Source organism: Flavobacterium glucosi (assembly GCF_048286535.1).
Lineage (GTDB): Bacteria > Bacteroidota > Bacteroidia > Flavobacteriales > Flavobacteriaceae > Flavobacterium.
The window spans coordinates 230,686-346,028 of the sequence record NZ_JBLVPK010000004.1; the positions used below are offsets into that span (position 1 = coordinate 230,686).

A 115,343-nucleotide genomic window follows, 5' to 3' on the forward strand; every position below is an offset into this window, starting at 1 on the left:
GATAATAACTTATTTTTGAATGACGCCTATAACTCTAATTTCACTTACGAAAGAACATTATACTCCGCATATGCCACCCTTGGCAAGCAATGGAAAAAATGGAATTTTCAAGCTGGAGCGCGTTTAGAACAATACAATGTTGACGCTTTATTTAGAAAAGTAACTGAAGTAGATTCAAAATTTAAAGATGACATTCTAAGTATTTATCCCTCAGCTTTTATCACTTTTAATCCAAGTGAAAACAACTCTTTTAACTTGAATTATTCTCGAAGAGTAGACAGACCCAGTATTTCACAAGTAAACCCGATTAGAGAATGGAGCACACCAACGATTGATTCTGAAGGAAATCCTTTTCTAGTTCCCCAATTCACAAATTCATTTGAATTAAATTACACTCGAAAAACTAAAATTGGTTCTATCACTTCCGGAATTTTTTACAGAAGAATTCAAGACGAAATAACACGAGTGATTTTCACAAATCCAAACAATTCAAACAGACAAATTATATCTTACGATAATTTTGACAACAATGATGCTTATGGTATCGAAGTTTCAGGAAACTTAGATTTAAAAAAATGGTGGAGTGCGAATATAAGTTTTGATGCTTACAAGAAAAAAACCAAAGGAACTATTGAAGACACACCGGGAAATTACGAATTTGTAGAAATTGATGTTACAACGTTTAATGCCCGTATCAACAATACGTTTAAAGCGACAAAAGACTTGCGTTTTCAATTATTTGGAATGTACCGAGGTAGAGATTTAAGTCTTCAGTTTGACAGAAGCCCCATGTGGAAAATGGATATTGGGACCAGTTACAACGTATTGAAAGGAAGTGGAACTATCAGTGCCCGATTCAGTGATATTTTCAAAACCATGCGATTTGCTTTTGTTGGGGAACGTCCTTACAGAACAAACGGGGAATTTAACTGGGAAAGCAGAACCGTATATTTAGGCTTCAATTATAGATTTGGAAGCGGAAAAAACAAAGCAACCGAGAGAAAGCAAAGAGATAAAAATGAGACACAAGGTGGCGGAGGTCTTTTATAAGAATTAGTTTTAATATTTTTTTGTAGCAAGAAAAACCCGGAGTATGCCAACTCCGGGTTTTTCGATTTAGAAACATTTCTTGTAATCTAGAGAATTATTTTACCATTTAATAATAGCGCTACCCCAAGTAAATCCACTTCCAAATGCTGCTAATACAACTGTATCTCCGGATTTTATTTTCCCTTTTTCCCATGCTTCGGTCAAAGCAATTGGAATAGAGGCTGCAGTAGTATTCCCGTATTTTTGAATATTATTATACACTTGATCGTCCGTCAAGTTGAATTTCTTTTGGATAAACTGTGAAATTCTCAAATTTGCCTGATGTGGAATCAACATATCAATATCTGAAACTTGTAAATTATTCGCTTGCAATCCCTCATTAATAACTTCACTGAAACGAACTACTGCATTTTTAAATACAAATTGTCCATTCATGTACGGAAAATAACTTTCATCCTCCGGATTATTGTCAGCCAAAATATCTGTTACCCAACGGCCTCCCATTCCTGGAGCTTTTACAATCAATTCCTCGGCATGTAGCCCTTCAGAATGTAAGTGTGTGGATAAAATACCTTTTGTCAAATCTTCTTCTCTACTCAAAACAGCGGCTCCTGCTCCGTCTCCAAAAATCACGGAAACACCTCTTCCACGTGAGGTCATATCCAATCCGGTAGAATGAACTTCTGAACCTATAACCAATACATTTTTATACATTCCAGACTTGATATATTGGTCAGCAACAGATAAAGCGTAAATAAATCCGGAACATTGATTTCTGACATCTAAAGCACCAACAGTTCTTAATCCTAAATCACGTTGTACTAAAACCCCTGGCCCAGGAAAATAATAATCAGGGCTTAATGTGGCAAAAACTATGAAATCAATATCCTCCTTAGCAATACCAGAACGCTCAATCGCAATTTCGGCCGCTTTTACTCCCATAGAAGTCGTTGTATCTTCTCCTCTTATAATATGTCTTCGCTCCTGAATCCCGGTTCTCTCTTGAATCCATTCGTCATTGGTATCTATAATTTTGGACAAATCGTCATTAGTCACTACGTTTTCGGGAACATAAAAACCCAGTCCTGCTATTTTTGAATGATACATATACTATTGTTATTTTATTAAAATACGAGTGCAAATTTAAAACATACTTAAAAATATAAGCCAACAAAGTACTACTTTTTTAGCAATTTACAAGTTTTATGATTTTTGCAACAATTTCCTGCTATACTTACAGATACAATCCACTGAACCACTCAAAAATAATACGATAGTGACTTAATTCGGAGATGGCCCACACGTTAAAAAGAGTTTTTGGCTTCCAAACCGAACAACGCAACTACTGGGAAACTCCTGAAGTATACAACATGATGTCTCCATTGCTGAATGCGGATAAAATGAAAGCGCCAATGCTTTAGTACACGATGAAGCGGATAATAACCCGGGAACCTTCACATTGCAAACCGAACGCTATTTTCAGGCTTTGAAAGGGTTAAGTACTCCGGCAAGAATGGTAATTCTTCCAAAAGAAGTGCACGGTTATGTAACCAAAGAGACTATTTTGCATTTGCATTGGGAACAAGATCAATTCTTAGAAAGATATTTAAAGAATTAACTTTGAAAGTAGTAATCAGTGACCAGTTAAGAAGTGGTCAGAAAACTGAATATAGCACAAAACCCCAAAATCATAGTGATTTTAGGGTCTTTCTTTTTAGGATAACATCAAATATACTTCCTGATTGAGTTCTAATTCCGAATCATGCTCAAAAAAAATCGCTCTTCTTTCAAAAGCTGCTTTAACCAAATAATGACTTCCTTTGAAATAACATTGTTTCACAACTGCTTTCATGATTGCGTTATCTACTATTTTCAATTGATGCGGATACAATAAAAGCGCTGCATCTTCATCATCCTCAAGAGCTATTAATTGCGATAATTTCAACTCATTTACTTCCCCAAAAAGAGACGCAATGTATTTATTAGCCGGGTTTTCATACAAGGATTTAGAATCCCCTTTTGCAACTACTTTTCCGTTTTGAACAACAATCGTTTCATCAGAGAAAGACAACGCATCAGTACTATCATGCGTGGCAATAATACAGGTAACACCTTTATCTTTTAAGTATCTAAATAAATTGCGGCGTAAAGAATTCTTTCTAAAAGAATCAATTTGGCTGAAAGGTTCATCCAGTAAAATAATTTCAGGTTCCAAAGCCAAAACTCTGGCCAAGGCTACTCGTTGCTGCTGTCCGCCACTTAGAAATTTCGCTTTTACTTTTGCGAAAGCCGACATTTCGACCATATCTAATAATTCTTGAACACGGGATTTCTTCTCCTCAGGATACATATTCGACAAGAACTTACCCACATTTTCTTCAACGGTTATGTAGGGCATCAAATCGAAATCCTGTGCTAAATATTTAATGTAATCTTCTCCCGGTACCAGATTGTATTTGGGTCCTAAAATGGGTTTGTCATTATAAGTAATCGCTCCGCTATTTAGATCATATAATCCGTATATTAGTTTTAGCAACGTACTTTTGCCACAACCGCTTTCGCCAATAATAGCGGTATTTTGACCTTTGGAAATTGTGAAACTTACATTTTCAATAACCGGGGTTTCAGTGTACGTAAAGGAAATATCTTTTATCTCTAGCATCATCTTTATTTAAAGCTGCAAATTTACAATGTTTAATTCAAATTTAGGCACAAAAAAAGGCTGCTTCTTGACGAAACAGCCTTTGTTTTTATGATATTTTTCGCTTAGTTTTTCACTTCAGCTTCTGCATCTTTAATCATTTTTTCATTTGCAGTAATAGCAAATTCAACACGACGGTTTTGGCTTCTACCCTCAACAGTTTCATTTGAAGCAATTGGATCAGCAATCCCTAAACCGGTAACTTGAAATCTACTGGAAGAAACCCCTTTGCTAGCTAAATAATTTCTAACAGATCCTGCTCTTTCTCCTGAAAGTTTTAAGTTATAATCCGCTGGACCAGTACTGTCTGTATATCCGTAAATTGTGATATTTGTATCTGGATACTCCGCAAAAACAGGAACCAATTTATCTAGATTTGCTTTTGCAGCAGCAGTCAACGAAGATTTATTAGTATCAAAACGCACTGCATTTTCATTCAAAACTAATTTAATACCTTCACCTACACGAACTACTTCAGCTCCTGGAAGCGCAGCATCGATTTCTCTTGCTTGTTTATCCATTTTGTTACCAATAACTCCACCGGCAACTCCACCAATCACACCGCCAAGAACAGCACCCATAGCTCCTTTACCACCTTTACCAAGATTGTTCCCAAGAACACCTCCTAATACAGCTCCGGCAACAGCACCTATTCCCGCTCCTCTTTGTGTTTTATTTGTATTTTTTACTGCTTCACAACTAGTGAACATTGAACCTATTACCATTATTGTTGCCATTGCAACTATTGAAATCTTTTTCATATCTGAAATTTTTATTAATTAACTTTTTGAAATTGGTATACTACATTCGTCATTTTCCCTCCAACATCGATTTTATCAATCAATTGAAAAGAAGATTCTGTTTGATTGGCTACGTATAAAATATAACCATCTCTCACTTTTCTAGCTTTTTCACCTGCGTTAAGAATTTTTAGAATAAACTGACCATCATTATTTACAAACCAAGTAATAGGTGAGCTAAATGACATACAATTTGCTTTTGTCAAAGCCATATTTCCTTTATTGTTATTAGATACAAATTTCCATGTACTTCCTACAAAACATTCCGAATCCGCAAGTTGAAAACTATTTACTTTGATATATTGAGATCCTGGATACGTTACAGAACTGATTTCCCAATTTCCTTTCATGGCAACTTGAGTTTTTCTATCTGTATTTGTACTTGTCACTGATGTTGACTTACATGCGAACATCAAAACAGCTAAAGCGCATACTAAAATTATTTTTTTCATTTTCTTAAATTTAATGAATTAATACTTACACAAAGATACAATGCAATGAAAAGAAAATTGTTTCAAAATTAAAGTATTTTATATCATAATTAACGCCTACGACAATTTGTCACTTCCATTATAATTGGTATTCTATTTGAAAGAAACATATCCATCAAAATAAACTTAAAAAATTCAAAATATGACAACAGGTAAAATTAATGTTTCGGTAGAGAACATCTTTCCCTTAATCAAGAAATTCTTATACAGCGATCACGAAATTTTCTTGCGTGAATTAATTTCTAACGGAACGGATGCAACACTTAAATTAAAACATTTAACTAGCATTGGCGAGGCCAAAGTAGAATACGGAAACCCAATTATCGAAGTGAAAATTGATAAGGAAGGCAAAAAACTACACATCATCGATCAAGGTTTAGGAATGACTGCCGATGAAGTGGAAAAATACATCAACCAAGTAGCCTTTTCTGGTGCTGAAGAATTTTTGGACAAATACAAAGATTCAGCTAAAGATTCTGGAATTATCGGTCATTTTGGTCTTGGTTTCTATTCTGCTTTTATGGTTGCCGAAAAAGTGGAAATCATCACTAAATCGTTCAAAGATGAACCAGCGGCACACTGGACTTGCGATGGTAGCCCTGAATTTACCTTAGAACCAGCTGACAAGACTTCTCGTGGAACAGAAATCATTTTGCATATTGCCGAAGATTCTTTGGAATTTCTGGAAGAGTCTAAAATCAATCAGTTATTAAATAAGTACAATAAGTTCATGCCGATTCCAATTAAATTTGGAACCAAAACAGAAAAAATAGAGCAAAAAAAGGGCGAAGAAGTTGCTGAAGAAGATAAAGACAAAACTTTCACGGAAGTTGAAGTAGACAACATCATCAACAACCCAAATCCGGCTTGGACCAAACAACCAACGGAATTATCGGCGGAGGATTACAAGAATTTCTACCATGAATTGTATCCAATGCAATTTGAAGAACCGTTATTTCACATTCATTTAAATGTAGATTATCCGTTCAACTTAACCGGTATTTTGTATTTCCCAAAATTAGGTTCGGATTTACAGATTCAGAAAGACAAAATCCAATTGTACCAAAATCAAGTGTACGTAACGGATAATGTAGAAGGAATTGTTCCTGAATTTTTAATGATGCTAAAAGGTGTTGTTGACTCACCGGATATTCCATTGAACGTGTCTCGTTCCGGATTACAGGCTGACGCTGCCGTGAAGAAAATCTCGAATTACATCACGCGTAAAGTAGCCGATAAATTAAAATCGTTGTTCACTGAAAACCGTGAAGATTTTGAACAAAAATGGAACGACATCAAAATCGTTTTGGAGTACGGAATGCTTTCTGAAGATAAATTCTACGAAAAAGCAGGTGCGTTTGTTTTGTATCCAACAGTTGACAGTAAATTTTACACCCTCGAAGAATTAAAAGAAAATCTTGCTGCGAACCAAACGGACAAAGACGGGAAATTAGTGGTTTTATATGCTGGAAATAAAGAAGCACAGCATTCTTATATCGAAATTGCAAAAGACAAAGGATATGAAGTATTATTGCTGGATTCACCGATTATCTCGCATTTAATTCAAAAAATTGAAGGCGATAACAGCAACATGACTTTTGTACGTGTAGATTCAGATCATATTGATAATTTAATCAAGAAAGAAGAAACGACTATTTCTAAGTTATCGGAAGAAGAACAAACCAACTTGAAAACTGTTCTGGAAGCTATTGTTCCTAAACAAACGTATTCCGTACAACTCGAAGCTTTAGACAGTAATGCTTCACCATTTATCATCACGCAACCGGAATTTATGCGTAGAATGAAAGAAATGAGTCAATCAGGTGGCGGTGGAATGTTCGGAATGGGAAATATGCCGGAAATGTACAATTTAGTGGTCAACACAAATTCTGAATTGGCAACAAGCATTCTTAACAACAAAGACAAATCAACTCAGGAAAGTTTGGTAAAACAAGCGCTTGACTTAGCTAAATTATCACAAAACCTATTAAAAGGAGAAGCCTTAACCGCTTTCGTGAAAAGAAGTTTTGAGATGATTAAATAGATTATTAGATCGTTAGATTATTAGACTAAACCTGCAAGCGTAAACTTGCAGGTTTTTTTATTTAGGAGCAGCACAGCCGTTTTTCATAAGAACGCCTCCTCCTGCTGTTCATTGCAATCCCCGCTGATTGCTTCGTTCATAGCAATGTCAGCGTGGGATTTTCATTACCATCAGGGCTATTTAGGATGTTTTTTTTCAAAATAATGTTTATAAAACCACTCAAACCAGTTAACTCATTAAATAATCCTTTTAACTATTTGTAAAGAATTATTTATATATTTGAATTATAACAAAGTATGACGTTTGTCATACATATCTACCTATAAATGGGCGGGTTTGTATGATCTTGTAATACATATAAACGAGTTAACTGCAAGCATTAAAGAACGAACCTTTAACCAAGAACTTATGGGATTTTCTAATGCAAAAGAAATAGATTCTTTAATTAACGATCATTTTACTGAATTCAGAGCGGGAAAATCAGTTTTAGATTTGCTTGTTAAAAGTCAAAATGTGATTTTTGAAAATAAAAAAATATTGCCTTTTGAAAATAAAATTTCACAACTAAAATTTCTTTGTTTTCTTTCTGCTTCTTTCATTGATCTTCTTTGCATTCTTAAAGGCTTTTTCAATTCAACAACAGAATGGGAAAAAATTCATTTTTCAAAAACGGGCTATTTACTTATTTATGAAATTATAAAAAATTATGATACAAATAAAAAGTCATTACTTGACGGTATCAATAATGAAATGCCTGAACTAATTCCAATATTTAATAAAAATGCTGAACTACTAAAAGCATTTAAAAAAGAATTTGATTATGAAGGCAAAATAAAAAACATAAGACACAAATCTTCTGGTCATATTGATAAAGAATTTTTAGCATATTTTGAAGCTATTTCTTTGATTAGTTCTGAAGAGTGTAAATTAGCAATCGAAAACTGTTTAGGTTTTTTGAAACTTTTAATGATGATTTTACATGACTTAACTTTAACAACAACTGAAAATGAAGTTACTAATCCAAATCATCCTAATTTAGAATATTGGGAAATAATAAGGGAGGAAATGAAACAAGACAGAGAATTAAAGAAGTATACAAAATCGTAAGTACAAAGGCAGCAGTTAACCTCAAGCTAGCGTGAGCGTCTCGCTCGTGCCCGCAAACAAAAGCAGATAAATAAATGATCTGCGTATTAATTAGAATGAGCTTACTTTTTGTCACAATAGAATTTATCCTAACAGAGAACAATGCAAAATACCTGCTATAAAATAAAGCCGTTTTTTCTAAACAAGAAAAAACGGCTTTAGGCAAACTTCACTACATTAAAAAAGACCTAATCGTACGCTGGGAGCACGCACACCAATTTGTGTATTTACCGAAGTATTGCTTGGTGCTCTTTGATAATTTCTTTGATCATATTGATAATAATAAAATCCCGCGTGTCCATAAAAGGAATCACTGTGGTGGCAATGGGCATCACAATGAGAATGATGCGTTGTATACACATCTTGCTTGCTGGCAACATAGGCCCTATATGCTTTTCTATTCTTTTTTTTCAAATCCTTTTCGTACTCTTTTTGCTCTTTCCAAAAGGCTTTCTCTTCGGCTTTCGTTTTAGCCTTAAATGTCAACTCATAATTGGCATCTTCACTACCTCTTTGTTGATAATACGTGATTTTATCTGGATTGGTATTTATACTTGTTTCACTTTCTACACTAGCTTTTTGTGCATTTACTGTTGCTATTGTTCCCAAAAAAAGTATTGCGAATAACGTTTTAATTGTTTTCATGATCATAAATTTTAATTACAGTTACTGTCGTTTAACTAACTTCAACAGTAAGACAACTGTAAAACGTTTTACCCTACCTAAGAGTAGTATTATTTTAAAACGTACTGAGAAACCACAAGCTCACTCTTCCCATTTTTTATTTAAAAAAGAGTAGAATTACGTACTTTAGATTTTTCATTATAAAAATACAACCACAATTATGATTTTACAAATAGAAACTCCGGCATTACTTTTTGGCGCAACTTCATTAATTTTATTGGCGTATACGAATCGGTTTTTGACTATTGCCACTATCGTAAGAGGATTAAAAAAAACCTATACCGAAAAGCGGAATAATGTGATTTTATTGGAAATTAAAAACCTGGATTTACGCTTGACACTGATTCGCAATATGCAAATGGCAGGCGTAATGAGTCTGTTTTTATCCGTTTTCTCCATGCTTTTATTATTTTTAGAACAGCAAACCGCCGGAATTTATCTTTTTGGATAGAGTTTATTAGGATTATTGATTTCATTGGGATTGTCGTTTTGGGAAATCAGTATTTCCGTAAATGCATTGCGATTGCATTTGAGCGATTTAGTCGATCAAGAAGTGAAATAACTGAACAATTTTTTAGAGGAACCTGTAATTGCCTCATTGCGAAGCGTAATAAAAATCGCAAATATTAACTCCTAATTTATATCTCATAACTAGGAACTAAACCCTATCTTTGCCCGCTTTTTAAAATTAAAAAAATGACAAACAATAGTGTATTAAAAGGAGTTTTCTTAGTAGGCCTTGGTGCAACAAGTTATGGAATGCTGGCTACTTTTGTAAAAATAGCCTACGGCGAAGGCTTTACCACACCGGAAGTTACTATTGCGCAATTTGTATATGGAATCACGGGAATGTTACTGATTAATCTGTTTCAAAAAGCTAAAAAAGGAAATGACGTTATAAAAGCATCTAAGAAAAACATTATCCAATTAATGCTTGCGGGAACTTCCCTGGGAATGACGAGTATTTTTTATTATTTGGCAGTAAAATATATTCCCGTTTCTATTGCTATCGTTTTATTGATGCAAACCGTTTGGATGGGTGTTTTATTTGAAATGATTTTAGAAAAGAAAAGACCTTCGACTCAAAAAATAGTTTCGGTAGTTATTGTATTAATCGGTACGGCACTTGCCACAAATCTTATTCAAAGCAAAGTAGCATTAGACTGGCGCGGTATCGTTTTAGGGCTTATGGCTGCGGCTTCCTTTACCACAACAATGTTTACCGCTAATCGTGTTGCTACACATGTTTCTTCAGCGCAACGCAGCTTATTTATGCTCCTTGGCGGTGCAGTTATTGTAACCGGATTTGCAATTGCCACACAAAATACTCCTTTTAATTTTGAAATTTTCATGAAATGGGGAATAATACTGGCTCTTTTTGGAACTATAATTCCGCCTTTATTATTCAATGCCGGTTTTCCACTTACAGGAATTGGATTAGGAAGTATTGTTTCTGCACTGGAACTTCCCGTATCCGTACTGATGGCGTATTTTCTTTTAAGTGAAAATGTGAATCTAATCCAATGGATTGGAATTGTTTTAATCATTTTGGCAATTGTTATTATGAACGTCAACTTTAAGAAAAGAGCTTAATTTCTATTTAAAGACATTTGCACTCTATTGAGTAAAATTTTTATAAATTCGTACTAAATAACTTTACTATGAATTTACCTTGGCATTTATATGTGATGGCTTTTGTTTACTTTATTGCAGGATTAAACCATTTCAGAAACCCGAGATTGTACCTGAAAATCATTCCTCCTTATTTCCCAAATCCAAAATTATTAAACCACATCAGCGGTTTAGCAGAAATATTTCTGGCAATTGCACTCTGTATTCCTTTACTTTCAAATTATGCTGCTTGGGGAGTTATTGCATTATTGATGGCTATTTTTCCAACGCATCTTTACATGTATTTCGATGAAAAAGCAAGAATGGGTTTGCCAAAATGGGTTTTGCTTTTGCGAATGCCATTACAATTAGTCCTCATTTTCTGGGCCTACCAATATACTTAACCCATTGAAATCACTATTCCAATCTACATCCGACCCCATATTTCTTAACTTGCCAGACGCTGAAATTATCTATTATCCCCAGTTTTTTGATAAAGAGCAAGCCGATATTATTTTTGCCGAATTAGTACAAGAAATTCCTTGGCAACAAGATGAAATTCGGGTGTACGGGAAAATTCATCCGCAACCTCGCCTAACGGCTTTGTTTGGAAACGAAGGAAAACCCTATTCGTATTCTAATATAACCATGCAACCGCATCCTTGGAATTTACTTTTGCAAAAGCTAAAAACAGAAATCGAAAAAGTTACTGGCACAAATTTCACAACCGTTTTACTCAATTACTATCGCGACGGAAAAGACAGCAACGGCTGGCACGCCGATAACGAAAAAGAATTGGGAATAAATCCTGTAATTGTTTCGTTGAGTTTTGGTGCAGAACGTACATTTCAATTGAAACATAATTTAGACAAAGACCAGAAAAAAAGTATCATTCTGGAACACGGAAGTTTATTAGTAATGAAAGGAACGACACAACATTATTGGAAACATCAAATTCCAAAAACTGCAAAACCGGTTGGCCCAAGAATAAATGCTACCTTTCGGGTAATCAAATAATTATTTTTAATAAAAATTATTAAATTTGAAATAAACACCCAATTATGAATGATATTATTGCTTATTTTTCTACCATTCCATCGTCACACCGAAGCTTAATTCTTGTGGGCGGAATCACTTTTTTTTGGTTAATAGAAAATGCTTTTCCGCTTTTTAACTTCACCTATAAAAAATGGCATCATGCGGGTATTAATATCTTCATGACGTTTACCACTATTGTTGTCAACTTTTGTTTGGCGTTTATATTGCTGAAATCAGCCGATTGGACTGTTGCCAATAATTTTGGAATTTTACAATGGCTGCCCGAAATGCCTTTATGGCTTTACGCATTAGTCGGATTGCTTTTACTGGATTTAATTGGCGCCTATCTGGTACATTTAGTAGAACATAAAACTAAATTTTTATGGCGTTTCCATGTGATCCATCATACCGATACTTGGATTGATACTACAACAGCAAACAGGCATCATCCGGGAGAAAGTGTAATCCGTTTTACATTTACGGCTATGGGTGTTCTAATTATTGGAAGTCCCATGTGGATGGTTTTCCTGTACCAAACGTTGTCCGTTGTGGCAACACAATTCAATCATGCTAATATTTCGCTTCCAAAAAAAGTAGACACTATCTTAAGTTATTTTTTCGTTTCACCGGATATGCACAAAGTACATCATCACTATGTTTTGCCTTATACGGATAGCAATTATGGCAATATATTTTCCATTTGGGACAGGCTTTTTGGAACTTTCATGTCACTCCCAAAAGAAGAAATCATCTACGGTATCGACACACATCCGAATCCCGAAGAGCACAATGAATTAAAAAATTTATTAAAAATACCCTTTCAAAAACAACCTTTGAAGGAAAATAGTTAAAAAGTATAAAAAAAATGATCTTTTGAGAAAATCTAATTATTTTTTTTCTTAATATTGGTATCAAATTAGAAATGTAATTTATTAATCATTAACAACTTATTTGAATTAATTTTCACGTGATGAAAAAGAGTAACCGAAAAGAATTGAACTGGGAGCAAACAGAAAAACTTGTTACAATGGCTTTAGAAGAAAAAAATCCTTTTGAAATCATCAAAAAAGAATTTGGTCTGGCAGAAAAAGAGATTCTTGAAATCATGAAAAAGAAGATGCCGGCAGAGAAATTTGAAATGTGGAAAAAGAAAGCAACTGCAAATAAACCAAAACCAAAACCAGTTAAAATTGATGATTTTGACGAAGATTTGGATGGAAAATATTATATAAAAAACAAATTAGACTAAAAATGAAACTCCTGATATCGGGAGTTTTTGCTTTTTTACCAACTAACTTTTTACAAATTTAATAATGGTTTCAGTAACATCAAAAGACAATACTTTTGTTTTTGAAATAAAAGGTTGGCACAAAATCTGGGCACTAGAAAGCAAGATTACGATTCCGAAAGAAAAAATTCTAGAGGCCTGTCAAAACAAAGAAGAGTTTACGTTTTGGAAAGGGTTTAGAATGCCTGGCACTGAAATTCCCGGTTATATAACTGCAGGGACATTTTATAAAAAAGGCAGGAATTTTTGGGATGTAATGAATAAAAAGAAAGCTATAATTGTAACATTAGAGAATCATTATTACAAAAAACTCATCATTGAAGTCGAAAATCCAGAAGTAGTAATGAACGAATTAAACCGTAAATAAAATCTCTTTTATCCACGAATCTCTTTTGAACAGCTAAAATTAAAAAACAGTTTCTAATCCTTATACACTTTAACAATTTTACAATTTAAAACACTAACAATTAAAATAAAACAACGTAAAATGAAAAGAATATTTTTTGCACTCGCATTTGCATCGGTTCTTATGGGCTGTAAAACGGCAAGTACTTCAACTAATGACTCGAAGTCGGTTACTGATATAGTAAAAGTTGCCATTAATTTAAATGATGTAAAAGATGACAAAGTACTTGTCACGATTACTTCTCCAAAAATCAGTACGGATGAAGCAACATACAGCATTCCTAAAATTGTTCCTGGAACCTATTCTGTGGATGATTATGGAAAATATATCGAGGATTTTAAAGCATTTGACAGTAAAGGGAACATATTGCCTGTTACCAAAACAGATGACAATACCTGGAATATTAAAAATGCAAAAACATTGGTAAAAATAACTTATTTAGTAAACGACACATTTGACACCGAAAAGGGTGGTGGTTTTGGTCAAAATGATATTTTTTCTCCAGCTGGTACAAACATTGATGCAGGGAAAAATTTTATGCTGAACATGCACGGTTTTGCAGGTTATTTTCAAGACAAAAAAGACCTTCCATACACGCTAAGTATTTCGCATCCGGAAACACTTTGGGGAGTAACCTCGATGACGGATCAAGATGCAAGCACAACTAACGATGTATTTACTACTTCTCGTTATGCTGAATTAGTTGAAAACCCGATCATGTATGCAAAACCGGACTATACTACTTTTACAGTAGACGGTATGGAAATACTGATTGGCGTTTATTCTCCTACAGGAAAAGTGACTGCAGAAAGCATCACTCCGGAAATGAAAACGATGATGACGGCTCAAAAAACATTTTTAGGCAAAATCAATGCTACAAAAAAATACAGCGTATTATTGTACTTGTCAAGTATGACACCTACTGATGCTAAAGGATTTGGCGCATTAGAACACCCTACTGCGACCACTGTTGTTTTACCCGAAATGATGCCAAAAGAAGAATTGATTAAATCGATGAAAGATGTGGTATCACATGAATTTTTCCATATTGTAACTCCGCTGGCTATTCATTCTAAAGAAATTCATTATTTTGATTACAACACGCCTAAAATGTCAGAACATTTATGGATGTATGAAGGCGTTACAGAATACTTTGCAAATCTTTTTCAGATCAACCAAGGACTAATTACTGAAGAGGAGTTTTACACACGCATGGCAGAAAAAATTGAGCATGCCAATACTATGAATGACACAATGCCTTTTACAACAATGAGTGCTAATGTGTTGACAGAACCATACAAGGCCCAATACTTGAACGTGTATGAAAAAGGAGCACTTATTGGAATGTGTTTGGATATTATAATTAGAGAAAAAAGCAATGGCGAAAGAGGAATTCTTGATTTAATGCAAAAATTATCTAACGAATATGGTGCTTCGAAACCATTTAATGATACTGAGCTTTTTGCCAAAATAACTTCATTTACTTATCCTGAAGTTGGCGCTTTTTTGACTACTTATGTATCTGGTGCAACTCCAATTCCTTATGAAACTTATTTGGCTAAAGTTGGTGTTACAAAATCCATGGAAAAAGTACCCGGAAATGTGTTCTTAAAAGGACAATCACCATACATCACCGTGAATCAGCAAACTAAAGAGATCATTGTGATTCCAAACATGGAATTGAATGTTTTTTATACAAATTTAGGACTTAAAGGAGGAGATATTTTAGTATCTATTAATGAAAAACCATATACATTGGATAATATTTATGATATGATAACGGAGAGTCAAAACTGGAAAGAAAACGATGCCATTACCGTAAAAATAAAACGTGACGGCAAGGAACAAATAATTAAAGGAAAGGTACAATTTCCTTATGTAGAGAAAGAAGGCCTTAAGGCTACAGATGCAACCAAAAATGCTTTGAAAGAAGCTTGGTTGAAATCATAATTTCAAAAAATAATTCAGAAAATCCCAATTTAGAAATAGATTGGGATTTTTTTTGTGAAATTTGAATGCGTTAGCAAAATCATTCCAACAATTTTCTTTATTTTGCGCCAAAATATAAGCAGCAAAGAAATCGCCACGATTCAATCCCGAAGTTTTGGAGAAAATCATAGAAGAATGGCGATACCATGTTTCAAAAAACAAATTTTAACCTCACATGAAAAAATCTATTATTGCATTCGTTACACTTATCGTATTGGCTTCTTGTAACAAGAATGAATCAAAAACTAATTTACACATTACTGGAAATATTAAAGGATTAAAAAAAGGAACGTTATATATCCAGAGAATTGTTGACACAACGTTAGTAGCCATTGACACTATCAACATCGATGGAAGCTCTTCCTTTGAAAGCAATCTGGACTTAAAGTCTCCTGAGATGCTATATTTATTTTTAGACAGAGGCGTGAGCAATTCCTTAGACAATAATTTACCATTCTTTGCTGAACCGGGAGCCATAACCATTCAAACCAGTTTAGATCGCTATTTATCTGATGCTAAAATTAAAGGGTCAAAAAATCAGGAAATATTTGAAGAATATAAAAAAATAAATACCCGTTTCACAGATGAAAATCTTTCTCTGATTGAGCAAAAATTTAATGCAATCAAAAGCCAAAACACAAAAAAAATAGATAGTTTAAGTGCAAAACAAGATTCTAACATCAAAAGAAAATACTTATTTGCTACTAATTTTGCATTAAACAACAGAAAATTTGAGGTAGCGCCTTATATCGCCTTATCAGAAATCTATGATATCAATATCAAATATTTAGATACGATTCAAAAATCAATGTCACCTAAAGTAGCGCAATCACTTTATGGTAAAAAATTAACGGAATATATTACCAGCATCAAGAACCAAAAGTAAACAGTTCTAAAAGCTACATTATATTCCATAATTAGAATAAAAAAAATCATCTTGTTATAAAAACAAGATGATTTTTTTTTATTTTGTAAATAAGTATACTACTCCGGAAGCCTGAATAAGCAAAATCTCAACATTACAAGATACAAAAGCTATTTAAGCGTTATTAAATGCCACTCCGCCAACAATCATTCCTACAAACATTAAAAGATACAGAGAGAAAATAACCAGAGTCATAATCCCAATAAATTTGTAATGTGATTTCAGATATCTTAAAGAAGTAGTCAAAGTTTCAGAATCGTTGTTATTAAACGCTGCTTTGGCATTAGATGCAAATTTATTTAAGTAATACACCGGAAAGAAATAAAGTACCGCAACAAGCAAATAAACGACACCCATTACCATTCCAAAAGAGGAACCCATCATTCCCATTGCAGGATTCATTTTCCCCATCGCAGAGAATAATGTACCGGCAAATAAAGCTGCAAAAACGATGAAACCAATTCCTATGTAACCAAGAATTGATAAAAAATAAGCCCATTTTGCCGTTTCTTTCAAAAAGTCCTTCGCAGACTCATTTAGTTTCATTTCAAAATTTTCAATAACTGAATGCTCTTCCATAATTTAATGTTTAGGTTAGATATCAAATTAACAAAAAAATTATGACATTCAATTAAAACGGAATTCAATTCTGATTTTTGCCAAAAACAAAAAACCACTTAACAAAAGTTAAGTGGTTTTATTAAAGAGCCGGCGGAGGGACTCGAACCCACGACCTGCTGATTACAAATCAGCTGCTCTAGCCAACTGAGCTACGCTGGCGACTCATTACGGGTGCAAATATAAGTCTGAATTTCTATTTTCCAAAACAAATTCAAACTTTTTTCGCTTTTTTTTTGACTACAATTCGTTGATTTTAGCAATCAATTGATTTGCAGTTTGTTCCAATTCAACATTGATTTGTTTGAAGTGAGCTTTTTTATTTTCTACTTTTTTTGCATTTACTTTAGTGATTAAAGCGTCAAAAGCAGCAATAGCTTCATCAATTAAATCATTAGTTTCAGTTGTTGGTTTTCCTGTTGTAGAGATTTCGAACAAGTAAACTGCTTCAATAATATCTCCTAAAACGTAGTTGATGTCTTTTTTTAAATTCTTAACGTTTGCCATTTTTATTTTTTTAAAATTTGAATTTTAATTTGCGTCTGCAAAAGTACACATAATCTTTCTATTACCGACTATGAAATGTAAATTTCTAAAATTGAAGCTTTTCCATTGAGAATGAATGCATTCATTACCGCAGGAATCAAAACAGTATCTCCTTTTTTATATTGCAATTTTGAATTGTTGTATTCCAGTTCAAATGTTCCTTCTGTACACATATAAACCGTAAAGGTTTTTCCAGATTTAGAAACCGGAATTTCTCCGTCTAACGGAATAAAATTAGTTGTAAAATAAGAACAGTCCACAATTTCGTTTGAATGGTTTATGTTCTTCGTATATTCTTTCTTAGTTTCTACTTTATTATAATTAATGGCCTCCAGAGCCAAATCAACATGTAATTCTCTAGTATTACCATTGGCGTCAACCCTGTCAAAATCATAGAGACGATACGTAATATCCGAAGTTTGTTGAATCTCGGCAACTACCAATCCAGCACCAATCGCGTGAACCGTTCCAGTTTCTAAAAAGAAAACATCGCCTGATTTTACTTTTACAGCATCCAGAATAGAAAGTAAAGTTTTGCTTTTTAGCTGTTCTAAATAATCGTTAGCATTCGATTTTTCTTTGAAACCCACAATAATTCTGGCATCCTCATCAGCTTGCATAATGTACCACATTTCGGTTTTACCAAAAGAGTTGTGTCGTTTTTTAGCCAACTCATCATTAGGATGCACTTGAATAGACAAATCTTCACGAGCATCTAAGTATTTGAAAAGCAATGGAAATTGTTTTCCAAATCTGGCATGAACTTCTGTTCCTAGTATTTCATCCGGAGAATCATTGATAATTTCAGTCAATGATTTCCCTTTCCATTCTCCGTTCGCAACAACACTTACATCACCTTCAACTGTAGACAACTCCCAACTTTCCCCTGTAATCGTTGACGTAATTGGTTTATTGAGTACTGTTTTAAGTTTTTCACCTCCCCATATTCTTTCTTTTAAAATGGGTTCAAATTGTAATGGATAAAATTTCATTTAAGTGTGTGTTTTTGAATTATAAATGTATAAAATCAATGTTTTTTTTGCCAAAATATATTAAAATTTAATCTTTTGAGACGATTTTCAACAATCAAACAGCAACTAAATGCAAATTAAGATAAAACAATGTATAATACAATTTTAAATCTATGATACAAATTTCTGGATGGCTTGAAGCGCTTTCGAAATGTGTTTAGCCGCTAGTATACTATCAAATATCATTTGAATGACTCCGTTTTTATCGGTAACATACGTAACTCGTCCGGGAAGTAATCCAAACAATCCGGAGGGAACCCCAAAAAGATTTTTGATTTTTTTATCATCGTCTGATAAAAGAATAAAAGGCAATTTAAATTGAGTGCTAAACTGTTGATGAGAACTGACGCTATCACTGCTAATTCCAATCACCTCCGCACCCAATGCCGTGAAGTCTTCGTATTGATCTCTAAAGCTACATGCCTCGGCGGTGCAGCCCGGAGTATTATCTTTTGGATAAAAATAAATAACCAGAGGTTTTTTCCCCACAATGTTTTGACTGTCAAAATCATTGCCGTTTGCATCTTTCGCTTTAAAATTGGGGATGGTATCGCCTACTTTTAGTCCCATTATTGACCTTTATACGTTACAAAATTTCGTGGCGTTTCATAAAGAATAACCTCCAATTCAAACTCAGGGTTGATTCTTTTTCTGATTTTATTCCAAATTACGACAACAATATTTTCGGCAGTTGGATTCAAATCCTGAAACTCAGGTACGTCAATATTCAGATTTTTGTGATCAAACTGATCCTCAACATCCTCTTTAATGATATCACTCAAGAATTTTACATCCATGACATAACCGGTTTCTGGGTCAATTTCGCCAGTTACACCTACTATCAATTCATAGTTATGCCCGTGAAAATTAGGATTATTACACTTCCCGAAAATAGCATCATTTTGTTCGAAAGTCCAATCTTTTCTGTATAATCTGTGTGCCGCATTAAAATGGGCTTTCCGTGAAATGGTAACTTTCATAATTTCAGATTTCAGATTTCAGATTTCTCATGTTGCGAAATCTAAAGTCTTTTATGTTAATATATTTTTAACCGCTATTGGCAATTCTATATTTTATGTTCCTCAAGAAAATAATAAAACTCATCGAAGATAATCTTGAACCAAACCGTATACAACTCCGGATGAACTTCCATATCCTCTTTAACAGCGTCAATTTTCATCCACTTCCAGTCTTCTACTTCCTCCGCGTTTATTTCCGGTGCATCATTATAATAACCAATCATGACATGATCGAGTTCGTGTTCTGTCAATCCATTGTCAAAAGGAGCTTTGTATATAAAATGAAAAAGTTCTTTAAGTTCTGTTTTAAAACCCATTTCTTCAAATAACCTTCGGCTTCCCGCTTGAATATTTGTTTCTCCCTCGCGCTGATGGCTGCAACAGGTATTGGTCCAAAGCAAAGGGGAATGGTATTTTTGATGTGCGCGTTGCTGCAACATAATTTCATTTTTGCTGTTTAAAACAAAAACTGAAAAAGCACGATGCAAAACCGCTTTTTCATGTGCTTCAAGCTTAGGCATTAACCCTATCTGCTCATCATTTTCATTAACTAATATTACGTTTTCTTCTAACATATAAATCTATTACTTGTCAAAAATACAAAAAAGATAATTAGGGACGGGGGCTTTAACGTTCTGTTTCGTTTTGTTGAAGTGTAATTATTTTTAGGCCGTCCAAATAAAATTAACACTCTATTTTCACCGATTCTTTTGTATTTTTATAACAAATTATAAGTAGTATCATGAACATGATTACCATCCGAAAAGCACACCATAACGATTTAAAAAAACTCCTCGAATTCGAACAGGGAATTATTACCGCCGAACGTCCATTTGACCCTACTTTAAAAGCAGAAAAAATAAATTATTATGATATCGAAAAAATGATTTCAGCTCCTGATATTGAAGTACTAGTAGCCGAAATTGGCTCAGAGCTTGTCGGCTCTGGATATGCCCGAATAGAAACTGCAAAGCCTTATTTAAATCATCTGAACTATGCTTATTTAGGATTTATGTATACCGATGCGAATCACAGAGGAAAAGGAATAAATGCCAAAATTATTGAAGGGCTCAAAAACTGGTGTAATCTTCAGGACGTATTCGAAATCAGGCTGGATGTATACAATGACAATGCTTCGGCAATTAAGGCGTATGAGAAATCAGGGTTCAAAAAACACCTTATCCACATGCGAATGGTTTTATAATAATAAGGTTTTGTTAATTTTAAATCCAGAACTGTCTTTTATCCGTAAATAACGATAGTTAAAACTTACTTAAATAACTACTAATTGCAAAATAGGCGACATTTTTTGATTCAAAAGCGCTTTACATTTGTATTATAAAAAGAAAATTATGAGAACAACAACCCGTATTTTAAGCATCTTATTTTTGCTTCCTTTATTCATGTTCACTGCCTGTGGACAAACCACAAACAAAAAAAACACTACAAAAAAATCGATTACAATGGAAAATTCTATTAACAAACCCGAAAACCCGTATTATTCTAATACTGATACAACAAAACTTAAGGTTAGTGATGCCGAATGGAAAAAAGTTTTACCAGAAGATGTCTATGAAGTAACCCGTAATGCGGATACCGAAAGACCTTTTACAGGAAAATATTGGGACACAGATGAAAAAGGAACCTATTATTGTGCTGCTTGCGGCAACAAACTATTTCGCTCTGGCGCCAAATTTTCAAGCAACTGTGGCTGGCCAAGCTTTTTTGAACAAGACAACAAAAACAGTGTTATTTACAAAACCGACAATTCTCTTGGGATGGAGCGAATTGAAGTTCTTTGTGGAAGATGTAACGGTCATTTAGGACATCTTTTTGATGATGGACCTGCGCCAACCGGAAAAAGATACTGCATGAATTCTATCGCACTTGACTTTATTCCTGATTCAAAATAAAAATAAATACTATCTACGATGAAAAATATATTTTTAATAGTTCTATTGGCTTCAATTGGTATGTTTGGACAAAACAGCACAACTGATAAAACTAAAAAACAATCCAATTTTGAAACCATCACATTGGCCGGTGGGTGTTACTGGTGCGTGGAGGCTGTATATGAAAATCTTATTGGAGTAAAATCGGCAGTATCAGGATACGCTGGCGGAAAAATCGCTAATCCTACTTATGAGGATGTTTCTACCGGAAGATCCGGTTATGCCGAAGTGGTTCAGCTCACCTATGATAAAAACGCAACGAATCTGGATGAGATTTTCAAAGTTTTCTTTACCGTACATGACCCAACCACATTAAACCGTCAAGGCGCCGATGTAGGAACACAATATCGTTCTGCTATTTTTTATAAAAATGAAGCACAAAAAAAAGCAGCACAAACGATCATCGCTGCAATGAAAAAAGCTGGAATTTATGACGGTACGATAGTTACAACATTAGAACCGTTGACTAAATTTTACAAAGCCGAAGACTACCATCAGAATTATTATACCAACAATAAAAGTCAACCGTATTGCCAAATGGTAATTCAACCTAAAATGGAAAAATTTGAAAAGCTTTTTAAAAGCCGATTAAAGAAGCAAAAATAAATTATTTAGCTACCGCCTTGTTATTATAAACAAGGCGTTTTTTTTTATATTTTACTTAAAAAAAGATACTTTACCGTACTATTTAAAATTGCGGTAAGGCAACATAATTTTGCTATATTTGTTTTGATTAACCTTATGTATTACCAAAACAGGAAGAATTTTAATTGAAACACTTGCTGTTATAGAACCCGAATTTACACCACAACTAATGAAAAAAATTATTCTTTTTACAGGATTATTCACTTTCTCCATTTTTGCATCTGCACAAAATACAGCACTAAAAGCTAAAATTGCTCAAAAGGCCGCTTCTTTAGAATCCAAAGTTATTACTTGGCGAAGAGACTTTCACCAAAACCCGGAATTAGGAAATCGAGAATTTAAAACCGCCGAAAAAATAGCAGCACACCTGCGTTCTCTTGGAATTGAAGTACAAACCGGAGTAGGAAAAACTGGAGTTGTTGGTATTCTAAAAGGAGGAAAACCAGGTCCGGTTGTTGCCCTAAGAGCAGATATTGATGCACTACCTGTAAAAGAACGAGCAAACATTCCTTTTGCTTCTAAAGCAGAAGGCGAATACAATGGTAACTTAGTTCCTATCATGCACGCTTGTGGGCACGATACGCACATTGCAATTTTAATGGGAACTGCCGAAATTCTAGCAGCTGTGAAAAATGACTTAAAAGGAACTGTTAAATTCATTTTTCAGCCTGCCGAAGAAGGACCGCCTGAAGGCGAAGAAGGAGGAGCAGAATTGATGATAAAAGAAGGCGTTCTTAATAACCCCAAAGTAGATGTTATTTTTGGATTGCATATTAATGCGCAGACAGAAGTAGGTAAAATAAAGTACCGTCCAAAAGGCACAATGGCAGCATCAGATTGGTTTAAAATAAAAATAATGGGCAAACAAACGCATGGTGCTTATCCATGGCTTGGTATTGACCCAATTGTTACGGCCTCTCAGATTATAATGGGATTGCAAACTATTGTTAGCCGAAATGTAAATATAACAGAATCTGCTGCAGTTGTAAGTGTTGGACAAATAAATGCAGGGGTACGCAGCAATGTCATTCCGGAGGAACTTATAATGAATGGAACCATTCGTTCTCTGGACATCAAAGTACAGCAGATGGTTCATTCCAGAATAAAACAGATTGCAACAGCAATAGCCGAAAGTGCCGGAGCCACTGCCGATGTGACTATAACCAACAAAACTGCTATTACCTACAACGACCCCTCATTGACCGAAAAAATGATCCCAACATTAGAAGCTCTTGCAGGAAAAGAGAATGTTTTACTGACTCCTGCTGTTACAGGTGCCGAAGATTTTTCATTTTATCAGGAAAAAATACCGGGTCTTTATTTCTTTTTGGGAGGCGCTCCTAAAGGCAAGCCAATATCAGAAACTGCTCCACATCATACTCCTGATTTTTATATTGATGAAAGTAGTTTTGTGTTAGGAATGAAAGCAATGTCTGACCTGACTATAGATTATATGGAAATGAATCCTAAAAAAAAATAAGTAATTATATAAAGCAAATGCACTAATGAGGTATTGCCAATTGACAATCAACACCTGAATAGGAAAAACACAAAAAATGTCTCACTACAATGAGGCATTTTTTAATTATATATATAAAAAATCTAATGGAACAACTTGAATTACCGTGTATAAATTCATATATTTATACTGATTTCCAATAACTTAAAATGATCCTGCCTTTAACGGGCATCATTTCGGTGGGATGTATTTTTTCTGGTGACTTTTTTGGATCATCATCCTCAATTGGGTATTTGCAACTCCCTATAACTTTCTTGGCCAGCGAACAAAAAAGGAAACTTCATTGGATGTTCTAAAATAATATTTATAAAAGATGAAAGCACTTAAAACATATTTTAAAAAACGAAAAAGTGCCACAAACCTTATTTTAGAAAAATCTCCAAAATCCTATACTCCGGAGACCTTCCATAGCCTTCGAGTAGAAATCAAGAAAATAAACGCTTTATTTGATTTGTTAAACTATTGCTCTAAAAAATTTGACCATAAAAAAAACTACTCCTCTTTTAAACTTATTTTTAAACAGACGGGAAGAATAAGAGACCTTCAAATAGAACAATCCTTACTTGCTGAACAGCCTAATTTTCATTTGCTGCAAGCGTACAGCGATCATTTAAAAAAACTCGAAACCAAAGAACTGAAACGTTTCTTCGCAATTTCGACTAAGAGCTTCGTTGTCAAATTTAAAAAAAAGCACAGTAAAATAATTCCTTTACTTACTAAAGTTGGTAAAAAAAAGGTTAACCGGTATATGGATAAAAAAAGACGGGAAATTAAAAAATTAATGTGCAAAACCAAGTTTAAAAAGACGCAAATACATACTTTTCGCAAACGATTAAAAACGTACCAATACAACGAAAAAATCCTACGTTGCAAATCACAAAACCAATCGTTGGGAGGCAAAAATATTTTATCGGATTTACTTGGAGAATGGCATGATTACGAAGTTATCATCAGTCATTTGAAAAAAGGCATTAAGTCAAATGAGACAATTCCAAGCGAAACGAAAGAACTTCAAGTAACTAAAGCACTATTAACTTCAAAAATAGAATTGTTATTCGATAAAATAAATGCAACTTTACCTTACCAGACTCTTTTATAAATATTTGAGATCCCTAAAAACTAAAAACCTTACTTAATAACTGTAGGAATCGTGCGTTCCTCCAAAACTATTTTGAACATTATGAAACAAACCATTACGCTATTATTCTTGTTTATTCTAGTCGGTTGCGGCAGTAATTCCTCATATAAATCCGAAACAAAAAACAAGGATTGGGCGATGCTCAACTTTGTAAAAGTAGACAGCCTTAACCCTATTTTAGAACCTCAATTAAATCAAGTTTTTCAATCTCCAATAAGCAACAAGCTAGTACACTGGGAAGAACGAAATGTTCTTAATCCATCGGCTATTGTCAAAGACGGAAAAGTATATCTTATCTATAGAGCACAAGATAAAGACATGACGTCAAGATTAGGACTGGCTATCAGCGAAGATGGACTGCACTTTAAAAAACAAGCGGCTCCGATATTCTATCCGGACAACGACACGATGAAACAGTATGAATGGAAAGGTGGCGTTGAGGATCCAAGAATCATAGAAAGTGAGAATGGAACTTACATCATGACCTATACTTCATACGATGGTAAAACAGCCCGACTTTGTTTAGCCAGCTCAAAAGATTTAAAAACATGGACAAAACACGGTTTGGTTTTAAATGAGGAAAAACACAAAGATTTGTGGTCAAAATCTGGAGCTATAGTTTGTAAATTAGAGGGCGATAAAATCATAGCTACAAAAATCAAAGGCAAATATTGGATGTATTTTGGGGATACTGATTTGTACCTGGCAACCTCTGAAGATCTCATCCATTGGAAAGTGGCCGAAAATGAAGAAACCAAAAAAATGGTTACCGTTTTACATCCTCGAATGGGTTATTTTGACAGTCGTTTAGTAGAACCTGGTCCTTTTGCTTTAGTACAAAAACAAGGTATTGTACTGATTTATAACGGAAGTAATGCGGCTAATTACAATGATTCTAATTTACCTAAATTCACGTATGCAGCAAGCCAAGCACTTTTTGACAAAGAAAAGCCCTATAAATTAATAGACCGAATGGAGGATCATTTCATTCATCCGGACAAGCCTTATGAAAAAACAGGCGAAGTAAACGAAGTTTGCTTTGTAGAAGGATTGGTTTATTTTAAAAAACAATGGTTTCTATATTATGGAACCGCTGATTCCAAAATTGCTGTAGCTGTTAAAAAATAAAGACAACCATTTCACAGGTAACAAAAATCAATTCGAAGTAAATCCCGATGAAACAGAACCGATTCAAACGTTACTATTATTTAAATCTAATTCTTGCATTCGTTTTTTTCAACACTGCGACTGCACAAGAAAAAAAAGTAGCACCAACATCAACAGAATTATACAGGGAAATAGAGCAAATGGACGAGATGATGTTTGAAGCGTTCAACAAGAAAGAATTCGAAAAATTCAAATCTTTGTTTACTGAGGATTTAGAATGGTTTCAAGACAATGGCGGATTGCTTTCGTATGAAACCGTTTTTACTAATTTTTCGAATATGTTTAACAATGAAAATAAACTAACCCGAAAACTAGTCAAAGGAACGCTGGAAGTCCATCCTATTAAAGACTACGGAGCAATTGAAATTGGCGTACACGAATTCCGACATATGGAAAACGGAAAAGAAGAAATTGGAACGTTTAAATTTCTTATGATTTGGAAGAAAAAAGACAATCAATGGAAGATATCCAGAGTAATCAGCTACGACCATTAAGTCTATATCACAAATTTTGTTGTTGTTTTGGTAATTAAAACCGACGCAATTCCTACTGCATCAGGAATAAAGTAAAAAATAATACATAGCTTTAATTATACAAAATCCGTTTTTAAAAATTTAAAGACGTATTTTTTCATGTAAAAAAATATTTATAACCATAAATAACTAAATATCAATTACTTAAATAAAAATAAAGATGTGCTATTTAACATTTAACCCATTTTTTTTGTAAATTAGTAGTACCCCGAAAACCATTTATTGCGTTTCGAAAGTTCAAATGAATTGCTAGGCAAGAGTTTGCACCATCCTGAAAAATTGACATTACTATTTTAATTGAACTGTATAGAAAATTAATTAAAGTATCACCAAATTCCTTTATTTCTAATTAAAAATGGTGTGTTAGTAAAAGAAAGAAACTGAAATATATATTTTCTAATGGACAACATAACATTGTCCACTTTAAGTCTAATCAATAAAAATGAAATAAAATGAAAGCTATTAAAATGATTTCGATCTCGCTGCTCATTGGATTATCCCTACTATTGAGCTCAAGCGTGTATGCACAAGATCCTATGAAAGCAGGTCCGAAGGTGTATAAAAAAATTCTCCTTGAGAATGATAAAGTGAGGGTCATGTCTGCAGAATTTGCCCCAGGCGCAACAATGCCATGGCATAGCCATCCGCATCACACCGTGTATGCTTTGACCGGTGGTAAAATTCAAATCACAGAAAAAGGCAAGCCAGCAACCGAATCTAATATCAAAGCTGGTGACGTACTGTATTTCCCTCCAGTAACGCACATGGCAAAAAACACAGGAACTACCACATTCAAGATTGTTGTGACAGAAATAAAACCTGCCAAGAAAAAATAATCCAATCCTATTTTAAAAACACTAAAGATGCAGCCCTTATCAGGCTGCTTCTTTAAATAATAATAGCTTGTATCGCTTAAAAAATTATTTCCCTATACTCTCTTTTATCATTAACGCACATTTCTCACCATCGATTGCTGCAGAAATAATTCCGCCGGCATATCCTGCGCCTTCTCCACAAGGATACAAACCTTTTATCTGAACGTGCTCGTAAGTCAAAGGATCTCTGGGAATACGCACTGGCGAAGACGTTCTGGATTCTGGTGCATGAAGTATCGCTTCGTTTGTCAAATAACCGCGCATGGATTTTCCAAATTCAGTGAATCCTTCTCGCAATATTTGCGTTAAAAATCCGGGAAAAACCTGTCCCATTTCTACAGAAGTTGTTCCGGGAACATAAGACGTTTTAGGAATGTCAGACGAAACTCTGTTTTGCGTAAAATCAATCATGCGTTGTGCAGGAACTTTTTGGCTTTCACCGGCCAAGTGCCAAGCGCGTTGCTCAATACTTTTTTGGAATTCCATTCCAGCCAAAGCACCAAATTTAGCAAAAGGTTTAAAATCTTCCAGCTGCAATTCAATTACAATTCCGGAATTGGCGGTAGCCTGATCCCTTTTGGATGGCGACCAACCATTGGTAACCACTTCGCCGGGACTTGTCGCACAAGGCGCAATCACACCACCAGGACACATACAGAAGGAATACATTCCCCTGCCTCCTACTTGTTTCACAATAGAATATGGAGCCGGAGGTAAAAAGTCACCACGATAATCACAACTGTATTGAATACTGTCAATCAAAGATTGAGGATGCTCTGCCCGTACGCCCAAGGCAAAAGGCTTGGCTTCTATAAAAATCTTTTTTCTATCCAATAATTCGAAAACATCACGGGCAGAATGTCCTGTGGCCAAAATAAGTTTATTGGCAAGAATCGTATCTCCTTTTTGAGTAACGATGCCTTGGACTTCATTATTTTTTATTAAAATATCGGTCAATCGGGTTTCGAACAAAACTTCTCCGCCACATTCGATGATTTTCTCCCGAATATCCTGAATGATTTGAGGCAATTTATTGGTCCCAATATGTGGGTGCGCTTCAATCAGAATATCTTCTGAAGCACCAAAAGCGACAAACAATTCCAAAACACGGGTAACATCACCTCTTTTTTTAGAACGCGTGTACAACTTCCCGTCTGAATAGGTTCCTGCTCCGCCTTCGCCAAAACAATAATTGGAATCTTCATTCACAAGATGATCCACATTGATCGCTTTCAAATCTCTTCTTCTGCCTCTTACGTCTTTTCCACGCTCGATAACTACGGGCTTCAAACCCAATTCTATCAATTGCAAGGCTGCAAAAAGTCCGGCAGGTCCAGCACCTACTACAATTACTTCTTGAGCTGCAGCTACATTACCATAATCCGGAAGTTGTATTTTTTGCTCTTGAAAAGGTTCTCCTTTAAAATAGATTGCAACCTTAAGATTTATTTTTATGGTTTTTTGACGGGCATCAACGGATCTTTTTAAAATAGAAACATGCTGAATTTCATTGACAGAAACGGTAATTTGTTTCGATAAATGATTTTTCAGTAGCAAATCATTTGCTGCAATTTCCGGAGAGACTTGTAATAAAAGTTCTTGAGGCATTATATGTTGTTTATTCGTTGATTTGGTTAATCGATTATTCGAAAAACAAAGTACAAAAATAGTATTTTGAAGTGACTTCTTCTTGTAGAAAACAGAATCCGTTTTCAAATTTTAAAATTGACCAATTTTCGAATTAGACTTTGTAACTTTGGCGCTTTAAAACTATGAACCTTTGTAACTGAAAATAGATGTCCAGAAAAATAAAACTGATTTGGGATTTCCGTGGTCCGGCTGCTGCAAAAACTGCCGAACACCATGAAATTCATTTAAAAGAATACATTGCTATTGAAAAACTACCGTTGAATATCACGGGATTCGAGATTCAAGGCGAAATGCAAGCCATTGCTTTCATGGTAGTAACGGACGAGAACATGATTCAGGTTCGAGATGCTTTGAAACCGCATCGTGGAGAGCTTTATGTCGAAAGTTAAAAGTCTTAAAGTCGAAAGCTCGAACACAAACATTAGAACTTTAAGACTTTTGACTTTCCAACTTTAAGACTAATTAGCAACCTCGCTGATGAATTTAATTCGCATCAAGCGCAATTCATCAATATCATAATCGCCATCAAATTCTTTGAGTGCGTTTTCTATATTATCGGATTCAGATTCCATAAAATAATCCTGAATTTCTTCCTGCTGATCATCGTCAAGCATATCATCAATCCAATATTTTATATTCAGTTTAGTTCCAGAATACACAATTTGCTCCATTTCTTTAATCAAAGCATCCATATTGATGCCTTTGGCAGAAGCAATATCAGTGAGGGATAATTTCCTGTCAATATTTTGGATAATATACAGTTTATTTACAGAGTTCACTCCTGTTGATTTCACCACTAAATCCTCTGGACGGACGATCTCATTCTCTTGTACATATCGGCTGATTAATTCTAAAAATTCCTTTCCGTATTTTTTAGCTTTTCCTTCCCCAACACCATGAATATTAATTAATTCTTCTTGAGAAACAGGGTATTTCAAAGCCATATCTTCGAGTGATGGATCTTGAAAAACCACAAACGGAGGAACGCCTAATTTCTTAGCGACTTTTTTACGCAAATCACGCAACATACCCATCAATAATTCATCGGCAGTTCCGGTAGATTTTGAAGCCGTTACAATCGCCTCATCCACAGATTCGTTGTATTCATGATCTTCAGACATCATAAAGGATTCTCGGTTTTTAATAAAATCCAGTCCCTTCTGGGTGATTTTTACGATACCATAGGTTTCAATATCTTTCGATAAAAACCCTGCAACAAGAACTTGTCGCAATAAGGCCATCCAGTATTTTTCATCATGATCTGAACCACATCCAAAAAAGGACTGCGTATCTGTTCTATGTGCTTTTATGACTGCATTGACACGGCCTATTAAGGTAAAAACAACTTCTTTCGATTTATATAAATGCTTTGTATCTCGAACTACTTCCAGTAGTTTCACGACTTCATCTATGGCTTCAACTTTTGTTTTTGGATTTCGAACGTTGTCATCCATATCTGCACCATCGCCATTAACATCATCAAATTCTTCTCCGAAATAATGAAGTAGGAATCTCCTTCTGGACATAGAGGTTTCGGCGTAAGCCACAACTTCCTGTAACAAAGCAAATCCTATTTCCTGTTCTGCCACGGGTTTCCCCGACATGAATTTTTCTAATTTCTCTACATCTTTATAAGAGTAGTAGGCTAAACAATGGCCCTCTCCGCCATCACGACCACCGCGTCCGGTTTCCTGATAGTAACTTTCGAGTGATTTTGGAATATCGTGATGAATCACAAAACGCACATCCGGCTTGTCGATTCCCATCCCAAAAGCAATGGTTGCCACTACCACATCTACATCTTCCATAAGGAACATATCTTGATGTTTAGCTCGGGTTTTAGCATCTAATCCTGCATGATACGGCACAGCACTTATTCCGTTTACCTGTAAAACTTCGGCAATAGCCTCTACTTTTTTACGGCTTAAGCAATAAATAATTCCGGATTTACCTTTATGTTGTTTGATGAAACGAATAATATCCGATTCTATATTTTTAGTTTTGGTACGTACTTCGTAATACAGATTAGGTCTGTTAAATGACGCTTTAAAAGTTGTGGCATCAGACATATCTAAGTTTTTCAGAATATCTTCCTGAACTTTTGGTGTAGCGGTTGCGGTAAGCCCAATAATAGGTACATCACCCAATTGCTTGATGATGTGTTTCAAATTCCTATATTCCGGTCTAAAATCATGTCCCCACTCCGAAATACAATGCGCTTCATCTATCGCTACAAAAGATATGGTAACATTTTTAAGAAAATTTACATACTCTTCCTTTGTCAAAGACTCAGGTGCAACATACAGCAACTTGGTCAATCCTGAAGTAATATCTTTTTTTACCTGGGCAATTTCGGTTTTAGTAAGAGAGGAATTTAAAACATGGGCAACGCCATTTTCAGAAGACAAACTTCTGATGGCATCCACTTGATTTTTCATTAAAGCTATAAGGGGCGAAACTACGATAGCAGTTCCCTCTTGAATCAAAGCGGGTAATTGATAACAAAGTGATTTTCCCGCTCCTGTAGGCATTATCACAAATGTATTCTGTTGATTTAGGATACTTTTTATGACTTGTTCCTGCAACCCCTTAAATTGGCTGAAGCCAAAATATTTCTTTAATTCTTTATGTATGTCAATTTCGTTTGAATTCATTCTTTATTATGTGGTATTTTGTATAAATTTGCAACACATAAAGGTACAAATTTCTTTTACACATACAAATTTTAATTATTCTGTTTTGATATCCAAAGAAAATATATTGGCCAGTGCCAAAAAAACTATTTTATCGGAAAGCAAATCTATTGCCAAACTAACTGATTTCCTTGATGAAAACTTCATTGAGGCAACACAAAACATCTATACGTCCAAAGGAAGGCTAGTGGTTACGGGGATAGGAAAAAGTGCTATTATTGCCCAAAAAATGGTAGCCACCTTTAATTCTACCGGAACACCATCACTATTTCTTCACGCTTCAGAGGCTATTCACGGTGATTTGGGAATGATCCAAAATGAAGATTGTATCATTTGTATTTCAAAAAGTGGCAACAGTCCTGAGATAAAGGTTCTAGTGCCACTCTTAAAACGTTTTGGAAATACATTGATCGCAATAACTGGAAATACGGCTTCTTTTCTCGCTAAAGGTTCTGATTTTGTTTTGAACACCACTGTAGATGCCGAAGCCTGTCCTAATAACCTTGCCCCCACTAACAGTACAACGGCACAATTAGTCATGGGAGATGCGCTTGCCATTTGTCTTATGGAAATGCGCGACTTCAAACCGGAAGACTTTGCTGTTTACCATCCGGGAGGGGCATTAGGCAAGAAATTATTGTTGCGTGTAAAAGACATGTTAGAACACACCTTGAAACCTATGGTAGCTCCAGATGCATCTATAAAAAAGGTGATTTTTGAAATCTCAGAAAAGCGTCTTGGCGTAACTGCGGTTGTTGATCAAGATAAAGTAATCGGTATCATTACCGACGGTGATATTAGAAGAATGCTAAACGATAGCGATTCTTTCGCTGATTTAACTGCCAAAGATATAATGACAAAAAACCCAAAATTAATCCCATCTACCGCCATGGTTGTAGATGCATTGAACATCTTGGAAGACTTCTCCATCACACAATTAGTGGTTGTCGACAATGGAGAATACAAAGGAGTATTACATTTACATGATATTTTAAAAGAAGGAATACTATAATGGCGAAAAAAAACTTAAACGAAATGTCGTTTTTAGATCATCTTGAAGAATTAAGATGGCTATTGGTTCGAAGCACAATTGCAATATTAATTTTGGCTACGGTCACTTTTTTTATCAGTGATTATATTTTTGACGTCATCATTTTTGGCCCCACAAGACCTAATTTTGTAACCTACCGCTTTTTTTGCGACCTGTCCAATCAATTAGGCTTTGCCGAGAGTATTTGCGTAACCGAAATGCCTTTTATAATCCAAAACACCAACATGGAGGGACAAATCAATGTTTTGATTTGGACGTGTGTAACAGCGGGATTTATTCTTGGTTTTCCATTCATCCTTTGGGAAGTTTGGAAATTCATTAGCCCTGCATTATATGACACAGAGAAAAAACATGCCAAACTTTTTATCTTTTCATCCTCATTACTTTTCTTTTTGGGCGTACTTTTCGGTTATTACGTAATTGTACCCATGTCTGTCAACTTTTTTGCGACATTCACGATCAGTACGGTAGTGATAAACCAGTTCAGTATCGACTCCTATATTGGCTTGGTAAAAACAAGTGTTATCGCTTGTGGATTGTTTTTTGAACTACCGATTATCATTTATTTCCTGACCAAGTTAGGATTGGTAACACCGGTTTTCTTAAGAAAATATTGGAAATATGCCGTAATCATCATTCTTATTGTAGCAGCAATTGTTACACCTCCAGATGTGGTGAGTCAAATCATTGTAACGATTCCGATGTTGTTAATCTATGAAGCAAGTATCTTAATTTCAAAAATAGTAGTAAAAAATAAAAAAAAATTAAATGGCTGATGTAATCCAAGAATTCAATGAATACCGTTCTAAAATGAACGAAAAATTATTGGCAGACAATAATAAAATTGTAAAACGAATTTTTAATCTAGACACCAATGCCTATGCAGCAGGAGCATTAGACGTGAAAACCAAAGAGCTTCTGGGACTGGTAGCATCGGCAGTTTTACGTTGTGATGATTGTGTGAAATACCATTTGGAAACCAGCTTTAAAGAAGGTGTAACCAAAGAGGAAATGATGGAAGCTATGGGAATTGCAACCCTTGTAGGCGGAACGATTGTTGTTCCTCATTTAAGAAGAGCTTATGAATTCTGGGAGGCATTGGAAGAAACCGTTGTGAAATAATTGTTAAGAAGCAAAATCGTTTAATTGTTTATTCGTTTATTTGAACGATTAAACAGTTAAACAATCCAACGATTAAACTAAAAAAATGAAATTAAGAGCCGAAAATCTAATCAAAACCTATAAAGGGCGCAGTGTTGTAAAAGGCATTTCGGTAGAAGTGAATCAAGGCGAAATCGTAGGGCTTCTGGGACCTAACGGCGCTGGAAAAACAACTTCTTTTTATATGATTGTGGGATTGGTGAAACCAAATTCAGGCAACATATTCCTTGATGATTTGAATATTACCGATTATCCTATGTACAAAAGAGCACAGCAGGGAATTGGTTATTTAGCACAGGAAGCTTCTGTTTTTAGAAAACTAAGTATTGAAGACAACATATTGAGCGTACTGCAATTGACAAAACTGTCCAAAGCGGAACAAGAGGCTAAAATGGAAAGTTTAATAGAAGAATTCAGCTTAGAACACATTCGTACCAATCGTGGGGATTTACTTTCCGGCGGGGAACGTCGTCGTACCGAAATTGCACGTTGTCTTGCCACCGATCCAAAATTCATTTTATTGGATGAACCATTTGCAGGTGTGGATCCAGTTGCCGTTGAAGACATTCAGAGAATTGTGGCGCAGTTAAAAAATAAAAACATCGGTATTCTTATTACCGATCACAATGTACAGGAAACCTTGGCTATTACTGATAAAACCTATCTTATGTTTGAAGGTGGAATCCTAAAAGCAGGAATGCCGGAAGAATTAGTAGAAGATGAAATGGTACGTCGCGTATATCTTGGACAAAATTTCGAATTGAGAAAGAAAAAATTGGAGTTTTAGAAAAGTGTTCCGTTTTAGTGTTCAGTTAAAAGACAGCAGATGGCAACTATTGGGAAATATCATTTTCAGAATTGTTCAACGTAAAAAAACCTATCTTTGATATATGAATCTAATAAACCAAAATAAAGAAATAATTAAAAATTTATGTGAAACACATAATGTTGAGAAATTATATCTTTTTGGTTCTGCAACTACATCTAAATTTAATGAAGAAAGTGACATTGATTTTTTAGTGAAATTTAAATCTTTTGACCTCAAACTATACTTCATAAATTACATCGACCTTAAAAACAAACTCAAAAATTTATTGCATAGAGAAATTGATTTAGTGGAAGAACAAACTTTAAAAAACCCTTACTTAATAAGTTCCATTGAAGAAAATAAAGAATTGATTTATGGATAAAAAAATCCTAAAATGGCTTTACGATGTCAAAATTTCAATTGATGAAATAAACAGTTATTTTATTGATGAAAAGATGGATTTTTTTGAATACAGAAAGAATTTAATGAGAAAAAGAGCCGTAGAACGGAATCTTGAAATCATAGGAGAAGCCATAAATAGAATATTAAAAACTGACAGTTATTTTACTTCCAAAATTACTGATGCAACCGCGATCGTTGGATTGAGAAACCAAGTTATTCATGCTTACGATAACATATCTGATGAAACTATTTGGGCCATACTCACCAATCATTTACCAAAATTAAAGATCGAAATAGACACATTATTGAAAGGCAATTAAAAAGAACTACTCCACAGTAATATAACGCAACTGCTGCAAATCTCCATTGTAAATATTGACGTCTACAGTACCTTTTATTCCGGGAATTGATGCCTTTTCAGTGAATTGCCAAAACAACCAATCTTCGGCTATTTCTTCCCTGTAAAAGTTATAATTAGCAATCCAAAAAAGATAATCGCTGAATTCTTCTTTCAAAAAATCATCATAGTAGCGTTCGCCGGTATAAATGATAGGTTTAACGCCATAATGAGATTCTACAGCATTCAACCACCTTTTCAAACCTAATTTAAGATTTTCAATCGACTGATTTTTAGGAAGTTTTTCAATGTCTAAAACGGGTGGTAAATCTCCTTTTTGAAGCGTTACTGTTTTTATAAAAAGTTCGGCTTGTTCCAATGAATTTTCATTCGGGCGATAGTAGTGATAGGCCCCGCGAATCATTTTATTTTCTTTGGCGCCAAGCCAATTCCTATTAAACTGACGGTCTTTCCTGTCTTTTCCAACTGTAGCGCGAATAAACACAAAATGCAGTGGATATTTATTTTCTAAAGTATCTACATAAGTCCATCCAATTTTTCCTTGGTATTCAGAAACGTCAAGGCCAATACTTTTTCCTTCGTGTTTTTCTAAAACCTGATAATTTCGAACCTCAGAAATGCGCTTGGCTTCGGTTTCTTCTCTTAGAATTTTATCCGATTTAAAACTAAAATAATACGCTAAGCCATCTCTATAATGATACCCAACAGCAGTCATCAGCACCACTAAAAAAGTAACAATAAAATAACGCAAAACCTTTCCGGAGAAAACAGTTGCTTTCTTTTTAGGTTTACGAACTAACGTAGTTTTTCTTCTGACCGTTTTTCTTCTCATCCAAAAAAACTACTTTTTCAACATTTTATTATTTATTACAGACAGCAATACATAGAAAAGGATGACCAAAGGAATTCCTAAGTATTGGAGGAAAATTAATAACAAAAGGGAACAAATCAAAAACACCATTTGAAGCGCATTATCATTGAAATTGAACTTCTTGATTTTTAAGGAGAACAAAGGAATTTCAGCGTTCAAGATGTAAGCGCTCAATACCGTTATTGCCAATAAAACCCATTGATTGGTCAATATTTCGATAACAAACAAAGAATCGGTGTATTTTAAAACCAAAGGCAGACTTAAAATAAACAGCGCGTTGGCAGGCGTTGGTAAACCAATAAAAGAATCCGTTTGACGGGTATCAATATTAAAATTTGCCAATCGGTAACAAGAACCTAAGGCAATCAAAAATCCTAAATAAGGAAAAAGTTGCAAATGACCAACCGCTGCGGTTGATGCATGGTCGATCATCATTTGAGACATCACTAAACCCGGTACTACACCGCTGGTAACCATGTCTGCCAAAGAATCCAACTGCAATCCAAGCGGACTCGATACCTTGAATAATCGGGCAAAAAAACCATCAAAAAAATCCAAAAATATACCCAAGCAAACAAAATAAAATGCCATTTCAAAATCTTGGTTAAAAGCAAAAACCAGAGCGATACAACCGCAAAAAAGATTTAGTAACGTAATAGTATTGGGAATATGCTTTTTAATAGTCATAGTGTAAAATTTAGTGAGCCACAGTTGGCAAATTTAACATAATAAGTCAAGGAGAAGTACGTTTTTTAATAGAGTTTTTTCAACAGTGATTTCTTGTTTAGATATATTTACCGAAAGGAAGAAATAAGCTCAGTAAAAAATTATATTTTTGATAAAAAATTAAACAGACTTGTCGTTTGTAAAAATAACCCCATTGAAAAAAAGCTTTCTATTAGCAGCGGTTTTGGTGAGTACACTAAATTACAGTCAAGCCGTCAGAAAATATTCGAATGAGTTTATGAATATCGGCGTGGATGCGGCTGCATTAGGTATGTCTAATACTGTTGTGGCTTCCACTAGTGATGTGAATTCCGGGTATTGGAATCCTGCAGGACTGATGCATCTGGAAGACCATCAAGTGTCAATAATGCATGCTAATTATTTTGCTAATATTGCCCAGTACGATTACTTGGCCTACGCAAGCCCTATCGACGATAGGAGTGCCTGGGGAATTTCATTAATTCGTTTTGGTGTCGATGATATTCTAAATACTACGGAACTTATCGACAGCCAAGGCAATATTGATTACAACAGAATCAGTCTTTTCTCGACGGCCGATTATGGTTTCACTTTTTCTTATGCTCGAAAACTACCTGTCCCCGGATTTCAATATGGCGTAAACGCAAAAGTTATCCGACGAATTATTGGAAAATTTGCCAATTCTTGGGGATTTGGTTTTGATGTCGGATTACAATTCGAAAAAAACAACTGGCAATTTGGATTAATGCTTCGGGATATAACCACCACCTATAATGTATGGAATATTGATGAAGTCGAATATCAGAAAATTGCCAATTCCATTCCCGGAGAAAATCAGGAATTACCGGAAAGTACTGAGATTACGGCTCCAAAAGTACAAGTAGGCATCGCTAAAAAGTTCCTCCTACGATACGATTATAGTATTTTGGCTGCCGCCAATATGAACATGCGATTTGCCAAAACGAATGATCTTATCTCGACCGATTTTGTCAGCATCGATCCGGCTTTGGGTCTTGAATTTGGTTACACCGATTTGGTATTTGTTCGGGCGGGTGTGGGTAATTTTCAAAATGTACAACAACTGGACAACTCTGAAAAAGTGGGCTTTCAGCCTAATATCGGTTTGGGATTCAAATACAAAGGCATCCAGATTGATTATGCACTCACTGATTTGGGCAACCAAAGTACCGCTTTATATTCCAATATTTTTTCGGTTAAAGTAGATTTGGGAATGTTTAGAAATTAATTTAACAACAATAGGACAACAAATGAATATAGCTTCTTTAAAAAAAATAGTTCTTTTTGCATTACTATTTTCATACCTGCATAGCTTTAGCCAAAGTATTGAATTATCAAAAGATACACAAGTCAGCGTACTTACTTGCGGAACGGGTAACGAATCCTATTCTCTTTTTGGTCACACTGCCATTCGGGTACGTGATACAGTCAACGCAATTGATGTGGTCTACAATTATGGTGCTTTTGATTTTAATACCCCAAATTTTGTCATGAAATTCATAAAAGGGGACTTACAATATTTTGCCGTAGCGCACTCCTATCCTGACTTTATTAATCAATACCAATATGAAAAAAGATCCGTTTATGAGCAGGAATTAAACATCCCCTCGCCCCTGAAACAAAAACTATTTGACAACATGAACACTTCATTGGCCTCAGGCGAAAGTCATTATACCTATAAGTTTATTGATAAAAACTGCACATCGATGGTGGTTGACATCATCAATAAAACAATAGATTCTACCGCAATTGTAAAAAACACGGATACTGACATCACGTACAGAACAATCCTTTATCCTTATTTTGACAATCACTTTTACGAGAAATTAGGTACGAGCATCATCTTTGGTAAAAAAGTAGATGGTTTAGGGACCCAACTATTTTTACCTTTTGAACTGCAAAAAAGCCTGAAGAAAGTTACTTTTCAGAACCACCCGTTGGCACAGGAAAACAAGACACTGCTAGAATTCGAGAATGAAATTCCTGGATCTTGGTGGAATAACATCTATACTTATATTTTTCTTCTTGGGTTTATTGCGCTGATAAATAAGAAAAGTATCGATTTATTTTACCTCATCCTGATAGCGGTAATGGGCCTATTCTTTACGTTTATCGGATTTTATTCGTCGCATCTCGAATTAGGATACAACTATAATATTTTGCTGTTTAATCCAACTTTAGCAGGACTGCTTTACTTGTATTGGGCAAAAAACAAAAAAGGAATTTACAATCTGGCGTTATTTAATTTGCTGTCATTAGGAATCTATTTCTTTGTAGTAATCAACAAAGTTCATCTTTTACTGGTGTTGCCATTAATACTTACTACCGGAATTGTTTTGGTAAGACTTGCAATTCAAAATAAAAAACGCATTTCAATTATCATTTAAAAATATTTTTAATAATAATAATAATATTATTATTGTCCTCTATAAAACAAAACGGTGGTAATTGTTTTAAAAGCAATATTTAAATCCAGAAAAATACTTCTGTGTTTGATGTAATACAAGTCGTATTGCAGTTTTATCAAACTGTCATCAATAGTGGCTCCATAAGCGTAGTTCACTTGTGCCCATCCCGTAAGACCCGGTTTGATAACATGTCGTGTTTCATAAAATGGCATGACTTCAGCAATTTCCTTTACGAAAAAAGGGCGTTCCGGACGAGGGCCAATAACGGCCATATCCCCTTTTAAGATATTTATAAATTGTGGAAATTCATCAATTCTGGTTTTTCTCAAGAATTTACCAAAAACAGTCACCCGGGAATCATTTGTCGTGGTAAAAACAGCCCCATTAGACTCCGCATTACTGACCATGGTTCTAAATTTTAAAATCTCAAATACCACACCATCCTTACCGACACGTTCTTGGGTATAAAACAATTTTCCTCTGTTTCCTATCGCATTTCCTACTAGTATTAACGGGGAAACCACCAGACCAATGGACAATCCAAGCACCGAAGTACTGATTTCAAAAATCCGGACACCAATCAAATACAGCTTATTGTGATTGCTTCTGCTAAAAGGGAAAAATCGATAAAAATCCCTGGACATATAATGCACCGGAATACGTTGCGTTTTACTTTCATACACCTGCGTGTATTCTCGGATTATCGCTCCTGACTCTAGTAATTGAAGTAATTGCTGATACAACTCGGCTGTAATTCCTTCTGTTTTATGGGAAGCAATCACGATTTCGGATATCCCGTTTTGTTTTACAAAAGAAAACAACGCCGCTCTCTTTATATTTTTAATGTACGGATATTCGACTATCTCATCTTCAGTGGCGGCCGCATTGACAAATGCAATTATTTTATAATGGGGATCAATATGTTCTAATCCGGATATTAACTCGACTACTTGCTCATTATCACAGATTAAAACGGCATTTTGCAAAAATCGATTAGAAGCTAGAAACGCAACATAAAACATTCGCCATAAAAACAAAGCCAGAAACACCACCAAATAAAACAATACAATCTGAATTCTTTTTGAAGGAAGTTCTGGAGAATAAAACGGCGTTAACAAATAGACTAAAACGGTCGTTGAAACGGTGAGAATAGAACTTTTTAGCACCTGAAATTGATTGCTGGCAACCTGAAGATTGTACATTTCGAAAATAGTTCCGAAAATATTGATATAAGCACCCAAAATTAGCATCCAATACAAGTTATTGGCAGACATTATAAAATAGTCAAAATCAAATATATTGCCTATAAAAAATAAAGAACCACAAACAAAAAACACATCAAAAACACGAAGAATCATCTTTCGTTCTGATATTTCAAAATGTATTTTATCAACTGAAAACATGAGTTGCATTTATGTTTAGGAGTGCAATTTAGTACTTTTGCTTCGAAGTAAATTTAAGAAATGTTAATTTTTTTAACAAAATTTCAATAGAGAACAAGTTAATACAAGACTATTTCAAATAAGGCTCATAAATAAAGCGACAGTAGTGTTTTTTCATGAACTAAAATAGATTAGGGATATACTTCAATAATAATAATAATAATAACCAATTAGTCCTCATTCTTTTTTGGGGGTAAACCCAATTGAATATTCAATAAAGACAAAGAGTACACAAAGGCCGGTGCCGCAATACGCATAGCGGCATGATTAATGGTTAAAAACCAAAAAGCAACAAAGCACAATAAAAACATATTGAACTTGTTTTCTAAATACAAAATCAAAGGCGTAAAAAACAGAATCAGCAAAGCCAATATCCCGAGAGACCCATGCTCGGCAAGCATTCTGGTAATCTCATCATGGGATAAAACTTTGATCCCAGTTTCGTCTTCTCTAATTTCAGCCCCTTTACCAACACCTACTCCAAAAATCGGATTCTTCAAGAAGGTATTAATCTCATCTTGAGCCACGTCCTCTCTCCCCGTAAATTGACTCTCTTTGAGTCTTCCAGCAGCATCTTGATTCGCATACCTTTTATTGATAAGACCTCCCGTCTGGAACGAAGTATACGTCCAAGTGGCAAAAATAGCCAATACCAATAATACTATAATATAATTCAATTTTACCCTCCCGCTAAAATTCGATTTAAAATATAAAAAAACCAACAATAAGACAATCATCAAAAATCCAGTAATCATTCCGCCTCGGGAAAAAGTAAGCATACCGCGATACGTAATATTCAAAGCAATAATAAGATTAATCGCCATTTGAAATTTTGTTTTAGAATCCAATATGATTCGGGAAAAAAAAATAAACATGCCCAATCCTAAAACGGTTGCCACTTGATTAGGGCCATAACCACCGGAAGTCTCAAAATTAGATTGTGTACTTGTGACAACATCCCGTACATTTGGCGTATACAAAGTTAAATACACCATACAACTTAGAATAGGCAACCCCAGACTAAACAAGATTTGATTCATATCTGCTAATGAAATCTTACGCCTAAACGTATACAAAGAAGCCAGCCCCAAACAAACCGGACCCGAAATATTGAAAGCAATCGCTTTCCGAATATTAGTGTCAAAATTCAAAGCAAAAGTCGAAAGGACAACACTGGGCACCAATAAGAGTAAGAAAATCCAATACGGCGCAGCTCCTTTAGAAAAACCGCTATAGTACATTCCTGACAGAATGAAAACCATTACACCATACTTCGAAATTTCATACAAAGGATTTCCTCCGGTCATTCGTAAAAAAACTTCGCTACCCACCACATAAGCGGCTACAATAAGTGCTTCATTATTGCGGTTTTGACTTTTAATGATGTAATACAACCCAAAAATAAAAATAGAATACCCATAAATTTTAGTAGTAAATGGCAAAAGAAATCCCAATGCACCTATGAATACATGGAGAAGAATTAAATAGAGATAAAATTGATCCTCTTTTTTCATTTGTGACTATTTTGCAACCAATTTAAATACTGTTTAATAATGACTTCTTCTGAATGAGCATCCTGTATCTTGTTATAAAGAGCAATCCCTAACTCCACCTGTAGCGCATCATTTTCTATCAATTGAACTAGTGCTTCATAAAACATTTGTTCTTGTTTAGAAGGAACTAGAAGGCCATTTTTACCGTTTTGAACCAAAGAAGCCATTTCACCTACATGCGTCACTACAACAGGTTTTTTATTCCAGCCATACTCTAACAGTGCCACGGGCAACCCTTCAGACTGAGAGGTTAAAACGGCAATTGTCGATTGATGCAATATATTTTTCACATCTTCTTTACTGCCGTAAAGAAACACATTTTTTTCTAAATGATATGTTGCAATCAAATCCTTAATTTGTTGGGAATATCCATCCTGAAAATCTTTTCCAACCAAATGAAAAGTCCAATCAGGATGCGATTTTTGTAGCTTTTTGGCAACTTCCAACAATAAAAAATGATCTTTTTGGACTCTCAAATTAGCTAAAGACAGGATGCGCTTCCCTTCGATTCCATGCAAGAAAGTCTGCTCTAAAACCATAGTATCTTCAGAGGGGAAATTAGGAAGATAAAGCACTTTTTTAAATTTTAATTGTTGTTCTGCCCATAGTTTTAGTTTTTGATTGACGGCTATAATACCACTAAAAAAAGGAAGGGTTATTTGCAAAACACGGAAGGGTCTTTTGGATAAGAATTCACTGTCCCCATAATGATCATGCCAGATTAAGCGAAGGGAAGGGCATATTAATTTCAAAAGAAAAACCAGAAAAAAAGAAGTGCTGTGCGCATGAACGACGGTAACTTTATGCTGTACTACATAACTTCGCAATCGAAATACAGCCTTAAAATCCAACGAGCGTTTCTTATTTAAAAACAAATAAGAAACTTCTTCCTTCAATTGTCCTTTCAACCTACCTTCTTTTCGAGTAGCTACCAAGCCTGAAAAAGAAATTTTAGTTGTCAAAGCGTTAGCATAGCTTACAGCCATTCGCTCTGCTCCACCTGCCTCAAGAGAATCTATAATTTGAATGATTCGCATTTTTTACTTTTATTATCTTCTTAATTTGTCCTTCTTACTTTCATCTCGCTTCTTCCATCTTACCTCTTGCTTCTTCCATCTTGCTTCTTCTATCTTGCATCTAAAAACAACAACTCCTTTATTCCTTCCTCAAAAACATCCAAAGTATAGTTTCTGGACCAATCCGAAGCTTTGGTACGCATATTCTCAAAACCGGCTTCACTCCTGATAACAGTGAGTATTTGAGCAACATCCTCCTCCAAATTCAATGTAAGCAAAACCCCGCGTTGTCCATAATCTAACATAAATGGAACACAAGAAACAGCAGTAGCGACTGGAATACATCCCCAAAACATCCCTTCAGCGACCACTTTGGGCCAACCTTCACTTGCCGAAGGCAGAACTACAAAATGACTGTTTTTATACGCTGTTTTTATAGTTTCGAGAGGCTGATTTCCTTTCAAATGAACATACGATTCCAATTGATTGTGTTTAATATAAGTCTCCAAGACTAATTTCTCACTCCCATCTCCGTACAAATGCAAACTAACGGCAACACCTTGTTCGTGTAAACGCGCTACTAACTGAATGGCATACAAGGGATTTTTACCCAAAACTAAGGCTCCAGCAAATACAAAATGAATAGTAGTAAGACGATCCAAGCGCAACAAGGGAACTTTATCTGATTCACTATAGGTAGCAGTAAAAAAAGGTTTTATATTTTCAGAACGGTCTTCCCATTCTCCATAGACCATCACCTGCATCTTTCGGGTTAAAAAAGTAGTATTCAAAATCCATCGCTGCAATTGATACGTCCAGGGTTGTTTGGATTTGGAATCCCAATTCCCGGCATATTTGGCAGTTTTAGGAGTATTAGGAAACAAAATCTGGATAAAACATCCCAATAACCCTACATTACCTGGACATCGTAAATGAATGTGATCCGCGCTTCGCATCGCTAAAAAAATACGCCAAGAGATACTGGGTATTTTTAAAACAGAAAGAAAGATATTTTTTAAATCCAATACATCAAAAGAATCAATCGGTATAAATTGAATGCGATCGTGTTCATAACAATCAGCTATCGAAGAAATGGATTCCGCAACCTGAGGAGCTACAATAATTAATTCAGATACATACTTGGACCAGACATTCATTTCACGAACATACGGGGCATAAGCATAGTAATTATCTTCTTTTACTATATGAGGAACATGGGTGATGATAGCAAATTTCATTTATAGGTAAAATTAAAAGAATCTTTTTGCTTCTTCGATTCATGATGTGTGGATATGGAAATAAAAAATAGACATGCAGTTAAGCTACATTTCATGCATACCTATTATCCTTTACGATCAAGTCTCAAAAAAATTAAGAAAAGTTGATTCAATTAGTTTGTAAAAATATTTATTGGGGCCTATGGAGAAATAAACTCCACCAACCCACTGTTCTGCCAATAGCCTCGGTCAAAGCTTCCTTTCGTTTACTAGTTGTAAATATATTGCTAAATCGAATCAATGTCAAAAGTATCGTTATGGAATGCCATTTTATTTTTGCATCTAAAGACGGTTTAGGATTTTTAGTGCGCCAAACATACCATCCGTTTCGAACAACCATTTTTCCATACTGATATTGGTTGGGTCTGCCAGAAGGGTGATGAAAGTGATGTAACTGCACTTTTGTATTGACCACATTCTTACCAAACTGCAGAGCTCTAATGCAAAAATCAGCATCTTCATACAAACCATATCCTTCAAAATAAATTGAAAATCGCAAAGAGTCAAATACTTTTTTTCGAAAGGCAAAAGACATGCCTATCAGCAAATCGACTTCGTAGCTTTTACCATTTAAAGGAAAACCACAATTTTTGCCATGAGAATAGTCCGGCATTTTTCCAGCACCGAGATTAGAGTGTAAACCCAAATAATTACGAACTACATTGCGTTGCCCTTCTTTGTACACATACCCTTCAAATTGAACATACTTATGCCTATGATAGGTTATATTAGGTCTTATTAAACTCCAATTATTCTCATTTATGGCTACACCACCAACCCCGGTAATTGACTCGTCAGAAGCAAATGTCGCAATCAATTCCTGAAAATAGTCCGGTAATAATTCAGTATCATCATCCAGAAAAGCAATCACATCACTTGTAGAAGCTACTCTGTCCAATCCGTAATTTCTTTGTTTTGTTAAACCACGAAAGTTCTCTGGAACTAAAAAATAGCAAATATTCGCAAATTGATTTTCCTGCAACAACTGTTCAGTTTCACGGTTAGTTGATCCATCAATGATTAGGATTTCATCCGGATATACCGTCTGACCTTCTACCGACCGCAAAAGTTGCAGTAGAGATTGAGGGCGCATGTAAGTGCAAATAATTAGAGAATACTTCATGCTTCTTTTTTTAATTCATTTGCCCAAAAAATGCTTTGCTGCCATTGTTTTTGAAACTGGTTATAATAACGAAGTGGATTTTTAATTTTCTGATATTGATAGTACTTGAAAAATAAAATAGTTTTATAACCCAATCGCTGCTCTACTGTAGTATGCAAAATTTTATACAACATAATTGTGGGGGAAGGTTTGGGCTGAATAGCATCATTTTGCCATTGTAAAACAGGCTTTGTTCTAAAACCACCAAATGGAGCTTTTAAATGTAATATTTCCGGCTCCGGTAGATACAAAACATCAGTACCGATATTTCGCAATTGCATCCCAAAATCACCATCCTCTCCGTACCCAAATTCTAATGCCATATTAAATTTGACTTTTTCCAAAAGGTCTCTTCTCACGATACTATTACCAGCACCAAAAGTAGGCCATTGAATTACTTTAGTATACCTCTTTATTTCATTCTTTTGAGGATAAGAAACCGTCACAACTGGGCTTCCAAATTGTTGTATTAGTTTAAAAATGTCAACCAATAAATTAGGGGTAAAACGATTATCATCATCCGCTAAAAATACCCATTCACTTTGGGTTTGATTCAAAGCTAAATTTCTGGCATGGCAAGCACCGGATTGATGTATAAAAACATGCTGAATATCGAAAGGCCATTTTTCTTTGGTAACATAATCCAATTCCGTCTTGCTCCCTTCAGATGGATTTTGTTCTACGATAATGATTTTACGAGGCAATTTCACTTGCGCAGCAAAATCTTTTAATACGTCATATAAATAGTCGCTTCTTCCAATGGTCGGAATAATGACATCAATAGTTCCCTTAGCAATAACAACTCTTGAGGACTGAACAATAATCCCATCTAAGTTTATTGTATTGGTATTTCTATTCTTATAAAAAAGAGAAATAATCATTGGAAACACAGGAAATTTTCTTTCGTACAACAGAAAGTTTAACAGCAACAAAAACACCCATCGTGTTTTATAGTGCTGTTTTACAAAACGAAAAAGAACCAACGGATTCTTTTTAGCGGGGTTAACAGTTGCAAGATGTTGTTTCAAAAGTTTAGGTTCTGAATAACACAACAACCCTTTTGGCATAGCTAGTTTTGCTAAAGAGCACAAAAAATAGTCAAAATTTTTATCGAAGGGAATTTCATCTTTTAAAGCTAAAAAAACAGCCGACTGAATACCCCCAACCCAACTGCTCATTTGCCATGTTGGGAAAGTTACAGTACTATTGACCCTCGCAAAAAGAGATTCATCTATGTAACCAACATTCGTATCTAAATAAGAACTGCAAAAAGGATTATAGGAAAATAAAAGTTTTTTATGGTGGAATAATTTTTCAATTTCAAAAATATTCAATTGCTCTTTTAGACTCAAATGACACCAAACTAAAATCTCATCTGGAAAATCATTTGCCAATAAAGCAACAAACTTGGCTATAGTTAAATGGTCATTCTTCTTAATTTCAAAAGAATCAGCATTCCTTAGCGCGACAACTTTAGTTTCATTATGATAAATAATTATCATAGCACTAATTTTTTAAGGAAGGCCCTGCAAACGTTATAATTTCATTTTTTCTGAATCGGACCGTTTGATAAGGATAATTCATTTTTTCGAAAAAGGCCTCCACTTTAATATAAGTAGCTGCTCCATCAACGATATGATAAGATGCTATGGCAAAATTAGGCTTTAGATTTCGTATCGTTTCCTCACAACCGGCCAAAGCTTCTATTTCGGCCCCTTCAATATCCATTTTTATGAAATCTAATTTGTTAATGTTATTATTTGCAACCCAATCATCAATTCGTACGGCTTCTTTTTTAACACATTTATCACTGTCTGGAATCCAAATGGCAGAAGATCCAACGGTACCTGCTTCATAAAAATCAATCCACTTATTTTCATCCCAAAGCAACAATTTTTCAATTTTAATATTACCTTGAAGATCATTGTTTAAATCTATATTACGGTTAATCCGCTCAACATTATAAATGTCTGGTTCAAAAGCATAAACAATCCCTCCTTTACCGATCAACTTAGAAAATAAAATTGACAAATGCCCACAATTGGCTCCCGCATCGAGAACAACATCATTTTCTTTAACTTTATAAAAATGCTGGTAATAATTAAAATCTGGTGCTATAAAATATAAAGCTTCATTGGTTACCATCGCTAAATCATGAAAAGTAGTCTTATACGTAAGCGAAGTGCCGGCTCTTTGCACTAATTCATAAAAAGTATCTTTCGGTTTATTGATGCTGTAATAACCCCATTTGATTTTCTCTTTTATACCCCCATTAGGAAAAATGGCACTAATAATTTTTTTTATCTTTTTCTTCATTTTGATGCGATAACATTTTTATAAAACAACAAACTCTGTTGGGCAACCACTTCAATAGAAAATTTTGCTACTACTGATTTCCTTGCTGCTAAACCAAATTCCGTTCTCAAGTATTCTTGATCTAGCAACAGTAAGATTTTCTCCGCATACGCCTTATGATGGGTCGGATGTTCCAAAAAACCATTAATTCCATCATCAAGAACCTCTGTCGCCCATCCAATAGTAGAGGCTACAATAGGTTTCTGAAGCGCCATCGCTTCAAGCCAAGAAACAGGCAACGCTTCTGCAAATGTAGGAAATACGCACACACTTGCTTGTTCTATTTCCTTTTTTATTTGACTGTAGGGAACACTCCCTAAATAAGTTACATTAGGAATGGCTTCTAATGAAAATAGTGCTTGCATTAGCTGCCAAGTTGATGGAGCTCCTGAAATAACATCGGACGCATCCCGCCCAACCAATACTAATTTTGCATTAGGATTTTTTTTAATCACTTCGTTAAAAATCAAAGGCAATTCTAACAATCCTTTTTTTCGAATTAAGGTCCCAAAATAAAGAACAATAGGCAAAAGAGTCGTTTTTTGATGTTCAACTTCAAAAGTAGCACAATTAATACTATTGGGAATAATGGTAAATTTCTTATTGAAGCAAAATACCTCATTAGTCACATCGGCTGTAAACTGACTTACAGAGAGCAAACCATCTGCTTGCTGTAAAGCGCGTTTTTCATGAAATTTATTCTTCCATTTTACGGGTCGTTGGTCCAAATGACAAAAATAAGTATCAGAGCCGTTCAATCGAATCACGATGGGGCATTTTTTAGGACTTATAAAAGAAGTAATCCCGGTCCAATCAGGTGCTTCTACCACATCAATTTCTTTGCTCTCATACAAACCATCAATTATTTTCTGAAGTTTTTTTCGGGTAAGGTACCACGACAATCCTTTCAATTTCACATTTTGTATTTGTTGCACTACGATACCAGTATCATCAAAAATAGCCTCTTGTTTTTGGCCATAAACCAAAACACGAACAGAACAACCTTCCGCCAGAAGCCCAATAGCTAAATTCCTGATGCTGGTACCAATCCCCCCAGAGCTCCCGGTCTTCAAATGTGGATATTCAGGAGTCAGGAAAGCTATTTTCATACATTATTTTTAAGGATGGTTATTTTTCCAAAATGGGACCCTACTAAATTTTCGTCTAAAGTAAGGACCACAAATTTATTTAGTAAAAAAATCACTGATAACGATACTGGTAAATTTCTTGGCACCAGCATCATTCAGATGGCCGCAAGAAGAAAAGTATCCATCACCCTGCACTACACCTTCATAATTATGAATTTCAGGATACATTTTAATGACTTTTTCAAAATAATCCATACCTATTACAGTACTGCACATTGGGGTTGTAACCACAATCAGATTAATCTGGTTCGTTGTACAAATTTGCTTAATTTCTTCGTAATACTTGTTATGTAAAGGCTTTAAATTAGCGATATTATTTTTCATATTGCCTTTTTTATTTCCTAATGGATAATAACCTAAATGATTTAAACTATTTGTGGTTGCTGCTATAGCGGTTTTATACGCCTCTCGAAACCCAATACGGGCATCAAATACAACATAGCGGTAAAAAGGAATATAATACAAGGCTCTAAAATCGTTCTCTTTCGAAAAATGATCGCGAATGGTTTTGGATTGATGGATATAAGGTAAAAATCGCGCTGAAATGCCTTCAGCTCTTTGTTCATTAGATAAATTCAAGTCAGCCTCCAGCAGAACAGTCTTTATTTTATAATTCCGCTCCACCATCAACTTGAGTAACAAAGAAGCTTCAAACAAATGTCCTCCGCTCATCCCGTAATTGAAAGCTTTCAAACCTTTTTGTTCAAACAAAGGGGCTACAAAATGATTATTAGCACGGGAGGAACCCAAAATAATGACATCATAATCCTTATTTTTAGAAGTATAGACCTGCTCTACTTTACTTCTTTTCGAAGAATGGGAATAAATACTGGTATATGTAAAATCTAAAATCACTAACAAAATCAATGTCAGTATTAAAATTTTAGAAATAAACAAGAAAAAAGATTTCATGGTTTTTTATCGGTTAACATTTTTTGAATGGTATATATTGAAAAATATGCTGCTCCCTCGGCATTTAAATGAGTACAATTTTGAAACATTTTATCATCAGCCACTGCAGTCGAAAAGTCATATAATCCAGGGATTTTCTCTTTTAATTTCTCCATAAAGTCTAAATTTTTAGTATGCTTACAAAATGGAGCACAAAAAAAGACGAGTGATATTTTATGAATACGGGCAAATGCAACTATTTGATTATAATATTTATTTTCAGCATTTATCTCTTGAGGCAAAGCATTTCCATGTTGAAATGAATTTCCTTGTAAGGCAGTAAATCCTTTATTTTTTAAAATATTGGTTTCTTTATTAGCAACATTCAACAGTAACTCTCGTAATCCAATCTTTACATCAAAATAACTGTACCTGAAAAATGGAACATAATACAATTGCTTTTCATTACTAAAATGCCTGTAAAAATAGTCTTTCGTTATTTTATTTTCTCGTACAAATGGCATGAGCTCATGTTGCATAACATTAGAATAACCGTTTTCGAGATTAAAAATATAATCCACTTGTATAAAAATTTTTTCGGTTTGAATATTATATTCTTTGATAAGCTGAAGCATAGTGTACACATCCCCTAATTTTGTAGCTTGAAAACCTAAATTGACAGCTGTTTTTCCTGTCTGTCCCTCAATTATAGCAGGCATAATGGTATTATCTACTCGAGAAGAACCTAAAAAAATATAGTCTATTTTTTTATTTTTGAAACTTCTAAAATACTGAAATTTCGTTCTCGGTTTAGCATTTTCATAGACTTTTGTAAAAGAATAATCTAAAAAAGACAAAATCGAAATAACAAGCAAAAAAATAAAAACAATATATTTTAAAAATGCTCTCATTAAAATTGAAAATAGATAAATTCTTTATAATCTGAATACGTGCCCAAAGCGATAATAGCAAATAGACATAGCGCTAATTTCACCATACTATACTTGCCCGAAATAGGTTCTATTTGTCTACGACTGTTCCATTCAACTAAAATAAAAACAAGTACCAATAAAAGGTTCTCGTAATTGTACCGCTCATGCTCCAAATATTGTACTGCAAAACTCTTATTAGTAAAAACACGACTTATATATTCCACTGCGTCACCGATAGATTTAGCCCTAAAAAATACCCAAGCCAAACAGGTTAAGGCAAAAGTACTCAGCATGCTTCCCAATACCTTAAAAGAGGTCAAGTCCCAATTTAAAGTTACCGTTTCCATATTGGATCGGTTCTTATTTAAAAGCAATAAAGGTAAAAAATACAGCGCATTAATAAATCCCCAAGCTATAAAAGTCCAATTGGCTCCATGCCAAAACCCACTCACTAGAAAAATAATAAAAGTATTCCGAACTTTCATGGTCATTCCACCACTGCTGCCCCCTAAAGGAATGTATAAATAGTCTCGAAACCAAGAGGAAAGGGAGATATGCCAACGACGCCAGAACTCGGCTATATCGCGGGAAAAATACGGATAATTAAAATTACGCAACAAATCAATACCAAACAATTTAGACATACCCAAAGCCATATCCGAATAACCTGAAAAATCACCATAAATTTGAAACGCAAAATAAACCGCACCCAATACTAATGACAGCGAATTCATCGATTCATAATTATCAAAAATCGCATTCGCATAGGTAGCGCAGGTATCCGCAATGACAACTTTTTTAACCAAGCCCCAGATAAATTGGTAAATACCTTCTTTGGCTTTCTCAAAATCAAAGCTGCGTTTTACTTTAACTTGTGGCAATAAATGTGTCGCTCTTTCAATAGGACCTGCTACCAATAAAGGAAAATAACTGACAAACAAAGAATAATCCACAAAGTTATATTCTGCCTTAATTCTTTTTAAATAAATATCAATTACATACGACAAACCATGAAAAGTATAAAAAGAAATCCCTACAGGAAGTACTACATCCAGCAAAAGCGGACTGGTTTGTAAACCAACACCATTCAACATTTCTGAGAAAGAACTGGCAAAAAAATTATAATATTTAAAGACACCTAAAAAGCCCAGATTGATACTGATGCTCAACCAAAACCAAATTTTACGACCAGTTTCAGTCTTCGCTTTTTCGATTCGAATACCGGTATAATAGTCCAAAAAAGTAGAGAAAACCAATAAGAACAAGAAACGCCAATCCCAACAGGAATAGAAATAATAACTCGCTATAATTAAGACTGCGTTTTGGGTACTTTTATTTTTGTTAAAAACAAACCAATACAGTAAGAATACGATAGGCAGAAAAAGAGCAAAGGAGAACGAATTAAAAAACATAGACTAGTGTAACTAATTGATGATGCAAAATTAAAATTTATTATTAAATAACAATGCTAAATGATTTTCAACCATGTGATCCAATGAAAAATGATTTTCGATAACAGCCCTGGTATTCAATTCAATTTTCTTTTTTCCTAAATACACTTGTTCTAGGAGTGTGGTCAAGGCATTAACATCCTTCGCCTTGAAAATATATCCATTTTCACTATCCAATACAGCTTCTTCATTTCCGCCAACATCAGTCGTTATAACAGGTACATTAGCAGCTAAACTTTCGAGTATAGACAAACTAAAACATTCCATGTGGGTAGGTTGCAACATATAATCATACTGACAATAAAGAGCATTTAAATTGGGCTGACTACCCATAAATCTAAAATTAGAATCTAATTTATGTTGGTGCACACTTTTAATTAAAAAATCTTTAAGGGGCCCATCGCCAAACAAATCGATCCGGATTCCTGATAAAATCGGGGAAGGCAATTTGGAAACAGCAACTATCAAATCTTGAATACCTTTAGATTCCCGTAAATGAGAAACAACTAAAAAATTGGGATGAATAACGTTCCTTTGAGTTCTTACTTTAATATCTTTAATAACAACTCCATTATAAATAGTCCTTGTTTTAGATCGCACCTGAGTTCCAAAATCACTTATAATTTCTTTCACTGTATAATTGGATACTCCAATAAACTGGTCAATATATTTAGAAAACAAAAAACCTTTGATTTTCTTTTCCATTTTCTTCTTAAAAGGATAGCCATCTATCGGACGCGGATTGTGATCAATGGCAACTACTTTAGCTTTACTGACTTGTTTTATTTTTTTAAAAAAAGGAGTACACAATTCTATAAAATGCGTAATAATAAAAGAATAAGGGGTTTGGTTTTGAATACAAAAATCAAGAAAATAATTCTCTACGTTTTGATAGTTACTATTAAAAATAGTGAGCTTAGAATAGTCTCCATGTTGGGATTGATTAGGAAAAAACCAATCAACCTGAATCCCATTTTTTTTACATTTTGCATCAAACATCCAGAAAAAATAATCCATTCCGCCTACTCTTTCGGGTAGCAGTTCATAATTACAGATAAGGGCTATTTTTATTGGATTCATGTCCATTCGAATAAGGCAGCTACAATTCTTTTACTGGTACCCTCAAGAGGTTTACTTACCTGAAGTTGCATTAATTTTTCTCTGTTTAATTGATCCGCTTCCGGATACAAATAGTACAAATTAATAGCATCAATAAGTGCTTGTTCATTCTTTGCAATTCTCGTCGCACCACTCTTTACTACATTCACAATATGTGCATAATACAAAAAACGTTGATCATCATACAAACCGTTCTGACGATTCCCAAAAACAGGATTAATAACGGGTTTATCAAACTGCATGAAATCCAAACTCATCGTAGACAACATATTGATATTAATATCTGCAAATTCCAATAAACTCCTCAAATCCTTAATGTCAGCTATTGTTGGAATACGCTGAGACCAAGCTTCCTGATGATTCTCTCTGCTTTGGATCCACTTAGGATAATTCCATTTTATAAAGGGATATTTCTCGACTATACTTTTAAAACGAATAGGGTCTTCTGCAGGAGAAGTACGAACTATCAGGTTAACATCTGGAATCTTTTTTTCTAGTACAGCCTTGCATATCGTTTCAATATACAATTCATCATTTTTACTGGTAGCAATATCACCACAACTAAAGCAAATTGTTTTCTTACGAATATCTAAATTAAATGCAGCATAAAATTGCTCTTTGTCAGAAGCATATCGATCTAAAACATAAGGTTCAAATTGCGGAGTACCAACCACTATGACATTTTCAGCCTGTACTGCCAAATAAAATTGCAACAGCTCTTTTTTCATTAATTCACTCCAAACTAAATAATAGTCAAAATCACCAGCCATTCTTCCTTTGGAAGCCAAATTATCCCAACTAAAAATAAAAGAACCGGTCTTGATTTGCAATTGGGCAGCTGCATAAATAAGAGGAGCAATAAAAGGAGGACGTTGATGAGTGAAAAACAAATTAGAAACACCGTGTTCTTGTAGAAGGGCAGTATATTTTTTTGTTATCTGATGAGAACTAAATGTCTTTTGTTGATAGTGATTATACCTTTGTATCCATTTTTCGGAATGAATGATTCTTGACCAAACATGAATAAGACGTGTCGCAAATCCTCTTGGATTTCTTGCTTTGGTTTTTGAGGCTTTTAAATTATCGTTTATCCCAAAATTTCCTTTAGTATGTATTTGTAAATGGGAAACCTCTTTTGCTTTTCGAAAAAACCAAGTAAAAAAATGTTCGTTAAAAACCTCTAGTTCTACAATAGTACAATTCAAATCTAAAGAGTCATAAACGTTTTTTGGCAAACAGGAAAAAAGAACAACAGAATCAAATTGTAGCTTTGCTTCAGTCATAAAATCGCTTAATATAAAATTGCGATAGCCTACACCGTCAGTAATAACTATTCCTATTTTTTTCATTATATATCCTGCTAAATCAGCTATTATTCTTCAATTATCTATTTTTATTTGCCTTTAATTCAATCTATTTTTGAATCATCCAATATAAACTAATACACTGCCAAAGATGAAAACTCGAATTTTGGTTCCCCTCAAAATAAAGATCCAACTCCGTTCGCAATTCCTTTAAATCAAACCAAGCAGAAAACGAAGAGGTTTTGATTGTAGCAAAACAATGCGTAACCCACTCTTTCAAATCTTCCGCTAACCATTCTCTTTGTGGAGTTTGCAAAGGGCGTTTGGGTGCAAAAACCAAGTTATCATCCAAATATTCGGAAGCTATTTCTCGCAACATAAATTTAGTGATACCACTTTTTATTTTAAAGTCTAATGGTAACGAAAAGGCAAACTCCACCAATCTATAATCCAAAAAAGGCTCTCGCAATTCTGTAGAATATAGCATTGAAATTCGATCATTAAACCGCAAGGCTCGTGGGATTTTTGTGTAGAACAAATCTCGGTATTGTTTATTTAAAATCACATCCTCAAAAGGTTTTGGATACACTGGTTTTTGTGCTTTATTCAAAAAAGAATTGGCAAGTATATTCGTTTTGAATGGTGAATCCGTAATCCCTTGAATGATTATATCATTTTCTTGGGTATAATAATCATAACCCGCCCATTGCTCGTCCATACCTTGACCATCGAGCAGAACTAATACCTTGTCTTTTCGGGCTTGTTCGAAAATTTTAGCGTATGCCAAAGTAGGAATTCCTCCATAAGGCTCATCTTGTTGCCACGCCATTTTTTCGGATAAATCAGGAACCTCATCGGCTTGAAGAAGCACTGTAGTCAACGGGTTATTAGTTTTGGCTATCATTTGTTCCACCCAAGGTAATTCGTCATAATCTGGATTATCAGAATAGAAAGTATAGGAATTGATTCTTGATTGCTGAGTAACAGTTGCCGATTTTCGGCTTTTTATAGTAGCATTGATATTGCCACTACCTTCCTTTTGTAAATTGACTAAGGCTAACAATACAGAACTATCTAATCCACCACTAATAGTAAATCCGACTGGGACATCTGCCCGAAAACGCAAATTAATGCTGTCTTTTAAAAGAGTAACATAGTGTGCTTTGGCTTGCTCAAAAGTTAAGTTTTGGGGTTGTTTAGCAACCTCATCTTCAAAGGAATACCATTTTTTTACATGTAACTCTTGATTTTCGTATTCTAAAAAATGCCCGCCAGACAATTGTGAAATACCTTCCCAAAAAGTTTCCTCGGGATTGCCATAGGAACCATAGGCAAAATAAGAAGCCCATACGTTCTCATTGGGGATTTTTGAAATTCCAGCCGCATGAATGGCTTTTATTTCAGAGGAAAAATAAAGAGAATTGTCTTTTAAAGCATAAAAAAAGGGTTTTACACCAAATCGGTCTCTGGCCGCAAATAGTTTTTTTTCTTGAGCATCCCAAATCGCAAAAGCAAACATACCATTGCATTTTTGCAAACAGGCTGTACCATAAACAAGATAAGCAGCTAATAAAACCTCGGTATCCGATTCCGTTTTAAAAGTATACTGTTCCTGCAACTGGGCTTTCAGCTCTATATAATTATAAATTTCTCCATTAAAAACCAAACTATACCGTCCTGAAGAATCTAAAAAAGGTTGGTTGGACTGAGGAGACAAATCAATAATGGCCAATCGGTTGTGCCCTAAAGCTGCAAAACCTTCATCAAAAAAATGTCCCGTACTATCTGGACCACGATGATGCTGACTAGTCAACATAGCATCCAATTGAACACTTTTGTAATCGCCTATTATCCCTGCAATACCGCACATTATTTTTGTTGTTTTTTAATCATTTCCTCTGCTTTATCCCAATCCGCCAAGGTATCAATATTGACATACAATTCGGGGTCCGATTCAATAAAAGCAGTTGATTTTCCATACAAAGAACGGTCTCTTAAAAGCACTTCAGTTGTAGTAATATAAATACTGCCATCCCTATGATAGGCAGTTGGAAGCTCCTGCCGCCTACTGATAATCTGTTCTTCGCCTGTAGCAATTTTTAAATTCCCTCTAGAATTCACCTCAAACGTCCAATGAGGGTTGTATTCATGGGGTACCTGTTGTACCGAAACCAAAGAATCACAACCACTTGCTATAAATTTTTCAATGGCGGCATCAAGGAAACTAACAGTCCTAAATGGACTTGTCACCTGAAGCAGGCACACCGCATCAAAGAAAATATTTTGAGCTTGATACCATTCCAAAGCATGAATAATAACATCAATAGTAGGAGTTGTATCTAACGCTAATACACTAGGTCTAATGAATGGAACTGCAACTCCCAATTCCTTGGCTATTGTTATAATTTGTGGATTATCACTGGACAATATGACTTCTGAAAGATAATGCGATTGCAAGGCTACTTCTGAAGTATAGGTCAATAATGGCTTACCTCCTAGGTTTTTAATATTTTTTTCTGGTACTCCTTTCGAGCCACCACGAGCTGGTATTAAGCCTAAAATTCGCATTAGTAGGTAATCGTTTTATGAAACTGCAACGGTAATTGCAATAATAAATCAGCAATATACACCCCTGCATTCCCGTTTCCATAAATAGGAGACGAAAGGGACTTCCCTCTTGTTATAGCAAATAAAATTGCCACTTCAATTTTCTCCTGAGAATAATCAACATCAATACTGTTACCGCCTCTGTCTCTTCTATTTTGTCGGGAACCGATATTGACAACAGGGATGCCCAAGAAAGCACATTCACGAATCCCAACGCTGGAATTCCCAATCAAACAAGAGCTGTGCTGGAGCAACTGCAAGAAATCTTTTCCTTCCATATTTTTAAAAAAGTGAACATTTGGTAACTGATGTTGTTCTCTAAAGGCACGAATTCCAGTTGAAGTACCATCTGCTCCAGCATCAACATTAGGCCAAAACCATAACGTAGGTTTTTTTAAGGAATGAATCGCTTCAAGTGTGGCTTCAATATGCTTACGGGAGTCTTGATATTCTGTGGTAACTGGATGCTGCATGACAACTAAATACCCTTCAGACAAATCTGGTTTTGCCCCCACGCCACCATACTTCTCATAAGGATCAAAAGGAAGCGAGGTACTTTGCAATACGGTTGTTGCTAAATCAATGGAGGGGCATCCAGTATTAAAAACTACATTAGGCTCTTCTCCTAATTTAATGACGCGTTCTTTTGCATTTTCAGAGGCTACAAAATGATAATCAGCTAATTTGGTAATAGCGTGACGCACTTTTTCATCAATATTTCCGGTCACTTCACCTCCTTGGATATGTGCTAATGGAATGTTCATATAAGACGCTGCAATAGCAGTAGCCATCGTTTCAAATCGATCGGCAACAGTGACTACTATGTCTGGTTTTAAATTATCAAAAACAGTGGATAATTCCAAAATACCTATTCCAGTAGTTTTGGCTGCGGCAGTCAAATTCTCTCCTTCCAACACATTAAATACTTTGGCAGCGATGGTAAAACCATCTTTTTCAATATAATTAATAGCCGAACCATATCGATCTAATAAGGCTGAGGCGGCGACTACCAATTGCAAATCCAAATCTGGATGTTGTTGAATGGCAGACAAAACCGTTTTAACACGGCTGTAAGAAGGACGTGCTGTAACAACTACAGCTATTTTTCGTTTTTGATTCATACTAAATCATCTTCATTTAAAAAATTCCATTGCTTCATATCGGACGTAAGTGTTCTACCAATAACTTCATGGTATTTACTGGCTAAAACACCAAATCCTTTTGGTTTTTTAGCTTCCAAATCCTCGAAAGTAAGAATATGATTTTTAGGCAAATCCTTGTTTACAGCTAATGATTTTTCAAAAATTTGCTTTAATGGGGCTAAATAAGTAATGTCATTTTTATCAATTGGATTTGACAAGGCAGTGGCTATATTTCGAACAGCAAATACCAAATCCTTAGTTTCTGAAATGGTCAATGAAGCTTTTACATCAGGCCCAAAAAGCTGCCGATCAAAAACAACATGAAATTCCAATATACTGGCTCCTAAAACGGTTGCTGCAATACACGTTTCCATTCTGGCCGAATGATCCGAAAAACCAACCGCCACACCATATCTATTTTTCAATTCTTGAAACACATTCAATCCATATTGTTCTGGCATAGTAGGATAGGCTGTAGTACATTGTAGAATGGAAAAATCGACGTTCCTTTCTTTTAAAAAAGCTACAGCATTGTCCAATTCTTCATAAGAACTCATTCCCGAAGATAAAATTACAGGCTTCCCGGTTTGGGCAATTTTTTCTAAAATCAAAAAGTTGTTGACTTCACCCGAACCTATTTTGTATTGTTGTAGACCTATTTCTTCCAGCCAATCAACTGCTAAATTACTGAAAGGGGAGCAAATAAAATCAAGACCCAAACGCTCACAATGTTGCTTGATTCCTCTCCATTGCTCCAACGAAAAACTCATTCGTTTCCAATAATCAAATCTCGTTTTGTCCTCTAAGGAGAATTTAACCCGAAAAGGTTCGTGGATGCTACTTTCGGCTTCAGCGATATGCATTTGAAACTTAACCGCATCAACACCAGTTTGTGCAATAGCATCGATATAAGAATATAATATTCCTAAACTGCCTTCATGAGCCTGTCCGATTTCTGCAATGATATAAGGGGATGATTTTTTTGATGACATAATTTAATTATTGGCTTGATATGATACAAAAATAGGTATTATTCTGGTTGCCAATATACTTTAGTCTTACGAAGCAACCTAGTATAAATATTCTAATTCATAAAATTTTTATTAATGAATAATGCATCTGTCTTGGAAGCCAACCCATCATTAGTATAGAGAACATCATAAAACTGAACTAATTCAAATCCATTTTCCAAAAGAAAATTATAGATATCACCAAAGGAGGATTGTCCAACATAATTTTCATTAAAAAATATTTCAACATAGACAAACTGGATTTTATTTCGCCCCATCATTTCAGAAGCCCCTTTCAAAACATTAAGCTCATAACCCTCAGTATCCGTTTTCAATAAATTGATATGTGATACAGCAATGTTTTTACAAAACTCATCAATGGTAACAACATCAACTATATAGGTTTCCAAAATTTCAGCAGTACCATAAGCTCTTTTCAAGAGGGAATTTAAGGCACTCCAGGAGTACTCATTAAATTCTAATTGACTAGAGCTTGAACCAACGGCCAAATTATGAAGACTTACAGTATTATTCTTAAAATTGTCCTTTAAAGATTTAAAACATTTTTTACTGGGCTCAAAAGCATGGATTTTTGCATCGGGATAATTACTGCTCATCTTTTTTATGGTTTGTCCCCAATTAGCACCTATATCAAAGAAAACTAACTTATTCCCTATTAACTCTTTTTTGATTGCCACAAATACATCTTCATCAAGAAGCAAAATCTTACTTGTTTTAGAAATTTTATACCCAATAACTTTTAATATTTTTTTTAATATTTTTTTCATTTTATATTTTTTTGATTGACTACTAAAAAAAACACTTTGCAATTTTGGCCCCTATTTTTTAGCTCTTTACCGGCTGCCAATAGATTTTTGCTTCTGGCAATTGGTTATAATCCTTATATTCTTTTTCCGCCAAGCGGTTGCTATTTTTTAGAATTCTCGGAATATTCCAAATCAAATCCAGCAAAGCTAAAACAATCGCTTGCAAGGCCTTGAAATCGCCCTTGAACACTTTCAGTTTGAACTGTATCCACAGCGAATACACCATTTTACTTGGAATGCTGCCAAGAGGATAAAACAAAAAATACAAATACCAACCTGAACGCAAAGATCTGCGTAGCCTGATTCCATAATCTGAATTGTTTCTTCGAGATTTCACATCCACCCTGTGATTGACTAAAACTTCCGGCAAATAATTTACTGTCCAGTTCTTTTTAAACAATTGAAAAGAAGCAAAATTCTCTTCGCCATAAAACACAAACCATTCGGGATAATGGGGAATAGCACGCCAAGCTTTCATTCGCCAGACGTGGGCGCAACCCACAAAACTTTGTACTTGTTGTGCTTTTTCAATGGAACTTGCTGAATTTGGCTCTTTTAATCCCCAAAAAATACGCAAGGCAACTAAGCCACAATTGGCATTTTCTTCAAAATACTCTTGAATTGAGTCCAATGGCTTTTCAGTAACAAAATGGGCGTCATCGTCAAGCGAAATGGCATAATCGGCTTGGGTTTCGTTCAGCATCTTGTTCCTGCAATAAATATACCCCTTGGAAACAGGATTGCTTTCTAGTCGAATGTTGGGAAAGTTTTCTTTTAGGTATGCCTGAGTACCATCAGTGGAACCGTCGTCAAAAATCACGCATTCCACACGATCCTCTTGTAAGAAGTTCTTGATTTTCTCCAAGGTAAAAGCCAAATCGGTTAACCGATTCTTGGTGGTAATGAGGATGGAAAAAGTGGGTTGTGAGGTTGCCATTTTAAGTAGGTATATATCCTTTATGATTTCGTTTCGAACAATACTTTATCCAACATTGTTTTAAAATTTTCATCCGAAAAATAATCCCCGAATGGGTACACCGCTTCATTAGAATTCATCCTATTGACAATCAGGTTTTCCAGTTTTTGCTTGATTTCTTCTAGGTCGGTACTGCTGGCAATATACTGATTGTCTTTTATTATCCTTCGCATTTCACTTCTTTCTGGAGAAATCGAAAGAACAGGTTTCTCGGTTGCCGCCAAAAATGGGGCTTTTCCCACCAAAATATTGCAATACAGAGGACCGTTTTCCAGAATAATGTTGATGTCGGCTTCATATATTTGCTCGTAGCAGGAATTGGAAAAAGTGGACATATCCAAGATTACGATATTGGGAGTATTTGCATATTTAACTACCAATTTCTTTAAATCTACTCCTTTTAATCGCAAAACAAACTCCGTATTTTCCTTGTACACGGGATTATTTTCGATCAAATCTTGATAGGCATCCAAAAGAATATGGACATCCCTGCCAAACTGGATGGCACCGTGATAAGAAATCATTATTTTTTTATTCTTTTTTAAAACAGCACTGACATCAGACAAGTCAAATACACTTTCATCGTAATGATGAGGCAAGTTGTAAAATTTTTTTCTGCTCCCATATAAAGTTTGCAAGTCTTCCGACATTAAGCTGGCCGAACTCATGCAACTTTTGGCTTGAGTAACCACTTCGAACATTTCCTTTAGTTGAAAAAGTTCCAAATTAGTCAATGAAATATTGGAACCGGGATACCAAAACAAGGGATAAGGATCGTGGAAATTAACGATGGCTTTTTTTAAAATGGGCAAATCTTTGCAACCCAAAATCGTTTCATGGTGTATTCCAGCACTTCGAATAAAAATATGGTCGTAATTGTGGTAGTCCACTTGGGCAATACATGATCTATACACTTTGTTAACATGATTTCTGGCTAATGAAATATGGAACAACCGCCAATAGATTTTATTGAACCATTTAGTGAAAAATGGAGTTTTGGGTTTTAAAATATGCGTTTCAATGGAATCAATCGGCAATAAATCAAGTCGATCTTCGCTGCCATCCTGCTTAATATACACTACATCTATAACTGAATCTGGGTAGGACGATCTTAATTTTGCCAAAAAAGAACGGGATATAATTCCTTGACTGGTTCCCCAAACTCTTAAATCTTGTTCTATTATTAAAAATTTCATTATTTACATATTACTTGATTGAGAACAAGATAATCTTGATTCTCCCGCAAAGGTCTAATTTGACATTAGAGATTAAATCTTCTTTTTAGGGCTCCTTTTTTCTGTGAATCATCAATCTCAAAAGAAAATAATATTGAAAATCCATTATTTCATTTTTTAAATATAGATAAATAACAAACTATTGCGCTATTAATTTTGATTTAACATACCAATCGTCCCATTTTGACAAGCCAATATATTTCCTAGTATAACCTTGTTCCATCAAAAGATTATATATTTTTTCTCTTATTGGAGTGTAATTATGCTCACAAGTAATGATACTAAATTCATATTTTGAAAAATCAAAATTGCTTAATATTTCGTATTCACTACCTTCAGTGTCAATGGAAAGATAATCTATTTTTTTAGGTGCATTATATTTGTCCAACAAATCATTCAATGAAATAGTATTTACACTGTAATTTTGCCCAACTTCTCTCAATATAGAGTGACAGTCTGTTTTATTATAAGTACTTACAGTTGACAATTCCGCAGCAGAATCAACTTGATTAAAGTTTAATACCGATTTTGAATCACTCCAAACACAATTGGTTTCAATATTACAATTTCGATTGGACTTCAACTCTTCGTGCCAACATTTTGCGGGTTCAGCAAGTATTCCATTCCATCCAAATTCATTTTCCAAAAGAAAAGAATTACTTAAGTCAATCCCGTTGGTTGCGCCAAACTCCACAAAAAAACCATCTCTCTTAAAATCTAGTTCCGCTAAAACAAATAAATCTTGTTTCATCTGAGATTTCGATTTTTCTATTAAAGAAGCCAACTTAACTAATTTACCTTCTGGAATCTCATTTAAGTATTTAATATTTTTCTCGTATTCCTCATATAACAAAAAATGGGAATATCCCGTTACACCTATGTTGAACTTTTTAAATATTGCTTTCAATAATTTAAATAACTTTTGTTTCATTATTTTTGTTTGTATTTTTTATATCCCTGAAACCTTTATTTCCCTTTGCTATTTTAAATACTTAAATTCAATCATTAGAGATTGAAACTTCTTTTTTATAACTTTTTTTTTTTTGTAAATCACCAACCTCAAAGGCAAGAACGAGTAAAAAAAATGCCATTTTATTTTTTCAAATATAGGAAAATCCAGTGTGTTTAAAATATTTTCAAACAAATTATACTCCTCGAAATCTATTGAAAAAGCAATAAAATACCGTTTTAAAGAATAAGTCAACAACTGTTTTTCCTTCAGATTTTGCACCACCAACAAAACAGCTTCAGCATAAGAGGCTCTCCTTGTAGAATTTTTCCTGTCATATTCACCAGTTATTGAATCAGGGTGTTTCCTTCCAAAGAACAAACATTTCCCTATAGAAATCCCTTTAATCCCAGTCGATAAAATCCTCGAGTACAATTCCCATTCATCACCATATGATATTCTGTCATTGAATCTCGAGTTAAGAAAACATTCTTTCTTCCACATCACGGCACAAGAATTAAACTGGAGCTCGTTTTTCAACATGTTCTCAATGTCTTTTTTATCAATGTAAAAAAAAGTGTATGTTTTGGAATAATCAAGTACGTAGTCAAAATCACCAACAAAAACTTTGCGAATGTACCTGCAAAAAGAAATGTCTTTTTTAGATAATTCAGCTACACATACTTCCAAATTTTGAGGATGTACGATGTCATCGTCGTCAAAAAATATGACATATTCTCCTTTGGCCAAATCCAAACCATAATTACGACATCCCGAAGTGCCTTTTTTATAACTTTCTGGACGCAGATAATAATGAAATCGGGACTCTTGTTCCAAAAGCGGCCTTATAATTTCAACAGTTTTATCAGTTGATCCGTCATCAACAATCAAACATTCCCAATCTGCGAAAGTTTGGTTTAGGATGGACAAAAGTGTTTCCAAGAAATATTTTTCCCTATTAAAGGTTGCAATAATAATGGTTACTTTTGGTTTCATTTATTTGATAATTCTTTATGTTTTTTTTATTGCGAAAAACCCATTTGTTTTCTAGCTAAATATACTTTTTCAGAAAATCTTTTATCGCCAAAACATTTAAGTTTCTTGTATAATGCTTGATGATGAATATCCAATCCCTTATGCCCAAAGATTTCACTTTTTTCAATTCAAAATAGTATTTTCGGACGATTTTTATTCGTTCGTATTTATTGAAATCGTTTAATTTTCTTTGAATTATATAATGAAAAAAGGCAGTAGTAGAATGGTTTTTCAACTCCAAATTATTCCTTTTTCCAGTAATGTTCAAATGGGACATTCTAGGATAAACTACGCTCTCATTAATGGAATAAATGGGTTGGTCTTGTGAGAAATCCAACCAAGCCCTATCATCACTGTTCCAAGCCAAAGGATAATCATAAAATCCATATTTTTCAAAGGCCTTTCTGGAAAAAACATATTCCGAGAGCGAACTCATGGCAATGCGTTTAAATTTCCTGTAAAAAGATTCCGTTGCACTTTCCAAAACGGGATGGGTATAAATTTTGGATTTTGTTTGTTCTGGTTCATAAACCAATTGGGAGGCAAACCGTACAACATTGGCTTTAGTAACAAACTCTGGCAAATGGGCATAAAATTGCTGCACCACATTATCTCCCAGATAATCATCGTCACCCAAAATCATGAGCCATTCTTCATCAACAGTCAAAGCAATACATCGCTCCCATTGTCGAGTTAACGAAATCCCACCCAAATTGTTTTCAAACCGATCGTAGCTAAACTCAAATTTACCTTGATACTTGTTTAATAGATTTGTGGGGTTTTCGGGACTGGCATCATCGCCGATATAGACCTTGAATTGTTTATTGGTTTGCCTGGATATGGAATCCAAGGTTTCTTCAAAGAAAGTGAGTTTATAAAACGGGATTACTATAGCAAGCATTTAAAATTTCTTTTTTAAATTCCTTTTTATTTTTTTACAATCCAATTTAAACTTATGAAGATAGCTCCATAATTGTCTTGCAATTGGTTTCTTTGGATTTTCTATAAAAGTAGTTAAAATTTCAAGTACTCGTTGATGTTCGTCTTCATGGGTCAATTTAACTACATTAAAAGTGGGTTGCAACAGCATATCGATGGCTAATTCTTCATTTTGCTCAATTTCCAGCAATCGATTAATTAATTCCGCTTCGGATTGAAAGGTGTTGTAATTTAAAAATCTTTTGGCATTAAAATCCTTGTCCACAAGTGGATTCCCCCAATAAATCGGAATGCAATCCTCTCGAATGGGTTCCATTATTTTTTCGGTGGTATAGCCGTTGTACTGGCTGTTTTCAAAAGAAATAACAAACTTGTAATCCCTAATAAATTCTGCCTTGTTAGGCACTCTTCCACCCACGTTGTTCAAAACCGAACCACCTGAATCAACAAGTTTTACTTTCGAAAGATTCTTGAAAAACACCAACCTTTTGGGACTATTGGAATTGGAAACCACCATGCAACAAAACTTGGTTTTGGCTCTCCAAATTGTGCGGGCTTCTTCCCTAGTACCTATGGTTTGCAACTTACCCAACATATTGTGATGGTCTATATACAAAGAATACAATGGCAATCTAAAATGGTTTTCTCTTTTATTATAATCAAAAGAAAAAGCAAAATCACATGCCAAAAAATCAGGCCTTACGTTTTCTCCCGTAAAAAATATTCGGGTACATTTATAGTTTAAATAATGATTACTGTAACAAGAATAAAATAACAAATCCGGGTTTTCATCAATGAGTACATTGTATTTTTGAACCAACAAATTATAAAAATAATTATTTGTTTTATCAAAACCTGACCAAAAATCCACAAAATTTATTTTTATTTCTTTCATATAAAAACTTATCTAATTCATACTACAAATGCGAGTTAAGGGAATGTGATTGGTTACAAATATTACAATTCCTTATCTTTGAATTTTAAAAACATCGGAAAGAAACGCTTGAATAATTTTAAAACACCAATCTTTTTTAAAATTTTTTTTATCATCAAACCAGTTTGAAAGGTGTTTGAGTTTTTAATATCTATCCATCTATTTTTATAATCTTCATTTGATTTATAATATCTTGCTATTAATACTAAAGAAAACTTACGGTATTCCTCTCCAGATAAATAGTATTTAAAATAGTCACAAGCTTTTATAAAATCAGGGAGCATATCACTGGTACTTTGCATACTGTCTGGATTTCTTCTATAAAAAGCCAAAGGCTCATCTATGAAAATTATTTTGCAATCCATGTAGAAAAAACTTACCCACATAACCCAATCTTCTTTGGCCCTTAAGTCTTCAGGAAATCTAAAACTCTTGAATAACATAGTATCAAAGAAACCACAATGAATTGGGATGGTAAACGATTCTTCCCAATGATAGAGTAAACTATTAAAATTAAACAATTGATTATTCAAATTACAGTAAGGAACGAAGGTCTTCTGGGGATTGTCAACAAACATCCTAAAATTAGAAATCGCTACTTTTACATTTTTGTTTTTAACTGAATTCAATTGCTGCAACGACAATTCTAATTTTGTTTTAATTAAATAATCATCCGAATCCAAAAACTGGATATAATCTCCTTTGGCATTTTCCAATCCTAGATTTCTAGCACTACTCAAACCCCCATTTTCTTTAAAAAAATAATTGAACCTCAAATCTTTGCCACACCATTGCTCTGCTACTTCTGCTGTATTATCCGTACTGCCGTCATTGACAATGATACACTCCCAATTCACATAGGTTTGATTCAACACCGATTGCAAAGCCTCGCCAAGGTATTGGGCTTGATTATAGCAGGGAACTATTATGGAAACTAAAGAATTATTCATAAAATAATTCATGATATTGCTTGTTAAAATTTTTAATATCAAAATTTTGTTCCGCGTGTTCTCTCGCTTTTAGTGACAAATTACGATATAGTTTTTTATCTTCAATAATTGTCTTAATTTTTGCAATGGTAAAACTTAAAAACACTTCTTTATCTACTGCACTCAAATACCCATTTTCATCATTGTTTACATGTTCTCTGATACTACCAACATCAGTAGCTATAACAGGAATACCTAATTCCATTGCTTCCATAATCACTAGGGGAAATCCTTCTCTACTTGAAGGTACAATCAATAGCGAAATTCCTGAAAATTGCTTTCTAATTATCTCTAAGTCATTACAGTTTTCAAAATAATCAACTTCAGGGAAATCAATTTTAAAATTTTTAAAATTATCTCCAATTGCTAAAGCTTTAATCTTGGTTTGTTGCACAACTTCAAAAAATAACTCGGGGCGTTTTTCGGGAGAATTTCTCCCTACAAAACCAATGGTAAAGTTAGAAAAGCGAGAATCTATTTGACAATCATCAAAATCCTTGATTGCAATACCATTCGAAATAATTTTAAATCTATCCAATAATGATTCTTCAATTGCGTTTTTTTGATATAATACTTTATAATCATTAAAAGTTTTATTATTTATTACTATTCTTTTATCAAGCATATTTACGTATGGTAAAGAGGAAATTTCCATACCATGCTCTGGAGAAGAAAAGGCATGGGTCAAATCAACAGCTTTAATTTTACCTTTTAATTTAGAAACAAAAACATAAAAAAGACCACTGTTACATCCAAAAAGGATAACCGGCAAAAAACAAGAAATTATTTGAAGAAAACGAATTGCAAATTTTCTTCTCTTGTTACTGTTAATTAAAAAACAATGGGCATTTTCAGAAAACTCTTCAGATATTTTATCAGAATTCGAGTAATCAAAAAAAACAATTGGTTTCTTTTTTAATGCCTTAATTATATTAACATGTACACGCTCTGCGCCGCCAATATGGTGGTATGGAATAAAGAAAACAATCAATCTATATTTTTTTTGTTTCACAACATATTGTTTTATTTTTTCTATACAGAAATAGGTTATTTTTTTCTAGCAATAATTCCAATTGCACAAGAAAAATATCGGCTTTCAACTTTATTTTTAAAAAAAACACTTCTAAATAATACTAGAGTTTTAATTATATATATTTTAAAAAGCTTATTAATTCTTTTTTTTTGTTCTATTTCAAACCAAAGCTTATATCCTCCAAAATACCCACTATAAATAATCTCAAAATCATTTTGAATTAATATTCTATTCCATTCTTTTAAACACATTGAATTTAAATTATGCCTTTTATAATTTTCATAATCAAATAAAATTCTAGGAATTCTTTGGAACACTCCTTTGAAATTAGGAACTTCAATAATCAAATATCCTTTATCATTAATAAAATCAAAATGATTAATCATAGTCTTTTCCCAATTATCAAAATGCTCAATAAACCCTAATGACATAACACAATCATATTTAACATTAGGTTCAAACTTAAAAAAATCAGAATTATAGAATTGTCCAACTTTATATTTTTTTAATGCAAAAATTTGGGGAAGTTTAATAACATCTTTTATATAATCAACTCCGTTTAATTCTACTCCTTGATCTCCAAAAATAGTCAAATATCTTCCTGGATAACATCCAATTTCAAAAACAGTTTTAATATTAGTAAAATCAATATTATTTGAAATCCATTTTTTTATTATATCATTTGGATTTAATTCAATATTTATTTTTCCGTGTGCTTTAGTCCAATAATCTAAACTCGCTAAATTCTTCATCTTTTATAAATATTTTTGGTATTATAAAGCCTCTTATGGGATTAATTAAAGAAATTTCAGGTGTTGCTATTTGGCACAAATTCGAAAGAATAGCCTCATAATTATGCAATTGATGTTTTTTAAAACCAATATCCATTGACAAAATTGTATCGGAAATTCCGGGATTCAAAATTTTCAATTGTAGTGTATTATCAAAATTTAATTTGTTAGTTAATTTACTTCCTTCAATTGAAAAATATTTTTTCCCAAATAAATCATTAAATGAAAAATCTATAAACAAGCTTTTTTCAATAGTAATATTGTTTAATGTTATTATCAAATATTCATCAATTCCCCAAATATTATTATCCTTTTCAAAATCAATCTTCAATTCAATTCTATCGTCTTTTTGAACAACGTTAATTGCAGTTTGATATTCTTTCAATATTTCTTCTGTTTTTCCATAACTTTTAATAAAACCCTTATCCATTAAAATACTTCTATTACACAATTCCAGAATAGTTGCCATATTATGACTTACAAACAAAACCGTCCTACCTCCTTCACGGGAAATATCCTGCATCTTACCAATCGCTTTTTTCTGGAACTCCGCATCGCCCACCGCTAAAACCTCATCTATAATTAAGATTTCCGGTTCCAAAAAAGCAGCTACTGCAAAAGCCAGTCGCACGGTCATCCCGCTGCTGTAGCGTTTTACAGGAGTATCTATATAACGCTCGCAACCTGAAAATGCTATAATTTCATCTATTTTAGATGTAATTTCTTTTTTGGTCATGCCCAGAATGGCACCATTCAAATATACGTTTTCTCGACCGGTCATTTCCCCATTAAAACCAGTACCTACTTCTAATAAAGAAGCTACGCGACCTCCAAACTTAATATTACCTGCAGTGGGCGCAGTAACGCGGGATAATATTTTTAATAAGGTAGATTTTCCTGCGCCGTTTTTACCAATAATCCCTAAAACTTCACCTCTTTCCACTTCAAAGTTAATGTCTTGGAGAGCCCAAACATAATCACTGGTTCCTTTTGTGCTTCGGTCATTAACATCGCCAATTTTCAAATATGGATTCTCCTTACCCCTTATTTGATGCCACCATCGGTTCAAGTCATGACTGAGCGTACCCGTACCTACCTGTCCTAGGCGGTATTGCTTGGAGATGTTTTCGGCTTTAAGGATAATTTCTTTCAAAGGAGGTTATTGGGTTAAACTATTTTACTACAAAGGCTAAGGCACAAAGTTATTTTATTTTTTCTTACATGAATCTTATATGTCTAATATAGTTTAATTTTTCTAAGCACTTAAGGTAACATAAATTTTTAGTTATTTACTTTTAAAATTTTTAATAGTTAAAAGATTCAAAAAAAACCATTTTACGCTTCGCAAAGGTTTCAAAATTGCAAACCCTAATTTGTAATCTATCGTGTTTCTGAATTTATTGATTTCCGCTTTTTCCAAATCAGAAGTCTTTAAAAACTGGTCTATCAAGGTTTCATAATGCGTGCAATAAGTTTCTTTGTTCTTGATGTAAATGTATTTTTGGATTTCGTTGTGTTTCCGATTCATTCCTGCACTTCTGGAAACGATGCTTTGCCTGTAAAAAAACAAAACTTCTTCGATGACATGTACTTTCCATCCCAATGCACACACTCTTAAATAAAACTCCCAATCTTCATAGCCGTTTTCCGGCTTTTCATCGTATCCGCCCACTTGCGCCCAACATTGTTTTCGGAATAGTGATGTTCCAATTGCAGCATTATGAAACAAAAAATCAAGGGTTGTCTTTCCTATTGGTCTATACACCTGTAGTTTCTTGTCATTTGTGAAATACCTTCCCCAACTGCTCACTATCCCTATTTCCGGATTATTGATTAATATTGCTACCGCTTTTTCAAGAAAAGTGGCTTCGTACTTGTCATCAGCATCCAGAGTAAGAATAAATTCTCCTTTTGCCTCTATAATTCCTAAATTTCTGGCGCTGCTAACTCCGCCATTTTCCTTATAGACATAGGCAAAGCGAGAGTCCTTGGTTTCCCATTTTCGAGCTACTTCCTCCGAATTATCAGTACTGCCATCATTAACTATAGTACATTCCCAATTAGTATGAGTTTGGTCAAACAACGATTGCAAGGCTTCATCCAGGTATTGAGCTTGGTTGTAGCAGGGAACTATTATGGAGACTTTAGATATTGACATCTGTTTACAACTTTTTTTTACTTTTTAAAGGCATAAATCATCCCGGTAATGGAAGTCAAATGTCTGGATATAATCCTGAAATTATTTTCTATCAATATATCATCCAGCATTTTAGCTCCTTTATCATGCCATTCAATTAACAATATGTCAATGTCTGCCAGTAAATTTGTATCACTCAATTTTTGAATTATTTCATATTCTGCCCCTTCACAATCTACTTTCAATACCTTTTTCTGCGCTGGATGTTTTGCTAACAAATCAGGAAGTACATCACCAATGTTCTTGATGGCTATTTCAATTTCTATTGCATCTTTCTTGTCTATGACAAGACTTGACTCCAATCGTATGCCACAATTGCCTTTTGCTTGTGAATTGTACAGCACTTTCTCCACTCGGGAGGAACCGCCCAAACCATAATTGAAAGCCTCTATTTTATTAGAATAAGTTCGATTTAATTCCAAATTATAGGATGCTTGATTGTAAGTGCTCAAGACAGGTTCAAAGGAATATATCTTATCCACATTTTTGTTTAAGGCAAAAAACAAGGAACTAATACCAATATTCATTCCTATATCAAAGACCACAAAATTTTCATTAGACAATAAATTATAATCTTTTTCAATAAAAACTTCTTTAATTATAAAAAATTCTTCAGAGCTTTCTATGTATAATTTCAAGTCATTAAAACGAGCCAAAACACCTTCTTTATGGCCTTGCAATGAAAGCTTTGGAAAATATTTCTTAATTTCAAACAAATAGGAAGCTGACATTAAAACTAAATCATTCCTGTCATTTTGAACACCAAAACCTGCTACAAAGTTTTTTAAATCTTGTTCTTTTTGGGATATGTTTGAAATTTTGTAACCCAGTTTTTTCAATACTTTATGAATATATTCTTTCATTAATCTATTTATTAAATCTTTAGTTAATAATTTAAAATCTATTTCAAAACGAAATATAAATTTAAAAAAACGTTCACACTGACTACTAAACAGTATCTATAAAACTCTTCTCCGTCTTATTAAATACGAGCACCCCTATAAAAAACACCACAACGGTTACCACTATTGTATAGCCTAATCCCCAAAAGGAAATCTGCCCAACATTTAGCAACATATAACGAGTCGTTTCTATCACATATGCCAAAGGATTGTACTCTACTAGCCATCCATAAGTAGGCAATTTGGCTGTAATCAAAGCCATAGGATACATCACCGCTGACATATACATCAACAGTTGCACGCCAAAGCCAATCAGATTACTGAAATCCCGGTACTTCGTAACCAACGAAGAGATTAACATGCCCAATCCCAGCCCTAAAATACCCATTACAACAATCAGTAATGGAAAAAACAAAGCAGCACCATTGATTTCAATTGACGCACCTTGACTATAATAATAAAGATAAAAACAAATGAAGATAAAAAACTGAATCCCAAATTTCAACAAATTAGAAACCACAATAGACAGCGGTACAATAATCCGTGGGAAATAGACTTTACCAAAAATTCCTGCATTACTTCTAAAGGTATCAGAAGTGCCGTTGAGACAAGCCGTGAAATAATTCCAAACGGTAATTCCTGCCAAATTAAACAAAAAAGGAGGAACACTACCCGTACTAATTCCAGCCACACTATTAAAAATAATAGTAAAAGTAATTGAGGTAAACAACGGCTGAATCAAGTACCAAAGTGGCCCTAAAACCGTTTGTTTATATACGGTAACCACATCTCTTTTTACAAAAAGCATAAGCAAATCACGGTATTGCCAAACTTCCTTAAGATTAAGGGAGAAGAATTTATTTTTGGGCGTTATTTCAAACAGCCATCTGGTATTGGTATGTTCGGTGTGGTTCATGGATTGATGTTAAAATACTAACGTTATTTTTATCATTTCGAGCGTGTCCTCTCGTGCGTGTCATCTCGAGCGCAGTCGAGAGACCAGAGACCAGAGACCAGAGACCAGAGACCAGAGATATTTTATTTTATCAACCAAACAGCATCATTACAAAGCAAATATAAATAATTTGCATTTAGTTTTTCATAAAAAATGGGTCGCATTTATTTTGAGGTATTCTATTTTTTTAAGTTAATAAATTGAATGATAATCTCTAAAAAAAAGAACTTCCTGACACGCTTCGCTACTCTAACTAACAGTATGGAGGCAAATCCTATTTGTTAATAAGAGTAGTTTTTAGCGAATATACTATTCCTTTACAAATAACCACAAAAATTATTAACCTATCGACAGATAACCAACTCAAAACTATAGTATCCGTAATTTCTAGTAGTTTAGCTAATAAAAAAGCTCTAATTAAACAACATGAATGGCTTTAAAAATTGTATCGAAAACGAATGGCTTTAAAAGTCCTTTTAAAAGAAAAATTTAGATTTTAGACTCCCACCGCAACAGATTGGAGTTAAACGAAAATTACCTCACGAAACTTGAAGCTCGAATTCTGAAATAAAACTTTTAATCTTTACTTTTTCATTATCATCATTTGAGTTTAGTTAAATAAACTACTTGTTATTGGTATCGACAATTGTCGCAAATACTGTACGATTGTCTCTGAATCATATCTTAGAATTTTGGGGTTCTAAAAGCGCTTTTTAGCGCTTTTTACAAATTATTTTCTCGTGAGAACCAGTAAAGTGTTTTTTACAGAAAGAATTTTAATTGTAGTTTAAATCCAATATATTTACGTAATAATTAAACTAAAATAAAGTTTATTTAAAGGCATTATCCCGACACTTCGGGACAACTAATGGTAGTGGTTAACTGATATCGAAACTTAAAATACATAATGGAAAAATACTTACGACAATTAATTTCAATAGAATTTGAAGACAAAAAGGATGTCTTTAGTGGTTTTCTTATTGATTGGACCGAAGATTGGATTTTACTGAAAAACAATCCTGTAGATTTTATAATTGATGGCTATACGATATTAAAAAACAAAAATATAAAGTCAATTATTCAAGACAAGGATCATGAATTTACAGAAAGAGTAATCAAACTTAAAGGGTTAAAAACAAGCGCAGAGAAAATAATCCCCCTTAAAGATTTGTACTCCATTATGAATTTTCTAGCGAATAAATATGAGATTTTTCAGATTGCAAAAAAATCAGATAAAGCGGTGTATCTCGGCAAACTCATAGAAATAAATGAGGACGAACTGGTCATGGATTTCTTAGGAACCGAAGGGGAGTTTGAGGGCGAAATGAATTTTAAGCAAAACAAAATAAGAGTTATAGAATTTGACACCGATTATATCAATTCTTTGAAACTAATTGTTGACGAAGAAAAGAAAAAATAATGCACTGCTGCCCACAAGTATTCCCGATGGCACGGAATTGTATTCCGTGGCTATCAGTGATGCTCTTTCCTCTTATGCATTTATCATTTAACAACGCAGTCTACCGCTGTAAATTTAAATTTTACCCGTTCAAAATCGATAGGTGAGCCTTTAACAAAATAGGAGGCTCCCATAGTGGTTTGTATTTTTCCATTGCCTAAAACAAGCGCATTCCCTCGCTTTAGAAACGCCATTGGATTTTTATATGTTATTTTTTCATTAGCGCCCTGAATAAAGGTGTAGCTGACAAATAAGGTATCTCCGCTGAATTCTCCGGCAATTTTCCCCACTTTTTTTGGCATATTAAAAAATCTCATCGCCATATCGCCGGTTATTTTTCCGTTTTTTAAAGTGTTTATTTTTAAATCAATAGTATCCTTTTCATACATTGATTTATAGCATTGGACACGTATCGGTATTTCAGCCTGAACTGGAGTACCCTCAACTGCTTTTTCTTCTTGATTTTTTTTACAACTTTGAAATCCTATACAAGCAAACAGCAAACAAAAAAGAACTGGAGTTTTCATAATAGTAATTATTTAGTTAATAAAGGTGATCCTACCAATTGCTAATTTACGCATAATAGTCCTACTTTAGTTAAATTTAAATACTAAATAAGTACGAGTTGGGTGTAATTATTTTTTGATGCTAATTTTCGTCAGTTCACGTGATTTTCTCCCCAAACCTCGGAAAGAAAATTATAAGTAAAACCTAATGACAACCAACGGACTAAACAATGCTGCTCTAACACAATAGTTATTTATAGTTTCTTCATACGCAGGAAGAACGATAACGCTGATCCGTTAAAAATTCTCAACAACGATCAAAAATCTTTAAACAATCCTCGTGCAATCACTATTTTCATAATTTCATTCGTTCCGGCATAAATACGGGCCACACGATTATCGGCGTACATCCGTGCTATGGGATAGTCCCACATATACCCATAACCGCCAAATAATTGCAAACATTCATCAACGACGTTTCCGCACATGTCAGTTGCCGAATATTTAATCATCGAAGCACTTTCAGTTGTTAATTTATGGTCTACTAATAATTCGATACATCGGTCTAAAAAAGCCTGATGTATTTGCATTTGGGTACTGCATTCTGCCAGTTTGAATTGGGTATTTTGAAATCCGGAAATAGGGGTCTCAAAAGCAGTTCGTTGCTTGGTGTAAGCGATGGTATTTTCGATAGCGCCTTCAGCAGTGGCTACCGCCATAATCCCAACGGTCAATCTCTCCCGAGCCAATTCCTGCATCATAATTTTAAAACCTGCTTTTTCGTCTCCAAGCCTGTTCTCCTTTGGAACTTTTACATTATCAAAAAACAACTCGGCCGTATCCTGAGATTTCATTCCTATTTTTTTGAAGGGAACCCCTTTATTAAAACCTTCCATTGTTGATTCTAAAATAAGCAGGGTTACGCCTTCGTCCTCAGTAGCATGATTGGTTTTTACCGCCACTATAGCCATATCACACATAAAACCGTTAGTTATAAAGGTCTTTTGACCATTTACCAGATAATGATCCCCTTTATCTTCGGCCGTTGTTCGAAGGGCTTTCAAATCACTCCCGCAGTTAGGCTCTGTCATTCCTATAGCAGTAATGATTTCCCCTTTGGCCATTAGTGGTAAATATTTTTGTTTTTGTGCTTCAGTTCCATAATACAGTAAATAAGGCGCTACAATATCCGAATGCAACGAAAACCCAGGACCGGTTATTCCCTTTTTGGCAAACGCTTCAATTAGCAAGGCATTAAAAGTAAAATCCAATCCTCCGCCTCCATAAATTTCTGGCATATCCAAACACAACAATCCTAATTCCCCTGCTCGTTTCCATATTTCACGGGACACCATGCCGTTTTTCTCCCATTCATCTAAATGATCCATAATATCATTTGAAATGAATTCTTGAATCATCTCATGCATCATTTTATGCTCTGGGGAGGCATAAATCTTTCGTTCTATTAATATTTTCTGTAGCATTTTTTATCTTTTTAAAGGAGAGGATGCTGGTAGTGATTCCGTTCTTAAAAAATATAAGGGGATAATAACATAATGTAATCTTGCGGATAATTTTTGTCTTCTAAAGTTACATATTTTATTTTAAAAATGCTTCAATAAATAAATTACAAGGTGCAAAATCATAATAGGATTTATTTAATAATATGTATCGTTATTTCAGAACGGGACAAACGATTTAACCCTCAAAACGGAATACTAATTACTAAAAACCAATCACTTTTTATTAACTTTGCAGTATGTTTACATTATTCAGATCAAAACCCATACTTAAAGATCTAATTCCAGAGCACCACATTGACATCCACTCTCATTTATTGTCGGGTATAGATGATGGTGCAAGAACTTTTGAAGATACGCTACGACTAACAAAAGCGCTGCAGAAGATTGGAGTTTCAGAGTTTATTACAACACCTCACATTATTCAACATGTTTGGGAAAATACACACGAACAAATTCAGAATAAAAAAGCGACAACTGTTTTAGAATTGGAAAAGAACAACATTACAGTTCCCTTTACTGCCGCAGCTGAATACCTTATGGACGATCAGTTTGTACGAGTTTTTGAATCGCATGATTTATTGACTCTAAAAGACAACTACGTTTTGGTCGAAATGTCATATATGAATCCACCAATCCAGTTGTATTCGATACTATTTGATTTACAGGTAGCAGGATACATTCCGGTATTGGCGCATCCGGAACGGTACTTATTTTACCATAACAATTTCAACGAATACCTTAAACTAAAAAGAGCGGGCTGTTTATTCCAGCTGAATTTATTATCGGTAGTTGGGTATTACGGCACAGGAATTACTAAAATTGCAGAGCAGTTATTACAAAAAGGAATGTACGACTATGTAGGGTCTGATGTACATCATGACAATCATATAGCTGCATTTGAACAAAAAGTAAACGTCAAAGATGTAATGCCTCTCAAAGAAGCAATAGCCAACAATCAGTTTTTTAAATTAGGTTGATCCGATTGTTTTTATAACAAAAAAGGGCCCAAAGTAGTGTTACTTTGGGCCCTTTTTCAATCTATTAAATGCTGTTACTACTTGTCCAACAATTCAAAAGTCGAATTCATACTTTTGAACTCCGGTACAATATGTTTCATTTTCAGTACAATTTGGTCATTGTCAAAGTGATTAGCAATTTGTATAAGTTCTTCAATATCGGTATTTAAAACGGCAAATTCATCTGAAATCTCTTCCGAAATCATAATTTTTTCATGATACGTAGGAAGTGTTTTTGAAGTGTCATTCAGTAATTCTTCATATAATTTCTCTCCAGGTCGTAATCCGACGATTTGTATTTTGATATCCTTTTCTGGGATAAAACCGGCTAACTTGATCATTTTTCTGGCCAAATCGATAATTTTAACTGGTTTTCCCATGTCAAAAATATAAATCTCTCCTCCATTACCCATAGCACCTGCTTCTAAAACCAATTGACACGCTTCTGGTATGGTCATAAAGTACCTAATAATCTCAGGATGTGTTATCGTAATAGGCCCGCCATTTGCAATTTGTTTGGTAAACAATGGAACTACCGAACCATTAGACCCTAAAACATTTCCAAAACGAGTGGTAATGAATTTTGTAGCATTATCTTTCCCTTCTGTATTGTTTTTCAGTTGTAAGGATTGCACATATTTTTCTGCAATTCTTTTACTGGCTCCCATCACATTGCTTGGATTTACTGCTTTATCAGTAGATACCATCACAAATTTTTTGACTTTGTAAAAACAGGACAGATCGGCAAGTATTTTAGTTCCTTCTATATTGGTAAGAATGGCTTGAGAAGGATTTTCTTCCATCAAGGGAACATGCTTGTAAGCAGCCGCGTGAAAAACAACTTGAGGCTCATATTTTTTGAAGACACTATTCATAGCGTCTTTATTCCTCACATCTGCAATTACGGCATGCATTTTTGAACCCGTATCTAAATCATTCATTTCTAAACACATGTGATGCAATGGTGTTTCGGCCTGGTCTAAAATGACAACAACCTTAGGACTAAATCCTAATACCTGACGCACAATTTCGCTACCTATGGAACCCGCAGCTCCTGTAATTAAAACAGTTTTATCTTTTAATTGTTTGGATATCGATTTGTTATCTAATACGATCGGTTTTCGTTCCAGTAAATCTTCAATTTGAATATTTTGTACTTTTTGGGAAATCTCTTTTTGATTTTCCCAGTCGGAAATTAAGGGCACCGTAAACACATTATAATTGAACTCCAAACATTGGTCAACGATAATTAATTGCTCTTCTTTGGACAAACTTTTGTCTGCAATAATAACTGCCTGAGCATTTACGGTACGCATTAATGGAGGTAACTTTTTCTTTTTAATCAAAATGGGCAAATCTAACATTCGCTTAGTTGCATTTTGATTATTTTTATCCACAAAGCCAACAATTTTAAATCGGGAAGGGGTTTCAAATTTTAAAGCATTGGCTACCGATATAGCATTGGCATCAGTACCGTAAATAATGGTTCTTATTAATTTATTTGTTCCTTGTTCAGAAAAATAGATCTCAAAAGTTTGTTTGATTATTACGCGGTATAAAAACAATCCGCAAAAAGAAAGCACGATGTTTATGAAAAAAGCAGTATTTAAAAATGCTTTCTCTCCATGCAACAATTCGTAAGCAAAATTAAAAAAAAGAAACAGTACTAAAACTGCCATTTGTGAAAATAGAAGCTTAACTGCATCAATATAGGAAGAGTGCCTAATAATGCCCGAATAGGTTCTAAATAACCAAAAAAAGAAAATATTTACACCAAACAAAGCGGTTATAAACCTAAAGCTATAGGGTGTAATAACATAGTCTAAACCAGTTCCCTTGAAGATAAGGATGGTAAAAAAAAACGCTAGTACCAAAACCGAAAAATCCATCATAACAATAATCCATCTGGGCAGATAGCGCAAATTATGAATGTTGAATTTCAAATTTTCTCTTGAAAAAAAATTTAGGTTAGCTGATGTTGAGCCCGTGTTTTTAGTAGTACTCAAAATAAATAAATTTTTAACATTACTTGTTTTACTAAAGCAAAAATAACAATTAATAAATGGATAAAAGCGAACAAATCAATTCAATTTGAAAATTTATTAGTCAAAAAAGACAAACTACAACGTAATAGTCTTATTTACAAATTAGTTACTTTCTATTTTACAAATAGTTTCAAAACAACAAATTTTATTCTATCACAATCCGCTTCAGTCAGATTACAACCTGAAGGCAAACAAAGTCCGCTGTCGAAAAGTGTTTCTGCAATACTGTTTCCATAATAAGGATAGTTGCAAAAAACAGGCTGCAGGTGCATTGGTTTCCATAAAGGTCGGGATTCAATATCTTCCTCTGCTAGTGCCAGTCTCAGAGTTTCCCGCGTAATTCCATTTGTTTCTATTGGATTTACCAGTATCGTATTCAACCAATAAGTAGCTTCATAATTGGTGTTAGGCACTTCAAAAACCGTAACTCCTTTTATATTCTTGAATAATTCCACATAAAAATGATGCATCGCTCTCTTTAAACCAATATGATGGTCCAACACTTCCATTTGACCGCGACCAATACCGGCACTAATAGTACTCATTCTGTAATTATATCCTATTTCACTGTGCTGGTAATGAGGCTCAGCATCTTTGGCTTGTGTCGCCAAAAAAATAGCCCTGTTTTTTAGCGCTGCTGAATTAGTTACAATAGCTCCACCTCCAGAAGTAGTTATAATCTTACTCCCATTAAAAGAGAGAACGGCTATATCACCAAAAGTACCGCATTTTTGACCTTTATAACTGCTTCCCAAAGCTTCAGCACTGTCTTCAAGAATGGGAATAGAATAGGTATCAGCAACTGCTCTTATGGCTTCTATTTGATACGGAACGCCATATAAATGAACAGCAATAATTACTTTTGGCATAACACCTTTAGAAATGCTGTCCACAATCGCTTCTTCAAGTGCAATGGGACATAAATTCCAAGTTTCAGGCTCACTATCAATAAAAATGGGGGTGGCACCTTGATATAAAATAGGATTCGCTGATGCTGAAAAAGTCATGCTCTGACAAATTACAGTATCGCCGGTATGAACTCCAAGTAGTATTAACCCTAAGTGAATAGCGGCAGTTCCTGAATTTAAAACAGCAACATGACCAGAACCCAAATATTTTTCTAAATCTTGTTCAAAATTATCAATATTAAATCCTACGGAGGCAATCCAATTCGAATCAAATGCTTCTTGGATGTATTTTTGTTCGCTTCCCCCCATGTGAGGAGCCAAAAGCCAAATTTTGTTTGTTTGCATCTTCTAGAAATAAAATCTATGGGAATTAAGTTCCTCAAAAGTTTAAACGTCATAAAGTCAAAAGGAGCAATATTGTAAAGAGTAGTTTAAAATCAATCTATTGCGTGATTTTGTCTAATTTTAAGCACGACATTATACCAATGGTTGTTACTTAATTTTGCTAAAGTAATAAAAAACACCGCCACGATTCGGATTGCTATGCTATATTCTTTTAGTATGAGTTGTGCTATTTTTTAAAAAAAGTAAACCACACAGTTTTTAAAATAATTAAGATATCTCCACCAAAACTTTGGTTGTAGTAATATTCTAGATTCAGTCGCACTTTATCCGGAAAAATAATAGTTTCATTATAAACTAAAGGTGACTCCTGCTTCTCCAACAAGAGCTCTTCTTTAGCATATTTTAGGGACGCTAAACTGGTCAATCCTGGCTTTAATTCTAATATTTTACGGCTCTCTCCTTTAAGCAAATCATAATAACCAGGCACATCGGGTCTTGGACCTACGAAACTCATATCCCCTTTTAAAACGTTAAAAAGCTGAGGCAGTTCATCCAGTTTATAGTGGCGAAGTAACTGACCGATTTTAGAAATAAGAACCTCTTCTGAAGATGATGGGATTTGTAGGGTACGAAGTTTATATATTTTAAATTTCTTACCATATTGACCAATACGCTCTTGGATAAAGATTCCATTAGTTTGCGTATCGATAATGGCAAGCAACCAAGAAATTAATACCACCCAAAAAAATAAGAGAAGGGTGAAGAGGGAGAAAACAATATCAAAAAAACGTTTTATCATAGCTTTCGAAGTATTTTATTCGGGATAAAAACACAAGCAAAAAACGGATTAAGAATTCCCGGGAACCATTTTGCGAATAACAAAATTTCGAACAAGTAAATAAATAAAGGTCAGCAACAGTAAAAATCCGCCCATAAAAAACAGGGTCAAATACCCATTGGCATCCATATAAAGAACCAATCCATTTATAACTAATTGAAATCCTGCGTAAATAAAAGCTACTAAAATATGGGAATATCCCATTTCATTAGCCAAATATTGATACAAATGGGAGCGGTGCGGCTGAAATATATTTTCTTTTTTAAGCAATCTATTGATAATGGTAATAATCGCATCAATTCCATAAACCGAAAAGAAAAGAATATATCCAAGTTGTCCAGAATCTATAATAGTTTTTATCATAAAATACCCTAAAAAAAGTGCCATACTGATACTGCCAACGTCACCTGCAAAGGTTTTTGCATTTTTTCGAACATTAAATAGGCCAAAAGCCAAACAAGACAATCCCATGGTAATCAGTAAGGGTAAACTGGATTTGTTGACTGGTAAAAAAGAAAAAGTCACTATTGCTGTTACCGCGTACAAGACGGTTATCCCATTAATACCATCCATAAAATTAAAGGCGTTGACCCAACCTATCAGTAATACAAACACAACAGGAAGCAGCCACAAAGGTTCATAAAACAAATGCAACTCATAAAAGACCAACCCCACAGCTATGACATGTGAAATAAAACGAGGCAACTGAGACAACGGTTTGATATCATCAATAAAACTTACTATAGCCACTAATACTACTGCAAGTGCAACAGCCCAAGAAACATATCCCAGCAAAAAAGCAATACCTATGGCTATTGGAAAAATAATGCCGCCACCTCTTAATGTAATCGAAGTATGTGACGATCTACTATTGGGTTTATCAATGATATTGTATTTATCCGCTATTTTAAAATAAATAAGTTCAATACCAACTAATAAAATAATTAATGCAATATATGTCATGTTTTAAACTACGTCTATGCTGTTATCTGAATACTAATAAATATTGAACACTGACCACTGACCACTTGACCACTGACCACTAAAAAAAACTGAACACTGAACACTACTCACTTACAACTTATGCTTCAGCAATCCCAAAAGATATTCTCCATAACCTGATTTTTTCAAAGGCTCGGCCAGATCTTTCAATTGTTGTTCACTAATGAAACCTTGTCTCCAGGCAATTTCCTCGATACAACCTACTTTTAATCCTTGACGCTCTTCAATCACCTGAACAAATTGTCCCGCCTGCATTAAGCTATTAAAAGTTCCGGTGTCCAACCAAGCGGTTCCTCTGCTTAGAATACCTACTTTCAAAGCTCCTTTTTCTAGATATACTTTGTTCACATCAGTGATTTCATATTCTCCACGAGCACTGGGCTTGATATTTTTGGCAATTTCCACCACTGAATTATCATAAAAATACAGACCGGGTACTGCATAATTTGATTTGGGTTCCAAAGGTTTTTCTTCAATAGAAAGCGCTTTAAAATCAGCATCAAATTCAACTACACCATAGCGTTCCGGATCAGAAACATGGTAGGCAAACACGACCCCACCTTCAGGATTGGTATTGGATTGTAACAATTCATCCATATTGGAACCAAAGAAAATATTATCCCCTAAAACCAAAGCCACATTGTCTTTCCCTATAAATTCTTCTCCAATAACAAAAGCTTGAGCTAAACCGTTAGGAACAGCTTGCTCCGCATAACTAAATTGACAACCAATTGAAGACCCATCGCCCAATAATTTTTTGAAATTAGGTAAATCATGTGGCGTGGAAATAATTAATATTTCATTGATTCCAGCCATCATCAAAGTAGACAACGGATAATAAATCATGGGTTTGTCATAAACCGGCATCATTTGTTTGCTCATGGCCAGCGTTAACGGATGCAAACGGGTTCCAGAACCTCCTGCTAATATAATTCCTTTCATAATTTTTTTATTTTTTTGCCAAAAAGGCACTAAATTTCTGAGGTATGATTTTTCGATCTAAAACAATTTATTTCTTTAGCTAACACCTTACAAATGAAGAGTTTTTTATGGTGTAATCTACGTCATTTAGAAAAAACGGACCACCGAACACTGATCACTGACGATGAACACTGATCACTATTTTTCGTCCTCTGTCTTTCGCCGTTATGCCTTTTGACTTTATGACTTTCGAGTTAATTTGCGTATTGCTTCTCGTAATAACTCGCATACTCCCCAGAAGTAATATTATTTAACCAACTCTGGTTCTCCAAATACCAATTCACGGTCTGTTCCAATCCTTGCTCAAAAGTAACCGAGGGTTTCCATCCCAATTCTGTATTGATCTTACTGGCATCGATAGCATAGCGCAAATCATGTCCAGGACGGTCTTTCACATACGAAATCAATTGTTCCGAGGTGCCTGCGGGACGACCTAACTTCTCATCCATTATTTTGCAAAGCAATTTAACCAAATCAATATTTTGCCATTCATTAAAACCACCAATATTATACGTATCATGGTTGACGCCTTCATGAAAAACCAAATCAATGGCGACCGCATGATCTTCTACAAAAAGCCAATCGCGCGTATATTTTCCGTCGCCATAAACGGGTAAGGGTTTGTTTTGAATAATATTATTGATGAATAAGGGAATTAATTTTTCAGGAAAATGAAATGGCCCGTAGTTATTGGAACAATTGGTCAACACATAAGGCAAACCATACGTTTCTCCATAAGCACGAACAAAATGATCTGAACTGGCTTTTGAAGCCGAGTACGGGGAATTAGGATCGTAAGCGGTGGTTTCGGTGAACAATCCTTCAGCACCTAAACTACCATAAACCTCATCAGTACTGATATGGTAAAAACGCTTCCCTTCATAATTGCCTTGCCAAGTAGCCTTTGCCGCATTCAATAAATTCATGGTTCCGATAACATTTGTTTTCACAAAAGACAACGGATCCGTAATGGAACGATCCACATGAGATTCGGCAGCTAAATGCAAAACTCCATCAAATTGATGCTCCGCAAACAATTGATCAATGAATGGTGCATCAACGATATCTCCCTTAATAAAAGTATAGTTAGAAGCTTTTTCAATATCAACAATATTTTCCAAATTTCCGGCATACGTTAGCGCATCCAAATTAAAAATTTGATACTGTGGATACTTCTTTACAAAAAGGCGTACTACATGAGATCCTATAAAACCAGCACCTCCAGTGATTAATATTTTTTTCATTTGTATTTTATATTTTTTCTTCAACTATTTTTACAAAATAGCATTTTTTTTAATTAAAAATAATTTCGAAACGGTTAAACAACTTTAGACTTTAAACAAACAGCTAAACTATCTCTATAATCCGGAACAACAATACCATAAACTTGCTTGATCTTGGTTTTATCCAATAAAGAAAAAGCAGGACGCTTTGCAGGTGTAGGATAAGCTGATGAAGGAATACCATTCACTTTACAAGTATAACCTCCAATTTCCTGGATAGCCAAAACAAATTCAAACCAACTGATTTCCCCTTCATTCGAATAATTATAGACCCCTTGAATCCAGTTTTTTGCAGTAACGATGTCCATCATTACCTGAGCTAAATCGGCAGCATAAGTTGGAGATCCTATTTGATCCTTGACAACACTAATAGTATCGCGTTCATGTAACAATCGTTGCATGGTTTTCACAAAGTTGTTTCCATATCTACTGTAAACCCATGAAGTTCTAATGATAATAGCGTCAGAATTTAATTTCAAACAAGCCAACTCTCCTGCTCTCTTGGTTGCCCCATACACATTAACAGGTTGCGCCATCGCCTCCTCGGTTAAGGCAATCGATGATGTCCCATCAAAAACATAATCGGTAGAAATATGAATAAATTTCGCTGAATTATCTTTTGCATATTGGGCAATAATAGCGACCGCTAAATGATTGACAATATCCGCTGATTCTTGTTCTCTTTCTGCTTTATCTACTGCAGTATAGGCGCCACAATTTAATATAAAACTTGGATGAATTGTTTCTAATTGACTTCGCAAAACATCCAAATTATCCAATGAAACTTGATTTCTATCTGCAAAAATCCATTCAAACTGAGGGTAGTTATTGGACAACACCTTTAATTCCAAACCCAATTGCCCGGTTGCTCCTGTGACTAAAATTTTTTTCATTTCTATTTTTTACCTAATAAATAGTGAACTGAGTAAGATGGGGCAATGATGAATATTTCTTATAAATGATTTAAATCTAAAATCTTTTCACTGCTTTTCTCTTTTCTTAAAACTGCCAATCTATTTCGTTAAAACTAGGCAATACCAAATCCTTTTCAGAAACAATCACTTCTTCAGGACTCACCTGCCAATCAATGGCTAAAGTAGGATCATCATATCGAATCCCTCTTTCGCTTTCCTTATGATACAATTGATCTACTTTGTATAGTACCGAAGCGGTTTCACTCAAAACCGAAAAACCATGAGCAAATCCGTGGGGAACCATCAATTGTTTTTTATTGTCAGCACTTAAAATCACACTTACATGTTGCCCATAAGTAGCCGAATTTTTGCGTAAATCTACTACTACGTCAAGAATTTCTCCTTCAAGCGCCCTTACTAATTTAGCTTGCGCAAAAGGATTAATCTGCAAATGCAATCCCCGAATCACCCCACGTTTAGAGAAAGACTGATTGTCTTGTATAAAGGGATATGAAATCACATTTTCATGAAATTGAGCTTTGTTATAGGCTTCGAAAAAAAAACCTCTCGAGTCTTCAAAAACTGTCGGGGTAATGATTACTAAGCCTTTAATAAATGTTTTTTCAATGGTCATATTATAATTATTATTTTTTAAATGATTGAAATGTCTTTAACAAACCTTCTTTTGATTGTATGGGTAAAGGTTTACCCATTGCTGTTACAATTTTCCGATTACTAACCACATAATTTTCCGTCAATTTCTGCAAACGTTCTGAGTTGAGTGGCAAATGCAAATAATCCCCAAGTGCAGCAAGTCCTTTAATCCAAGAACATGGAATATTTAAGATTCTATTTTTTCTATTCAGACTTATACCCAATAAACGTATTAATTCATTAGTTGACAAAGGCATATCATCCGAAACTTGGTAAACACCTGAAGGAATTGCCGTGTTTTCTAATAATTCTTTGATAACAAAACAAATATTTTCGATACTTAAAAAGGAACGCTCATTTTTGAAATCTCCTAGTGGCCAAGGCAATCCTTTAGAAACTAATTGGTACAATAAATTCAAATTCCCTTTATTTCCAGGGCCGTGTATCATACACGGTCTTAAGATATAAACTCTTTTTTCTACTGGTAATTCCTGAGATAAAATATACTCTTCTGCTTTCTGTTTAGCGATCCCATAATGAGTTTTAGGATTAGGCACAACATTTTCAGTTAATATTTCGCCCACAGTATCTGCTACCGCTTTAACCGTACTCATAAATATAAAAACAGAAGCTTTAGATGGTAAGAAAGAGTCAAACAATTGTTTCGTCAATTCAAAATTAGCTTCGTAATAATCTATGGGATTAGAAACTTTTTTTAAATCGTGCGCTTTGCCAGCCAAATGAATAATAGCATTTGCGTTTAAATCAAATTGTTGATTGGGAAAATAACGAACGCTCATAGATTCTATTTCGTGAGCTGTCTTTAAATAAGGTTGAAGATTTGTGCCTACAAATCCTGATGCTCCTGTAATTACTATTTTCATTTATTTGAATTGAGACAAAGCTTCTCTATTTATTTTTTTTCTTTCATTATCAAAAAACCATCCCCATTTATTAAAGTAAACAATTGCTGAATTGACAAAAATTTTAAATAATTTTTTACTTTTATTGGCTCCTGATTCATATTTATGCACCACCGAAACCTTTGGAAAATAAATAGTTTTATAATGTTGATGCATTCTTCTGGATAAATCCCAATCCTCAAAATACATAAAAAAAGTATCATCATATACCCCCACTTTTTTCACAGCTTCGAGATTTAGTAAAGTAAAACAACCTGAAAGTATTGGTGCATTATAAATAACATCTTTACAAACATTTCTCAATTCATATTTATTTACAAATTTCTGATACGCTCTAGCTGGTTTCTTGATTTTGCGCCACAAAATATTGAATGGACTAGGTAACAATTTTGGCAAGTTCTGAATTGTTCCGTCATCATTCAAAACCTGAGGCATCATCATTCCTATTGTACAATCATTTTTCATATACTCCACCATCGGAGTTATTATATCTCCATCAAAACTTATATCTGGATTTACAACAAAATGGTATTCTGAACCTAACTCTAAAGCCTTTTGAATTGCAACATTGTGTGAAGCTCCAAAGCCCGGATTAGTGGGATTATGAATATATTTAATTCTTGAATCAGTAACTAAAATTTTCAATTCATCTGTAGGAGAATTATCAACCAAAAAAAAAATATCAACACTATTGGCTTTCAATAATGATTGAATTGCATTTTGCAACATAACAAGATCATTTCTATACAAAACGATACAGGAAGTTATTTTTATATTCACTTTATTTTTCTAAATTAAAAAACCTCTCTACTTTGACTCTCAAAATTAAACTTTTTTAAGAATAACGGGAATACCTCAGTTATCAAAATAAGTAGTTCGACTCTCTTGTAACTAATTATTTACTTCTAACTAAATTATTTTTATATAAATTTAAATAATTATCACCCATGTTTTTTAAACTATACTTGTCAAACACTTTCTTATTAAGATTATCAGCAAACTCGTCTTTGTTTTTTTCTAATATTAAAATTGAATTCTTAAGAGAGTCCCTATTATCTAACAAAAAATACGAAACTTCCCTTTCGTCAAATAATTCTCTAAAAACAGGCAAATCAGAACAAAAAACAGGTAATTTGTTTTGTGCGGCCTCCAGCATACCTAAAGGAAATCCTTCCGAATAAGAAGTCATAGCATAGAAATCAAAAAAATTTAAATACCTATACCCATCCATTCTGTATCCCAAAAAAAGACACCTATCTAAAACATTAAGTTGCTTGGCTAATTCCATTAAATTTTGCTTTTCATCACCATCGCCAATGAAAACTAATGCATATTCATCCAAAAAAGGCAAGACCTCAATTAACTGCGAAAACCCTTTTATTTTTTTTAATCGAGCAGACGCTCCAATTAATTTATATTGAGACTTTAATGAACTAATGCTTTGAAAATCTAATTTATCAATTTCACTTTTATCTGAATTTTGAAAATCTCTTCCATTAAAAATAACAGACATATTGACTTTTTTAATCGATCTTGTGTATTGAGATTTCATGTGTTCTGATAAAACAACAATCGAATCAAACGAGTTTAAAGCCTTAATCCATAATTTCTCAACAAGGAAAGCTACAAATCGATTATGCGAATCTTTCAACACCTTAAAAATATCATTATGTAAAGTAGAAATACATCTTGCTTTTTTTATTTTGTGCCGATTAAAATACAAGAATAAATCTGGTCTTAGCATATGCGAATGTATGATATCATACTTATCAAAATCAATTTCATCAAAAAAAGAAATCTTATAACAATTATTTACAAAATCAACTTCTCTTATATCATCAAAATAATAGATGTCAATTAAAGCCACTTGGTCTTTTATTTGGTTTATTAAGTCTCTTACAACAATTACAGGAGCTTCATTCACTAACTTAGGTAAGATAAAGGCAATTTTCATTTTTTTATAATTTTATTCTTTTCATAAAACAATGCAAAACTAATATTTTAAAATCTTTATGTAGATTTAGTAAATTACCACTAAGTTTTCTTTTTAAGCAAACACAGCACATAACCCAAAATTGATTTTATTTTTACACCTACTGATGGATGATGTAAAGAAATTAAATATTCATTCTTAGCCTCTTTAAAATTTCCTAATTGATGATATATCCTAGCTTTTCTTATTGACAATGCCTTTAATGCCTGATTTAATTCTGTTGAATTCAGTAATTTTTTGTACTGATTGAAAAGATGAATTTCCCGATCTATTTGTTTTGGAGAGATTGACATATTCTCTCCTATCCAATAAGACCCCAAACTTAAATCAATGAACTTGAAACGATTTGTAATTGTAGAAATTCTCATCCAATAATCAGAATCTTCAATTGCAACAAACCTTTTATCTTCATTAATTTTACCAACTATATCTACAATCTTTTTACTAACAACAACACTAGAATTAGGAATACAAAATCCATTAATCAATAAATCTTTAGCAATATTTTTCTTCAAAGTCCTTCCATTGACCACTCCTTTATTACTCTTCACCGGAAATTGTTTATCCAAATTATGATAAATTAAATCATAATCTTTTACATATTTTAGTGATTCTTCTAATTTATTTGGATACCACCCATCATCCGAATCTAAAAAACAAATCCAATCCCCTTTGGCTTCAGAAATCCCTTTGTTTCTGGAAACAGCGATTACACCTCCATTTGCATTATTAATTAAACGGATACGAGGATCAATATATTCTTTAATAATTTCTATTGTATTGTCTTCTGAAAAATTATTAACTACTATTGCCTCCCAATTTTGGTAGGTTTGATTAACTAAGCTATCCAAACAGCGTTTCATAAAATGAGCGTGATTGTATGTAGGTATTACGATTGAAAAAAAAGGAGCTGTTTTATCCATTATTGCGTTCTAAATAATCAAAAAGGTCATTAATTCCGTCTTCAAGCGACCACTTTGGTTCAAAACCAATACTGCGAATCAAACTATTATCTAATCGGTATCGTTTTGTTTCCGTTTTATTTTTTCGTTCAGCTGCTGATATCTGTAATTCTATGCAGTATCTACTCATGAAAACTGCTTTTATTTTTTCAGCAATTTCCATAATCGAAAGCGTAGTTCCGGAACTTAAATTATAGGTCATATGTGTTTCAGAGGTTTCAATTATAGTCTGAACTCCAATGCATACGTCCCACCCATGTATAAAATCACGCAAGGGTGTTCCGTCTGATTGTAAAACAATCTCCTTTTGAGTATAAGCCATTCGACACAAATCATTCACCACCAACCACCAACAGTTATTCTCATCAAATAGTGGTGCTCCAAAACTGTTGGACAATCGAACTATACGACAATCTACTGCTGTCGTTCTATTATAATGTTCACAAATCACCTCCCCTATTTGGTGCGTCAATCCATAAGCATTTTGCGCATTCAATGTTTTAGTTTCTGTTACCACATCGTTCTCTAACATTCCGTAAACTTGGGCAGTCGAGAAATAAATAAATTTCTCTAATCCTTGTTTTGAAAACAAATCCAACAAAGACCATACAGGTGTTATGTTAACAGAACTAACGAATGATGGATTCCCATTTGATTGATGATGGTCTAAAGAAACCAAGTGTACTAAAACATCATACTGATTATCTGCTACTTCCTGCATGAAATCCTTGTCTCGTATATCTCCCAAAAGCACTCTATCCATTTTTGAAACCCAGTTTTCGTCAGTAGGTATTTTTGAATAACAAAGCGATGTGACCGCATAACCTTCATTTGCCAGATGCAGAGACAGCCTAGCACCTAAATAGCCACTACCACCAGTAACGAGGACTTTTTTCTTTACCATGTATATACAATATCAGATAAACTTTCTTTTCTTTCTATTTCATTTGGATCGTGTTCTAAATTGGCCAAATTTAACAATAGATTATAGTTTTCACCCACCCCACTGAACGCTACCCAAACTCCAGGGGGGATAGTAATTCTTTGATAATTACCTTCTCCTAACGTAACATCAAAAAAATTGTTTTCTGTAGGACTATTTTTCCTGTCATCAAAAATAACAAAACGTATTTCTCCCAAAGGCACTACAAAATTCAAAGTCATTTCAAAGTGCTTTTTCCATGGTTTCGTGTCTTCAAAATGAATTGTAGAAAAATAGGCTTCTCCAAAACCAAAAAAACCTGGATCTGATTTTTTCATACCATGAAAAACATCACCCTTGGGATGATGTATCCTTTTTAGTGGGGTCAAGAAAACTCCCTCTACTGTTATCTTGTCCATACTATATTTTCAAGAGTAGCTAAATTTTCATAATCTTCAATTTGAGATTTTGTGTAAGCAAACATATTGGGTCTATTTTTATAAAACTCATAATACCAATCGCTAGTAAACGCTAATAAAGTCGGATAATCCAATGTGGCTTTCCATTGAAAATGGAACAACGCCTTATCACAATTCAACTTTAACAAACCAGCTTCGTAAAACTTAATATCTCCTGTTACCTGATAGGCATCTTTTGAGTGTTCAAAATGCCAACGCACACTCATATCTTCCAAAATTTCTTGAACGGTATGATTGTATTCTGGTTTTGGACCAAAATTAAAGCTTTCTCCATTCAAAGAATGATCTTTATACAAACGCTCTCCCAATTGTAGATATCCGCTCAATGGCTCTAAAACATGTTGCCAAGGTCGGGTTGCTTTTGGGCTTCTAATCTCCACTACTTTTCCTTCACTCCATGATCTCATACAATCTGGTATGATTCGGTCTAGTGCCCAGTCTCCACCTCCTATAACATTACCTGCACGAGCTGATGCTATTTGTACTAGACCACTTTCTTTTTTAAAGAAAGAATGGTAATACGATTTGAATATTAGTTCTGCAGCCCCTTTGCTACCGCTATAAATATCTTTTCCACCTACAGCATCACTTTCTTTATAACCATAAATCCACTCCACATTATCATAACATTTATCACTGGTAATAATAATAGCCGTACAAGGTTTGCTGTAAGCACGCATTACCTCTAGTACATTAGCAGTACCCATTACGTTTGTAGAAATAGTATCAATAGGTTCACTATAGGATAAAGAAACTATTGGCTGGGCCGCTAAATGAAATACAAAATGAGGTTGAACCTCATTAATTATTTTTCGAATGGCATCCAAGTCACGAATATCTGCAAAAAAATGCTCCATTTTATCTGCTAATTCCAACTCTACAAACATAGAAGGCGTAGTAGGGATTTCATTGGAAATTCCATATACATCAGCTCCTAATGAAATCAACCAAGTACACAACCATGACCCTTTAAATCCTGTATTACCCGTAACTAAAACTTTTTTATTACGATATACATCTCCGAAAATTATTTTTTTTACCATTTTACCCAAGGTGCCTGATCGTTACTATAAAGTTCATTCAATAAGGAATACTCTCTGGAAGTATCCATAGGTTGCCAAAAGCCATCATGTTCAAAAACTTTCAACTCCCCTAATTCAACCAATTTCTTCATAGGTTCCTGTTCTAGAACCAAATCTTCTACATCACTCAATATGTCTAAAAACGCACTATTACATACAAAATACCCTCCATTGATACGTCCTCCACTAGCCTGAGGTTTTTCATTAAAACCGGTAATGGTTGATCCGTCTTTAGCTATTCCTAATTCTCCAAATCTACCTGGAGGTCTAACTCCTGTTAAAGTAACCATTTTGCCGTGTGACTTGTGAAAAGCTACTAACGCTTCTATGTCAATATCCCCTACACCGTCTCCATAAGTAAGCATAAACATAGGATCTTCTCCAATATATTTTTTAATTCGTCTCACACGAGCACCTGTCATGGCTTTGATACCTGTCTCAGCAAGGGTTATCTCCCAACCATCCTCATTGTGACTAGTCTCAGAAACAATTTGTTCTGATTTTTTTCCTAATTTGATAGTCACATCAGCACTTCGAAGTTCATAGTTTATAAAAAAATCTTTAATCACCTCGCTCTTATAGCCCATACACAACACAAAATCGGTATATCCATAACTCGCATAGGTTTTCATAATATGCCAGATTATAGGTTTGCCACCAATAGGAATCATCGGTTTTGGTATATCATCAGCGACATCTCGAATTCGTGTTCCGTATCCTCCACATAATAGTACTACTTTCATATTTATTTTTTTATAAAAATTAAACATTTAAATTTAAAGCCATAAAGACTCTCTTTTAAAAAGACCTTCTTTTTGAAACATACGTTTCTTAAGTACTTTCATCCATCCATCTACAGACCAAAACATTGATAATAAATAACGGAGTAAACAAAACAACAACGCTATTCAGCCACAACAAATTGGCAATCATATAATATTTAGACCGATAAGTGCAATAGACAACAAAAATCAAAACAAGAATAGTGGATACTATTCCATTTTCGACTAACGATTTAATTATGGGATTAGACTCTCCTTTATCATTATTTTTGCCAATAAATCCAGGTCCTCTTCCTAAAATTAATTCTTTAGGGGAAGCCGTTGCCAAATAAAGAAATGACATATCAGCTCTATCGGTTCTGTCTTCAGAGGAAGAAGGACCTAACATTTCTAACAATTTATCTTGATTAACAACCGTAAACATTGCAAATATTCCTGCTACCAAGGTAAGTCCGTAAAAAAAATTTGCTGATTTTTCTTTTAAGCCTAAAATAGACATTATTTTGAAGCCCAATATTGAAGCAAAGACAATGACAAAAACAACCCAACTCATCGTTGAAACAGAAGCTAATGCGCCCAATAAAACGATTAATTGAAAAAAAATTAAATACTGTTTTTTCTCAATAAATTTTGAAACCAGAAAGAAATTAGTTGAAAGAAACCATCCTTGATAACTGGGCTCAAACAAAAAACCACAAACCCTCCCGATGACACCTGATTCAAAAAGCTTTGGATTGATGTATCCCAAAAAATAATTATGGTAATAAACATAAACATCTAATCCTTCACCAACGGGTTTTAACTCATAGGGAACTAATTCAAAATTGAATGCTAAAAATGAAATTATTGATAAAACTGAAAGGATTAAAACCAAAATAAAATAAAAATTTATTAGTAACTGTTTAAGACTTTTATTTCTTTTAACACTTACCAACAATACAATAGCCAAAAAAAAATACAACAAAGAATAGACAATGTCAGATAAAATCGCCCCTATAGAAATCCAGTAAACAGCCGAAACAATATAAAAAAGAATTATTGGCAAATAAAATCGTAGAAAATATCTCTTGAGTACAATTGTAAAAAGTGAAAAGAAAACTATAAATAAAAACAGAGGCACTCGTAAAAGAACCGGTACATATATTGACGCTACAAATGGAGGATGCACCAATATAAAAAAGCCTATTAACACTACTAATATCAAAGCAATTTTATTATACTTTACTTCTTCCATTTAAATTATACTCTTAAAATAATCTGCTTTAATTTAGTTCAATCGTTTTTTTTCAAACAATATTGTTTTTCTTATCGCCTCTTCAAATTCTGTAAGTTCAAAATTAAGCAACGATTGCATTAACGAAATATCCAAACAGAAATCTTTCACATCGGTTATTTTTGAAGCTACATAATCAACTTCTAAAGTTGGCAAATGTATTTTAATTGTATGCAATATCCTATTCAATTGATGGATTTCTCCCGACCCTACATTGACGGTTTTATTAACAACTCCTTGTTTTAAAAACCTAAAAATAATTTTGACCAAATCATCCACAAATAGATAGTCCTTAGACTGTGTACCGTCACCCCAAACCTCTATTATTTCCTTTTTCAATGCTCTTCTGATGGCAATGTTGATCACCCCTTGCTTTTCAGAAGTGTGGTATTTACCAAAAGGATTTGAAACTCTTAAAATCAAATAATTAATACCGTATTGCTTTTGGTAGAGACGTAAATAATTTTCAATGGTCAATTTTACAACGCCATAAGAACTAACAGGGTCACATATTTCATTCTCTGAAATTTTATCCAAATGTTTTTCACCGTAAACAGCTCCTCCGGATGATAAATACAAAATATAGTTACAACCGTATTCTTTCATTACATCCAATAAACAGATAGTTGCTATTAAGTTACCATTAATGTCGCTCTGTATGTTAGTGCCAGACGATAGAGGAGTAGTTGAAGTCGCACAATGAAACACCTTGGTGAAATTCCATTTTGAAAACAAACGTATTAATACGTTCTTGTCTGCATAATCTCCAGTCACATACTCTATGGGTGCAACAATATCTCTTTGAAAATCACGTGACAAAACCACAATTTTGAAATTGGAGAAATCATCATGTGTCAAAACATAATCTATTATATTTCTTCCGATAAATCCGGTACCTCCGAGCAATAAAATAGTTTCTTTAACTAGCATAGATTTGCTCATAAATTTTTTTCAATTTCTGCCCATACGTTTCTGGACTGTAATTTTTATATGCTTTTTGGGCATTGGTACCCAATCCTGCTCTAAGACTATCGTTGTTGTACAAACGAGAAATTTCATTTGCTAAATTATCTGTAAATGTTTCTAAATTATTCTGTATTAAAACGCCATTTACATTCGATTCTATTACCTGAGAAATCCCTGCAAAATCAGTTGCAATAATAGGCTTTCCATATCCTAAAGCCGATAATAAAACTAATGGCATATCTTCGTCTCGTATTGAAGGCAACACAAACAAATCGCTGGCTGAAATAAAATCTTCACTATTATTGCGATAACCTAATAAAAAAACATTTGAATTCATTCCCAGTTCATTAATATGCTTCTTCAAAAATTCTTCATCTTCCCCATTACCAACAAAAGCACAGTAAACTTTTCCTTTTGAAAGCAATTCTTTTCTGAACAATTCTGATAAAGCATCAATCAGATACTTCTGTCCTTTTCTTTCCGATAAAAAAGCAACCTCAACAATCAAGAAACTATCGTGAGGAATATTCAGCTCTTTGAAAATTTGTTCTCTGCTGAATTTTACTTTTGGCAACGGAACACAATTATTGACAACAATTATTTTATTGGAATCAAAATTTCTTTTTTCTACCAACTGTTGTTTTGCTTTATGAGAGGCGTTTATAAAACAATTCACATTCTTATGAATGAATTTATCATAAAGACTTTCAAAATAGCCTGTACACTCACGTGCCTGATTATTTACCTGATAAATAATTTTGGATTTTATCGTTAAAAAATTTGCAACAACCAAAATATTGCAACTTTTTGCAGCAGGGTAACCACCATTATTGATGTGAATTAAGTCAGGCTTTACTTTTAGCAACAAATACATTAAAACCAATAAATTCCATATAAAATATATTCGTGATTTTTCGAAAATAAAAAAAGGAATTTTTATCCCTTTATTTATTAATAATGGTATGGAAAAATTATTGATTTGATGAAACAATGTCTCGTTTGACAACAAAACCAAAGGGAAATTACCGTTTCTACCCAACAATCCTTCATTTTCAAGTCCAATTTCATACCCCTTATGCTTTCTGTATCCATATGAAAAAATGAAATTCTTATTTAAAATTTCATTTTTCAGTAAGAAAGCCATTAATTTCTCACTTCCTCCATATATATAACAATCACTAAAGATTAGTATTTTTTGTTTCACCATATAACTAATGATCTTCTAAAACTATTTATTTTTAAATAATCCCATAGTTTTACTCATTTGCTGTCTCCATTTTTCTGAAACAAAATATTGTATCACAAAAGAAACGAGTATCAATCCCCCCATCACAGCAGCTACTATCAATAAATTTATTTTAGATTTTTCCTGTGGCAAATAACCTCTTACCAAAAATGAAGTAGAAATTAAAAATAATATTGGGAATAGCATTGGAAAAAAAATCTTTCTTACCGAATCTAAAATCGCTAAGTTCAAATAAACAATCATCAACTTGAATAAGACAATAGCAGAAAACAAAAAAGCTAACAATTTAAAAACGGCAAACGAATTTACTCCCCACCTATTGATGGTAAAGGCTATTCCAGTCCAAAAAATAAAAGGTAGCAGCGTATTGACAAAATACAATGTTTTTTGTTGTTCTTTAGCTACTAACATAAAATTAGTTGGATAAGTAATAAACGCAAAGATGTTACAGAAAACCAAAAACTGGATTACTGAAACCGAGGCAAAATAGTCTGTACCTACCCATGTAAGTACTATCGGCCGCGCTAAAATAGCTATCGTTAGTACAGGAAAAACAACGACAGGTGCTAAGATACAAACAATTTGTAAATAGAATGATTTTAACGCCATTTCATCTCCAGTACCTACAAAATGATTAAAACGAACATTGAAAGGAGAAAAAAGAATTCCCAATATGCTTCTGAAAAAGGTAAGCACCGTAAAACCTATGGCATAAATCGCAACCTGATTGGCTCCTAAAAATTTACCTATCGCCACCGAATCTAGTTCATAATAAAATATCCATGAAACAGTTATAAATAAACTGGCAAAAGCTAATCCTTTTGTCTTTTCAAATACCGCTCTATTGAAATGGATGAAACGAAATAAATCTCTAAAATTATAATTGTATCTTTTTCGGGCAATAAACAAGGTAATTAATGCTGCTATGAAATTCACAATTTGAGTAAACAAAAAGTAACCTACTATATCATACTTTCCTGCTCTGAAAAACCACAAAACAGAAAGAATCTTAAATAGGCTCCCAATGATATTAGTTCTCTGAATAATAAAGTCTTCCATTCGGATACCGAATATCATTTGCAACAACCGTTGCAATAAAGTCGTAGGGGTAAAAATAGCCAATATCAATAATAAGGAAGACGCTACATGTTGCTGACTAATGGTCTCAATACCTTTGACTAGTAGTTCTGGTTGCTGGCTCAACACAAAAAAGCCAACAGAAAACAACAACAAAAAGACCACTAAAATAAAATTAGTAAACCCAATCACTTTTACTTCCTCTTCTTTATTTCCTTTTGCAAAATATTCAGCTGCATATTTCTGTCCCGCACCCATAAAGCCTAAATCGGCATAAGCAAGAAAAATTGAAAAAGAGATACACACCGAATAAATCCCGTAAGTAGTTGGATCTGAAGTAAGATAAGGGATTACCACAAACATAGAAAGGAAATTCAAAACTAGCGAAACGCCTTGCCAAAGATAGATTTTAAGATAATTTTTTGTATAAGATTGTTGCATTATATTTTTGAAATCATTTCTTTTTTTTAAAATTTTTATTTTTATTCGTTAGTTGGGTTTCACATTTGTAATATCATAAAACTTTAAAACATCCTCTTCGTCTACTTCAAAAAAAGCATTCAATTTATCAAAATCAATATTTACTAATGGATTATTTATATTATTTTTAATCTCTTCAAAAGAATTCGATAATTTTATAAAAGATTTACCGGTAAATGGCTCTACAAGTGGCATTCCCTCTAATGTTAACCCATCAAAAACAGGATCAAATAAAATGTAATTTTTACCTGCTTTTATCGTATCCAAAACCATTGTTGAAGTAGGGCCAATAACTAAACTTGTTTGCAGCAAAACCTCTTCTTTAGAAGATTCATCAATAATAAAAAAATCATCGGGTAAATTGTCCTCATAGAACGCTCTCCTTTCTGAAGGATGCAAACGCAACTTTACCTTATCAATACCCAAATTTTTTAAATGTTTTTTTAAACATTCTAAATAAATCAGAGATATAACACGGTCCCCTAAAATCAATTCAGAAGAACTGCTGGGAGTACCAGCTACAGCTTTAGTCAAAACCAAAATATTATCCATATTTGATTTCAAAACCGCTTGGTCAAATTTAGAATAAACAGGGTGTTTCAAAGTGATAATTTTATTTTTATTCACTCCTGCTTTAACATATTCATTTTTCAATCCACAACCCCATACTACCAAATATTCTGCTCTATTATCATCAATTTCATTATATCTGGCAGGCAATCCATGTAAATAAACAAAAGATGGAATATTGCATTTTTTTGCAATTTTAATCGTTAAATTCTCAAAAAACGCCATATCATTTGGCACAATTAAAGCTGTAATTTTATAATTTGAAAACAATTCTGATAGCTCTTTTTCAAATTCTGAAAGTAACGATTTGAATTCCTGAGAAAGTAATACTTTAATACTTCTTTTCTCTAATTCTTTTTTAATCCTTTCAATAACACGAAAAATTTTTATTGAATTTGCAATATTAGATTTTGGAGAAAACGACCATGGAGGCAGAACAACATTAACGTTATATAAATCAACACTCACATAAGCATTACTCATAATTGTATTTACATTCCTTTCTCTGTGAAGTAACACATTTTTAAGTGCAACAAAAAATCTCAAATATTTTACGATTTCTTTTTTTAAACTACTAACAATACCCTCATTCAGTCTATTTTTATTAGAAAGATGATGATCGCTATAATCATACAAAATATCATTTACAGAGTATAATAATAAATCATAAGTAGTATCATCTAAATCCTGAGTGATATTATTAAAATATTCATTGTTTTTTTGTTTTTGCATTGTAATATTAACCTATAAAAGTAATTTCAAATCTTTCTCCCATCTCCAAGTCCTCTTTCACCGTTTTTCCCAATATTTCATTATAATATTTAGGATGTAACCCAAACCCAGGTCTGATAGAACGTACATTTTTCTCCGTAATCACGTCTCCAGCTTTCATATCTTCAACTACATATAGAGAACGAGAAAAATCTTTTCCTTTCACTTGTTTTTCGGTAAGTGTATAATCGACGACGCCAATAGCACTTTCGGCTTCCCTAACTGCTTTTACCATAGCAGTAAACTCTTCTTCATTCATCGAGAAAGTTGCATCTGGCCCACCTATAGAACGATCTAAAATAAAATGTTTCTCTATAATTTTGGCTCCAAAACAAGTTGCTACAACAGGAACTGTCGCCCCCATCGTGTGATCTGAGAGACCGCTAATAACATTATAGCGTTCGGCCAAATCTTTTACCATACACATATTCGCTTCCTCTACTGGAGCAGGATAGCTAGAGGTGCATTTTAACAAAGCTATATCATTATTACCCATTCTTCTGCAGGCCGCTAAAGCTAATTCGATATCTGCTTGTTCTGCAATACCAGTTGAAAATATTATTGGTTTACCTTTCGAAGCTACGTATTCAATCAAAGAAATATCAGTAATCTCGAACGAAGCAATTTTGTAGGCTGGGACGTTAAGTGTTTCTAAAAAATCAACCGCAGTTTTATCAAAAGGGGAAGAAAAACACACTAAGCCTTCTTCCGCGGCTACTTTCATTAGGTGCTCATGCCATTCCCAAGGAGTATAGGCTTCTTTATATAAATCATACAAATTTTTTCCTTCCCAAATGGTTCCTTTGATTAAAAAATCATCCTTTCTTGAGTCTATGGTAATGGTCTCGGCAGTATATGTTTGCAATTTGATGCAATCTGCACCAGCTCTTTTGGCTCCCCGTATGGTTTCAATCGCCGTTTCTATACTACCATTATGGTTTGCAGATAATTCTGCAATAATAAAAACGGGTGAATTATTATTAATCTCTATATTTCCTATTCTCATAATTAAATTTAATTTATTGATCTGACAAGGCAAAAAGCCTCTGCAAAATTAGTACCTACTACTACACCCCATCTTTGAGCTAGAATTTTTAGTGCTTCAGGCGAGCGGGGATGAGGATAATTACGGCGTTCAAACTCATAACTCTCCATTCCTTTTATCTTAGCTTCAATATTACTCTCCGATACACTAAAAAATAAATTAGGTAAAAAATGACGTGGATCAGTTGGTGATCTCCACTCTGTACCTGAAGGGGTTTCAAATGTTATAATCATTTTCAATTTATCATCATTCATCGGTCTGCAAGCCGTAATGATTGATTCGAAAGTCCTTTGATGATCAATATTTACATCACCTCCATGATGTGTAAAAATAACATCCGGATTAAATACATTCTTTTCTTTTTCTATAACCTTTACAATATCTAATAAAGCAACCGAATCAAATCGGTTATCGGGGAAATCATAAATACTTGTACCATGGTATCCGATAGCTAACTGCGCATTTTTAATGTTCTCACGGTGAATTGCAAGTTCCTGTTCCCACAGACTAATATCCCTATTATCTGAACGCGAAGTAATTCCTTCCCCAAGAATCACAACATGTGTTTTCACATTGTATTCATTTATTAATTTATTAAATGTTGCTCCTAGACCCAATAATTCATCATCAGGATGGGCCACTACAATCATTATTCGTTTATTTCTTAATGATTCTAACATTAGTTTAAAATTTATATATAATTAATATTTTATAATAGTTTTAGCATTTGACTATACAACATCAAAATCACCTAATACTCCACCTAAATCTAAGGTATCATTATGATCTGGGTAAGTCATTAATTTGTAGCATTCTTCCTTTTTATTAAAACCTGTCTTTTTAAAAATTGGGAGATTCACTGAAACTTCACTTATCAATAAATTAATAATAGCTCCATAAACAAGTGTCTTCTTTATTAAATCCTCTAAAACTTCACTATTTTCTACTCTATAATCAACTATTTGGGTTATAATTTTTTGATCTTTATTTAAATATTTTCCTAAAATTATATAGCCGTTAATTACTTGATCTGAAACAAAGTTTCCAAGAACGATGTATTGTTTGGATGGTCGTCCGAAAAATCTCCATTTGATGAAATCTATATCTCTATTAAAATAAAAGTCTGATTCCTTATTAAACAAACCAAATTCAATTTTAGATAAATCATCAATTGTCAGTATTTTAATTTTTTCGTTTTTAGTATTTGTTTTTTTTGATGTTAATTCATAAAAATGGAGATTTTCATTTAGTGACCATCCACAGTTAACGTGACCCTTAACTGAACTTAGATTAAAACCGTGTGGAAATGAAAAAGCTAGATTAGAATTCGTCTCATAATTTAGACCAATAGTCATTAATTTAGAGAAAAGACCTCTCCTTCCATATTTGTTGCTTATCATACCATTGACCCCTAAAACTCCTATATTTGATTTTGACTTAATTGTGTACTGAATTTTAGCAAAACCATATGCCCCAACTAACAATGCATTATTAATATCAAATAATAAGTAATTATTACATTCCCCTTTGGGATTACTGCAGTAATACCAATTATACCATTCCTTATCTAAATAAGGTCGTTCTCCAAAACATTCATTAAATAAAGTGAAGAATATTTTGACTTCCTCTTCATTTTTGTTATCCATCAATTTAACCCCGAAGATTGTATCATCAACAGTAAATGTTTCTAAATAATTTTTCATTGCTTAATTTTCTTCTTAATAAAAACTATTACTAGTTTTACATTTAAATTATTAGCTTTCAAAACGATATTCAATTACGCCATCAATGTTGGTATTGATAAAAAAATTATTCTTTTCAAATACCTTACAAGAAGAAATATTTTCAGCTTTCACAAAGGCTCTAATGTCCCCTTTCACGTTTTTAACACTATAATTAATTAGTGATGAACCTAATCCTAAACCTCTTTTTCTTTTGTCTATTGAATAACCTAATAACCAATATTTATTTACAATATCATAATCAAATCGCAGTTGTCCAACAGCTATACTATCCATTTCTAAAATAAACATAAGAGTCTTAGAGCATCCTATCTTACCTAGAAACCATTCCTGATGATCTTTCCATTTTATTTTTTCCGGATTAAATGCATTTTTCCTGACGTCTGCATCATTAGCCCATTCAAATAATATTTTCGAATCTTCAATTGAAACAAGGCGAATTTTAATATTGTCGATCATGTCATAAATATTTAATAATGTTCAATAATCTTTCTCCAGAATTTCCGTCAAAAAACTTCTTCACATTTTTGAAATTTTGAAAAGATTCAGTTATCGCTTTTTGCAAATTCAACGGCTCGAAATTACCAGCATCATGAAAACACATTTCATTTTTGTATGCTTGGTAAATAAACTTTTGATTTTCTACATACATTCCTGATACTATTACACAGCCAGCACTTATTGCTTCCAGGAGAATACCGCTTGAAGGTACAATTGCTATATCTGAGATTGTCAAAAGTCCCAGCATATTCTTTTCATTTATTGCATGATATAAATGGATTTTTGGGTTTTCTCCAATTAGTAATTTTAATTCTTCTATATTTTCGTAAACAATTCCAACAACCACAATTATTTTTTCAAATTGATCAATATGCTGCAAAATATTTAGAGATAGTGCAGTGAGATTTTTGACATCTGAACCTCCAAAACAAATAAAAATGGTTTCAATTTTTTTAATTATTTTCTCTTGTTTGGCAGCTTGAAGGAATACCGGTCTTAATAAAGCATATTCAAACCCTAAGGCAAATTGAGTGTAAGGCTTAGCATGATAATCATCCGCTTTAACTCCAGGTGCATGATTAATTATTAAATCAGCATGGAATTCCTTATCATGTAAGTCATCAATGCAAACTAATATACAGCCAATTTCTTTTATTTTTTTTTGGTAATTTGTATCCAGCCCATAGTGATCCAGCACTACAATATATCTATTGTTAATTATGTTAAAAAATTCTACTTCACTATTGATTTTTATAAATAAAAACCCTGAAGAGATTAATTCCTTAACAATATTTTCAGGAGCTTCTTTGCAAACGAAAATAATTTCGAAATTATCTTTCAACATAAAAGCAAGAGCCATGCAACGAATTAAATGACCCAGCCCTATATTTCTTGATCCATCTACTCTGAAAATAATTTTTTTTGCTTCCACTTTTTTTTCAATCTTATTTCACCTTCATGACCAGCATTCCTATTTAACTAAAATAAATTTAATTAACTAAATATAAAATAAATCTTCAAAACAATTTGGGTTATTTATTATCATCATAAAAAATGTAGATTATTTTACTTCAGACCATCAATAGATTAATATCCCTATAAATCAAAACGATTTTAATAACTTATTACAGCAATTGTTTAATAAATATAAAATACTTCTGTATTCAAACTTTAATTTAATCTTTTAAATCCACCATGACAAATTGGTCCTTCTAGTAAGTTCTCAATTTTTAATTCCCCTTTGTTGCATTCGCCTATACTTTTATATACATCCTCCAATGCGTTAAAATATAAATCAAGATTTTCATCATTATGAGCGGTTGAAGCATAGAAATTGGTACTTGCCAAAAAGCCTTTTTTTAACATCTCTTGTGTTATCAAAGTTTTATAAGCCATTGCATCCGGGCTATTGAAACTATATGTACTTAAAGCAGGTATCCCTGAAATGGTGATACTTAGATGGTAGGCATCAGCAAGTTTTTGCCAACCATTTCGCATTTTATTCCCCATTTCGGTAATAGTTTCCCATGACTTAACACGCTCCATAACCTTTAAAGTAGCCAGTGCTGCAGTAGGACCTATTCTTTCCGTCCAAAAAGTACTACTAATAAATGTAGTTTGAGCTGCTTCCATAACAGATCTTTTTCCGACAACTGCTGTTAAAGCATACCCATTCCCAATAGTCTTTCCATACATAGCCATGTCAGGTTCTACACCATATTTTTTGTAAATACCACCAAAGGTTTCTCTAAAACCAGAAGTACATTCATCAAAAATTAAAACTATATTTTTCTGAGTAGCTAATGTTCTTACTTTTTGCAAAAAATTGTTTTCTGGTCCATAATTGCGAACCACTTCCATTTTAATTACACCAATATCGTTGTTTTCAACAATTGACAATAACTCTTCATAATTGTTGTAGTTAAAAGGATAAACGGTATCTTTCAAATTCTTTGGAACTCCTTTTGGACTTAAACCAGGTAACAAATGTCCAGACAAATCATCACCATCATTGTGATTGGCAGACAAATACCAATCGTGCCACCCATGGTACCCACATATTGCTACTTTATCCCTGCCTGATGCTGCGCGTGCTATTCTAATGGCGATTGAATTAGCCTCTCCGCCACTTCGTGCAAATCGGACCATATCAGCCCAAGGATTCATCTCAATCAATTTTTCAGCCAAATAAACTTCTTCAGGACAACTTAGCGTACTCATATTGCCGTTTTTTACGGTTTCCATCACCGCTGCATCGACTTCGTCATTACCATATCCTAGCGTGTTCGTACCAATGCCCATTATAGACATATCCAATAATTCTTTACCATCCAGATCCCAAATTTTACAACCTTTGGCTTTAGAAAAATAAGAAGGCCAATGATCCGGTAAAAACATTTCAGGTCTTTTAGAAAGTAACATCGTACCTCCCGGTATTAATGATTTAGCTTTTTTATATAATTCTTGCCCTGTTCCCATTATTTATCGTTTTTTAATGACTTTAAAAACCCTTCATTTCTAATAATTTGATTATTTATTTTAGTCAAATTATTTTCTATAATGTAATTAGTATACTCCAGCCAAGATTTTTCAACTCCTAATTTATTTACTAAAATTTCTATTAATTCAAAATCACTGGATTCATCTACAGTCATTCTGATTTTGGAAAAATCACTTTCACAAGGATAATTAATAGCCGTAAATAAAGCTCCACCTTTGTAATCTGAATTATTTCTTATGTAAGGAGTTACATGTTCGCGTTCTGATAATAATTCGGAATTTTCCCAGGCTGTTTCTAATGCCGAAAATTTAAAAACTTCAACATCTTGACCGTCAGGGAAATTTTCAATTAAAACATTTGACCCATAGTCTTTATCATTATCTTGAACATAAGATATTACTTTATCCACTAAACTAGAATCTATAAGAGGACAGTCAGAGGTAACCCGTACGATCCAGTCGGCTTTCTTGTCTTTGACCGCTTGATAAAACCGATCTAAAACGTCCGATTCTGATCCTCTGGAAGCAGTAAAACCCCACTCGATGGCTTTTTCATAAATTATCTTATCTTCCTCATTAATTGTAGTGGCAACAATAATTTCGGAAACATTTTTACATTTTTCCAGCCTGTTCAAATGAATTTCGAGTAATGATTTCCCTCCAATTTCTTTCAACACTTTGCCCGGCAATCTGGTGCTTCCCGTTCTGGCCTGAGTAATTAATATTGTTTTTATTTCCATAGTGATGGATTTAATAAATCTAAGTTATCAACTTTTAGTGTATTTATTTTTAGTAATGCAACATGATTCATTTTATAATCAACTGCTTTTAAATTAGCAATAAGCTGATTAATTGAATCCACACCTATTAGTACTTGATCTATATCTTTTTGGTTTAAACAATAACTTAATGCCAAATTAGAAATGCTTGTGTTTTCCTCTTTAGAAATTTTTTTTATAGCAATCAATTCTTTTGACAATTTTTGAGATATACTATTATTTTCAAACTGTTCTTTAAAAAACAATCCTTGTAAAAAAGCAGATCTCGTATGAATGAATTTTCCCTTAGCTTTCATCTTGTTCATTAAGTCCCCTCTTATTGATTCATTATCCAATAAATTAAATGGCATTTGAATAACAGTTACATCATCGTCCGACAACAAAGCCTCTATTTGATTGTTTGTATAAATAGAAACTCCAATGTGCTTAATAACCCCTAAACTCTTTAAATCGTTTAAAACCCATATAATTGATCTATTATTTTCGTAAGAATCAAAAGAATGAAACATCAAAACTTCTAAACAGTCAACATTTAAATCATTTATGTAAGTTCTGATTTTTTGTTCAATTTCTCCGGCTATAATATCATGCGGAACTTTTGTAATAACTTTAAATTTAATTGCAGGATTAAATAAGTGGAAGTTTCCAATCACTTGATGGGCATTACCATAAGTTTCAGCTGTATCTAAGGTATCAATACCTAACTCAAAGGCTTTGGACAAAATCAGACAACTATCCTCCAAAGAAATTTTTCCTGAACTGTTGTTAATTCCATAATCCAAACCCATCTGAACTGTTCCTAGAATAAGTTTATTCATATATCTTATTAGTTACTATAAAAATCTTCAATTTTATTGATAACAAATTCCTGTTCTTCATTTGTTAATGTAGGATACATTGGCAAACTGATACAGTTTTTATAATACTTCTCTGCATTTGGCATATCTCCTTCTTTCCAACCAAATTGTTTATAATAAGGCATCAAATGACAAGGAATATAATGTATCTGAGCGAAAATATTATTTTCTCGCAAATAGTTATACAAGCCCAATCTATCTTCTGCTTCGATGACATAAAGATGATAAGCATGACCCGCAACAACACCTGACTGTCCTTGTATAAAAGACTTTCCTCTAAAGGCTTCATTATAAATCGATGCAATTTCTCTTCTTTTTACCAATCCATCATCAGCTCTTTGCAATTGACTTGTTCCTAAAGCAGCTTGAAAATCGGTCAGTCTATAATTGAATCCCAGCGTTTGCATTTCCATATACCAAGCCGGAAAAACACCATTTCCTGTATCCAACCCATTAGCAAAATTTGCAGAATTAGTATACTCTGATTCATTTTTAGTAATTCCATGAGTACGTAATGCCAAAAGCTTTTTATACAGAACCTCATTGTTGGTGGTAACCATCCCGCCTTCGCCACAAGCGATATGTTTTACTGGATGAAAAGAAAAAATGGCCAAATCAGCAAAATTACTATTACCGCAGTTTTGAGCTTTATCTTTTGAATCCTTAAAGAAACCACCCGGAGCATGACAAGCGTCTTCAATAATCCACAAACCATATTCATTTGCTAGTTTTCTGTAGGATTCTAAATTGACAGCTCTTCCGGCAAAATCTACAGGAATAATTCCTTGATAAGTACCTTTGGGAGATGCTTCTAATAATTTTCTGACTTTGTCAATATCCAAAAGATAGGTCTCAGGATCAATATCCGAAAAAACAACTTCTCCTCCACAATAACGAATGCAATTAGCCGACGCTGCAAAAGTAATCGGTGTGGTAATCACTTTATCTCCCTCTTTTACATCTAATGCCAGTGCACATAAATGCAGTGCAGCAGTTCCGTTTGAAACAGCAACAGCATAAGTGCTTCCCACATATGCCGCAAAAGCTTTTTCGAACTCCAAAATTTTAGGGCCTTGTGTCAAATAATCGGATTGTAATGCCGCAATGACAACATTAATATCATCTTGGGTTATATTTTGACGGCCGTAGGGTATGGATTTATCAGTCATTCTTAAAAATTTGAATCTACATGTTCTTTAATCAATTCCCTTAAACCTGCAACCGTTTCCCATTCGGTATTGGTTCCTGAATTATAAGTAAAACCTTCCGGTACTTTTACAGCACTAAAAGTAACCATAAAATTCTTAAGATTAAAATGTGGAACCGAAGGTAATATAGTATAATATCTGCCCAAATCGTAAGTATTATAAGAATCAGATGAGGTTATCATTTCTTCGTGGATTTTCTCTCCAGGTCTTATCCCGATGATATCCAATGTACATTCAGGAGCAATTGCTTCTGCAACATCTGTAATATTATAAGAAGGTATTTTTGGTATAAATATTTCACCTCCCCAAGCATGCTCTATAGCATGCATTACCATATCAACTCCTCCTTGCAATGATATATTAAAACGAGTCATTGAAGCATCAGTAATCGGTAATTTCCCTTCCAATTTCTTTTTCATAAAAAAAGGAATAACAGAACCATTAGATCCCATTACATTACCATATCTAACAACAGAGAATTTAATTGGGTTAGCTCCTTTAATATTATTAGCAGCTACAAATAACTTATCGGAAGTCAATTTAGTTGCACCATATAAATTGATTGGCGCACATGCTTTATCGGTTGACAAAGCAACTACATTACTGACGCTAGTTTGCAAAGCTGCATGAATAACATTTTGAGCCCCACCAATATTTGTCTTTATACATTCATCCGGGTTGTATTCAGCTAAATGTACGTGCTTCATTGCAGCGGCATGAATCACCACATCCACTCCTTGAAAAGCTCTTAACAGCCTTTGCTCATCTCTAACATCCCCCAATAAAAAACGTATTTGAGGAAACTCACTTTCTGGAAATTCCTGAGCCATTTGAAACTGCTTTTGTTCGTCTCTTGACAAAATGATAAGTTTCTTTATATTGGGGTAATTTTTAAAAATATGTGAAGTTAGCGCTTTTCCTAAAGAACCTGTACCGCCCGTTATTAAAACGATTTTATTTTCTAACATGTTATATTAATTTTTTTAAATTTTTATAAATTGGGTTTAAATTCCTTTTAAATTTTTTTTAAACAACAAAAACACTACTGCTAAAAAACCAGCTAAAAATCCCCCTAGTAAAATTCCTTTGGACTTTCCAAAATTTTGTTTTTTCAAAGGCAAAATAGGTTTGTCAATAATTTGAATTAATGGGGTTTCTTTTCGCAACGTTACTTTAGCCAATTCAGTTTGCTTGACCAATTCGGTTAAAATTGTCGTATTTGCCTGCACATCCACCTGTCGCCTGGCAGATGGCGCACGGCGCACATTGAGTGCTGGATTCAAATTAAACGTAATATCATTGGCAACAGCAACACCGGTAATTGCCCCATTGAGTTCGCTACGAATCGAATCGGTCTGTTTTTCCAAAATAGCCATATTTATACGCGCTTTTTTACTTTTGGCATCGATATAAAAATCGGATACCTCTTTGGCTAAGGCTTCACAAAAAAATTTGGAAAACAATTCATCGGGAGAAATTACGTCAATAGTAATAATGGCAACTTTCTTATCTTTTTGGCCCACAACCAATCCGCCATTTGATAAATTGTTATACATTACTCCTATGATACTATCATGTGCTCGAGTGAAATACTTCCGTTTCGTATTAGGCAAAAACTGAATAGCCTTAAATTTTGGATTATTATCCCAATTGTCTCGCCATCCTTGATTTTGAATGTACATTTCAGCCAAAGAAATTATTCTTCCATTTGAAGTTACAGGTGTCAATAAAGTCTGCTCTACCATAGAGCGAGATTTAAACAACTCCGTCAAATTGGAACCCGCAAACATTCCTCCACCTCCACTACTACCTAAATCTAAACCGAAAGAACTAACCAAGCTTCCAAGTCCGCCACCTCCTGATTGTTCGCCTTCTAAAACGAAAGATAAAGTAGCGGTATAAATCGGTTTTTTACTAAAAGAATAGGCCAACCCTAAAGCTGCCCCTATAACTCCTGCTAAAACAATAATTTTCCATTGTGAAAGCAAATAAGAATACCATTCCTTGGCTTTGTCCAGCAATTCTTTTAACGATATTTCATCGTTTGGTATTTGTTGGTTCATAAATTATCCGTTATATATTATTACTACCGCCACTTCAAGTGATTTTATAAAATAGCGATAGAAGTTGCATAAAATTGTATCGAGAAGTAGATTATTGATTTTTCATTTCCCTTCTTTTGAATCTGGTTCAAAAAAATAAAAGTGCTGAATTTTCGGTTCCCTATAGGACTGGGGCAAAAAAACTGAAAAATACCTACTTAAAAGCGGTCAAAAACAGCAAAGCTAAACTCGATATCACACTTCCTATTCCTACCCATTCCCCGGCACTCATCTTCTTAACTTCAGGTTTTTCCGGTACTATAATTTGAGAACCTGGAGTTACTTTAGGATACGTTTTTATGAATAAGAATGAACTGGCTACATCCGCTTTACCATTGGGATAAATAATATAAGCCTTTTTCTTCCAGCCTTTAGCGTCGATTCCACCTACAGCATCTAAATAATAATTAAATCCTTTTCCCTTTGTATAAGGAATCTCAGAAGTTAACAATACATTACCCGCCACTTTTACACCTTCATTGTAAGTCGCCACTTCAATTTCATCTCCTGGAAATAAAGTCACATTGGTGTTACTTTCCGGATTTTTAACAATGGTTTTCCAATCTACTGGTATGGTGGCAAATTTCAACTCTTCTTTTAATTTTTTGGTAAGCTTATTTTGGATACTGTCTTTTTTACCCAAGTTCACATTTACATTTTCAACATCTTCAATTTGTTTGTCTTGAATAGGCCTCTTGATCTTAACTCCCTCTATATTGGCAACTGATGTCAAACCGCCTGCTCGTGCCACAATATCATAAACGCGATCTTTCTTGTTGGCTAAAACATATTTTCCAGCATAATGGATTGCTCCACTTATTGTGACCATTTCCGGTTTGTCATAAACCGCCATTTTGCGGATATTTATCACATCAAAAGGCTGCAAGGCAAAGTTTTTTAACTGCTCATTGTTAGTCGCAGTAATTTCAATATTAAACAGTTCCGCTTTACTGGGATTGGCATCATCAATTTCTTCTGACATAATCATTCTGGCTACTTCAACTCTTTTGGATGCGGAACCGGTTAAGCCACCTGCTTGTACCAATAAATCATTCAAAGTTAAATTCTCATAATAATCATAAATACCAGGTTTTTTGATCTCTCCGTCAATAGTTATTTTATATTCTTCTACAAAATCTAAAATAGAATAGACCGTTACGATGTCTTCTTTCTTTAACGGAACATCAGCTTCCAAATCTCCTGATAAGGCTTTACCCAAATCTACATTGACGATTTCCGTAGTTAAATCCGGTTGTAGTCGTATAATTCGTGCTCTATTACTATAAGCATCTTCTTTCAAGCCATCCGATTTTGCGATAAGATCTGAAATGCGCATGCCTTCATAGAAAGAATAGGTATCCGGTCTAAAAACGGCGCCATCTATTTTGATCCGGTTTTCAAATCGATTTAAAATTTTAGTCACTCGAAACACATCGCCAGAAAGCGGTTTATAACTACTAAATTCGGATGCAATAATGTCGATTACTTTAAATTCTTTATCCGTTTTTTGTAAAACATTTACCGAAGCAGTGTACGCAAATTCATTGAACCCTGAAGCAAAAGATAATAAGTCCGAAAATGTCTCGCCTGGCCTCATCTCAAAGATTCCAGGACGTTTTACCTGTCCTTCAACAGTAACGCGTTGATCGTATGCTGGAATTCTAATAACATCATTATCCTTTAAACCCACATTATCCGACTGGTTTCCATTCACAAGGAAACGATAAATATCAATATTCCTGTATACTTTATTATCTCTTAGCAATTCTATATTTCTATAACTCCCATTTTTACCCGGACCACCGCCCAAAAACAAAGCATTATAAACGGTTGCCAAAGAAGAAATCGAATAATTACCCGGTTGCTTACTGCCGATTATAGTCACTCTTATTGTTCTGATGCGACTCAAACTTACCCCAACTTGAGATTGTCCTGAAGCAACTGTACTATACACTTTAGCTATAGCACTTTTTATTTTCTGCGTAGCGGCTTCGATAGTCATACCAGAAACTGGGATTTGACCAACATATTGAATGTTCACTTTCCCTTCCATGGTGACAGGTATACTGGTATTAAATTCCTGTATGCCATATACACTTATCTGCAATTCATCTCCTGGTCCAAGCACATAATTTACCGGGGTTGCCAATTTTAAATTAGGCTCAAAATTTAAAGTGGGATTATCAAACAATTCTGAACCAAAAATTAACGCATTGATGGTGTCTTTTACTTTAATATTGACTATTTTTTCTTGTTTTCTGGTAAGTTCTTTTGTTTCAATTTCATCATTTAAATCTTCTTTTTCATCAAGATTTAACAATTCTGAATCCCCCTGTAAACGCAATTTCAATTTTGCAAATTCGCTAGCAGGCATGCCTTTAGCTAAGGCCATCGGTTCCGCTTGTTCAATGGTTACATTGTTAGTCAGCAGCTGCGTTTTAATTTTCGCAATATCACTATCTGATAAATAATCTACTTTTAATGTACTTAAATCAGTACTTTTCAACAAGTCCTGTGCAAATATATTGGAAGTCTGAAAAAGAGCAAACAACAAGATTAGAGTAACAATTATTTTTTTCATATTTAATCTAAAATTTAATTTTATCAAATTCACAAGCTGTTAACTGTCTCTGATTTAAAAAACACGCTATATGCAATCGGGTTAGTATTAAATACAATGTACAGCTTCGCAGAAGTAAGTCACATAACGGTCCTACTTTTTTAAAAAATTTCTACAAATCTATAATAAAATTATAGGAAAATCTATGGTTACAGTAGGAAATATAAATCAAAAAAGTCATGTGTTTGATTTATACGAAGGTACTAGACAATAAATTTTGCTGTTATTTTTTTGCGAAAGTAAGAACAATAGTTTCAGAATAACAAAAAAACCGTGAATTCCACAACGAATAGTAGCATTAAATAGAAAAAAGTTTACAAAATAAAAATACTTTATAAACTTTTTTCTATTTAAGTCAAAAACTGGCAGAACTATACCTTCAATAATTTTTTATACCAAGGCTCACTTTCTGCTTTGGAACCGTAACCATAGCCATAACCATAGCCTTTTGTTGAATCGGTATCATTAAGTAACAAACACATGTTTGGCAATTTCTGTTCTTTATGTAAAGTATTAGCAATATCCAGCATTCGTTTTTCTAAAAAATTAGCACGAGCTACGTAAATAAAACAATCGGCATGTTTAGCAATTAATAATGTATCAGTAACCAAACTGACCGGAGCGGTATCTACTATTATATAATCATATTGATTTTTTACGATTTCAAAAAGAGTGTCTACCTTCTTATTCATTAGTAACTCCGCAGGATTAGGTGGTATAATACCGGCAGGAAGAACATGAAAATCGTCAAATCCATCATATTTAACAATCAAATCATCCAAAACTAAATCTCTAGAGGACAAATAATTAGTCACACCACGATCGGGTAAAGTCAAATACTCATCCAATCTTGGATTCCTTATATCCATCCCAATCAACAATACCTTTTTCCCGGATAAGGCAAATGTAGCGGCAAGATTTGCGGAAACAAATGTTTTCCCCTCTTTAGGAAAAGTAGAGGTCAAAAATATAGTTTTGGCTTGGCCATGGGGCACCTTACTGATCATAAACTCCAAATTCGTCCGGATGATTCGCAACGCCTCTGCCGAACTACTGCGACTTTCTGATTTTATAATTTCCGTAGGAGTATCTGACGTAGGTACATCTCCAATGAATGGAATCGATGTTTTACCGTCCAAGTCTAATCGGCTTTTAATTTTAGTATCCAACAAATCATACGTGTATATAATTCCGAAAGGAACCAGCAATCCGAATAATAAACCGGCTAAATAAATAATATTTTTCTTTGGCGAAACTGGAATTTTATTTGCTCTGGCTACATCAATTACTCTGGCATTGGGTTCCGTAGCTGCTAGTGAAATGGCCGTTTCTTCTCTTTTTTGCAACAAATACAAATACAATTCTTCCTTCACTTTCTGCTGTCTGGCAATGACTCTAAACTGGCGTTCCTGAACGGGAATTTTCCCAATTTTAGCGTTCAAAATATCTTCATTACTACTTAAATCTCGTTTTTGAAT

Annotated in this window: 114 protein-coding genes, 1 tRNA gene and 1 pseudogene (2 of these 116 only partly in view); 33 read left to right on the top strand and 83 right to left on the bottom strand. The window is 33.9% G+C overall.

Going from position 1 to position 115,343, the window contains the following annotated elements:
• A protein-coding gene (locus tag ACNQGD_RS09140) for a TonB-dependent receptor (RefSeq protein WP_417999078.1) crosses the window boundary here: on the top strand, positions 1 to 1,050 show its 3' end. Its footprint begins 1,350 nt before the window's first position; 1,050 of the gene's 2,400 nt are visible here — the last part of the coding sequence; its start codon lies off the left edge, out of view; it ends in the stop codon at positions 1,048 to 1,050.
• A gap of 99 nt (positions 1,051 to 1,149) precedes the next feature.
• Here ACNQGD_RS09140 and ACNQGD_RS09145 read toward each other — a convergent pair whose 3' ends face one another.
• Positions 1,150 to 2,157 carry a 3-oxoacyl-ACP synthase III family protein gene (locus ACNQGD_RS09145; RefSeq protein WP_417999079.1) on the bottom strand — a complete coding sequence of 336 codons (1,008 nt, stop codon included), beginning with the start codon at positions 2,155 to 2,157 and terminating at the stop codon, positions 1,150 to 1,152.
• Positions 2,158 to 2,366: 209 nt separating this feature from the next.
• On the opposite strand from ACNQGD_RS09145, the pseudogene ACNQGD_RS09150 reads away from it, so the two are divergent.
• Positions 2,367 to 2,668 (top strand): annotated as a pseudogene (locus tag ACNQGD_RS09150) (alpha/beta hydrolase family protein); the annotation flags it as partial.
• A 96-nt stretch (positions 2,669 to 2,764) separates the two neighbouring features.
• Here the strand turns inward: ACNQGD_RS09150 and ACNQGD_RS09155 are convergent.
• The 3 genes from ACNQGD_RS09155 to ACNQGD_RS09165 all read right to left on the bottom strand — a co-directional run bounded on the left by ACNQGD_RS09155 (position 2,765) and on the right by ACNQGD_RS09165 (position 5,003).
• Positions 2,765 to 3,712, bottom strand: a complete 948-nt coding sequence (locus ACNQGD_RS09155; RefSeq protein WP_417999190.1) for an ABC transporter ATP-binding protein — start codon at positions 3,710 to 3,712, stop codon at positions 2,765 to 2,767.
• Positions 3,713 to 3,816: 104 nt separating this feature from the next.
• The gene (locus ACNQGD_RS09160) at positions 3,817 to 4,512 is read right to left on the bottom strand and encodes a YiaD family glycine zipper/OmpA-like lipoprotein (RefSeq protein ID WP_417999080.1); all 696 of its coding nucleotides are present in this window, start codon (positions 4,510 to 4,512) and stop codon (positions 3,817 to 3,819) included.
• A gap of 14 nt (positions 4,513 to 4,526) precedes the next feature.
• Positions 4,527 to 5,003 carry a lipocalin family protein gene (locus ACNQGD_RS09165; protein WP_417997618.1) on the bottom strand — a complete coding sequence of 159 codons (477 nt, stop codon included), beginning with the start codon at positions 5,001 to 5,003 and terminating at the stop codon, positions 4,527 to 4,529.
• 181 nt (positions 5,004 to 5,184) lie between these two features.
• Here ACNQGD_RS09165 and htpG point away from each other — a divergent pair, with 181 nt between their 5' ends.
• Both htpG and ACNQGD_RS09175 read left to right on the top strand, forming a co-directional pair.
• Entirely contained in the window at positions 5,185 to 7,086 is a 1,902-nt protein-coding gene (gene htpG, locus ACNQGD_RS09170; protein WP_417999081.1) for a molecular chaperone HtpG, read from the top strand.
• A gap of 303 nt (positions 7,087 to 7,389) precedes the next feature.
• Positions 7,390 to 8,193, top strand: a complete 804-nt coding sequence (locus tag ACNQGD_RS09175) for a hypothetical protein (RefSeq protein ID WP_417999082.1) — start codon at positions 7,390 to 7,392, stop codon at positions 8,191 to 8,193.
• Between the two features lie 216 nt (positions 8,194 to 8,409).
• Here the strand turns inward: ACNQGD_RS09175 and ACNQGD_RS09180 are convergent, their stop codons facing one another.
• Entirely contained in the window at positions 8,410 to 8,877 is a 468-nt protein-coding gene (locus ACNQGD_RS09180) for a hypothetical protein (protein WP_417999083.1), read from the bottom strand.
• Positions 8,878 to 9,076: 199 nt separating this feature from the next.
• On the opposite strand from ACNQGD_RS09180, the gene ACNQGD_RS09185 reads away from it, so the two are divergent.
• The 9 genes from ACNQGD_RS09185 (at position 9,077) to ACNQGD_RS09225 (ending at position 16,134) form a co-directional block, all read left to right on the top strand.
• The gene (locus ACNQGD_RS09185; protein ID WP_417999084.1) at positions 9,077 to 9,367 is read left to right on the top strand and encodes a DUF2721 domain-containing protein; all 291 of its coding nucleotides are present in this window, start codon (positions 9,077 to 9,079) and stop codon (positions 9,365 to 9,367) included.
• A gap of 245 nt (positions 9,368 to 9,612) precedes the next feature.
• Entirely contained in the window at positions 9,613 to 10,509 is an 897-nt protein-coding gene (locus ACNQGD_RS09190) for an EamA family transporter (protein WP_417999085.1), read from the top strand.
• Positions 10,510 to 10,577: 68 nt separating this feature from the next.
• Positions 10,578 to 10,931 carry a DoxX family protein gene (locus ACNQGD_RS09195; RefSeq protein WP_417999086.1) on the top strand — a complete coding sequence of 118 codons (354 nt, stop codon included), beginning with the start codon at positions 10,578 to 10,580 and terminating at the stop codon, positions 10,929 to 10,931.
• 4 nt (positions 10,932 to 10,935) lie between these two features.
• Complete coding sequence (locus tag ACNQGD_RS09200; RefSeq protein WP_417997624.1) at positions 10,936 to 11,544, top strand: alpha-ketoglutarate-dependent dioxygenase AlkB family protein; 609 nt, start codon at positions 10,936 to 10,938, stop codon at positions 11,542 to 11,544.
• 44 nt (positions 11,545 to 11,588) lie between these two features.
• Positions 11,589 to 12,416, top strand: coding sequence for a sterol desaturase family protein (locus tag ACNQGD_RS09205; RefSeq protein ID WP_417999087.1), 828 nt, complete (start codon positions 11,589 to 11,591; stop codon positions 12,414 to 12,416).
• A 119-nt stretch (positions 12,417 to 12,535) separates the two neighbouring features.
• Complete coding sequence (locus ACNQGD_RS09210) at positions 12,536 to 12,814, top strand: DUF2805 domain-containing protein (protein WP_066081282.1); 279 nt, start codon at positions 12,536 to 12,538, stop codon at positions 12,812 to 12,814.
• Between the two features lie 64 nt (positions 12,815 to 12,878).
• Positions 12,879 to 13,220 carry a hypothetical protein gene (locus tag ACNQGD_RS09215; protein WP_417997626.1) on the top strand — a complete coding sequence of 114 codons (342 nt, stop codon included), beginning with the start codon at positions 12,879 to 12,881 and terminating at the stop codon, positions 13,218 to 13,220.
• Between the two features lie 120 nt (positions 13,221 to 13,340).
• Positions 13,341 to 15,209 carry a M61 family metallopeptidase gene (locus tag ACNQGD_RS09220; protein WP_417997627.1) on the top strand — a complete coding sequence of 623 codons (1,869 nt, stop codon included), beginning with the start codon at positions 13,341 to 13,343 and terminating at the stop codon, positions 15,207 to 15,209.
• Positions 15,210 to 15,423: 214 nt separating this feature from the next.
• A complete protein-coding gene (locus ACNQGD_RS09225; RefSeq protein WP_417999088.1) occupies positions 15,424 to 16,134 on the top strand; it encodes a DUF4369 domain-containing protein in 711 nt (236 codons plus the stop codon).
• Between the two features lie 153 nt (positions 16,135 to 16,287).
• Here ACNQGD_RS09225 and ACNQGD_RS09230 read toward each other — a convergent pair whose 3' ends face one another.
• The 7 genes from ACNQGD_RS09230 to idi all read right to left on the bottom strand — a co-directional run bounded on the left by ACNQGD_RS09230 (position 16,288) and on the right by idi (position 19,962).
• Positions 16,288 to 16,752: a hypothetical protein gene (locus tag ACNQGD_RS09230; RefSeq protein WP_417999089.1), complete on the bottom strand. Its 465-nt coding sequence runs from the start codon at positions 16,750 to 16,752 to the stop codon at positions 16,288 to 16,290.
• A 127-nt stretch (positions 16,753 to 16,879) separates the two neighbouring features.
• Positions 16,880 to 16,953: transfer RNA gene (locus ACNQGD_RS09235), tRNA-Thr, on the bottom strand.
• Positions 16,954 to 17,031: 78 nt separating this feature from the next.
• On the bottom strand, positions 17,032 to 17,298 hold the full coding sequence (locus ACNQGD_RS09240; protein WP_099713324.1) for a hypothetical protein: 267 nt from the start codon (positions 17,296 to 17,298) through the stop codon (positions 17,032 to 17,034).
• 68 nt (positions 17,299 to 17,366) lie between these two features.
• Entirely contained in the window at positions 17,367 to 18,329 is a 963-nt protein-coding gene (locus ACNQGD_RS09245; protein ID WP_417997630.1) for a type I phosphomannose isomerase catalytic subunit, read from the bottom strand.
• Positions 18,330 to 18,479: 150 nt separating this feature from the next.
• Entirely contained in the window at positions 18,480 to 18,938 is a 459-nt protein-coding gene (locus tag ACNQGD_RS09250; RefSeq protein WP_417997631.1) for a peroxiredoxin, read from the bottom strand.
• On the bottom strand, positions 18,938 to 19,348 hold the full coding sequence (locus tag ACNQGD_RS09255; protein WP_417999090.1) for a 6-pyruvoyl trahydropterin synthase family protein: 411 nt from the start codon (positions 19,346 to 19,348) through the stop codon (positions 18,938 to 18,940). The genes ACNQGD_RS09250 and ACNQGD_RS09255 overlap by 1 nt, the downstream gene beginning before the upstream one ends.
• Positions 19,349 to 19,434: 86 nt before the next feature.
• The gene (gene idi / locus ACNQGD_RS09260) at positions 19,435 to 19,962 is read right to left on the bottom strand and encodes an isopentenyl-diphosphate Delta-isomerase (protein ID WP_417994123.1); all 528 of its coding nucleotides are present in this window, start codon (positions 19,960 to 19,962) and stop codon (positions 19,435 to 19,437) included.
• 167 nt (positions 19,963 to 20,129) lie between these two features.
• Between idi and ACNQGD_RS09265 the strand changes: the two genes are divergently transcribed.
• The 8 genes from ACNQGD_RS09265 to ACNQGD_RS09300 all read left to right on the top strand — a co-directional run bounded on the left by ACNQGD_RS09265 (position 20,130) and on the right by ACNQGD_RS09300 (position 27,177).
• Positions 20,130 to 20,591: a GNAT family N-acetyltransferase gene (locus ACNQGD_RS09265; RefSeq protein ID WP_417999091.1), complete on the top strand. Its 462-nt coding sequence runs from the start codon at positions 20,130 to 20,132 to the stop codon at positions 20,589 to 20,591.
• Positions 20,592 to 20,739: 148 nt separating this feature from the next.
• Complete coding sequence (gene msrB, locus ACNQGD_RS09270; RefSeq protein ID WP_417999092.1) at positions 20,740 to 21,300, top strand: peptide-methionine (R)-S-oxide reductase MsrB; 561 nt, start codon at positions 20,740 to 20,742, stop codon at positions 21,298 to 21,300.
• Between the two features lie 18 nt (positions 21,301 to 21,318).
• Entirely contained in the window at positions 21,319 to 21,945 is a 627-nt protein-coding gene (gene msrA, locus ACNQGD_RS09275) for a peptide-methionine (S)-S-oxide reductase MsrA (RefSeq protein WP_417999093.1), read from the top strand.
• Between the two features lie 208 nt (positions 21,946 to 22,153).
• Positions 22,154 to 23,464 carry an amidohydrolase gene (locus ACNQGD_RS09280; RefSeq protein WP_417999094.1) on the top strand — a complete coding sequence of 437 codons (1,311 nt, stop codon included), beginning with the start codon at positions 22,154 to 22,156 and terminating at the stop codon, positions 23,462 to 23,464.
• A gap of 352 nt (positions 23,465 to 23,816) precedes the next feature.
• Complete coding sequence (locus tag ACNQGD_RS09285; protein WP_417999095.1) at positions 23,817 to 24,602, top strand: CHAD domain-containing protein; 786 nt, start codon at positions 23,817 to 23,819, stop codon at positions 24,600 to 24,602.
• 81 nt (positions 24,603 to 24,683) lie between these two features.
• Entirely contained in the window at positions 24,684 to 25,769 is a 1,086-nt protein-coding gene (locus ACNQGD_RS09290; protein ID WP_417999096.1) for a glycoside hydrolase family 130 protein, read from the top strand.
• A gap of 47 nt (positions 25,770 to 25,816) precedes the next feature.
• Entirely contained in the window at positions 25,817 to 26,302 is a 486-nt protein-coding gene (locus ACNQGD_RS09295; protein ID WP_417999097.1) for a nuclear transport factor 2 family protein, read from the top strand.
• 635 nt (positions 26,303 to 26,937) lie between these two features.
• Complete coding sequence (locus ACNQGD_RS09300; RefSeq protein ID WP_417999098.1) at positions 26,938 to 27,177, top strand: cupin domain-containing protein; 240 nt, start codon at positions 26,938 to 26,940, stop codon at positions 27,175 to 27,177.
• A gap of 84 nt (positions 27,178 to 27,261) precedes the next feature.
• On the opposite strand, the gene ACNQGD_RS09305 is transcribed toward ACNQGD_RS09300, so the two are convergent.
• The gene (locus ACNQGD_RS09305; protein ID WP_417999099.1) at positions 27,262 to 28,824 is read right to left on the bottom strand and encodes an NAD(P)/FAD-dependent oxidoreductase; all 1,563 of its coding nucleotides are present in this window, start codon (positions 28,822 to 28,824) and stop codon (positions 27,262 to 27,264) included.
• 188 nt (positions 28,825 to 29,012) lie between these two features.
• On the opposite strand from ACNQGD_RS09305, the gene ACNQGD_RS09310 reads away from it, so the two are divergent.
• The gene (locus ACNQGD_RS09310; RefSeq protein ID WP_417999100.1) at positions 29,013 to 29,255 is read left to right on the top strand and encodes a hypothetical protein; all 243 of its coding nucleotides are present in this window, start codon (positions 29,013 to 29,015) and stop codon (positions 29,253 to 29,255) included.
• 69 nt (positions 29,256 to 29,324) lie between these two features.
• On the opposite strand, the gene recQ is transcribed toward ACNQGD_RS09310, so the two are convergent.
• Positions 29,325 to 31,520, bottom strand: a complete 2,196-nt coding sequence (recQ, locus tag ACNQGD_RS09315; protein WP_417996921.1) for a DNA helicase RecQ — start codon at positions 31,518 to 31,520, stop codon at positions 29,325 to 29,327.
• An 85-nt stretch (positions 31,521 to 31,605) separates the two neighbouring features.
• Between recQ and ACNQGD_RS09320 the strand changes: the two genes are divergently transcribed.
• From ACNQGD_RS09320 to ACNQGD_RS09345, 6 genes are all read left to right on the top strand, one after another.
• Positions 31,606 to 32,571: a KpsF/GutQ family sugar-phosphate isomerase gene (locus ACNQGD_RS09320; protein WP_417996922.1), complete on the top strand. Its 966-nt coding sequence runs from the start codon at positions 31,606 to 31,608 to the stop codon at positions 32,569 to 32,571.
• Complete coding sequence (tatC, locus tag ACNQGD_RS09325; RefSeq protein WP_417993238.1) at positions 32,571 to 33,386, top strand: twin-arginine translocase subunit TatC; 816 nt, start codon at positions 32,571 to 32,573, stop codon at positions 33,384 to 33,386. The genes ACNQGD_RS09320 and tatC overlap by 1 nt, the downstream gene beginning before the upstream one ends.
• A complete protein-coding gene (locus ACNQGD_RS09330) occupies positions 33,379 to 33,732 on the top strand; it encodes a carboxymuconolactone decarboxylase family protein (RefSeq protein WP_417993239.1) in 354 nt (117 codons plus the stop codon). Before tatC ends, ACNQGD_RS09330 begins: the two co-directional genes overlap by 8 nt.
• Before the next feature lie 85 nt (positions 33,733 to 33,817).
• On the top strand, positions 33,818 to 34,558 hold the full coding sequence (gene lptB / locus ACNQGD_RS09335) for an LPS export ABC transporter ATP-binding protein (RefSeq protein WP_099713342.1): 741 nt from the start codon (positions 33,818 to 33,820) through the stop codon (positions 34,556 to 34,558).
• A 103-nt stretch (positions 34,559 to 34,661) separates the two neighbouring features.
• Positions 34,662 to 34,961: a nucleotidyltransferase family protein gene (locus ACNQGD_RS09340; protein WP_417999101.1), complete on the top strand. Its 300-nt coding sequence runs from the start codon at positions 34,662 to 34,664 to the stop codon at positions 34,959 to 34,961.
• Positions 34,954 to 35,301, top strand: coding sequence for a HepT-like ribonuclease domain-containing protein (locus ACNQGD_RS09345; RefSeq protein WP_417999102.1), 348 nt, complete (start codon positions 34,954 to 34,956; stop codon positions 35,299 to 35,301). Before ACNQGD_RS09340 ends, ACNQGD_RS09345 begins: the two co-directional genes overlap by 8 nt.
• Before the next feature lie 6 nt (positions 35,302 to 35,307).
• Here ACNQGD_RS09345 and ACNQGD_RS09350 read toward each other — a convergent pair whose 3' ends face one another.
• Both ACNQGD_RS09350 and ACNQGD_RS09355 read right to left on the bottom strand, forming a co-directional pair.
• On the bottom strand, positions 35,308 to 36,171 hold the full coding sequence (locus ACNQGD_RS09350; protein ID WP_417999103.1) for a glycoside hydrolase family 25 protein: 864 nt from the start codon (positions 36,169 to 36,171) through the stop codon (positions 35,308 to 35,310).
• Between the two features lie 9 nt (positions 36,172 to 36,180).
• The gene (locus ACNQGD_RS09355) at positions 36,181 to 36,897 is read right to left on the bottom strand and encodes a CDP-alcohol phosphatidyltransferase family protein (protein ID WP_417999104.1); all 717 of its coding nucleotides are present in this window, start codon (positions 36,895 to 36,897) and stop codon (positions 36,181 to 36,183) included.
• Positions 36,898 to 37,090: 193 nt separating this feature from the next.
• On the opposite strand from ACNQGD_RS09355, the gene ACNQGD_RS09360 reads away from it, so the two are divergent.
• Both ACNQGD_RS09360 and ACNQGD_RS09365 read left to right on the top strand, forming a co-directional pair.
• Entirely contained in the window at positions 37,091 to 38,161 is a 1,071-nt protein-coding gene (locus ACNQGD_RS09360) for a putative type IX sorting system protein PorV2 (RefSeq protein WP_470303490.1), read from the top strand.
• Positions 38,162 to 38,183: 22 nt separating this feature from the next.
• The gene (locus ACNQGD_RS09365; protein ID WP_417999105.1) at positions 38,184 to 39,320 is read left to right on the top strand and encodes a lipoprotein N-acyltransferase Lnb domain-containing protein; all 1,137 of its coding nucleotides are present in this window, start codon (positions 38,184 to 38,186) and stop codon (positions 39,318 to 39,320) included.
• Between the two features lie 29 nt (positions 39,321 to 39,349).
• Here the strand turns inward: ACNQGD_RS09365 and ACNQGD_RS09370 are convergent, their stop codons facing one another.
• The 31 genes from ACNQGD_RS09370 to ACNQGD_RS09520 form a co-directional block, all read right to left on the bottom strand.
• Complete coding sequence (locus ACNQGD_RS09370; RefSeq protein WP_417999192.1) at positions 39,350 to 40,744, bottom strand: exopolysaccharide biosynthesis polyprenyl glycosylphosphotransferase; 1,395 nt, start codon at positions 40,742 to 40,744, stop codon at positions 39,350 to 39,352.
• Positions 40,745 to 40,953: 209 nt separating this feature from the next.
• Positions 40,954 to 42,297, bottom strand: coding sequence for an O-antigen ligase family protein (locus ACNQGD_RS09375; protein ID WP_417999106.1), 1,344 nt, complete (start codon positions 42,295 to 42,297; stop codon positions 40,954 to 40,956).
• Positions 42,294 to 43,373 (bottom strand): glycosyltransferase family 4 protein, encoded by a 1,080-nt coding sequence (locus ACNQGD_RS09380; RefSeq protein ID WP_417999107.1) that lies wholly within the window; start codon positions 43,371 to 43,373, stop codon positions 42,294 to 42,296. Before ACNQGD_RS09380 ends, ACNQGD_RS09375 begins: the two co-directional genes overlap by 4 nt.
• An 89-nt stretch (positions 43,374 to 43,462) precedes the next feature.
• Positions 43,463 to 44,590, bottom strand: coding sequence for a glycosyltransferase family 4 protein (locus ACNQGD_RS09385; protein ID WP_417999108.1), 1,128 nt, complete (start codon positions 44,588 to 44,590; stop codon positions 43,463 to 43,465).
• Positions 44,591 to 44,759: 169 nt separating this feature from the next.
• Complete coding sequence (locus ACNQGD_RS09390) at positions 44,760 to 45,752, bottom strand: glycosyltransferase family 2 protein (RefSeq protein WP_417999109.1); 993 nt, start codon at positions 45,750 to 45,752, stop codon at positions 44,760 to 44,762.
• Complete coding sequence (locus tag ACNQGD_RS09395) at positions 45,749 to 47,293, bottom strand: glycosyltransferase family 2 protein (RefSeq protein WP_417999110.1); 1,545 nt, start codon at positions 47,291 to 47,293, stop codon at positions 45,749 to 45,751. The genes ACNQGD_RS09390 and ACNQGD_RS09395 overlap by 4 nt, the downstream gene beginning before the upstream one ends.
• Before the next feature lie 4 nt (positions 47,294 to 47,297).
• Positions 47,298 to 48,107, bottom strand: coding sequence for an FkbM family methyltransferase (locus ACNQGD_RS09400; protein WP_417999111.1), 810 nt, complete (start codon positions 48,105 to 48,107; stop codon positions 47,298 to 47,300).
• The gene (locus ACNQGD_RS09405) at positions 48,104 to 49,255 is read right to left on the bottom strand and encodes a glycosyltransferase family 4 protein (RefSeq protein WP_417999112.1); all 1,152 of its coding nucleotides are present in this window, start codon (positions 49,253 to 49,255) and stop codon (positions 48,104 to 48,106) included. The genes ACNQGD_RS09400 and ACNQGD_RS09405 overlap by 4 nt, the downstream gene beginning before the upstream one ends.
• 75 nt (positions 49,256 to 49,330) lie before the next feature.
• A complete protein-coding gene (locus tag ACNQGD_RS09410; protein WP_417999113.1) occupies positions 49,331 to 50,206 on the bottom strand; it encodes a hypothetical protein in 876 nt (291 codons plus the stop codon).
• Positions 50,203 to 50,904 (bottom strand): hypothetical protein, encoded by a 702-nt coding sequence (locus tag ACNQGD_RS09415; RefSeq protein WP_417999114.1) that lies wholly within the window; start codon positions 50,902 to 50,904, stop codon positions 50,203 to 50,205. The genes ACNQGD_RS09410 and ACNQGD_RS09415 overlap by 4 nt, the downstream gene beginning before the upstream one ends.
• Positions 50,905 to 51,095: 191 nt before the next feature.
• Entirely contained in the window at positions 51,096 to 52,529 is a 1,434-nt protein-coding gene (locus ACNQGD_RS09420; RefSeq protein WP_417999115.1) for an MBOAT family O-acyltransferase, read from the bottom strand.
• A gap of 30 nt (positions 52,530 to 52,559) precedes the next feature.
• Positions 52,560 to 53,648 (bottom strand): glycosyltransferase family 4 protein, encoded by a 1,089-nt coding sequence (locus ACNQGD_RS09425; RefSeq protein WP_417999116.1) that lies wholly within the window; start codon positions 53,646 to 53,648, stop codon positions 52,560 to 52,562.
• Positions 53,645 to 55,036 carry a hypothetical protein gene (locus ACNQGD_RS09430; protein ID WP_417999117.1) on the bottom strand — a complete coding sequence of 464 codons (1,392 nt, stop codon included), beginning with the start codon at positions 55,034 to 55,036 and terminating at the stop codon, positions 53,645 to 53,647. Before ACNQGD_RS09430 ends, ACNQGD_RS09425 begins: the two co-directional genes overlap by 4 nt.
• Positions 55,037 to 55,100: 64 nt before the next feature.
• The gene (gene asnB, locus ACNQGD_RS09435) at positions 55,101 to 56,861 is read right to left on the bottom strand and encodes an asparagine synthase (glutamine-hydrolyzing) (RefSeq protein WP_417999118.1); all 1,761 of its coding nucleotides are present in this window, start codon (positions 56,859 to 56,861) and stop codon (positions 55,101 to 55,103) included.
• Positions 56,861 to 57,559, bottom strand: a complete 699-nt coding sequence (locus tag ACNQGD_RS09440; protein WP_417996940.1) for an acylneuraminate cytidylyltransferase family protein — start codon at positions 57,557 to 57,559, stop codon at positions 56,861 to 56,863. Before ACNQGD_RS09440 ends, asnB begins: the two co-directional genes overlap by 1 nt.
• Positions 57,559 to 58,719, bottom strand: coding sequence for a UDP-N-acetylglucosamine 2-epimerase (gene neuC, locus ACNQGD_RS09445; RefSeq protein WP_417999119.1), 1,161 nt, complete (start codon positions 58,717 to 58,719; stop codon positions 57,559 to 57,561). The genes ACNQGD_RS09440 and neuC overlap by 1 nt, the downstream gene beginning before the upstream one ends.
• Entirely contained in the window at positions 58,716 to 59,732 is a 1,017-nt protein-coding gene (locus tag ACNQGD_RS09450; protein WP_417999120.1) for an N-acetylneuraminate synthase family protein, read from the bottom strand. The genes neuC and ACNQGD_RS09450 overlap by 4 nt, the downstream gene beginning before the upstream one ends.
• Positions 59,733 to 59,824: 92 nt before the next feature.
• On the bottom strand, positions 59,825 to 60,538 hold the full coding sequence (locus ACNQGD_RS09455) for an FkbM family methyltransferase (RefSeq protein ID WP_417999121.1): 714 nt from the start codon (positions 60,536 to 60,538) through the stop codon (positions 59,825 to 59,827).
• A gap of 58 nt (positions 60,539 to 60,596) precedes the next feature.
• Positions 60,597 to 61,514, bottom strand: a complete 918-nt coding sequence (locus ACNQGD_RS09460; RefSeq protein WP_417999122.1) for a glycosyltransferase family 2 protein — start codon at positions 61,512 to 61,514, stop codon at positions 60,597 to 60,599.
• A gap of 20 nt (positions 61,515 to 61,534) precedes the next feature.
• Positions 61,535 to 62,749: a glycosyltransferase family protein gene (locus ACNQGD_RS09465; protein ID WP_417999123.1), complete on the bottom strand. Its 1,215-nt coding sequence runs from the start codon at positions 62,747 to 62,749 to the stop codon at positions 61,535 to 61,537.
• 178 nt (positions 62,750 to 62,927) lie between these two features.
• Complete coding sequence (locus ACNQGD_RS09470) at positions 62,928 to 63,719, bottom strand: FkbM family methyltransferase (RefSeq protein WP_417999124.1); 792 nt, start codon at positions 63,717 to 63,719, stop codon at positions 62,928 to 62,930.
• A 48-nt stretch (positions 63,720 to 63,767) separates the two neighbouring features.
• Positions 63,768 to 64,733: a glycosyltransferase family 2 protein gene (locus ACNQGD_RS09475; RefSeq protein ID WP_417999125.1), complete on the bottom strand. Its 966-nt coding sequence runs from the start codon at positions 64,731 to 64,733 to the stop codon at positions 63,768 to 63,770.
• A 55-nt stretch (positions 64,734 to 64,788) separates the two neighbouring features.
• Complete coding sequence (locus ACNQGD_RS09480) at positions 64,789 to 65,673, bottom strand: glycosyltransferase family 2 protein (protein ID WP_417999126.1); 885 nt, start codon at positions 65,671 to 65,673, stop codon at positions 64,789 to 64,791.
• The gene (locus ACNQGD_RS09485; protein WP_417999127.1) at positions 65,674 to 66,606 is read right to left on the bottom strand and encodes a glycosyltransferase family 10 domain-containing protein; all 933 of its coding nucleotides are present in this window, start codon (positions 66,604 to 66,606) and stop codon (positions 65,674 to 65,676) included.
• A gap of 62 nt (positions 66,607 to 66,668) precedes the next feature.
• The gene (locus ACNQGD_RS09490; RefSeq protein ID WP_417999128.1) at positions 66,669 to 67,607 is read right to left on the bottom strand and encodes a glycosyltransferase family 2 protein; all 939 of its coding nucleotides are present in this window, start codon (positions 67,605 to 67,607) and stop codon (positions 66,669 to 66,671) included.
• Complete coding sequence (locus ACNQGD_RS09495; RefSeq protein WP_417999129.1) at positions 67,588 to 68,646, bottom strand: glycosyltransferase family 4 protein; 1,059 nt, start codon at positions 68,644 to 68,646, stop codon at positions 67,588 to 67,590. Before ACNQGD_RS09495 ends, ACNQGD_RS09490 begins: the two co-directional genes overlap by 20 nt.
• A 35-nt stretch (positions 68,647 to 68,681) precedes the next feature.
• Positions 68,682 to 69,419 carry a class I SAM-dependent methyltransferase gene (locus ACNQGD_RS09500; protein ID WP_417999130.1) on the bottom strand — a complete coding sequence of 246 codons (738 nt, stop codon included), beginning with the start codon at positions 69,417 to 69,419 and terminating at the stop codon, positions 68,682 to 68,684.
• A complete protein-coding gene (locus ACNQGD_RS09505) occupies positions 69,385 to 70,611 on the bottom strand; it encodes an ABC transporter ATP-binding protein (RefSeq protein ID WP_417999131.1) in 1,227 nt (408 codons plus the stop codon). Before ACNQGD_RS09505 ends, ACNQGD_RS09500 begins: the two co-directional genes overlap by 35 nt.
• 132 nt (positions 70,612 to 70,743) lie before the next feature.
• Positions 70,744 to 71,616: a glycosyltransferase family 2 protein gene (locus tag ACNQGD_RS09510; RefSeq protein WP_417999132.1), complete on the bottom strand. Its 873-nt coding sequence runs from the start codon at positions 71,614 to 71,616 to the stop codon at positions 70,744 to 70,746.
• A 17-nt stretch (positions 71,617 to 71,633) separates the two neighbouring features.
• The gene (locus ACNQGD_RS09515) at positions 71,634 to 72,518 is read right to left on the bottom strand and encodes an FkbM family methyltransferase (RefSeq protein WP_417999133.1); all 885 of its coding nucleotides are present in this window, start codon (positions 72,516 to 72,518) and stop codon (positions 71,634 to 71,636) included.
• A gap of 85 nt (positions 72,519 to 72,603) precedes the next feature.
• Entirely contained in the window at positions 72,604 to 73,473 is an 870-nt protein-coding gene (locus tag ACNQGD_RS09520; RefSeq protein WP_417999134.1) for an ABC transporter permease, read from the bottom strand.
• A 946-nt stretch (positions 73,474 to 74,419) separates the two neighbouring features.
• Between ACNQGD_RS09520 and ACNQGD_RS09525 the strand changes: the two genes are divergently transcribed.
• Entirely contained in the window at positions 74,420 to 74,932 is a 513-nt protein-coding gene (locus ACNQGD_RS09525) for a hypothetical protein (RefSeq protein ID WP_417999135.1), read from the top strand.
• A gap of 83 nt (positions 74,933 to 75,015) precedes the next feature.
• On the opposite strand, the gene ACNQGD_RS09530 is transcribed toward ACNQGD_RS09525, so the two are convergent.
• Positions 75,016 to 75,498 (bottom strand): hypothetical protein, encoded by a 483-nt coding sequence (locus ACNQGD_RS09530; protein WP_417999136.1) that lies wholly within the window; start codon positions 75,496 to 75,498, stop codon positions 75,016 to 75,018.
• 296 nt (positions 75,499 to 75,794) lie between these two features.
• Positions 75,795 to 76,961: an acyl-CoA dehydrogenase family protein gene (locus ACNQGD_RS09535; RefSeq protein ID WP_417999137.1), complete on the bottom strand. Its 1,167-nt coding sequence runs from the start codon at positions 76,959 to 76,961 to the stop codon at positions 75,795 to 75,797.
• Between the two features lie 275 nt (positions 76,962 to 77,236).
• Here ACNQGD_RS09535 and ACNQGD_RS09540 point away from each other — a divergent pair, with 275 nt between their 5' ends.
• Entirely contained in the window at positions 77,237 to 77,977 is a 741-nt protein-coding gene (locus tag ACNQGD_RS09540) for a tyrosine-protein phosphatase (protein ID WP_417999138.1), read from the top strand.
• A gap of 77 nt (positions 77,978 to 78,054) precedes the next feature.
• Here ACNQGD_RS09540 and ACNQGD_RS09545 read toward each other — a convergent pair whose 3' ends face one another.
• The 17 genes from ACNQGD_RS09545 to ACNQGD_RS09625 form a co-directional block, all read right to left on the bottom strand.
• A complete protein-coding gene (locus tag ACNQGD_RS09545; protein WP_417996961.1) occupies positions 78,055 to 80,022 on the bottom strand; it encodes a polysaccharide biosynthesis protein in 1,968 nt (655 codons plus the stop codon).
• Between the two features lie 152 nt (positions 80,023 to 80,174).
• The gene (locus ACNQGD_RS09550) at positions 80,175 to 81,314 is read right to left on the bottom strand and encodes a DegT/DnrJ/EryC1/StrS family aminotransferase (protein ID WP_417999139.1); all 1,140 of its coding nucleotides are present in this window, start codon (positions 81,312 to 81,314) and stop codon (positions 80,175 to 80,177) included.
• A 226-nt stretch (positions 81,315 to 81,540) separates the two neighbouring features.
• Entirely contained in the window at positions 81,541 to 82,113 is a 573-nt protein-coding gene (locus ACNQGD_RS09555; protein WP_417999140.1) for a sugar transferase, read from the bottom strand.
• A gap of 48 nt (positions 82,114 to 82,161) precedes the next feature.
• On the bottom strand, positions 82,162 to 83,115 hold the full coding sequence (locus tag ACNQGD_RS09560; protein WP_417999141.1) for an MraY family glycosyltransferase: 954 nt from the start codon (positions 83,113 to 83,115) through the stop codon (positions 82,162 to 82,164).
• Between the two features lie 111 nt (positions 83,116 to 83,226).
• Complete coding sequence (gene rfbA, locus ACNQGD_RS09565; protein ID WP_417996965.1) at positions 83,227 to 84,096, bottom strand: glucose-1-phosphate thymidylyltransferase RfbA; 870 nt, start codon at positions 84,094 to 84,096, stop codon at positions 83,227 to 83,229.
• Between the two features lie 233 nt (positions 84,097 to 84,329).
• Positions 84,330 to 85,379: a dTDP-glucose 4,6-dehydratase gene (gene rfbB / locus ACNQGD_RS09570; RefSeq protein ID WP_417996966.1), complete on the bottom strand. Its 1,050-nt coding sequence runs from the start codon at positions 85,377 to 85,379 to the stop codon at positions 84,330 to 84,332.
• Positions 85,380 to 85,453: 74 nt separating this feature from the next.
• A complete protein-coding gene (gene rfbD, locus ACNQGD_RS09575) occupies positions 85,454 to 86,311 on the bottom strand; it encodes a dTDP-4-dehydrorhamnose reductase (RefSeq protein WP_417999142.1) in 858 nt (285 codons plus the stop codon).
• Between the two features lie 106 nt (positions 86,312 to 86,417).
• Positions 86,418 to 86,966, bottom strand: a complete 549-nt coding sequence (gene rfbC / locus ACNQGD_RS09580; protein WP_417996968.1) for a dTDP-4-dehydrorhamnose 3,5-epimerase — start codon at positions 86,964 to 86,966, stop codon at positions 86,418 to 86,420.
• A 10-nt stretch (positions 86,967 to 86,976) separates the two neighbouring features.
• Positions 86,977 to 87,870, bottom strand: coding sequence for an NAD-dependent epimerase/dehydratase family protein (locus tag ACNQGD_RS09585; protein ID WP_417999143.1), 894 nt, complete (start codon positions 87,868 to 87,870; stop codon positions 86,977 to 86,979).
• Positions 87,871 to 88,689 carry a glycosyltransferase family 2 protein gene (locus ACNQGD_RS09590; protein ID WP_417996970.1) on the bottom strand — a complete coding sequence of 273 codons (819 nt, stop codon included), beginning with the start codon at positions 88,687 to 88,689 and terminating at the stop codon, positions 87,871 to 87,873.
• A 115-nt stretch (positions 88,690 to 88,804) separates the two neighbouring features.
• Positions 88,805 to 89,863, bottom strand: coding sequence for a glycosyltransferase (locus tag ACNQGD_RS09595; protein WP_417999144.1), 1,059 nt, complete (start codon positions 89,861 to 89,863; stop codon positions 88,805 to 88,807).
• 80 nt (positions 89,864 to 89,943) lie between these two features.
• The gene (locus ACNQGD_RS09600) at positions 89,944 to 90,825 is read right to left on the bottom strand and encodes a glycosyltransferase family 2 protein (RefSeq protein WP_417996972.1); all 882 of its coding nucleotides are present in this window, start codon (positions 90,823 to 90,825) and stop codon (positions 89,944 to 89,946) included.
• The gene (locus ACNQGD_RS09605) at positions 90,818 to 91,768 is read right to left on the bottom strand and encodes an NAD-dependent epimerase/dehydratase family protein (protein ID WP_417996973.1); all 951 of its coding nucleotides are present in this window, start codon (positions 91,766 to 91,768) and stop codon (positions 90,818 to 90,820) included. Before ACNQGD_RS09605 ends, ACNQGD_RS09600 begins: the two co-directional genes overlap by 8 nt.
• Positions 91,762 to 92,205: a dTDP-4-dehydrorhamnose 3,5-epimerase gene (locus ACNQGD_RS09610; protein WP_417996974.1), complete on the bottom strand. Its 444-nt coding sequence runs from the start codon at positions 92,203 to 92,205 to the stop codon at positions 91,762 to 91,764. The genes ACNQGD_RS09605 and ACNQGD_RS09610 overlap by 7 nt, the downstream gene beginning before the upstream one ends.
• Entirely contained in the window at positions 92,193 to 93,308 is a 1,116-nt protein-coding gene (gene rfbG / locus ACNQGD_RS09615; protein WP_417996975.1) for a CDP-glucose 4,6-dehydratase, read from the bottom strand. The genes ACNQGD_RS09610 and rfbG overlap by 13 nt, the downstream gene beginning before the upstream one ends.
• Entirely contained in the window at positions 93,302 to 94,090 is a 789-nt protein-coding gene (gene rfbF / locus ACNQGD_RS09620) for a glucose-1-phosphate cytidylyltransferase (RefSeq protein WP_417999145.1), read from the bottom strand. Before rfbF ends, rfbG begins: the two co-directional genes overlap by 7 nt.
• Before the next feature lie 88 nt (positions 94,091 to 94,178).
• On the bottom strand, positions 94,179 to 95,003 hold the full coding sequence (locus tag ACNQGD_RS09625; protein WP_417999146.1) for a hypothetical protein: 825 nt from the start codon (positions 95,001 to 95,003) through the stop codon (positions 94,179 to 94,181).
• Positions 95,004 to 95,196: 193 nt separating this feature from the next.
• On the opposite strand from ACNQGD_RS09625, the gene ACNQGD_RS09630 reads away from it, so the two are divergent.
• Positions 95,197 to 95,367, top strand: coding sequence for a hypothetical protein (locus tag ACNQGD_RS09630; RefSeq protein ID WP_417999147.1), 171 nt, complete (start codon positions 95,197 to 95,199; stop codon positions 95,365 to 95,367).
• A 29-nt stretch (positions 95,368 to 95,396) separates the two neighbouring features.
• On the opposite strand, the gene ACNQGD_RS09635 is transcribed toward ACNQGD_RS09630, so the two are convergent.
• From ACNQGD_RS09635 to ACNQGD_RS09715, 17 genes are all read right to left on the bottom strand, one after another.
• Positions 95,397 to 96,344 carry an NAD-dependent epimerase/dehydratase family protein gene (locus tag ACNQGD_RS09635; RefSeq protein ID WP_417996978.1) on the bottom strand — a complete coding sequence of 316 codons (948 nt, stop codon included), beginning with the start codon at positions 96,342 to 96,344 and terminating at the stop codon, positions 95,397 to 95,399.
• Positions 96,322 to 97,575: a glycosyltransferase gene (locus tag ACNQGD_RS09640; protein ID WP_417996979.1), complete on the bottom strand. Its 1,254-nt coding sequence runs from the start codon at positions 97,573 to 97,575 to the stop codon at positions 96,322 to 96,324. The genes ACNQGD_RS09635 and ACNQGD_RS09640 overlap by 23 nt, the downstream gene beginning before the upstream one ends.
• A gap of 21 nt (positions 97,576 to 97,596) precedes the next feature.
• The gene (locus ACNQGD_RS09645) at positions 97,597 to 99,132 is read right to left on the bottom strand and encodes an MATE family efflux transporter (RefSeq protein ID WP_417999148.1); all 1,536 of its coding nucleotides are present in this window, start codon (positions 99,130 to 99,132) and stop codon (positions 97,597 to 97,599) included.
• A 48-nt stretch (positions 99,133 to 99,180) separates the two neighbouring features.
• Complete coding sequence (locus ACNQGD_RS09650; RefSeq protein ID WP_417996981.1) at positions 99,181 to 100,473, bottom strand: hypothetical protein; 1,293 nt, start codon at positions 100,471 to 100,473, stop codon at positions 99,181 to 99,183.
• A gap of 7 nt (positions 100,474 to 100,480) precedes the next feature.
• Positions 100,481 to 101,518: a pseudaminic acid synthase gene (gene pseI / locus ACNQGD_RS09655; RefSeq protein ID WP_417996982.1), complete on the bottom strand. Its 1,038-nt coding sequence runs from the start codon at positions 101,516 to 101,518 to the stop codon at positions 100,481 to 100,483.
• A gap of 8 nt (positions 101,519 to 101,526) precedes the next feature.
• The gene (locus ACNQGD_RS09660) at positions 101,527 to 102,207 is read right to left on the bottom strand and encodes a PIG-L deacetylase family protein (RefSeq protein WP_417999149.1); all 681 of its coding nucleotides are present in this window, start codon (positions 102,205 to 102,207) and stop codon (positions 101,527 to 101,529) included.
• Positions 102,208 to 102,288: 81 nt separating this feature from the next.
• Positions 102,289 to 103,260, bottom strand: a complete 972-nt coding sequence (locus tag ACNQGD_RS09665) for a GNAT family protein (protein WP_417996984.1) — start codon at positions 103,258 to 103,260, stop codon at positions 102,289 to 102,291.
• Positions 103,261 to 103,311: 51 nt separating this feature from the next.
• On the bottom strand, positions 103,312 to 103,758 hold the full coding sequence (locus ACNQGD_RS09670; protein ID WP_417996985.1) for a GNAT family N-acetyltransferase: 447 nt from the start codon (positions 103,756 to 103,758) through the stop codon (positions 103,312 to 103,314).
• Between the two features lies 1 nt (position 103,759).
• Positions 103,760 to 104,731 (bottom strand): UDP-2,4-diacetamido-2,4,6-trideoxy-beta-L-altropyranose hydrolase, encoded by a 972-nt coding sequence (pseG, locus tag ACNQGD_RS09675; RefSeq protein WP_417996986.1) that lies wholly within the window; start codon positions 104,729 to 104,731, stop codon positions 103,760 to 103,762.
• Between the two features lie 239 nt (positions 104,732 to 104,970).
• Complete coding sequence (locus tag ACNQGD_RS09680; RefSeq protein ID WP_417999150.1) at positions 104,971 to 106,278, bottom strand: aminotransferase class III-fold pyridoxal phosphate-dependent enzyme; 1,308 nt, start codon at positions 106,276 to 106,278, stop codon at positions 104,971 to 104,973.
• Positions 106,278 to 107,039 (bottom strand): cytidylyltransferase domain-containing protein, encoded by a 762-nt coding sequence (locus ACNQGD_RS09685; RefSeq protein WP_417996988.1) that lies wholly within the window; start codon positions 107,037 to 107,039, stop codon positions 106,278 to 106,280. The genes ACNQGD_RS09680 and ACNQGD_RS09685 overlap by 1 nt, the downstream gene beginning before the upstream one ends.
• Positions 107,030 to 107,896, bottom strand: coding sequence for an aldo/keto reductase (locus ACNQGD_RS09690; RefSeq protein WP_417996989.1), 867 nt, complete (start codon positions 107,894 to 107,896; stop codon positions 107,030 to 107,032). Before ACNQGD_RS09690 ends, ACNQGD_RS09685 begins: the two co-directional genes overlap by 10 nt.
• A gap of 8 nt (positions 107,897 to 107,904) precedes the next feature.
• On the bottom strand, positions 107,905 to 109,104 hold the full coding sequence (gene pseC, locus ACNQGD_RS09695) for a UDP-4-amino-4,6-dideoxy-N-acetyl-beta-L-altrosamine transaminase (protein WP_417999151.1): 1,200 nt from the start codon (positions 109,102 to 109,104) through the stop codon (positions 107,905 to 107,907).
• A gap of 2 nt (positions 109,105 to 109,106) precedes the next feature.
• A complete protein-coding gene (gene pseB / locus ACNQGD_RS09700; protein WP_417999152.1) occupies positions 109,107 to 110,111 on the bottom strand; it encodes a UDP-N-acetylglucosamine 4,6-dehydratase (inverting) in 1,005 nt (334 codons plus the stop codon).
• Between the two features lie 36 nt (positions 110,112 to 110,147).
• Positions 110,148 to 111,206 (bottom strand): Wzz/FepE/Etk N-terminal domain-containing protein, encoded by a 1,059-nt coding sequence (locus ACNQGD_RS09705; protein WP_417996992.1) that lies wholly within the window; start codon positions 111,204 to 111,206, stop codon positions 110,148 to 110,150.
• Between the two features lie 193 nt (positions 111,207 to 111,399).
• Positions 111,400 to 113,826 (bottom strand): SLBB domain-containing protein, encoded by a 2,427-nt coding sequence (locus ACNQGD_RS09710; protein WP_417999153.1) that lies wholly within the window; start codon positions 113,824 to 113,826, stop codon positions 111,400 to 111,402.
• Positions 113,827 to 114,236: 410 nt separating this feature from the next.
• A protein-coding gene (locus ACNQGD_RS09715; protein WP_417999154.1) for a GumC family protein crosses the window boundary here: on the bottom strand, positions 114,237 to 115,343 show its 3' portion. Its footprint extends 1,269 nt past the window's final position; 1,107 of the gene's 2,376 nt are visible here — the last part of the coding sequence; its start codon lies beyond the right edge, outside the window — the gene reads right to left on this strand; its stop codon occupies positions 114,237 to 114,239.

Excerpts from the sequence above, each read along its gene's own strand:
- lptB (WP_099713342.1), top strand. The coding sequence starts at position 33,818 with ATGAAATTAAGAGCCGAAAATCTAATCAAAACCTATAAAGGGCGCAGT.
- ACNQGD_RS09355 (WP_417999104.1), bottom strand. The coding sequence starts at position 36,897 with ATGACTATTAAAAAGCATATTCCCAATACTATTACGTTACTAAATCTT.
- ACNQGD_RS09210 (WP_066081282.1), top strand. The coding sequence starts at position 12,536 with ATGAAAAAGAGTAACCGAAAAGAATTGAACTGGGAGCAAACAGAAAAA.
- ACNQGD_RS09285 (WP_417999095.1), top strand. The coding sequence starts at position 23,817 with ATGAAAGCACTTAAAACATATTTTAAAAAACGAAAAAGTGCCACAAAC.
- rfbD (WP_417999142.1), bottom strand. The coding sequence starts at position 86,311 with ATGAAAAAAATTTTAGTCACAGGAGCAACCGGGCAATTGGGTTTGGAA.
- ACNQGD_RS09460 (WP_417999122.1), bottom strand. The coding sequence starts at position 61,514 with ATGGCAACCTCACAACCCACTTTTTCCATCCTCATTACCACCAAGAAT.
- ACNQGD_RS09405 (WP_417999112.1), bottom strand. The coding sequence starts at position 49,255 with ATGAAAATAGCTTTCCTGACTCCTGAATATCCACATTTGAAGACCGGG.
- ACNQGD_RS09330 (WP_417993239.1), top strand. The coding sequence starts at position 33,379 with ATGGCTGATGTAATCCAAGAATTCAATGAATACCGTTCTAAAATGAAC.
- ACNQGD_RS09650 (WP_417996981.1), bottom strand. The coding sequence starts at position 100,473 with ATGCAAAAACAAAAAAACAATGAATATTTTAATAATATCACTCAGGAT.
- ACNQGD_RS09410 (WP_417999113.1), bottom strand. The coding sequence starts at position 50,206 with ATGAAATCTTTTTTCTTGTTTATTTCTAAAATTTTAATACTGACATTG.
- ACNQGD_RS09585 (WP_417999143.1), bottom strand. The coding sequence starts at position 87,870 with ATGAAAATAGTAATTACAGGAGCATCAGGATTTGTAGGCACAAATCTT.
- ACNQGD_RS09340 (WP_417999101.1), top strand. The coding sequence starts at position 34,662 with ATGAATCTAATAAACCAAAATAAAGAAATAATTAAAAATTTATGTGAA.
- rfbB (WP_417996966.1), bottom strand. The coding sequence starts at position 85,379 with ATGAAAAAAATATTAATCACTGGAGGTGCTGGTTTTATAGGATCTCAT.
- ACNQGD_RS09265 (WP_417999091.1), top strand. The coding sequence starts at position 20,130 with ATGAACATGATTACCATCCGAAAAGCACACCATAACGATTTAAAAAAA.
- ACNQGD_RS09490 (WP_417999128.1), bottom strand. The coding sequence starts at position 67,607 with ATGAATTATTTTATGAATAATTCTTTAGTTTCCATAATAGTTCCCTGC.
- rfbC (WP_417996968.1), bottom strand. The coding sequence starts at position 86,966 with ATGACCATTGAAAAAACATTTATTAAAGGCTTAGTAATCATTACCCCG.
- ACNQGD_RS09525 (WP_417999135.1), top strand. The coding sequence starts at position 74,420 with ATGGAAAAATACTTACGACAATTAATTTCAATAGAATTTGAAGACAAA.
- ACNQGD_RS09240 (WP_099713324.1), bottom strand. The coding sequence starts at position 17,298 with ATGGCAAACGTTAAGAATTTAAAAAAAGACATCAACTACGTTTTAGGA.
- ACNQGD_RS09295 (WP_417999097.1), top strand. The coding sequence starts at position 25,817 with ATGAAACAGAACCGATTCAAACGTTACTATTATTTAAATCTAATTCTT.
- rfbF (WP_417999145.1), bottom strand. The coding sequence starts at position 94,090 with ATGAAAGTAGTACTATTATGTGGAGGATACGGAACACGAATTCGAGAT.
- ACNQGD_RS09705 (WP_417996992.1), bottom strand. The coding sequence starts at position 111,206 with ATGAACCAACAAATACCAAACGATGAAATATCGTTAAAAGAATTGCTG.
- ACNQGD_RS09450 (WP_417999120.1), bottom strand. The coding sequence starts at position 59,732 with ATGTCATCAAAAAAATCATCCCCTTATATCATTGCAGAAATCGGACAG.
- ACNQGD_RS09465 (WP_417999123.1), bottom strand. The coding sequence starts at position 62,749 with ATGAAATTTTTAATAATAGAACAAGATTTAAGAGTTTGGGGAACCAGT.
- ACNQGD_RS09610 (WP_417996974.1), bottom strand. The coding sequence starts at position 92,205 with ATGGACAAGATAACAGTAGAGGGAGTTTTCTTGACCCCACTAAAAAGG.
- ACNQGD_RS09215 (WP_417997626.1), top strand. The coding sequence starts at position 12,879 with ATGGTTTCAGTAACATCAAAAGACAATACTTTTGTTTTTGAAATAAAA.
- ACNQGD_RS09390 (WP_417999109.1), bottom strand. The coding sequence starts at position 45,752 with ATGAAGTATTCTCTAATTATTTGCACTTACATGCGCCCTCAATCTCTA.
- ACNQGD_RS09560 (WP_417999141.1), bottom strand. The coding sequence starts at position 83,115 with ATGACATATATTGCATTAATTATTTTATTAGTTGGTATTGAACTTATT.
- ACNQGD_RS09550 (WP_417999139.1), bottom strand. The coding sequence starts at position 81,314 with ATGCAAACAAACAAAATTTGGCTTTTGGCTCCTCACATGGGGGGAAGC.
- rfbG (WP_417996975.1), bottom strand. The coding sequence starts at position 93,308 with ATGGTAAAAAAAATAATTTTCGGAGATGTATATCGTAATAAAAAAGTT.
- ACNQGD_RS09530 (WP_417999136.1), bottom strand. The coding sequence starts at position 75,498 with ATGAAAACTCCAGTTCTTTTTTGTTTGCTGTTTGCTTGTATAGGATTT.
- ACNQGD_RS09540 (WP_417999138.1), top strand. The coding sequence starts at position 77,237 with ATGTTTACATTATTCAGATCAAAACCCATACTTAAAGATCTAATTCCA.
- ACNQGD_RS09500 (WP_417999130.1), bottom strand. The coding sequence starts at position 69,419 with ATGAAGAATTTAGCGAGTTTAGATTATTGGACTAAAGCACACGGAAAA.
- ACNQGD_RS09480 (WP_417999126.1), bottom strand. The coding sequence starts at position 65,673 with ATGCTTGCTATAGTAATCCCGTTTTATAAACTCACTTTCTTTGAAGAA.
- ACNQGD_RS09380 (WP_417999107.1), bottom strand. The coding sequence starts at position 43,373 with ATGCGAATCATTCAAATTATAGATTCTCTTGAGGCAGGTGGAGCAGAG.
- ACNQGD_RS09425 (WP_417999116.1), bottom strand. The coding sequence starts at position 53,648 with ATGAATCCAATAAAAATAGCCCTTATCTGTAATTATGAACTGCTACCC.
- ACNQGD_RS09640 (WP_417996979.1), bottom strand. The coding sequence starts at position 97,575 with ATGGTGAAACAAAAAATACTAATCTTTAGTGATTGTTATATATATGGA.
- msrB (WP_417999092.1), top strand. The coding sequence starts at position 20,740 with ATGAGAACAACAACCCGTATTTTAAGCATCTTATTTTTGCTTCCTTTA.
- ACNQGD_RS09470 (WP_417999124.1), bottom strand. The coding sequence starts at position 63,719 with ATGAAACAAAAGTTATTTAAATTATTGAAAGCAATATTTAAAAAGTTC.
- ACNQGD_RS09555 (WP_417999140.1), bottom strand. The coding sequence starts at position 82,113 with ATGATAAAACGTTTTTTTGATATTGTTTTCTCCCTCTTCACCCTTCTC.
- recQ (WP_417996921.1), bottom strand. The coding sequence starts at position 31,520 with ATGAATTCAAACGAAATTGACATACATAAAGAATTAAAGAAATATTTT.
- ACNQGD_RS09400 (WP_417999111.1), bottom strand. The coding sequence starts at position 48,107 with ATGAAGAAAAAGATAAAAAAAATTATTAGTGCCATTTTTCCTAATGGG.
- ACNQGD_RS09520 (WP_417999134.1), bottom strand. The coding sequence starts at position 73,473 with ATGAACCACACCGAACATACCAATACCAGATGGCTGTTTGAAATAACG.
- ACNQGD_RS09185 (WP_417999084.1), top strand. The coding sequence starts at position 9,077 with ATGATTTTACAAATAGAAACTCCGGCATTACTTTTTGGCGCAACTTCA.
- ACNQGD_RS09310 (WP_417999100.1), top strand. The coding sequence starts at position 29,013 with ATGTCCAGAAAAATAAAACTGATTTGGGATTTCCGTGGTCCGGCTGCT.
- ACNQGD_RS09455 (WP_417999121.1), bottom strand. The coding sequence starts at position 60,538 with ATGAAAAAAATATTAAAAAAAATATTAAAAGTTATTGGGTATAAAATT.
- idi (WP_417994123.1), bottom strand. The coding sequence starts at position 19,962 with ATGTTAGAAGAAAACGTAATATTAGTTAATGAAAATGATGAGCAGATA.
- htpG (WP_417999081.1), top strand. The coding sequence starts at position 5,185 with ATGACAACAGGTAAAATTAATGTTTCGGTAGAGAACATCTTTCCCTTA.
- ACNQGD_RS09600 (WP_417996972.1), bottom strand. The coding sequence starts at position 90,825 with ATGGATAAAACAGCTCCTTTTTTTTCAATCGTAATACCTACATACAAT.
- ACNQGD_RS09660 (WP_417999149.1), bottom strand. The coding sequence starts at position 102,207 with ATGATTGTAGTGGCCCATCCTGATGATGAATTATTGGGTCTAGGAGCA.
- ACNQGD_RS09595 (WP_417999144.1), bottom strand. The coding sequence starts at position 89,863 with ATGAAAATTGCCTTTATCTTACCTAAGTTAGTGAATGAAGCTCCTGTA.
- ACNQGD_RS09385 (WP_417999108.1), bottom strand. The coding sequence starts at position 44,590 with ATGAAATTTGCTATCATCACCCATGTTCCTCATATAGTAAAAGAAGAT.
- asnB (WP_417999118.1), bottom strand. The coding sequence starts at position 56,861 with ATGTGCGGTATTGCAGGGATAATAGGCGATTACAAAAGTGTTCAATTG.
- ACNQGD_RS09225 (WP_417999088.1), top strand. The coding sequence starts at position 15,424 with ATGAAAAAATCTATTATTGCATTCGTTACACTTATCGTATTGGCTTCT.
- ACNQGD_RS09195 (WP_417999086.1), top strand. The coding sequence starts at position 10,578 with ATGAATTTACCTTGGCATTTATATGTGATGGCTTTTGTTTACTTTATT.
- ACNQGD_RS09475 (WP_417999125.1), bottom strand. The coding sequence starts at position 64,733 with ATGAAACCAAAAGTAACCATTATTATTGCAACCTTTAATAGGGAAAAA.
- ACNQGD_RS09430 (WP_417999117.1), bottom strand. The coding sequence starts at position 55,036 with ATGAAAAAAATAGGAATAGTTATTACTGACGGTGTAGGCTATCGCAAT.
- ACNQGD_RS09365 (WP_417999105.1), top strand. The coding sequence starts at position 38,184 with ATGAATATAGCTTCTTTAAAAAAAATAGTTCTTTTTGCATTACTATTT.
- ACNQGD_RS09415 (WP_417999114.1), bottom strand. The coding sequence starts at position 50,904 with ATGCCTGCTATAATTGAGGGACAGACAGGAAAAACAGCTGTCAATTTA.
- ACNQGD_RS09375 (WP_417999106.1), bottom strand. The coding sequence starts at position 42,297 with ATGAAAAAAGAGGATCAATTTTATCTCTATTTAATTCTTCTCCATGTA.
- ACNQGD_RS09710 (WP_417999153.1), bottom strand. The coding sequence starts at position 113,826 with ATGAAAAAAATAATTGTTACTCTAATCTTGTTGTTTGCTCTTTTTCAG.
- ACNQGD_RS09345 (WP_417999102.1), top strand. The coding sequence starts at position 34,954 with ATGGATAAAAAAATCCTAAAATGGCTTTACGATGTCAAAATTTCAATT.
- ACNQGD_RS09420 (WP_417999115.1), bottom strand. The coding sequence starts at position 52,529 with ATGTTTTTTAATTCGTTCTCCTTTGCTCTTTTTCTGCCTATCGTATTC.
- pseB (WP_417999152.1), bottom strand. The coding sequence starts at position 110,111 with ATGTTAGAAAATAAAATCGTTTTAATAACGGGCGGTACAGGTTCTTTA.
- tatC (WP_417993238.1), top strand. The coding sequence starts at position 32,571 with ATGGCGAAAAAAAACTTAAACGAAATGTCGTTTTTAGATCATCTTGAA.
- ACNQGD_RS09395 (WP_417999110.1), bottom strand. The coding sequence starts at position 47,293 with ATGATAATTATTTATCATAATGAAACTAAAGTTGTCGCGCTAAGGAAT.
- ACNQGD_RS09350 (WP_417999103.1), bottom strand. The coding sequence starts at position 36,171 with ATGAGAAGAAAAACGGTCAGAAGAAAAACTACGTTAGTTCGTAAACCT.
- ACNQGD_RS09370 (WP_417999192.1), bottom strand. The coding sequence starts at position 40,744 with ATGTTTTCAGTTGATAAAATACATTTTGAAATATCAGAACGAAAGATG.
- ACNQGD_RS09515 (WP_417999133.1), bottom strand. The coding sequence starts at position 72,518 with ATGAAAGAATATATTCATAAAGTATTGAAAAAACTGGGTTACAAAATT.
- ACNQGD_RS09635 (WP_417996978.1), bottom strand. The coding sequence starts at position 96,344 with ATGAGCAAATCTATGCTAGTTAAAGAAACTATTTTATTGCTCGGAGGT.
- ACNQGD_RS09300 (WP_417999098.1), top strand. The coding sequence starts at position 26,938 with ATGTCTGCAGAATTTGCCCCAGGCGCAACAATGCCATGGCATAGCCAT.
- ACNQGD_RS09645 (WP_417999148.1), bottom strand. The coding sequence starts at position 99,132 with ATGCAACAATCTTATACAAAAAATTATCTTAAAATCTATCTTTGGCAA.
- pseI (WP_417996982.1), bottom strand. The coding sequence starts at position 101,518 with ATGAGAATAGGAAATATAGAGATTAATAATAATTCACCCGTTTTTATT.
- ACNQGD_RS09305 (WP_417999099.1), bottom strand. The coding sequence starts at position 28,824 with ATGCCTCAAGAACTTTTATTACAAGTCTCTCCGGAAATTGCAGCAAAT.
- ACNQGD_RS09680 (WP_417999150.1), bottom strand. The coding sequence starts at position 106,278 with ATGGGAACAGGGCAAGAATTATATAAAAAAGCTAAATCATTAATACCG.
- ACNQGD_RS09205 (WP_417999087.1), top strand. The coding sequence starts at position 11,589 with ATGAATGATATTATTGCTTATTTTTCTACCATTCCATCGTCACACCGA.
- ACNQGD_RS09440 (WP_417996940.1), bottom strand. The coding sequence starts at position 57,559 with ATGCGAATTTTAGGCTTAATACCAGCTCGTGGTGGCTCGAAAGGAGTA.
- ACNQGD_RS09165 (WP_417997618.1), bottom strand. The coding sequence starts at position 5,003 with ATGAAAAAAATAATTTTAGTATGCGCTTTAGCTGTTTTGATGTTCGCA.
- ACNQGD_RS09665 (WP_417996984.1), bottom strand. The coding sequence starts at position 103,260 with ATGAAAAATTATTTAGAAACATTTACTGTTGATGATACAATCTTCGGG.
- ACNQGD_RS09250 (WP_417997631.1), bottom strand. The coding sequence starts at position 18,938 with ATGGGACTAAAAGTAGGCGATACCATCCCCAATTTTAAAGCGAAAGAT.
- ACNQGD_RS09290 (WP_417999096.1), top strand. The coding sequence starts at position 24,684 with ATGAAACAAACCATTACGCTATTATTCTTGTTTATTCTAGTCGGTTGC.
- ACNQGD_RS09690 (WP_417996989.1), bottom strand. The coding sequence starts at position 107,896 with ATGAATAAACTTATTCTAGGAACAGTTCAGATGGGTTTGGATTATGGA.
- ACNQGD_RS09280 (WP_417999094.1), top strand. The coding sequence starts at position 22,154 with ATGAAAAAAATTATTCTTTTTACAGGATTATTCACTTTCTCCATTTTT.
- ACNQGD_RS09180 (WP_417999083.1), bottom strand. The coding sequence starts at position 8,877 with ATGAAAACAATTAAAACGTTATTCGCAATACTTTTTTTGGGAACAATA.
- ACNQGD_RS09245 (WP_417997630.1), bottom strand. The coding sequence starts at position 18,329 with ATGAAATTTTATCCATTACAATTTGAACCCATTTTAAAAGAAAGAATA.
- ACNQGD_RS09685 (WP_417996988.1), bottom strand. The coding sequence starts at position 107,039 with ATGGAAATAAAAACAATATTAATTACTCAGGCCAGAACGGGAAGCACC.
- ACNQGD_RS09160 (WP_417999080.1), bottom strand. The coding sequence starts at position 4,512 with ATGAAAAAGATTTCAATAGTTGCAATGGCAACAATAATGGTAATAGGT.
- msrA (WP_417999093.1), top strand. The coding sequence starts at position 21,319 with ATGAAAAATATATTTTTAATAGTTCTATTGGCTTCAATTGGTATGTTT.
- ACNQGD_RS09535 (WP_417999137.1), bottom strand. The coding sequence starts at position 76,961 with ATGCTACAGAAAATATTAATAGAACGAAAGATTTATGCCTCCCCAGAG.
- ACNQGD_RS09670 (WP_417996985.1), bottom strand. The coding sequence starts at position 103,758 with ATGATCGACAATATTAAAATTCGCCTTGTTTCAATTGAAGATTCGAAA.
- ACNQGD_RS09220 (WP_417997627.1), top strand. The coding sequence starts at position 13,341 with ATGAAAAGAATATTTTTTGCACTCGCATTTGCATCGGTTCTTATGGGC.
- neuC (WP_417999119.1), bottom strand. The coding sequence starts at position 58,719 with ATGAATCAAAAACGAAAAATAGCTGTAGTTGTTACAGCACGTCCTTCT.
- ACNQGD_RS09155 (WP_417999190.1), bottom strand. The coding sequence starts at position 3,712 with ATGCTAGAGATAAAAGATATTTCCTTTACGTACACTGAAACCCCGGTT.
- ACNQGD_RS09605 (WP_417996973.1), bottom strand. The coding sequence starts at position 91,768 with ATGGTAAAGAAAAAAGTCCTCGTTACTGGTGGTAGTGGCTATTTAGGT.
- rfbA (WP_417996965.1), bottom strand. The coding sequence starts at position 84,096 with ATGAAAGGAATTATATTAGCAGGAGGTTCTGGAACCCGTTTGCATCCG.
- ACNQGD_RS09485 (WP_417999127.1), bottom strand. The coding sequence starts at position 66,606 with ATGAAAGAAATAAAAATAAATTTTGTGGATTTTTGGTCAGGTTTTGAT.
- ACNQGD_RS09145 (WP_417999079.1), bottom strand. The coding sequence starts at position 2,157 with ATGTATCATTCAAAAATAGCAGGACTGGGTTTTTATGTTCCCGAAAAC.
- ACNQGD_RS09510 (WP_417999132.1), bottom strand. The coding sequence starts at position 71,616 with ATGTCAATATCTAAAGTCTCCATAATAGTTCCCTGCTACAACCAAGCT.
- ACNQGD_RS09190 (WP_417999085.1), top strand. The coding sequence starts at position 9,613 with ATGACAAACAATAGTGTATTAAAAGGAGTTTTCTTAGTAGGCCTTGGT.
- ACNQGD_RS09230 (WP_417999089.1), bottom strand. The coding sequence starts at position 16,752 with ATGGAAGAGCATTCAGTTATTGAAAATTTTGAAATGAAACTAAATGAG.
- pseC (WP_417999151.1), bottom strand. The coding sequence starts at position 109,104 with ATGACTGATAAATCCATACCCTACGGCCGTCAAAATATAACCCAAGAT.
- ACNQGD_RS09255 (WP_417999090.1), bottom strand. The coding sequence starts at position 19,348 with ATGAAAGTTACCATTTCACGGAAAGCCCATTTTAATGCGGCACACAGA.